Genomic DNA, 112,038 nt, shown 5'->3' with positions numbered 1-112,038 from the left:
CCCTCACCACAGCCACTCCGGCTACGACCCACCCCAGCAACCCCACCACGCGATATGCGGGCCATGCCTGCACGCCATCGACTACCTACCCCCACGCCCCATCCCCTCAGCACGCCTCCGACACATCACCACCCCACACCCCACACCCCACACCGGCCCGCACCCGGCGGGACTCATCCCCCACCCCCGCACGGCAGAGCACCACCTGAGCTGAACCAGCCCACACACCCGCCGCCGGAGCCCCGCCCCCTCCCTGGCTTCGGCGGCACCACCCCGGCCGGGCGGCCACCCCGGGTCCTGAAGCTGCCCGGCCGGGGATTCCCTACCTGGTGGAAGGAAACCTCCTATGTCCTCTCGGTCTCCGGTGACCACCATCCTGCTGCGCGAATGCACCGGAGCAGGCCTGGCCGTGGCCGGCTTCGCCTACAACACCTGGGTCACCGTGCTCCTGCTGGCCGACCTGCTCGGCCACCTCACCCAACCGGGCCAGATCCAGCTGGGCCAGCACACCCTACTGGCCGGGCTGGACTGTCTGACCTGGCGGACCGGCCTCGCCGGACTCCGCCTCGGCGGATGGCACACCAAGAAAACCACCACCCTCGGCCTAGCTCTACCAGTGGTCTACACCCTCGAACTCACCCTGCTGGCGATCGCGGTCCACCTCGCCTGACCCGACCGGCTCCCCTCCTCGAACCTCCCAGGAGACACCCCCATGAGTGAGTACCTGCCCACCGCCTGGCGCGAGCGCGGCCTGCACTGGCACGCCTTCGTCACCACCACCGCCACCACCAGCACCCACCGCAGACGCCACCCCCTGCAAGCGGTGACACTCACCCCTCAGGACGGGACCGCCTGGCTGACTGACACCCTCGCCGGCTACCGGCAGCGGGCCCTCACAGTGCGGTGGAACGCTCCCCTTCCGAAGGGTCCGCGACCACGGGACTGTTCCTGCCCGGCCACCGCCGCCCTGGCCGCCGGACACCCCGTGGCCGCCACCGTGCACACCCCCGACGGGACGACCTATCTGCACCTCGACCCGCTGACCCCTCTCCAGTGCCCCCACCACCAGCCCCAGGCGCACGCGGGCTGATGTCGGGCCTTCCCGCCAAACCCGCCGGTGATGCTTGAGGAGATCAGCGCCCGGCTACAGCGGATCCTCGACACCGCACCCACCGAGGGGCTTCAGGACACCCGGACCAGGCTGGACGAGCTCGGCAGGCAACTGCACCAACCGGCCGGAACCAGCACGAACGAGGACACACGGCAGGCGCTGCCGCTGTTCCAGCGAACCCGCGAGCTCGTCGACGAAGTCCTGGGGCTGTGCGGGCAGTCCCAAGAACACCTGGTGAACTGTCTCGCCACCCTCGGCGTGAACACCGAGGCCCCGCCCAGCCTGCCGCATCCTTCGGCCCTGCCGCGTGTGCCCACCGACAACGAAACACGCCCGACGGATGCGCGAGACCGTGCAGACCTACGGCGTCATCGTACTGAACAAGGACATGTGCACCGGGCAACAACGGTGCTTCGTAGCAGTGCGCGCCATCCTGCCCCGTGGGTCCACACTGGTCGTCTGGGAACCCGGAACACAGCATCCCGTCACTGTTCACGGAGAGGCCCGGCCATGACCACCACCACACCGTTTCCGGTCGTCACCGGCATCCTCGGCCACCGGTTCCACTACGCCCGCACTCCCGAGGAGATCACCGAGATCATCGACGCTGTTCTCGATACACCCCACTCGCAGGTCTACTCCTGGGATCGCCCGTGTCGCCAAAGCGACGACGGCGCGGGTGACGAATTCCCACCACACCGACTCAGGATCAGCACACATCCGGAAGGGTGGGCCGCGATCAGCTACCACGACGGCACACCGGAACAGCAGGATCTCGCCGACTCCTACAACCCCCACGCCACCGAGGACACACCCCCGTTGTTGTTCGACCCCGAAGGTCAGCTGTTCTTCCCCGCCACGGCCTCGATCCCGCTGGACCAAGCCCGCCACGCCCTCACCGAGTACTGCCACACCGGAAGGCGCCCCACCTGCATCCACTGGCAACTCGGCCAATGGATCTGACCGCCGCCTGTATCCCACCACGTGCGGACACAGACGGCGGTGGTGCTCCCCGCACGCGCGGGGACGGTCCGTGGTGGGCCGGTTCTAGGCAAAACCGGGCCACGCCCCCGCGGCGCTAGACTCTGCCCCGCCGTCGAGGAGGCGGCGCGGAGGCACGGGCGAAAAGGACCGGGGTTGACCGTTCAGCAGCAGGTACGGGGGCCGCTGTCGGCGGCGGTGGCCCGGCTGTGCACGGAACTGCGCCCCCGCCTCGGCGCGGAGGCCGCCGCCGGGGTGGACGAGGTGCTGGAACGGCTGAGTGCCCCCCTGCAACTGGCGGTGGTGGGCCGGGTCGCCTCGGGCAAGTCCACTCTGGTCAACGCGCTGATCGGGCGGAACGTGGCCCCCACCGACGTGGGTGAGTGCACCCGGGTGGTCACCCGCTTCCGCTACGGGACGGTGGACCGGATCGAGGTGGTGCTGCTCGACGGCACCACACACACGCTGCCGTTCACCCAACAGGCGACAGTGCCCGCCGACCTCGGCGTGGACCGGCAACGGGTCTCGCACGTCGAGGTGTACCTGACCAACGCCGTGCTGCGCGACCTGACCGTGATCGACACCCCCGGGCTGGGCTCGCCGGACGAGTCCTCGGTGGCCCGCACGGAAACCGTGCTCGGCGCCGAGCGGACACCACCCGGCGAGCGGCTCGACCCGGTCTCGCGGCGGGCCGTGCTGGGCGCCGAGGCCGTGCTCTACGTGCTCACCCAGTCGGCGCGGGCCGACGACCGGCACGCCCTGGACACCTTCGCAGCCGCCACCGGTGAACGTCCCGCCGGCCCGGCCAACGCGGTGGGCGTGCTGAACAAGGCCGACACCGTCGAACCGGGCTCGGCGGGCGACGGCCAGGAAGACCCCTGGACCTCGGCGGAGGCGCTGGCCGCCGAACAGGCCCGGCGACTCGGCCCGAAAGTGACCGACGTGGTCCCCTTGATCGCGCTGCTGGCCGAAACCGCCGAGAGCCCCGAGTTCACCGACGCGGACGCCACCGCGCTGCACCAACTGGCCCGGATGGACCCCGCCACCAGGCGGACCATGCTGCTCTCCGGCGAACTGTTCACCGAGTGGGAGTGCCCGGTGCCCACCGAGACGCGAACACGGCTGCTGCGGCTGCTCGACCTCTACGGGATCCGGTGCGCGCTGGAGGAGATCGAGGCCGACCCGACGGTCACGGCGGGACGGCTGAGAGAAGCGCTGCGGCGGCGTTCGGGCCTGCCCGCCCTGCGCGCGCGGGTGAACTCGGTGTTCCGGGGCCGGGCCGACGGCATCAAGGCGGCGGCCGGGCTGGCCTCGCTGGCCGCCGTGGCCCGCTGCCGGGCCGGGGAACGGGAACGGCGGATGCTGCACGACGGGATCGAGGCGCTGCTCACCCAGCCGCAGGCGCACCAACTGAGGCTGCTGGAGGCGCTGACCACGGTCTCCTCCGGCGAGGTGGAGCTTCCGGCGGACCTGCTCGACGAGGTGCTGCGGCTGGGCTCCTCGGAGGACTTCGCCGAACGGCTCGGGATGCCCGGCGCCTCCGCGGAGCGGATGCGGGAGTTCGCCCTACAGCGAGCGCGCTGGTGGCGCTCCTTCGCCTCCCTCGGATCCACGCCGGCGCAGAGCCGGGTGGCCCACGTGGTGCACCGCGCCTACTTCCTGATCTGGCGCCAACTCCGGGGCACGAGCGGGTGAGCGGCGCCGTAGGCACGGCGTTCACCCCTCCGGTGGAACCGAACGGCCCGTGAGCGCGTCGAAACCGTCGGGGAGTCCCTTTCCCGCCGTGGGGTTGTCCCGCACGGCAGAGGTCCACATCGGAAGTACAGAAGGCCAGCTTTGAGCAACGAACCACTCGCCGATCCACTGGAACGGGCGGTCTCCGAACGTGAGACGCTGATCCGGCTGTGCGTGTACGCCCTCGACCGGGCACGCAGCACCGGGGTCACCGAACGCCTGGAGGAGGGGCTGGACTCGGTCGGGGTGACCGCCCTGCGCCCGAGGGGCGAGCCGTTCGATCCGGCGCGGCACGAGGCGGGCGGCGTCGTCGCCACCGCCGACCACACCCTGGACGGGCTGGTCGCCGAGACCGAGACGCTCGGTTTCGCCGACCGGGGCCGCATGGTGCGTCCCCCGGTGGTGACGGTCTACCGCCTGGACCCGGCCCCGGAACGGGAACGCACCGGCGAGGGGGACGATGCCCGTGGCCCGGCCGCGACGGCGGGCAGCCCCGGAACGAGCCCAAGCACCGAGACGGCGGAGCCCTGACACCGGACCATGTCCTCGCAGTCCCCGTTGGACCAACTGCCCAACGCCGAGCTGGTGGCGGCCACGCAGCTTCCCACGCAGGTCAAACAGACCCGTCAGGCGCTCGTCGCGCTGCTGCGCGAGACGGATCCGGAGGCCGCCGAGTGGGTGGAGAAGATCCGCGCCGCGCGCGGGTCGGTGCCCGGTGTGGTGGTGCTCGGCGAGACCAAGCGGGGCAAGAGCGCGCTGGTCAACGCCCTGCTGGACACGCCGGGCCTCTCGCCGGTGGACGCGGCGGCGGGCACCGCCACCTACCTGTGGTTCCGACACGGTCCCGAGTGGGCGGGCCGGGCGTGTCACCCGTCCCGCGAGTCCGTTCGTTTCCCCGTGGAGGAACTGCGGCGACGGGCCACCGACGACGGAGAACCCCCCGAGGGGGAACCTCCGCCCCACTACCTCGACGTCACGGCCCCGCTGGGCCTGCTGGAGGACGTGGAGCTGGTCGACACCCCGGGTGTGGGTGGGCTCGACTCCGCCCACGGCGAGCTGGCCGCCGAGGCGGCGGCCTCGGCCAGCGCGCTGCTGTTCGTGGTGGACGCCTCGGCCCCGCTGGGCAGGGCCGAGCTGGACTTCCTGCGCCGGGTGAGCGACCGCGTGGAGACCGTGGTGTTCGCGCTGACCAAGACCGACCGCCATCCGCAATGGCGGCGGGTGCTGGAGGCCGACCGGGAGTTGCTGGCCACCCACGCCCCGCGTTTCGCCGCCGCCCCCTTCCACCCCGTCTCGGCGCGGCTGGCCGAGCTGGCCACACGGGCCCCCGATGCCGAGGCGGCGGAGCTGCTGCGGCGACGCTGCGGGGTGGAGGAGCTGCGCGAGGAGCTGCGCACCAGACTGGCGAACCGCTCGGCCATGTTGGCCGAGGCCAACGCCCTGCGCGGACTGTCCACAGTGCTCGACGAACAGGTGTCCACACTGGAGTCGGAACGCAGGGGGCTGACCCGCGCCGAACACGAGATCGAGTCGCTGCGTGGCAGGCGGGAGGAGCTGACCGCCGAACGCAGGTCCTCCACCCGGGGCTGGCAGGTGCGGCTGCGCACGCGGATCCAGCGGGCCCGGGTGGAGGCCAACCACGAGGTGGCCGACCGGATGCGCGAGGTGCACAACCGGTTCCGCCGCGAGATCGACTCCGCCGACCGGACGCGGCTGGAACGGCTGCCCGGAGAGGTGGACGCGGCGCTGCGGCTGGTCTCCGGCCGGGTCTCCACCCTGCTGTCCCGTCGGCTGGACGAACTCGCCCGAGCGTGCCTGGCCGAGCTGTTCACCCCCGAGGAACTGGGAGTGGTCCGTTCCCAGTTCGCCCGGGGACCACGGGCACCGGTCGCCCCACGCCCCCCGGATCGACGTCCGGCCACGGCCGAGGACCGGCTGCTGGTGTTCATGGGCGTTTCGGGCGGGCTCGGTGTGGGCCGGGCCGCCGCCCTGCCGCTGGCCGGGCTGGGAGTGGGGGTGCTGAACCCGGTGGTGCTGCCGCTGACCCTCGCGCTGGGGCTGGGCGCCGGGTGGTGGATGGCCCGCACCCGCAGACACGCCGCCGACAAGCAGCACCTGAAGCAGTGGCTGACCGAGGCCGTGGCCGAGTCGCGCTCGGCGCTGGAACAGGCGGTCTCCGAACAGCTCATCGAGGCGGAGCAGCAGCTCTCCCTGGCGCTGGAGGACGCGCTGCACCGGCGGGTCGAGGCCATCGAGGGCGAGCTGCGCGAGGTCGACCGGGCGTTGAAGCTGGACTCGGCCGAACGGGAGCGGCGGCTGAGCACCGTCAACCGGCGGCTGGAGGAGCTGACCACCGGCCGGGAGAAGGTGACGACGCTGCTGGAACGCATCCGCGAGCTACGGGACCGCCCGGCCTGAGCCGCCTGGCCCCGTGGCTCACGCGCCCTGTTCGAGGACCTCCTCCTCGCGGCCGGGCGGCACCGGCGGTGGGTGGCGGACGAGGAGGGCGGCGAGCACCACCGCCAGGGGCAGCAGGCACAGCACCAGCAGCACCGGACGGTAGGACACCGTCCAGGACCTGCCCAGGGCGAGCAGCACCGGCCCGAACGCCGAGGCGCCGACCGTGACCGAGTGGACCACTCCCCGGATGGCACCGATGTGTCGCAGCCCGAAACAGCGCGGGAAGGCGACGGCTTCGAGTGTGCGCAGGCCGTTGTTGCAGATCCCCAGCGCCATCCCGTAGGCCACCACCGTCCATCCCGGGTGCACCCAGCCCGCCCCGGCGGTCGCGGCGGCCATCACGACCATCATGGCCACGATCAGCACCCGGTCGGAGACGTGGTCGGCCAGCCAACCGAGCACGAAACTGGCCGCCAGCCCCGCCAGGGTCTGGGGGACGAAGGTGGCGGCGGCCTGGGCGGCGGTGAGACCGCGTTCGCCCAGCAACGAGAGCTGGTGGAAGTTCAGGGCGGTGCTGACCAGGCTGCACACCCCCACCCCGGCGGCCACGGTCCAGAACATGCCGGTGCGGACCGCCTCGGGCAGGGTCCAGTCGACCAGCGGCCCCTGAGCGGGGCCGGAACGGCCGGAGTTCCCCGCCTCCGTGTGCTCCTCCCGCACCGGAGGTTTCGCCGGAACGCGGGGCAGCACCAGCAACGACACCGTCAGCACGGCGGCGAGCACCACCGCCCCTTCCAGAGCCCACACGGTGCGCCAGCCGAAGTCACTGACCAGGTGTTCCAGCAGCACCGGGGCCAGCGATATCCCCGCCGTGCCCACGGCGGTGGTCACCCCCATCGCGAAGCCGCGTCGGTGGTGGACGTAGACGGCCACCGTGGTGGTGGCCACCAGGTTCAGCGCGCCCTGCCCGCCCACACGGAGGCCGACGAACGCGGCGGTCAGGCCGATGATCCCGGTGACCGCGCTCGCCGCGAGCAGGATGGCTCCGAAGCAGGCCGCGACGGCGGTCATCACCCGACGGGGGCCGAAACGGTCGATCAGCCGTCCCAGCACGGGCATGATCAACGCCCCCGACAGGGAGCCGACCATGTAGGCGGTGGAGACCACCGTGCGGGACAGCCCCAGGGAGTCGATCAGCGGATCCACGAAGACGGACATCGCCGCCGTCTGCCCCGGTGCCGTCAACGCCAACGCCACCGAGGCCGAGGCGATCACCCGTCCCAGGTAGATACGGGAGCGGGGATCGGGTGTGGGCGTGGGCGTCGGGACCGGGGTGACGGGGGCCTCGGGCACGGAACGGGAACTCCTGTTCTGCTTCGGGAAACTCGCGCGTTCGACCGGGGATCACTCGGCGTCGGCGACCACGTGCTCCAGGCGCAGCTCGGGACGCAGCCGCAGCAGGGAACGCAGGGAGATGCGGTCGACGAACACGGCCAGGGCAGTGCCGTCGGGACGGTCGAGGACCTCGCTGTTGTGGGTGTGCAGCATCGGACGCTGCTGCGGGTCCGCCACGATGCGCACGACGCTGTAGGGCAGCCGCTCCAGGTTCACCGGCGAGCGGAACTCCGCCTCCATGCGCTGGGTCACCACGTCGAACTGCATCGGCCCCACCGCGGCCAGTACCGGGGCGGCGTCACCCCGGTGCTCGGAGTGCAGCACCTGCACGACCCCCTCCTGGAAGAGCTGTTCGATGCCCCGGCGGAACTGCTTGGAACGACCCGGATCGACCGCGCGGGCCACGGCGAAGTGCTCGGGGGCGAACTGGGGCATCCCCGGAAAGTGCACCGGGGGTTTCCCGGCGTGGAGGGTGTCGCCCACCCCCAGGGCGGAGGCGTTGACCAGCCCGATCACGTCACCGGGATAGGCCCGTTCCACGGTCTCGCGCTGCTGGCCGAACACCTGCTGGGCGTACTTCGTGGCGAAGGAACGCCCCGTGGCCGCGTGGGTGGCCACCATGCCGCGTTCGAACTCCCCGGAGCACACCCGAGCGAAGGCCACCCGGTCCCGGTGGGCCGGGTCCATGCCGGTCTGCACCTTGAACACGAAGGCCGAGAAGGGCGCGTCCAGCTCACGGGGGCGCCCGTGCACGTCCTCGCGGGGGCCGGGGGAGGGAGCGTGTTCGAGCAGCAGGTCGAGGAGGTGACGCACCCCGAAGTTCTGCACCGCCGAGCCGAACAGCACCGGGGTGGCCTCTCCCCGCAGGAAGGCGTCCACGTCCATATCCCCGTCGGAGGCCGAGACCAGCTCGGCCTCCTCCACCGCGTCCCGCCACTCGGTGCCGACCCGTTCGGCGGCCTCGGCGGCCGACATCCGGTGTTCGGGGGCGACGGTGGCGCCGCCGGCTGTGCGTTCGAAGCCCACGAACTCGCCGGTGATGCGGTCCAGCACTCCGCGGAACTGTCCCGCGATGCCCACCGGCCAGGTCAGCGGCATGGGGCGCAGGCCGATACGCTCGCGCAGCTCGTCACACAGCTCCAGCGCCTCGCGGCCGGGGCGGTCCCACTTGTTGACGAAGGTGATCACCGGGATGCCCCGGTGGCGGCAGACGTCGAACAGCTTCAGGGTCTGCGCCTCCAGTCCCTTGGCCGCGTCCACCAGCATCACCGCGCAGTCCACCGCCGAGAGCACGCGGTAGGTGTCCTCGGAGAAGTCCGCGTGGCCCGGGGTGTCCAGCAGGTTGACCACGTGGTCGCGGTAGGAGAACTGCAACGCCGCCGAGGTGATCGAGATCCCGCGGGCGCGTTCCATGGCCAGCCAGTCCGAGACCACGCCGCGCCGCCCGGCCTTGCCGTGCACCGCGCCGGCTTCGGAGATCACCCTGGCGTGCAGCGCCAGCGCCTCCGTCAGGGTGGACTTGCCCGCGTCGGGGTGACTGATCACCGCGAACGTGCGCCGTCGTCCGGCCTCGGCGACCGGGTCGGCCACCCGGTCGGCTTCCGGGGACTGCCGTGTCTGACTCATCGTTGCCAACCGCTACGGGGAATTCGACGGATCCGTGCCGAGCCGGGGCACACGCTCACGTCCCGGCTCGCGGTGTGCTCTCCGGGGGACGCCCCGCTACCGGGGGCGGAGGACACGTCCTTGCGGTTCCCGTCGCCACGGACACACCCGGGGAAACAACATAACACTTACGTAAGGTTAGGTTTCGCGGATGTGGGGACGCGCCGTGACGAGTGTCTCCGGCCGAACGCCGCGCGAGGCGGCCACGTCCGCACCGCCGAATTGTGGCCATCCTGGCCAGTGCCACGCCGCATCCCACTTCGGCCCCGACCGGTCACCGTCTCCTGCTCCGCACCACTGTCAGCCTCTCGGTTACGTCCCGGGATGGAAGCGCTCCCGGTGCGGAGCGCAACAGGCCGACCGGCGTCGGTTTTCGTGAACGTTCTCACCCCACAGGCCAGGACGCATAGGTTAGCCTAAGTTCTCGAAAAGTTAGGCTAACCTTCTCCGAGGGGGTCGTGTCCGCGAACCGCCACCCACGGACGACAGCAGCACCCGACACCGACGCCACACGCCCTTCCGGGCCCCACCGCCACGGAGCTCCACCCCAGATTCCGACCACGAGGAGGACGGAGCATGAGTTTCCTCGCTTCCCAGGCCGAGGAACCGTCCGGGAGTTCAGTACGACCGGCTGACCCACAGACCCAGCTGCTGGACGAACGCAACACCGCCCACTACCGCGACTCCGTGCTGCGCGGGGTGGAACGTGTGGTCGCCGAACTCACCGGCAGGGACCGCCCCACCACCGGCGTAGCCCCCGAACTGCTCGAACCGCAAGTACGCCGGATCGACCTGGACGATCCACTGGGGAGCACCGACGAGGCGCTGGAGGAACTCGAACGGGTCTACCTGCGGGACGCCGTGCACTTCCACCACCCGCGCTACCTCGCCCACCTCAACTGCCCGGTGGTGATCCCCGCCCTGCTGGCCGAGGCGATCGGCTCGGCCATCAACTCCTCACTGGACACCTGGGACCAGAGTGCGGGCGGCACGTTCATCGAACGACAGCTCATCGACTGGACCGCCGGACGACTCGGCCTGGGCGAACGGGCCGACGGTATCTTCACCAGCGGCGGCACCCAGTCCAACCTGCAAGCCCTGCTGATCGCGCGTGAGCAGGCCCTGGCCGGGCAGGCCACCAGCCCCGAAACCGGCTGGCAACTGTCCAGGATGCGGATCCTGACCGCCACGGACAGCCACTTCAGCATCGTCAAGGCCGCCAAGCTGCTCGGCCTCGGCAGCGAGGCGGTCGTGCCGGTCGCCTGCGACCAACGACGGCGGATGATCCCCTCCGAACTGGACCGGGAGCTGGAACGTTGCCGCCAACAGGGGCTGATCCCGATGGCCGTGGTGGCCACCGCCGGAACCACGGACTTCGGCAGCATCGACCCGCTGCCCGAGATCGCCGAGCGCTGCGCGGCGGCCGGGGTGTGGATGCACGTGGACGCCGCCTACGGCTGCGGACTGCTGGTCTCCGAACGAGGCCCCTCGCTGTCCGGCATCGAACACGCCGACTCGGTGGTGGTGGACTACCACAAGTCCTTCTTCCAGCCGGTCAGCTCCAGCGCGGTCCTCGTACGTGACCACACCACCCTGCGACACGTCACCTACCACGCCGACTACCTCAACCCCGAGCACCACGCGGACAGCGTCCCCAACCAGGTCGACAAGAGCATCCAGACCACGCGTCGCTTCGACGCCCTCAAACTGTGGCTGACCCTGCGCATCATGGGCCCGGAGCAGCTCGGCCGCCTGTTCGACGGGGTGTTGGACCTGGCCCAGCAGGCCTGGGGAATGCTGAGCGTCGACCCCCGCTTCGAGGTGGTGACCCGCCCCGAACTGAGCGCGCTGGTGTTCCGCTACGTCCCCTCCGAACAGGTCAGCCCCGAACTCTGCGACCGGGCCAACATGCACGCCCGCCAGGCGCTGTACTCCTCCGGGGTCGCGGCCGTGGCCGAAACCGTCGTGGACGGACGGACCCATCTGAAGTTCACCCTGCTCAACCCCAGAACCACGCTGAACGACATCGCCGAGGTGAACGAGCTCATCGCCGAACACGCCGAGCGGTACCTGAAGGAACCGGACCAGGCGGCCCCGCACCGCCACGCCGGATGACCGAGACCCGAACCGGAGCCCGCATGTCAACGACCTACGATTTCGCGGCCATCGGGGTCGGCCCGTTCAACCTGGGCCTGGCCTGCCTGACCGAGCCGATAGCCGAACTGAACGGGGTGCTGCTGGACAGCAAACCCGACTTCGACTGGCACGGCGGGATGATGCTGGAAAACAGCACCCTACAGACGCCCTTCCTGTCCGACCTGGTGACGCTGGCCGACCCGACCTCGCCGTTCTCCTTCCTGAACTACCTCAAGGAGGTCGGCAGGCTGTACTCCTTCTACATCCGCGCCGACTGGTTCCCGCCCCGGGCCGAGTACAACGACTACTGCCGCTGGGCGGCGCGCAAACTCGACAGCGTCCGTTTCGGCCGCCGGGTCACCTCGGTGACCCACGACGCCGAGGAGGAGCTCTACCTGGTCCACGCCACGAGGGTGGACAGCGGCGAGGTCGAGACCTACCGGGCCCGCCGGATCGTCCTGGGCACCGGCACCCCGCCCTATGTTCCCGAGTCCTGCCAGGGGGTGGGCGGCGACGCCATCCACAACTCCGAGTACCTGCGACACCGGAAGTCGCTGCTGGGCAAGGACAGCGTCACCATCGTCGGCAGCGGGCAGAGCGCGGCCGAGATCTACCACGACCTGCTGAACGAGATCGACGACCACGACTACACGCTCAACTGGGTGACGCGTTCCCCGCGGTTCTTCCCGCTGGAGTACACCAAGCTCACCCTGGAGATGACCTCTCCGGAGTACGTCGACTACTTCCACTCGCTGCCCGACGAGACCCGGCGGTCCCTGCTGGCCAGCCAACGCGGGCTGTACAAGGGGATCAGCGCCGACCTGATCGACCACATCTTCGACCTGCTCTACGTCAAGAACCTCGGCCGCCGCTGCCCCACGCGGCTGATGACCAACACCGCGGTCACCTCGGCCTCCTACGACGCCGCGAACGGCCGCTACACGCTGCGGCTGCGGCAACAGGAACAGGGTGAGGAGTTCACCCTGGACACCGAGGGCCTGGTGCTGGCCACCGGTTACCGCTACGAGGTGCCCGAACTGCTCGACCCCGTGCGCGACCGGATCGCCTGGGACGAGCGGGGGCGCTTCGACGTGGGCCGCAACTACGCCGTCGACCACGCCGGCTCCGAGATCTTCGTGCAGAACGCGGAACTGCACACCCACGGCTTCGTCACACCCGATCTGGGGATGGCCGCCTACCGCAACTCGTGCATCATCCGGGAAATGCTCGGCAAGGAGTACTACCCGATCGAACGTTCCATCGCCTTCCAGGATTTCGCCGCCCCCCAGCAGGACCAGGCCCGAAAGGACCCGGCAGCATGACCGGAATCGTGTTCAGGCGTACCGACGACCGACTCGGCGAGTTCGCCGTACGCCACGTCGACCCCGACGGCGACGTGGAACTGCTGCATCGCTGGCTGACCCACCCCAAGTCCGCGTTCTGGCTCATGAACCAGGCCACCGTGGACGACGTCTCCCGACAGTTCCACCGCATCGCCGCCACCCCGGGCCACGACGCGCTGCTCGGCCTGCACGAGGGAACCCCCGCCTTCGTGGCCGAACGCTACGACCTCGTCGGCAGCGACCTGGACGGGGTACACACGATCCAGCCCGGCGACGTGGGGATGCACTTCCTGGTCGCCCCCACCGACACCCCGGTGCACGGGTTCACGCTGGCCGTGCTGCGCACCGTGATGGAACTGCTGTTCGCCGACCCGGCCAACCAGCGGGTGGTCGTCGAACCGGACGTGCGCAACACCGCCGTGCACCGGATGAACCGGGCCGTCGGCTTCGAGGAGCTCGACACCGTCTCCCTGCCGGGCAAGACGGCGCTGCTCAGCACCTGCACCCGCTCCCAGTACCACGCGAGCCTGACCGGGCCCGCCACCGAGCAGGAGGTCCCCCGTTGAACCAGCCCTACTCCCGTGACCCGGCGGCCCACCTCACCCCCGAACACTGGGAGACCGCCAACCGATTACTGGTGCGCAAGGCACTGGCCGAGTTCTCCCACGAACGGTTACTGCGGCCGGTGGAGACCTCCGAGGGGCGCTACCGGCTCGACAGCGACGACGGCCTGGTGCGCTACCACTTCACGGCCCGGCTGGGCAGCCTGTTCCACTGGCGGGTCGAGGCCGACAGCATCACCAGGCACTCAGAGGGGGCCGAACAGCCGCTGGACGCGCTCGCGCTGTTCCTGGAGTTCCGGCGGAGCCTGGGGCTGCGCACGGAGATGCTGCCCGTCTACCTGGAGGAGATCAGCAGCACCCTGGCCAGCATGGCGTTCAAGCTCTCCGCCCCGGCCACACGGTCGGCGGAGCTACTCGACGCCGGGTTCCAGGCGGTGGAGGCCGGGCTGACCGAGGGCCACCCGTGCTTCGTGGCAAACAGCGGACGCATCGGTTTCGACAGCCGGGAGTTCCTGGACTACGCCCCCGAGGCGGGGGGCACGGTCGCGCTGATGTGGACGGCCGCGCACCGGCGACACTGCACCTTCACGGTCTCGGCCGAGACCGACTACCGGGAGCTGGTCACCTCCGAGCTGGACGAACACACCCGCGCCGAGTTCGACCGGAGACTGCGGCTGCGCGGGCTCGACCCGGACGAGTACTACCTGTTGCCGGTGCATCCCTGGCAGTGGGAGAACAAACTCGCGATCACCTTCGCCGCCGAGGTGGCGCGCAACAACCTCGTCCCGCTCGGCACCGGCCCCGACGAGTACCAGCCGCAGCAGTCCATCCGGACCTTCTTCAACCGCAGCCACCCGGAACGGCACTACGTGAAAACGGCCATCTCGGTGCTCAACATGGGGTTCCTGCGGGGGCTGTCGCCGGAGTACATGCGGGCCACCCCGGCCATCAACGACTGGCTGTCCAAGCTGATCGCCGAGGACCCGGTGTTGGCCGGAACCGGTTTCGACATCCTGCGGGAGCGGGCCGCGGTCGGCTACCACAACGAGTACTACGAGGCCGCCGGTGCCAAGGGCTCGCCCTACCGCAAGATGCTCGCCGCGCTGTGGCGGGAGAGCCCGGTGCCGAAACTGCGTTCGGGGCAGCGGCTGGTGAGCATGGCCGCGCTGCTGCACGTGGACCGCTTCGGGGACTCGGTGGTCGCCGAGCTGATCGGTCGTTCCGGACTGGCCGCCGAGGAGTGGCTGCGGCGGTACCTGGAGGCCTACCTGCGGCCGTTGCTGCACCTGTTCTACGCCCACGACCTGGTGGCCATGCCACACGGGGAGAACATCATCCTGGTCCTCGACGAGGGGGTGCCCACCCGGGTGCTGCTCAAGGACATCGCCGAGGAGATCGCGGTGCTCGACGCGGACAGACAGCTGCCCGCCGAGATCGAACGCATCCGCTCGGTGGTGCCGGAGCACCTGCGGGAACTGTCCCTGCTCACCGACGTCTTCGACTGCTTCTTCCGCTTCCTGTGCTCGATCCTGTCCACCGAGGGGCTGCTGGGTGAGGAGGACTTCTGGCGGGTGGTGGCCGAGTGCGTCGGCGACTACCAGCGCGACGTCCCCGAGCTGGCCGGGAAGTTCCGGCGTCACGACCTGTTCGTCGAACGCTTCTCGCTGTCCTGCCTGAACAGGCTGCAACTGGGCAACAACGAGCAGATGGTCGACCTGCAGGACCCCAGCAGCGCGCTGGCCTTCGCCGGGACGCTGGAGAACCCGCTGGCCACCCACGCCGCCGAGGTCGCGGCGGCCGGGCGGTGACGCGACCCGCCGGGTGGTCGTCTCCACCGGAGGCGACCACCCGGGTCGGCGGGGATTCACCCCGTTGTTCCTGTCTCCGGTCGTCCTCCTGCAGCCCTGATTCGGTTTCCGACGGGGCGAACCCGCACTAGGACAGCGGACACCACGGGGGCGTGGGCTCGTCCGGGACGGCGGCGACTCCGGCGCTGACCAGCAGTGCGACCGGAGCCCGCACGAGGACCACCAGGCTCACGGCGGCGAACAACGCCATCGGAAGGTGCCCGGCACCGGGTAACCATCCCGCCAGGAGCCCGGCGGCACCGGCGAGACTCACCCCCGCCCAGAACTGACGGGCACTCGCGTGGGTGGTGTGGTACCACGTCCGGAGAGCGGCCCCGACGCACACGGACAACGTTATGGACAGCCCGACACCGATCGTCGCCGCGCCGAGACCGATCGCGGCGTTGGAACGCGTCAGGCCCCAAACCAGGCCGGCTCCCCCCAGGGTGATCGGTAGCGCCGCCGCCTCGAACAGAATCGCGACCCGCACGGCACGGCGGAAGAGACCGCGGTGGGAGGTGTTCGCGGGTGTTCGGTTCACAGTTCCCCGCGCTCCCGCATCTCCCGCAGTTCCCGCCGGAACTCGGCTTCTCGTTGCTGAAAGCCCTCCTCGTCACGACGCGGGGGGAAAGTAATCAGGAGTTCAGCCCCGGCAGCCACCACCCCGGCCGCCAGGCCCACCAAACCCCCGGCCAGCGGGTTCGAGGCGGCGAGCGTGAAAGCCACCGCGTTCGACACCACACGCCCGATGACGGTCGCCGGTATCACCTGTCGACGATCATAGGTGTCGTCCTCCTGGGGAGATCCCAGTGAGTTACGGGCGAGGAGGAACACCGGGGAACGCAGCCCCCAGGCCAGCACCACCAGCAACAGCGTGTTGAGCCAGCCGATACCGGTCCAGGTGCCGCTAAACCACGCGGCGAGGAGCTGGATCGGGATGATGCACCAGCACAGAAAAGCTTCGGTGATCCAACCCAAGAAGGTTTCGAACCACAGCTTGTAGAGTCGCACCCCTGTGCTGTCCCGCTCTTCCATCGGCACTCCTCGACACCATCACGACTCAGGTGAAGCAACCGGTGATAATACCGTCGACCCCGGTCAGTTGAGCGAGAATATTGAGGGCTTCAGGCCCCAAGTCCTGCCGAGCCGTTCCTTTGTTGATGGCTCTGACCAGTTCACTGAAACTTCCGTAAAGGGCTTTCGCTTTCTTGATCAGCTTGAGCGCCTTCATGAGTGGAATACCGTTACCCACCGGCGTTACCGGACACGACGGTATCGGAAACCGGCTCAGCCACGCGGGGCTGAGCGGAGGCACCCGAAGCACCGAGGACAGAAACCACGAGGCCCAACGTCACCGCGGAAACGATCTTCTTTCGTGTCGCGAGCATAAACACACTTCTCGTGAAATAGTCCGTTGACCGAATTTTTGACCTTCGCCGTTCCCGGCGTGTTGATCACGTTAGAAATTCACCAACAAGCGAGTCAACTCGTCGAACAATGACAAGAATCACAACCGACAGAATCCGAACATCCGGATGGAACGGACAAGCGGAATCTTCACCGCGAAACAGAATCCGGGAAACGTCACAGAAACACCTCGTTTCCGTGAGCCTTCTCCACCCGGTGGTCCGAACCCGACAGGGCGCCACACCGGCCACAGTGGAACAGCTCACTCTCGGAGCACGGAAGCTTGCGCACAGTGGACGAAGCGGACATGATCGCCGGCTGGCATATGCCGAAAACTATTCGCAACAAGAAGGGGGGCACATGCGGCGCACCCGACCGGTCCAGGCCGCGATGGGCGCGGCCGTGCTGATCCCGGCCGTACTCAGCGTTCCCGCCGCGCACGCTCAGCCGAGCGAGACCGAACCCACGGTGACGGTGCTCGACAAGACCGGCAGTGGCAGGTTCACCCTGAACAAGGACACCAAGACCGTCACCCTCTACGTCTGGGGAGCAGGCGGCGGCGGTGCCGGCGGTGCCGCAGGCGGTTCCGGCGGCGGTGGTGGCGGAGGAGGTAACGGTAACCTCCTCGGCGAGAAAGGCGGTGGCGGCGGCGCCGGCGGCCAGGGAGGTGGCGGCGCCGCGGGCGGCTCCGGAGGCGGTTCCGGAGCGCTCACCGTCTGCACCCTCACCGTGACTCCCAAGATGCCCCGCACCGCCCACTACTTTGTCCACAAGGGCGGCAACGGCGGAAAGGGCGGTGTCGTGAATCCCGGCGGCGCTGCCGGACAGGGCGGGGCCAACGTCGACGGAAGCGGCAGCGACGGTGAACGCGGACGCAACGGCAAAGGAGCCTACGGGGGCGGAGGCAACGGCACCCAATGGGACACCGAGATCACCTTCGGCCCCTCCAAGGAACCGCGCCCCAACCAGCCTTCCGCGATCGCCGGCAGCGGAGCCAACAGCGACAACCCCGGTGGATGGGGCCGTGGCGGCGCCGGTGGCGGCGGAGGCTCCAACGGTCTGCTGCTGGCCGGTAACGGCGCGGGAGGCGCGGGAGCCGACGGCGGCGGTCAGGCAGGCCGGCCCGGAGGCCCCGGCGGTAAGGGTGCCACCAAGAGCAAGTGCTTCGGACCGGGTATGACCACGGTGGAGCAGCACCACGGCAACCCCGGGTCCACCGGCACGAAGGGCGAACCCGGTCGGATCACCTCGGACGGCGCAGCCGGAGATCCCGCCTGCGACCCCAACGGGGACACCTACGCGCCGGGCAGCGCGGGCGGTGCCGGCGGAAAAGGTGGCACCGGAGGTTCCGGCGGAGCCGCGATCAGTCACACCATCGGGTCCACCACCTACAGCTACGGAGCGGGTGGCCGCGGCGGAGACGGAGGTGACGGCGGCGCGGGCGGCCGCGGCGGCACCGGAGGCAGCGGAAACACCAGCTTCTCCAACCGTGGCTGCGAACTCGACCGTCAGGGCGATGCCGGGCAACCCGGTGAACGGGGTACGCCGGGTCAGCGCGGAGCCCCCGGGGAGCAGGGGGCCATCATCATCGTCGAAAAATCCTGACCCGCCCTCGACACCCCGCTGATTCCGCCAGCGACGACGTCCCGACATCCTCCGGATGTCGGGACGTCTCGTTTCCTACCGGAACCGGTTTTCCGTGACGCGCGCCGTGCTGTTTCCGGACTTTACCGGAGGGATCGGGGCGTCAGGTCCACAGGGAATAGAAATTGGTGCAGTTTCCCGCTCCCCAGCTCCACATCATCGCGTCCCGGGTCTGCGGACCGTACACTCCGTCCCGGGAAATTCCGTGCGCGTCCTGCACGTTCCACACGGCGGCGCGCGTGTTCGGCCCGTATATACCGTCAACCTGAATACTTTGGCCGTTACAGGCACGCAGATGCCGCTGGAGGGCCCGTACGGCCGATCCCTGGTTCCCGGACCCCAGTACGCATTCGGTGCCGTTGCCACTGGTGGGCACCTCGGCTCCCGCGGGCGCGGTGATCGTGCTCGTACAACTGGGCAGCGCGAGGCTCGACGACTGTGCCGCGGCGGTGCCGAAGGACAACGAGGACAGCACAACCATGGCGGTCGTTCCGACCGTCGCGGCCACACGTTTCGAAATTCCCGTATTCATCAAAACTCTTTCCTCGAAAAATCAACCCCATGATGAATTTCTCATTTTTCCGCACTTTCCGGCAGGGAGCAAGAGTTCCGATCAATCTCACCCGGTCAGAGCAGCACATCTTCACAGGAAGTCATTCGACGCTGTGTTCCTTCCGGAGGAGGAACCCACCGAGACACGCGACACGCCGCACCGTGCGAGCACCGGCCACATCCGGGAACACGGCCGCCCCACGGTCGCGTGAGCCGTCGACTACCCTGGGCACCGGCCCATAACGTCAACCGGTTGTTCGAGGGATCATCGTGGCCGACTACCTGCCGACCGAGCCGTACCGGGGAACGCGGGACTTCCTGCCCGCGGAGATGTCGACACGGCAGCAGGTGTTCCATCGGCTCTACGAGGTCATCGAGTCGTTCGGCTACCAGCGCTACGACGGCCCCCAGCTGGAGCCCGTGGAGATCTACGAGGCCAAGTCCTCCCAGGAGATCGTCGAGCAGCAGCTGTACACCCTGACCGACCAGGGCGGGCGGCGACTGGCGCTGCGCCCGGAGATGACGCCTTCGGTGGCCCGCATCATCGCGGGCAACATGGGTGGGCTGACGTTCCCGGTGCGCTGGTACTCCCACCCGAACTGCCACCGTTACGAACGCCCCCAGAAGGGCCGGGTGCGCGAACACTGGCAGATCAACGTCGACCTGTTCGGCTCGACCAGCTCGGCCGTGGAGGTCGAGTTCGTCGAACTCGTCCACGCGATGATGGGCGCCCTCGGGGCGAGCCGGGACATGTACCGGATCCGGATGAGCGACCGGGTGCTGCTCGACGGGATCTTCCGCGAGATCCTGGGACTGGACGACGAGCAGGCCCGCGCCACCGCCGGGCTGATCGACCGGTGGGAGAAGAGCACGTGGGAACAGCTCTCCACCGACGCCCACGCGGCCGGGCTGAGCGACAAGCAGTTCGAACGCCTCGGCGAGGTCGTCACCGCCGGGGAGGGTGTGCTCGACATGCTGTCCGAACAGACCCGCGCACGTTCGAAGCTCATCGAGGTGCTCAACACCGAGGCGCGTGAGCTCATCGAGGTCGACCCGCTGATCGTGCGCGGGTTCGACTACTACACCAGCACCGTCTTCGAGGTCTTCGACACCAACCCGGAGAACCGGCGCTCCCTGTTCGGCGGGGGCCGCTACGACAATCTGGTCGGGTTGTACTCCCCCAAGGAGGTCTCCGGCTTCGGGTTCGGCATGGGCGACGTGACCCTGTTCGACTTCCTGCGCACCCACGGGCTGCTGCCCGAACCGGACAACAGGGTCGACGTGGTCGTGCTGCCCACCGAGGACGGTCTGTTCGACGCGGCCCGACAGGCCGCCTCCCGGCTGCGCGCGGCCGGGCTGCGCACCACCACCCCGCTGGAGGTCCGCAAGCTCGGCAAGGAGATCGGCCGCGCCGACAAGGCCGGGGCGCGCGCGGTGGTCATCGTCGGCCCCGACGACTGGAGCACCGGCCACGTCACCGTGCGCGACCTGAGCACCGGGGACCAGCAGCCCACCACCTTGGACGAGCTGGCCGAGACGGTCACACCGATCACCCGCTGACCCCTCCCCCGCGCGGAAACCGTCCCGTCACCGGAGGACGGGACGGATCGGCGGGTCAGGGCTTGCGGGCCACCGCGAGGGCGTAGCCGAGCACACCCTCGGCGGCGGCCTCGGCGGCGACGCGGGTGTGCTCGAGCACGGCGTCCACATCCACCCCGAGGGCCTCCAGCCGGTCGGGCACGGTCATGCGCAGCAGCCTGACCCGGGCGTCGATCGTGTCGATCATCTCGCGTAGCGCCCCGTCGCGCCGTTCGGTGTGTTCCACCCGCAGCCCGGCCCGGCTCAGCAGGGCGGCGTACTCGGACAGCGGCCGGGCGTCGGCGACACAGGCGATCCAGCCCGCCAGCGAGGCCAGCTCCTCCGGCAGCCCCCCTTCCCGCACGGTAACGTCGGCGATCCCCACCCTCCCGCCGGGACGCAGCAGCCGGGCGAACTCACCGGCGGCCACGGGTTTGTCCGGGAAGGTGCAGAAGGCGCACTCGCAGATCACCGCGTCGAACATCCCGTCGGGCAGCGGCAGCCGTTCGGCGTCGGCGGAGTGGAACCGGACCCAGCCGGTGAGCCCGGCCTGTTCGGTGGCCACCCGGGCCCGACGCACCGTGTCCGCGTTGAGTTCGGTGGCCTCCACGTGCGCCCCGTACTCGTGGGCCAGCAGGCGGGCGGTGTCTCCGGGTCCGGCGGCGACGTCGACCACCCACTCGCCCTCGGTCACCCCGAGTTTCTCGGCCAGCGTCCGGGTCAACGCGCGCCCACCGGGGTGGTAGGACTCGCCGAGCACGAGCGCGACCGCGTCGTGCCCGTAGGCCGCCGCGCAGCAGTCCTTGATCGCGGCTGGGTCGGCGGGAACGCTCTCCTCGGTCATGACGTCTCCCCCTCACTGGAGGCCTCGGTGTCTCCGGCCGCGTTCTTCGAACCGTAGGGGGAGTCGACGAGCACCTCGCGCAGTTCGGCGGCGTTGGGCACCACCCCGGCCACCGACACCCCGGACTGCTCGGCGCGGACCCGCTCGCGGTAGCCCACCGAGTTGTAGGCGCAGAACGGGATCATCCGCCCGTCGGGGGTGATCTCCTCCACGCAGCACTTCATGAGCTGTTTGACGTTGAGCGTGTAGGGGTCCTGGAAGTCCTGCACCACGATCATGAACGCCTTGTCGGCCAGTCCCCGGGCCGCTTCCGGCAGGTCGATGCCGCAGGCGCGGCACTCCGCTTCGGCGGCGGTGGTCTCCAGGCTGTCCGCCGTGGTCTCGGTGCCCGGGAACGCCGAGGCGCTCCACAGCTTCTCCAGCGCCTGACGCAGCTCGTGGTCGGGCACCACCCGGTTGCTCACGTAGTCCAGATAGTCGTCGACGTCGACCAGCCGGGGGATCGGCACCACGTCGGTGCGGTCCTCCTTGTGGTCGACCAGCAGGTAGGTGATCGAACGGCAGGTGGGGAAACAGCACGGTACCGGGACGAAGTCGTCCCCGCGCAGCCACTCGGGACACTGCTCGGCGATGTGGCCGATCACGTCGGAGTTCGTCATCCGGTTCAGCGGGTCGAACTCCACGTGCCGCCCCGAGTGAGTGACCGGCTGCAACGAGACCGAACGCACCGCCGGATGCTGGACACCGAAGCGGATGATGTCACCGATCTCGTGCTCGTTGAGACCGCGCTCCACCGCGGCGACCAGGGTGACGGTCAGCCCGGCCTCGGCGCAGTTGTCCAGGGCCCGACGTTTGCGTTCCCGCAGGTCCTTGCCACGCAGCGCCTGGTGGGTGGCCTCGTCGAAGCCGTCGAACTGGAGATAGATGTTGACCCGGTTGCCGGGACGGTTCCGTTCGCCCAGGGCCTGGACGAAACGTCGGTCGGTGGCCAGACGGATTCCGTTGGTGTTGAGGTTGACCGCCTTGATGGGCCGCTGCTGGGCCAGGTCGACGAAGTCGAGGATGTGTTTGTGGATGGTGGGCTCGCCGCCGGAGAACATCACCACCTCCGGCTCGCCCTCGGCCTCGACGAAGGTGTCCAGCATCCGCTCGCACTGTTCGAGGGTGATCGAGTAGCCGTCCGGCTGGTGGCCCGAGTCGGCGAAACAGACGGGGCAGTCCAGGTTGCAGGCGGTGTTGACCTCGATGATGCCCAGGCAGGCGTGTTGCTTGTGTTCCGGACACAGCCCGCAGTCCGCCGGGCACCCCTCGGCGACCTCGGTCTGGAAGGCCAGCGGGATCGTGCCCGGTTTGTTGAACCGGGCGGAGTTCACATAGGCCTGTGCGTCGCCGTAGACCAGGGCCTCGAACTCCCCGTGCTCACGGCAGCGCTTCCGCAGGTACACCCTGTCGTCGCGGATGTTGACCTGGGCGTCGACCACCACCTTGCACACCGGGCAGACACTCCTGGTGAACTCCACGAACACCTCGTCGCGGTCGCGTTTGCGCCGGGCGGGCTCGGCACTCTCGGACGGTTCGGTCATGCGGCAAGCCCACCAGTCCGGTGGGCGGTTCGCAGCGGAACTGTCCGCGAGCGGACACTTCGGTCGTTCGGGTTCAGCCTCCACCCACGGGGCGGGCCGTGCGACCGCCGTGGCCGCCGACGAACTGCGCGGCGGCCTGCTGCACCGCCATCGACCAGCTCGGATAGGCGTGCACCGTCTGGGCGAGCCGACCGGCGAACATGCCGGTGCGCAGCGCCAGAGCCGGTTCGTGGATCATCTCCCCGGCACGTTCGGCCACGATGCTCGCCCCCAGCACCCGACCGCCGCCGAGACGTCCGACCACCCGGCGCGGCCCGGCGAGCAGCTTGACGAACCCCTCCTCGGCCCCCGCGGTCACCGCGCGGTCCACCTCGCTCATCGGCAGGTGGGCGAGTCGGGCGCCGCTGTGGTGGCCGAGTTCGTGCTCGCCCACGCCGACCGTGGCCACCTCCGGGGAGGTGAACACGACCGTCGGGGCCGTGGCGGGGTCGAACGTGGGCCGCCGCATCCGTCGCGCCCCGGCCAGCACGGCCACCCGTCCCATCGCGTAGGCCCCGTGGGTGTGGCCGAACAGCCCGGTGACGTCCCCGGCGGCGGAGAGCCCAGCCACCCCGGTGTCCATGTGCCGGTCGACGAGCACGTGCCCTTTCCCGTCGGTCCGCAGCCCCACGGTGTCCAGACCGAGCCCCTCGGTGTCCGGTCGCCGTCCGGTGGCCACCAGCAGCCGTTCGGCCCGTGCCGTCTCCCCGTCGGCGAGGTCCACCAGCACCTTCCCGTCCGCCGCGCGCACGGCCCGCGCCGGGGTTCCCGTGCGCACCCGGACTCCCTCGGCGAGCAGTTGTCGCGTCAGCACGGCGGAGGCCTCCGGGTCCATCGCGGGAAGCAGTCGCGAGGCCCCCTCCAGCACCGTGACACCGATGCCCAGGCGGTTGAGGGCCTGGGCGAGTTCGCAGCCGACCGCGCCGCCCCCCAGCACGAGCAGCGAGGCGGGTTCGTCGGTCAGCTCGAACAGGGTGTCCGTGGTGAGGTACGGGACCTCCTCCAACCCGGGGATGTCCGGGACGGCGGGACGGGAGCCGGTGGCCAGCACGACCCGCCCGGCGGTGAACCGGCGCCCGTCCACCTCGACGGTCCGCGCGGCGCGGAAACGCGCCCTCCCCCGCACGACGTGGATCCCCCGCTCCCGCAGCACCCGCTCGTCCTCCGTGCCCGCCACTCGGCGCACCGTCGCCCGCGCCCGCTCCGTCGCCACGGGGAAGGACAGTCCCGCCTCAGCCGCCTCGATCAGCGTCTTCGACGGCACGCAGCCGGTGAACGTGCAGTCCCCGCCGGGCGGGCCCTCGGTGACCAGCAGCACCCGGCTTCCGCCCCGTCGGGCGGTCTCCGCGGCGGCCAGTCCGGCCGCTCCCCCTCCGAGTACCAGCACGTCCCAGTCGGTCATGGGAGCAGCCAACCACGTTCCGGCCCGGATGTCGTCTCGGTTGTCCGCCCGCTGACACTTCGCGTGCGCGTTCCGCCCGGCAGCGGGTTAGCTGACCCGGTGTCCCGGTACGACGGCGGGGCCACGCGGAAAGAACCATCCCGGAGGTGCTCGTGACACCCGACCAACGAACATCCGAACGCGGCGGCTCCGACACGGCACGGCTGCCGATGTGGCGGATCGGCCTCACCGGCGGGCTCGTCGGCATCCTGTGCTGCGTGGGCCCGGCGATGCTGGCCCTACTGGGTGTGGTCGGCGCGGGCACCGCGTTCGCCTGGGCCACCGACCTCTACGGCAACTACGCCTGGTGGTTCCGGCTGGCCGGACTGGCGGTCATGGCCCTGCTGGTGTGGATCGCCCTCCGACGGCGCGACCACTGCGACCTCGCGGGAGTGCGCCGCTGGCGCCGACGACTGGCCGGGACCCTACTGATCGCCGTGGCCACCTACGTGGGGCTGTACGCGCTGACCACCTGGCTGGGCACCCTGGCGTAGGAGTCCGCGACCGTCCCACTCGGCCGGAGCGGACTCCGAGGCGTCGGCGAAAAGAGCCGTGTGCCCAGCGCGTCATGCCAGCCACGTGATGCTGAGCCCGTCGCGTTGCCCGAAACGTTCCAGGTGACTGGCGATGACGTGCTGAAGGTGTGCGAGATCCTCGTCGTTGTCGGCTTCGGCGGCGATGGTCAGCCCGTCCACTCGTGGCCGGAACACACACCTGCCCGTACCGTGGTCGGGCGGAAGCGTGATGCGGGTTTGCCCATCCCCTTCCTCCACCGAGCAGTGACGCCCCGGGTGTGAGACGAGTTGTTTGAGGTAGCGGTGGGCGCGGTCGGTGTTGACCTCGGCGTGTGCCTGCATCAGGATCTCTCCTGGTCCATAGGGGTAAGCGGCGTGTCCGCGCCGGGAGCGATGTCGGCGAAGGAACGATCGTGGTTCTCCCGAACGAACCGTTCGAGTCCGGCCACGAACTGCTCGGCCTGTTCCCGGGGCCAGCTGCGCAGCTGCTGATCGAACATCCCGGCGAGGCGTTCACGCAGTACAGCGATGATGCGTTCACCGTCGTCGGTGAGTATCAGCAGCGTGTTGCGGGCGTCATCCGGATCCGGTCGTCGGACGATCAGTCCGCCCTCCTCCAACCGGGTCGCGTGGCGACTCACGCCGGAACGGTCGAGTCCGACCTCGGCTCCCAGCGTTCCCGCCGTAACCGGACCCAGCCGCGCCAGACCGGACAGGATCGGGTACGAGGTGATGTCCACTCCACGCCCCACCCCGGCGACCAGCTCCTCGTAGAGATTGACCCGCATACGGCGCTGGAGCAGTTCACCGAGTGCGGTCTCGCACCGTCGTCCCAGCTCATCGTTCACAGCACCCACCCTACACCAAAATCCGTGCATCCCGCACGGATTTTGGTGTAGTCTCCAATGCGTGCAAGACGCACGCATTGGAGGAGTGGCAATCTCATGACACAGCAGACAGCCGACACCACCGAGACCTCGACGAAACTCGACAGCCGTACACGGCGACTCGTCGTGGTGCTCCTGGCCGGCGCCGTCCTACCGTTGCTGGACACCACCATCATCAACGTGGCCCTGGACCGACTGTCCGATGTTTTCGACACACCGGTGGCGACCATGCAATGGGTGGTCACCGCCTACGCCATGGCCACGGCCATCGCCATCCCACTGAGCGCGTGGGCCATCAAACGCTTCGGGGGCAAGCGGATGTGGCTGGCCTCGTTGGGCTTGTTCCTGGTCGGATCCGCGTTGTGCGGGCTCGCACCCAACGCGGGAAGTATGATCGCCTTCCGGGTGTTGCAAGGACTCGGCGGCGGCACGTCCATGCCCGTGTTACAAACCCTGCTGATCACCTCAGCCGGCCAGCAGAAGGCCCGCCGGGCCATGGCCGCTGTCGGCCTGCCCACTGTCATCGCTCCCGTACTCGGTCCCGTTATCGGCGGAGCCATCATGAACGGAGCCAGTTGGCACTGGGTGTTTCTCATCAACATTCCGGTGTGCCTGCTCGCCCTGGTCCTGACTGTCAAAGGTGTTCCACCGACCGTATCCGAACCGGACAGTCGCCTGGATCTCACCGGACTGGTGCTGCTCACCGGGGGACTCGTGGCGCTCGTCTACGCCCTGTCCAGGGTCACCAGTCCCGAGGCGCTGAAGCACTGGCCGTTCGTTGTCTCCGCCCTGAGCGGAGTGGGATTACTGGTCGCCTTCACCACTCACGCGCTGCGCACTCGGCACGAACCGGTCGCCAACGTGCGCCTGTTCGCCCTCCCCAGCTTCAGTGGGGCCACAGCAGCGATGCTGCTGTCCGGCATCGTCTTCTACGGTGGTCTGCTCCTGCTGCCGTTGTACTACCAACAAATCGCCGACTATTCGGTGTTGGGCGCGGGGGGAGTCCTCGCCCTCCAAGGCATGGGTGCGCTGCTGGCACGCTCGGCCGCAGGACGCGTCACCGACCGAGTAGGAGCCCGCGGCATCGTGCTGGTGGGACTGACCGCCGCCAGTATCGGCACAGTGCCGTTCGCCGTGGTCGATCCGAGCGCGCACGTCTGGTTGGCGGCCGCGCTCGTTCTCCGTGGCGCCGGTATCGGCATCGTCACTGTGACGGTCATGGGCTCTGCCTATCGCCACGTACCTCGCGAGTCGATCGCACATGCCAGCAGTCTTGGACGCATCCTGCTGCAACTCGGCTCCGCCGTCGGTGCCGCCGCGATGACCACCATCCTCGCCTGGCAGCACGGCGCGTCCACCCCGACCTCGCCGCTCGACGACTTCCAGGTGACGTTCTGGTGGCTGACCGCCACGACGGTACTCACGGCACTGTCCGCACTGTGGCTTCCCGGACGGAGCGAAGGATGAACAACACTCGCGCCCATCAGCGCCTCGCCCCGAGAAGGTGTGCGGAAACGAGTGGGTACGGATCGAGGAACCGGCGTCTCACCGATCGTGAAGTCGAGATCCTCCGCCCTGACATCGAGGCCGTCCGATACCCGGCACCAACCCGCCGACGATCATTCCAGTATGGACAGGGTGGTCCGCGTGGCCTCGGCGACGAGGGCGTTGTCGTACTCGGCGTCCCGCTCGGACTTGCTCGTCATCACCACGAGCACGATCGGGGCGCGCTGCGGCGGATAGAGGACCGCGATGTCGTTGCGGGTGGCGTGGTTTCCCGCGCCGGACTTGTCCTCGATCTCCCAGCCCTCGGGCGTTCCGGCCTGGACGAGCTCCTCGGTCAGCGGTGGGTTCCGCATCGCACCACGCAGGATCTTCCGCTTCTCCGGTGCGAGCGCGTCCCCGAGCACGACCTCACGCAGGTTCGCGGCCAGGGCACGCGGGGTGCTGGTGTCCCGGACGTCCCCCGGTGCGGTCTCGTTCAGCTCGGGCTCGTAGCGGTCGACGTGCGAGGTGGTGTCGCCGAGTTCGCGCAGTTCCCGTCGCAGGCCCTCCGGGCCGCCGAGCTCGCGCAGCAGCAGGTTCTGCGCGGTGTTGTCGCTGACGCGCAGCGCGGCCCGCAGGGTCTCGCGCAGCGTCATGCCGCTGTCGACGTGCTTCTCGGTCACCGGTGAGTACGGCACGAGCTCCGCGCGGGTGTAGGTGATCCTCCGGTCGAGGTCCTCGACGGTGTTGCGGCGCAGCACGGCGGCGGCCGTGAACGTCTTCATCGTGGAGCAGAAAGCCCAGCGTTCGTCGGCGCGGTGCGTGACCACCTCCCCGCTGCCGGTGTCGAGCGCGTGAACACCGAGCCGCGCCCCGAAACGCTGCTCCAGACGCGTGAACTCGGCCCGCACGGTGTTTTCCGACCGTCGCGCCGTGGTGGGCCGTGTTCCGGGATCCCGAGGGGCGGCCTGCGGTGCGCATCCCACCAGTGCCAGCAACGCCAGCAACACCGAAGCGGTTCTGAGGAAGTCTCGCATCATGTCTCCGTTCCTGCTCGTTCACACACGCCGACCGACGATCCCGCTCCGACCACGTCGGGCGAGTCCAAGCGGGTTGCTCGGCTGCCACGAGTGATCGGCGCTTTCGGCGCAGAGTGACCACCACTGGATCACTCGAAAGAGTGACATGATCATGATGTCGTTGGCGCGATCGAGAAAGATATTCATAATCAGTGGCGTCTGGCTCCCCGAGCGGGACACCGAATCGACGAAAAACAACACGACACGTTCCCCACACACCGGAACGTGTCCCGTTCCCCCGAAGGCAGATCCACGACGATGACAGTACCGGCGAGTGCCCCGGCCTATGATGTCGACACCGTCAAACGCCACCTGATAACACCACAGAATCTGGCCGAACTGGGAATCACCGAAGAAACCGTCCGCGACATCCTGAAAAGGGACGAACTGAAGCACAACGGACAGTCACCGACCGGGCTGTCCGTCAACGAAACGACCTTCGGGGAGTTCTCCGGACCCACGGCGGCCGATCGCGGCTGGATGGCCTACATGAACATCGGCGCGCCCCTGGTGGAGGAGCGCGGTGACATCACCCAGCCTCCCCCGGACGTGCTGTCCACCCGCGCCTACGTGAACCGCGCCGAAGGGGTGGCCCGCCACTTCGAGGACACCGTCGAGTTCTCCATCTCGAACACGATCAGCTGGTCCGTCGAGGGGACGGCACAACTCACCTTCGGAGCCCGCACCAGCGCGGAACTGGAAACGCAGATCCAGAAGAGCCTGCAGAACAGCGTGCGGAACACCACCTCGCACACCGACATCAACCACCAGCACCCCGAGAACCAGGGCTCGGAAACCCAGGACCGCACGGAACAGGCGACCACCAACACCACCACGGACACCGCGATCGGAGCGGCCAGGGGAACCTCGGAGCTGTTCGCCCAGCTGATGCTCGGCATCACCGCCTCGGTCAGCGGCTCGCTCACCACCTCGTGGAGCTCGCGCTCCACCATCTCCGGCGACATCCCGGGCGGACAGCGCGTGGAAACACTGGCCACCCAGCGGCGACAGGTGAAGCAATATACCTATGAACTTCCCGTCACCTTCGCGGGTTACGTCGCCCTGCACTACCCCGATCGGGCCCCGGTCCGGGAACTCACCCTCCAGGACTTCGAACCCGAGGGCGCCGAGGTCGTCGCCCGCGACATCCGGCTGCTCGGCCTGGTCGAGCGCGGCGAACAGTACCGGCCGAAGGGCATCGCGGAGACGGTCTCGGCCCTCGACGTGGAACACACGGCCTTCGCCCCCGAACGCATCGCCCCCGCCGCCGAACAACTGAACGAGAAACGGCCGCACAACCTGGGCCGAGCCTGACACCCCGCGAGGACGACAATGGTCTTTCAGAACATCTTCGGCACCGCCCAACAGACCTCCCAGTCCGGAACGAGCACCGAACAGGAACTCGCCGACCACATCCCGCTGCGCTCGGCGTGCGTGCCCCAGCACGACCCGATGCACCAGCAGCCCCCGGAGGACACCGGGGAGCCGCGGGACCCCAAGATCGTGCGGGAGACCTCCCCGGAGGCACGAAGCGTGCTCGGCCTGGTCACCACGCTGACCGGCATCACCCACCAGGCCGCCGGACAGCAGAACACCTACGCCTCCGACCCGGCCTCGACCGTGGAGGCCGCCGCACCGGTCATGCACGAAGCCCACCGGACGACGCGGAAGGCCCCGGAGAACCTCAGCCGGGACGAACGGGACTCCGACACGCGGGAGTGAGTCCCGGCCGCGGGGCCCGCGCGACGGCGGGCGCCGCGGCTCTTCGGGAAGAGCCCTCGGAGGGCACGCCGGAAACGGGTCGAGGGCGCCTCGTCGACCGGCCCCTACGGTCGGGCGAGCACCCGCCGCAGCGGGATCGGCAGCCTCCGGCCCGGCCGCGCCCACCCCCGCAGGGACTCCCGCGCGGCGGCGATCCGCTCCGGGCTCGTCTCGGGCAGGTAGAGGCCGTCGAGCAGCGTCCCCAGCGCCTCAGCCGAGTCCACCGGGAACCCGAACACCCGGCGCCGACTGGACAGCACCCGGAATCCCCGCGCGGTCAACAGTCCACCGATACCGTCACAGGCCCCCGGGTTGGGCCAGGACTGGCCACGGACCCCCAGGGCACGCAGCACACGCACCCAGGTCAGCAGACCACGCGGGTCGAACCCGAGCCGGGCGGGAACCAGCGCCGCGAGGATCCCGTCGGCACGCAGCACCCGACGAACCCGCGTCAACACCTCGTCCAACGGGGTGAGCAGTTGTAAGGACATCGCCGCACAGACCGCCTCGGCGGAACCGGCGGCCAACGGCAACGCCTCCGCGTCGGCACGGACGAGCGGACCGCGCCCCCTCGCGGCGGCCACCGCCAGCTCACCGGCACTGCCGTCCACTCCCACCCACCGGTGTCCGGCCAGCCGGTCCCTGGTGGGGGCAGAGCCGCAGGCCAGGTCCACGATCCATCCCGTGGTGGTCTCCAGCGGCTCGGTCAACCATCCGTAGGGATCCCCCGCGCAGCGGGCGAGTACCCGCTCGGTGACACCGGGGCGCTCCTCGTGGAAGGCGGACAGATACCCGCGCCAGTCTCCCTCGTCCATGAGTGAACCCCTTTCGAGACGGCCCGGAAGAGAACCGTGTCGCTCAGACACGGACGCGGGGATACGAACCAGGAACTCGCACGCTGCGAACACATCACGATTTCCGCGCCCACACCAGAATGGCCGCGCAAATATTTTCGGGATATACCCAGAAATCCCTCGGGACAGTATCGTTTCCTCGTGCCTCAGTTTTTCGGAATATTCCAGACTGTGACGCACGAGACCACCGCAGTACGCTCACACCATGCCACACATCGACATTCGGAACGAGCGACCGGGGATTCTCGGCCTGATTTCCTACCGCCCCCGCACGGGCCGTGCCCTGGTCGAGCTGACCGAGGCGTTGCTGCGGGACGAGGACGGACTGTCCCGGGGTGAACGCGAACTGATCGCCGCCGCCGTCTCCTCCGGCAACGACTGTACCTTCTGCGCCGAAGCGCACGGCGCGTTCGCGGCCCACCAGCTCTCGGGCGGCAGTGAGGTGGTCGAAGCCGCATGTACGAATCCGCACCAGGCCGCGCTGCCCGCGAAAACGCGTGCCCTGTTGAACCTGGCCGAGGACGTCCGCGAAGGCGGGCGGAACGTGACCGAACAGCGCGTCGCCGAGGCCCGCCGGGCCGGGGCCGACGACAGGGACATTCACGACACGGTACTGATCGCCGCGGCGTTCTGCATGTTCAACCGCTACGTCGACGGGTTGAACGCGGCCACACCCGATGACGAGCGGTTCTACGAGGATCTGGCGACGACGATCGTCGAACACGGTTACACGGCCTCGGTGCTGAACGACTCGCCCGACTGAGACAGCACCTCGAAAGCCCGTTGCCGGGAGGCACCACCCGTCGACCGGCACGAACTGTCACCATGTGATCGTGACCTCCTCAGATTTTCCCCAGTCGGGCTTCCTGCACCGGGCCATACGACTGCTCGGCCCCGGGGACGCCGACGAGACAGCCCTGCGACAGGCCGCGTGGGTGGCCCGCTGTGTCGGCCGGGGGGACACGTCACCGCTGGGCTCCCAGGACGTGACGGCGCTGGCCGGGTTCCTGCGGACCCGGGATTTCGCCCGAGGAGAGCGCCTGTTCGGAAGTACGGACGATTCCCGAGGAGTCTGGATCATCCGGCGGGGGCGGATCGAACTCACCGCCGGCTCCGGACGGCGCCGTTCGGTCGTGCACGTGCTGCACCCGGGGGACGTGGACGGGGACATCCAGCACCTGCTGGACATGCCCTTCCCCTACACCGGTCGCGCCCTGGACGAGGGGACCGCTCTGCTGCTCGACACGGACGGGTTCGAACGGCTGCTGGCCGAACGGCCCGCGATCAGCCGTCGCTGGCTGTCCAGCATCGCCCAACGACTGGCCACCAGCCAACAGCGGGTGCTCGGGCTGCTCGGACGCTCCCTGCCACAACAGGTGGCCCGGCTCCTGCTCGACGAGGCCGTGGCAGGCCAGGTACTGCTGCCACAGCGCACCCTCGCGGCCATGATCGGGGTACAACGTCCCTCGTTGAACAAGATCCTCAAGGACTTCGAACACCGTGAGCTGATCACCATCGGCTACGCCGCCATCGAACTACGTGACATCGAGGGCCTGGAGAAGCGGGCCGTGCCCTGACAGCAACGACTCGGCCCACCGGCGGAAACGTCATCGGGTGGAGTCTTCCGGCGTTCCCCGTTCCGCGATGGCGGCCAGTCGGGCCGGGTCCAGCAGGGTGATCCGCCGGTATCCGAGGGAGATGACCGCTTCAGCCGCCAGGCTACGCAGCACGCGGTTCATCGAGGAACGCGGACAGCCTCCCAGGGACGCCAGGGTGGCCTGGCTGACTCCTACGACATCCCCGTGGGACTCCCGCAGCAGCAGGCGTGCCACGCGTTGGCGTAGCGTCCCCGTTCGCAGGTCCGTCAGATGACCATGTACGTGCAGGACACGTTCGGCCAGGGAGGAAAGCCACAGCCGCGCCAGGCTCGTGCGCTCGGCCAGCAACCACAGCAGGATCCGTTCCGGCAGCATCCAGAGACTCACCGGGGTGGCCGCCCGCGCCCGGTAAGGGGCCGGTATCGCCAGCATCAGGGGAATGTCGCCGAAGACCTCACCGGGCCGCACCAGCGCCAGTACTCGCCGTCGCGCTCCCGTGCCCTCGGTGAGTTCGACCCGACCGCTGCGGAGGAACCAGGCGCCCCGTGTCGAACACCCGCGCTGGAACACCGGCTGACCGGTGTAGAGCGAAGAGGGGACAAGATGCTCGTCGAGCAGACGCACGTCCTCGGGGGTCAACAGGTGCGCGGCCCGTTCGGACAGACAGTGTCCGATCCACTCTCCCACCGTGAGTTCTCCGGGACGGTCACACATCCACTTCCCCCGAAATCCGACGAAGTCGTTGGTGGGGTTCCCCAGTCCGTTGGCCCGACACACGGAGTGTCGGCTTGCTGACACTATCGCCGACGTGCGATATGTTCAGACGTACGACGTACAATGAATATTATTCAAATTTCACCTCCGCCGCGCGAACGGAATTACCACATCACGGAAACATTTTTCCACCACGTGCGAACTACTTGATCGCATTCTCGGAAAATGTCGCTTCCGACACTTTGTGACCCCCTGTCCGAGGGAAAAAGCGTTGCGACTCCGGACTCCTCCACCGAATCTGTCCGTGCGGCGCTTTTCCGCCGTTGTCGAAAGGAAAGAATCTCCACGAAAGAACGGATCAGCAGGAGGACATCGTGTCAGGAATGCTACGGAAGATCACCACGGGCGCGGCAGGAACAGCTCTGGCCACCGGACTGCTGCTGGCGGGCGCCGGCGGTGCCTCGGCCGAGGCCGACACCCAGAACACAGCCCGCTCCGGGGACTACGGCGTCTCGTCGTACGGATACGGACACCACCATCACGACTGCTGGTGGTACGGCGACGGCTACTACGGTGGCGGCTACTACGGTGACTTCGACGGTATCAACGTGGGTATCCTCTGAGCCCACGCGACGGTGGCCGGGATCGTGCGATCCCGGCCACCGTCGACCTCGCCCGCACACCGGTAACCATCGAACCTCACGGGTCGGTTCGGTCGAGATCATCCGTTCCGGGGCGGTGGCCCCATGCTCGACGAAGCCACTCCCGGAGGGGCTCGACACCCCCGCGGAGCACCAGCGCTGCCAGGACCGCCCCGAACACGGCGTGAGCGAGGAACACCGTGGTGTGGAAGGCGGGCAGGCTCACCGTGGAGAAGACGCCGCCGACTCCCAGGGTGCGCGGTACCGGACCGGCCACGAATCCGAGTGCGAGCAGGAGACCGTAGACCGTTCCGATCCCCGTCGCCCACCACATCCGTCCACGGACGTGGGACGGAAAGCTTCCGACGAGCAGCGCGAAAACCATCCCGAAAGCCGCTCCGTTCCACGCGTGATCGAGATAACCGACCACGGTGGAGGTGGTGTTCGGTCCCAGGGTGATGCGCTCCATCGCCCGCATACCCATCAGAGTCGGCAGATCCCCCGGCATCGACCCGAAGACACGGAACCCCGTGATACGGACGAGTTCCAGTCCCACCGTGGCGACCAGTCCGGCACCACCGCCGACCAGGATGCCCCGAACGAGGCGCCGCCACCGCATCAGTGCGGCGAGCACCAGCAGCACCAACACGACCCCCACGGCGGGCGCCCCGACGTGGATCAGCAGAGTGCGGAACTGCCACCTACCCGTGGCCGACAGGGCGAACAGCGGGGCACCGGAGACTCCCGCCGCCAGTAGCACGAGACCGGTGGCCAGCAACTCACCCACGGCACCGTAAGAGACCGTCGCACCACTCCTGAGCCCAGCCACGCCGAGCCTCACTCCCGCACCGCGTCGCTGATCTCGGAGGCGGCGGTGGACATCTTCTGGCCGCCCTGGGACAACTGCGGATCCACCGCCGTGAACAACGGCTTGGGATCGAAGTAACTCACGTGCGCGGTCCCGTCGTCACCGGCCCACACGTGGAACCGCATCGGCACCACCGACCCGATCTCCGCGGTCTTACCGAAGAACTTCTTACCCGCACTCGGATTACCCACGAAGAACGAATGGGCCCCGTCCAGTTGCAAACCGGTCGCCCGCAACGCACCGGCCTGGTTCACCTCACCCAACACCATCATCCCGTTGTCGGAAACCGCCCGCTTCAACGACGACACCGTCTCGTCGAACGATTGTTCCGAGGTCACCGTCGTCAGCGTGGTCTTCGTGGTGGAGGAGTTTCCGTCGGAGTCCGTTACGGTCCGCTCAGACTGGTCTTGCTGCCCGTTGCCCTCGGATCCCGTGCCGCCGCACGCGCTCGCTCCCAGAGCCAGCACTGCCGTGGTGCTGATCACACCGAGCAGTTTGGGAAAACGTCGTAGTGCCAACATCGCTCGCACGTTCGCGTGTCTCCTTCCGGTACGTTCCTCTCGGGAAACCGGGACGGTCCCGGCGTCGGTAGCGGCACACTCCGGAGGGAAAAACCGACGGACTCCCCCACCCGTGGACACCGTTGCGGCCTTTTCGTCACTTGCGGTGTCGTGGGATTCGGGCGATACTCCTTGCGCGCCGGTGTCTCCTCCGTCGCCCGCCCGGTACATCCCACAGTCACCGCCGCATCGAAAACAGCCGAATGTCACGGTGCTGACAGTTTTCCGTTCCGTTTCCCTCTTCCGTGGACACGGAAACAGCACACTTTCCCGAAACGACACGGCGGATCAGTGCGAACCAGTTCCCCGGAGGAGCCACGTCCAAGAAAATCCTCCGCGAATGATTCTCCGATTTCGGCTCTGCTCCCGGAAACGTTCCCGCGGAACGCGGCGACCGAACGGAGACCGAGGTGGACTCCGCCCGCACCGAACCCGCTGACCGAGGACAGCACTGGCCACCCTCGGTCAGCGGGTTTCTCACAACCACCGTCCCCGAGGAGGGGTGAACCGGCCCGGGGACGTGGTGTTCGGGTTCCGCGACCGGATCAGTGCGCGGCCCTGCGCCGGAACCAGTACAGGCACAGCGCTGTGACGACGCCGAAGACGAGGTGGCCGAGGAGTTTCGGCACGGCGGACATGCTCAGCTGCAACACCGGCATCCCCAACCCGGCCGGCAGCAGGACCAAACCACCGACCACCCACAGCACCACGCCGTAGGCCACGCCGAAACCGAGCAACGGCCCCACTCTCGTGGAACCGGTGAGCAACCCGAAAACGACCCCGAAGAAGGCGGAGATGACCAGGTGCAGCACACCGCCCACCAACGCGCTGTCCGAACCGACCAGACCCGCGATCATGGACAGCGTCCCCATCACCGCCATCATCATCCCGAAGACGACACCGCCACCCAGACCGGCCAGCGCACCACCGGCGGACTGGGTCAGCAGCGTCCGTTGCGAGGACATCGTGGTGGACATGTCCGTGTTCCCTTCCCGAAGCAAATGGGGTGCGGACTCGCGCACGGTGGCGCGTACGTCCCGCATCCCGGGGTTGACCAGTGCGGTGTCACCGACGAGGACGGTCGGGACGGTCTCGTCCCCGCCGGTGGCTCGACGCACCCGCTCGGCGGCCCCTTCGTCCTCCCAGATGTTGATCTCGCGGACCGTGATTCCGCTGCGGCGCAACCTCGGGAGCAGGGCCATACAGAACGGGCATCCCGGACGCCAGTACACCTCGACGGCGGACGGTTCGGTCGTCATCGCGTCCTCGTTTCGATCCGGTGACGGTCACTTCCAGTAGAGCTCCGTCCCGCGCCGCGCAGGGCCCCAACTGTCAGCGTGGTGACACGATGGGGTCTTCCTCGCCGGTATGCACCGCCCCCACGGAACGACTAGCTTCGGGTGAGGGGAGGGCAACGAGTGTGCCCGCGCGCCCCACGGTCACGGCCCAGCGTGGAAACGACGGTTTCCGGTCGCTACCAGCCGCTCCCGCTTCGACGAACACGATCGCCCGGTCCCGCTCACCACGGAGTCCGAGGCGAGGAAGGAGGAGAACATGCCACGCATCCCGGTTCACTCGGTCGAGGACGCTCCCCAGCAGTCCCAACAGCGCCTCCAACAGCTGCGAGCCCAGTTCGGCACGGTGCTCAACATCCACGGCGAGATGGCCCACTCTCCGGTGGTGCTGGCCGCCTACGGCGGGATCCTGGACGCCATCACCGAGCACGGCACCTTCGACGCCCCCACCCGCGAGGCCATCGCCCTGGCGGTGGGCAACACCAACGACTGCGGCTACTGCCAGTCGGCCCACACCCAGGGGGCCAAGGCGGCGGGCTGGTCCGAGCCGGACACGGTGGCCATCCGCGACGGAAGCATCGACACCGACCCGAAACTGAGCGCCCTGCTCGACCTGGCCCGCGCCATCAGCCGCGACGCCGGGGAGGTCGACGACAGCACCTGGGAACGAGCCCGTCAGGCGGGCTGGTCCGAGACCGAACTCACCGAGCTGTTCGCCCACGTGCTGGTCAACATCTTCACCAACTACTTCAACCACTACGCCCGGACCGAACTCGACATCCCCGCGGCACCGGGGGTGGGTTCCCGGTAGCACTTCCGCCGGCCCGCCGGGGGTGTTCGCCCTGGCGGTCCCCGGATGCCGGTTTTGGGCAAAACCGGTCACCCGAGGGTGCCCCTCGTCCGGCACGGGACTCGGGGCTTCGCTAGCGTCGAAGCCGCCCAGCAGACTTTCCCCGAAGGAGTTCTGGTGCCGGAGCAGTTCGCTCACCTGCATGTGCACACCGAGTACTCGATGCTCGACGGCGCGGCCAAGCTGGACCCGCTGTTCGCGGAGGCCGAGCGGCTCGGCCAACCGGCCGTGGCCATGACCGACCACGGGAACATGTTCGGAGCCCACGACTTCTACAGTCGGGCGCTGAAGTCGAACGTGAAGCCCATCATCGGCATGGAGGCCTACGTCGCTCCCGCCAGCCGGTACCACAAGAAACCTGTGTTCTGGGGCAAGGCCCGCACCAACGAGGACGGCGAGTCCACCGAGACCGGCGGCGACGTCTCCGGCGGCGGTTCCTACACCCACATGACCATGTGGGCCCGCAACGCCACGGGGCTGCGCAACCTGTTCCGGCTGTCCTCGCTGGCCTCGTTCCAGGGCTACTACCGCAAACCCCGCGTGGACCGGGAACTGATCGCCGAGCACGCCGAGGGGATCATGGCCACCACCGGCTGCCCCTCCGGCGAGGTGCAGACCAGGCTGCGGCTGGGCCAGTACCGCGAGGCGTTGCGGGCCGCCTCGGACTACCGGGACATCTTCGGGGAGGAGAACTTCTTCCTGGAGCTGATGGACCACGGCCTGCCCATCGAGAAGAACGTCCGCGAGGACCTGCTGCGGATCCGCTCCGAACTCGGGCTGACCCCGGTGGCCACCAACGACAGCCACTACGTCACCGCCGACCAGGCCGAGTCCCACGGCGCGTTGCTGTGCGTGCAGACCGGCAAGACGCTGAGCGACCCCAAGCGGTTCAAGTTCGACTCCGACGACTTCTACCTGAAGTCCGCCGAGGAGATGCGCGAGTACTGGGACAAGGAGGTGCCCGGTGCCTGCGACGCGACCCTGGAGATCGCCGAACGCGTCGAGTCCTACGAGGACGTCTTCGCCGAGAAGGACCGGATGCCGCGCGTTCCCCTGGCACCCGGCCAGACCGAGGAGGAGAAGCTCCGCGAGGAGGTCGAGCAGTACATCCCCACCCGCTTCCCGAACGGGCTCACCGACGAGTACCGCCAGCGGGTGGAGTGGGAGCTCGAAGTGATCTGCGGCAAGGGCTACGCCTCCTACTTCCTGGTGGTGGGCGACCTGGTCCGCTGGGCCAAGTCCCACGGCATCCGCGTGGGACCCGGCCGGGGCAGCGCCACCGGCGCGCTGGTGTCCTACATCCTGCAGATCATCAACCTGGACCCGATCGAGCACTCGCTGATCTTCGAGCGGTTCCTCAACCCGGAACGCGACTCCCCACCGGACATCGACCTCGACTTCGACGATCGCCGACGCGACGAGGTGATGGCCTACACCCGCGACACCTACGGCCAGGAGAACGTCGCCCAGGTCATCACCTTCGGCATGATCAAGACCAAGGCGGCGCTGAAGGACGCGGCCCGCGCCCACCACGGACAGCCGGGTTTCGCCATCGCCGAGAAGATGTCCAAGGCCCTGCCTCCCCCGGTGGCGGCCAAGGACATCCCGTTGGAGGGGATCGTCGACCCGGAGCACGAGCGGTACCAGGAAGCCGCCGAGATCCGCTCGATGATCGAGAACGACCAGGAGATCGCCCAGATCTTCAACACCGCCCGCGGGCTGGAGGGGCTGATCCGCAACGCGGGCGTGCACGCCTGCGCCTACATCCTGTCCAGCGAACCCCTGCTGGACGTGCTGCCGCTGTGGATGCGCGAGGACGGCGCGATCATCACCGGCTGGGACTACCCCGCCTGTGAGGAGATCGGCCTGCTGAAGATGGACTTCCTCGGGCTGTCCACGCTGACGATCATCGAGGACGCCATCCGCGCCGTCCGGAAGAACCACGGCATCGAGATCAACCTGGACACCCTGGGACTGGACGATCCCGAGACCTACGAGCTGCTCTCGCGCGGGGACACCCTCGGGGTGTTCCAGCTCGACGGTGGTGGGATGCGCACCCTGCTCAAGGCGATGAGTCCCTCGCACTTCGGCGACGTCTCGGCGGCGCTGGCGCTGTACCGGCCCGGCCCGATGGCGGTCAACGCGCACATGGCCTACGCCGAGCGCTCGAACGGGCGCGCGACGATCACCCCGATCCACCCCGAACTCAGGGACGCCCTCGACCCGATCCTCGGGGAGAGCTACCACCTGCTGGTCTACCAGGAGCAGGTGATGGCGATCGCCCAGCAGCTGGCCGGTTACAGCCTCGGCGAGGCCGACCTGCTGCGCAAGGCGATGGGCAAGAAGAAACCCGAGGTCATCGCCAAGGAGTCCGAGAAGTTCCTGGCGGGGATGAAGCAGAAGGGCTTCTCCGACGAGGCGGCCCAGACGCTGTGGGACACGATCCTGCCCTTCGCGGGCTACGCCTTCAACAAGTCCCACACCGCCGGCTACGCGATGGTGTCCTACTGGACCGCCTACCTCAAGGCGCACTACCCGGCCGAGTTCATGGCCGCGCAGCTGACCGCCAACGCCAACGACAAGGACAAGAGCGCGGTCTACCTCTCGGAGTGCCGCCGCATGAACGTGCGGGTGCTGCCGCCGGACGTCAACGAGTCCGACGTGCAGTTCGCCGCGGTCAACGGCAACATCCGTTTCGGGCTCGGCGCGGTCCGCAACGTGGGCACCGGGGTCGCCCGCGCCATCATCGACGCGCGCCGGGAGAAGGGGGAGTACACCTCCTTCTCCGACTTCCTCCAGAAGGTCCCGGCGAACGTGTGCCAGAAGCGGGTGGTCGAGTCGCTGATCAAGGCCGGGGCCTTCGACTCGTTCGGCGTTCCCCGCCAGGCGCTGGTGCGGGTGCACGAGGAGGCCGTCGACGCGGTCTCGGGCATCAAGAAGCACGAGGCGATGGGCCAGTTCGACCTGTTCGGCGGGGGCTCCTCCGACGACTCGGCCGACACCTCTCCGCTGGCGCACCTGACCTTCGACACCCAGGAGTGGCCCCGCAAGCAGCTGCTCGCCTTCGAGCGGGAGATGCTGGGGCTGTACGTCTCGGCCCATCCGCTGGACGGTGCCCAGGGGATCCTGCGCAAGCACGCGCCGAAGCCGATCGCCACGGTCAAGCACGAGGCTCCCGCCGAGGGCGAGATCACGCTCGCCGGGATCATCTCCTCGGTGGACCGCCGGGTCAGCAAGAAGACCGGTGAGCCGTGGGCGATCGTGACCATCGAGGACCTGGACGCCAGCATCGAGGTGCTGTTCTTCGCCAAGGCCTACGCGGCCTTCGGGGAGGAGCTGGTCACCGACGCGGCCGTGGCCGTCAAGGGGAAGGTGAACTGGCGCGACGACATCATGTCGGTGTTCGCCAGCGGTTTGACCACACTGGACATATCCTCGGCCGAGTACAACCCGGTCGACGGTGAGCTGCCGTTCGTGTTACGAGCCGACGCGACCAAGGTGGACAAGGAGACGGTGGCCGAACTGCGCTCGGCGCTGTCCGCCCACCGGGGGGAGACCCCGGTGCAGGTGGTGATCGCCGGAAGCCGCGAGACCCGTATGGAGCTGCCCGAGGACTACTCCGTGCGGATCTCCAACACCCTGCTCGGTGAACTCAAGGGCATCCGGGGGGTCACCGTGCTGGACACCACCGGGGTCGGCGTCTGAGCGTGTTCGCGCGAACCGTGCGGAGGGGTGTTCCACGTGGAACACCCCTCCGGACGGGGTGTCCGCGACGGGGCTCCCGCGGGCTCAGCGGCGTCCCGCGCGCCAGTAGCCCATGAAGGCCACCGAGCCGCGGGGCACTCCGTAGTCGTGCACGGTCATCCGGCGGAGTCGTTTGATGACCCCGGCCTCACCGGCCAGCCACCCGTAGAGTTCACCGCCCTCCACGTCGACCTTGCCGGAGAGCTCGGGGATCTCCCACAGCAGCGAGCTGTCCACGTCCACGTCCTCCAGGGCGCACGTCGCGGCACCGCAGCCGTTCTCCCCGCGGAACTCGCGCAGCACCGCGGCGAGTTCGTTCTCCAGCAACCGGCCGTGTTCGGTGGAGTCCCTTCCCCTGGGCAGCCAGCGGACCTCCATACCGTCCGGCACGCGCCAGGGCTGGACGTCGTCCTCGGTGGGCACCTCCAGGCAGGCGACGCCGCACGCCTCGGGGGGAAGGGATTCGAGGATGGCCCCGACCGCAGGGATGGCCGTCTCGTCACCGGCCAACAGCAGCCTGCGCGCCGTGGGAGGAGGGCACCACTCGCAGCCCCACATGCGCCCCGAGCCGGGTCGGTCCGGGCCGAGCAGCGCCACCCGGTCCCCGGGCGTGGTGGTGGCCGCCCAGTTGGAGGCGGGTCCGCCGGCGTCCTCCTCCGAGCCGTGCAGCACGAAGTCGATGTCCAGCTCGCCGACCTCCGGCCGGAACGCCCGCACCGTGTAGGTCCGCATGATGGGCCGGATCTCCTCGGGCATCGCCTGCCACTCGGCGTACCAGTCCGGGCCGGTGGGCACGTCGTCGACCGTCCGTCCCGGCGCGGGCAGCATCAGCTTGATGCGCTGGTCGGCCCCTCCCGCTCCGAAGGAGCGGAGCTGGTGTCCGGCGAGCGTCACGCGCACGAAACTCGGACTCAGTCTCTTCCGGGCGACCACCTCGGTGAAGTAGACCCGGTACTCGGGCCTGTGGTTCTCGCGGCGGGTCCTTGTCTCGAGCGCGGTGGTCATGAAACGGTCCTCCCGCTTCGCTGGGGCGATACGATCCGGCGTTAGTAAGGTTAGCCTATACTTAATCTTGGGACGAGGCTAACACCACGCGTGCCACGTCACACCCCGGGCACGCCCCAGGGCGTGTCCACGGGAAACGGGCGAGACCTCCTCCGGGTCGCGACCACGTCGCGGCCGGAGGGAACCGGAGGGGAGCGGGCCGCGTCCCAGCCACCGAACGAGTCCGCGACGGCGAGAACGGGAGTGCCGGTCATGTACGTGGAGGACACCGGAACGGGCGACGGCGACATCGACATCACCGTGAACGGCTCCGAGCACACCGCCGAGGCCAACTACGACCTGGACCGCGACGGGGTCGACGAGACCGTCGGCGTGCTCACCGAGGACGGCTACCTGGCCTACACCGACTCGGACTCCGACGGCACCGCCGACCTCCTGCGCACCTTCGACGAGCAGGGCACCGTGCTCAGCCGGTCCCGTTTCGACGAGGCCACCGGGCAGTGGGTCCCCGAGCAGCCGGAGGGACCCGAACACCGGGACCACTCGGAACGGGATCCGCGTTCGGCGGCGGGCGGGGACCCGATGGTGGTGGACACCCCCGCCGGCGACCGACACATCGGTCCGCCCACCGAGGACACCGACAACGACGGCAGGCCGGACACCACGGTGGTGGACACCGAGGACGGACAGATGCTGGTCACCGACGTCAACGGGGACGGCGCTGCCGACCAGATGGTGCGGATCAGCGACACCGGCCGGATCACCGTGGCCCGGCACACCGGTGGCGGGGAGTGGACCGTCCTCGAACACGGCGGGCTCGACGGCACCCCCACCGAGAGTTCCGGTGCGAGCGCCCCGGTCACCGGAACCGAGGACTGGCTGTGGGAGTCCGGCGAGACCGGGCAGAGCCCCCGGTCACAGCCCTTCCCCGCTCCCCGGCAGGCCGATCCGGCCGAGGACTCCTTCTGGGAATGATTCACGCCGAAAAACGAAACAATCGCCGAGAATCCGCAGGGTGCCTCCCTAAACACATGACGGAAAAAATGTGTCACAGAACACACCGAATTCGGTTGAAAACGCTCCGGCGCCCTGCCGCGAAGACCGCGAACCCCTCCACCGTGCCGGAAAACGTGCACCCGTCCGGGGCGACGACACGCGGATTTCCGCGAATTCCGGCGAACTGAATCGATTCCCTTATCGTTCCTGTGAGGGAACCGACAGGGCTGATCTCCGTCAACGGGCGGGCCTCCGGTTAGTCTCGGTGCATCCCCTTCGCGCTTCGCCCGGATATTCCGGGCGGGGCGAAGTATTCCCTGAAAGCACTGTCGGCCGGTGCGTCGACGAGACGGAAATCCGGGCTGTGGCGCCCAGTCAGGAGACACGACGCGATGACCGCTTTGACCATCCCCGGTCTCGACCAGGCACCCGTGAAACACGAACGCCTGCTGTCATGGGTACGCGAGGTCGCGGAACTGACCACGCCCGAACAAGTCGTCTGGTGCGACGGCTCCCAGGAGGAATGGCAGCGACTGACCGACCGACTGGTCGAGGCGGGCACCTTCAAACGGCTGGACGAGTCGAAGAAACCCAACTCGTTCTGGACGGTCTCCGACCCCAGTGACGTCGCCCGTGTCGAGGAGCGCACCTTCATCTGCTCCCGCGACAAGGCCGACGCCGGGGTGACGAACAACTGGATGGACCCCGACGAGATGAAGGCCACCATGACCGAGCTCTACCGGGGCTGCATGCGTGGCCGGACGATGTACGTGGTCCCCTTCTGCATGGGTCCGGTGGAGGCCGACCCGCCGCGCCTGGGCGTGGAGATCACCGACTCCGAGTACGTCGTGGTCTCGATGCACATCATGACGCGGATGGGCCAGCGGGTGCTGGAGCGCTTCGCCGAGGACGAGGACGTCGAGTTCGTGCCCGCGCTGCACTCGGTCGGTGCCCCGCTCGAACCCGGTCAGCAGGACGTGCCGTGGCCGTGCAACGAGATCAAGTACATCACGCACTTCCCGGAGGAGCGGCTGATCTGGAGCTTCGGCTCCGGCTACGGCGGCAACGCCCTGCTCGGCAAGAAGTGCTACTCGCTGCGGATCGCCTCGGCCATGGCCCGCGACGAGGGGTGGCTGGCCGAGCACATGCTGATCCTGAAGCTGATCTCGCCGCAGAACAGGGTGTACTACGTCGCCGCGGCCTTCCCCTCGGCCTGCGGCAAGACCAACCTGGCCATGCTCGAACCGACCATCCCCGGCTGGCGGGTCGAGACGCTCGGTGACGACATCGCGTGGATGCGCTTCGGCGAGGACGGGCGACTCTACGCCGTCAACCCGGAGGCGGGCTTCTTCGGGGTCGCTCCGGGAACCAACTGGAAGACCAACCCCAACGCGATGCGCACCATCGAGAAGGGCAACTCCATCTTCACCAACGTCGCGCTCACCGACGACGACGACGTGTGGTGGGAGGAGATGGAGAACCAGCCGCAGCACCTGACCGACTGGAAGCGCCAGGACTGGACCCCGGAGTCCGGCGAGAACGCCGCCCACCCCAACTCGCGGTACTGCACCCCGATGTCGCAGTGCCCGATCCTGGCGCCGGAGTGGGACGACCCGCAGGGCGTGCCGATCTCGGCCATCCTCTTCGGGGGACGCCGCAAGACCACGATCCCGCTGGTCAACGAGGCCTTCGACTGGCAGCACGGGGTGTTCATGGGGGCCACCCTGTCCTCGGAGAAGACCGCCGCCGCCGCGGGCAAGGTCGGCGAGGTCCGGCGCGACCCGATGGCGATGCTGCCGTTCATCGGCTACAACGTCGGCGACTACTTCCAGCACTGGGTGAACATGGGCAAGGAGGCCGACGCCTCCAAGATGCCCAGCATCTACTACGTCAACTGGTTCCGCAGGGACCCCTCCGGCGAGAAGATCGTCTGGCCGGGCTTCGGGGAGAACTGCCGCGTGCTCAAGTGGATCGTGGACCGGCTGGAGGGCAACGCCGCCGCCGAGGAGACCCCGATCGGCCGGGTGCCCACGGCCGACCAGCTCGACCTCACCGACCTGGACGCCACCCACGAGGAGGTCGAGCAGGCGCTGCGGGTGGACCGCTCCGAGTGGCTCGAGGAGCTTCCGCTGATCGAGGAGTGGTTCGACACCATCGGTGAGTCCCTGCCCACCTCGATGCGGGACGAGCTGGAGGCGCTCAAGCAGCGCCTCGGCCAGTGACGGACTCCGTCGCCGGAACCCCGGTGTCGTGGGACGTGGACACCGCCGACCGTGCGGGTGTTCCCGGTTTCCCGGGAGCGCCCGCACGGCGGGTCACGTTCCGCGTTCACGCCGCGCGTTCCGGGGTCGCGACACACCCCCGTCGGGTGATTCGCTGATCGACCTCCGCGCAAGCGGTATCACCCGAAAGGGTGTTTTCGCGCGTACTTCCGCGTCGTTTCCGGAAACCGCGACCGCTCCCTCGGCCGTTGCGCCGGGAAAACGCCGGAAACGAACTTCTTTCCACCTCGCTCACGCGTAGAAACACTCAGTGTCAACGCGGGAAAACCGATTGGTTTCCCCGGCGGAAAACGGGGCACACTCAAGCGCACCCGAAAACCGGAAAGACTGCGCGAAACACACCCCGGGAGGTGTGTCATGGTCGATCTGGCAATGGTCGCGCTCGTGCTCGTGGCACTGCTGGCGGTCTGGCTGTTCCTCCGCGGACCGGAGAGCGAGTCCCGTGGCCGACGGACCTCGCCCTCCCACCGGCGATCCGAAACGGCCCCGCCGCCGCGTCAGCGGCCCCCGGCCGGGCACTCCGAGGACACCCACGGCCCCCGCGCCTACCGGGCCAAGCTGCTCGGCCGACGGCCCACCCGGCCCCACGAGCCCCCGTCCGGGAACGGATGAGCCCGGGGAACTCACTCCCCCGCGTGGGTCGGGTCGAGCACACGGGCCAGGAAACTACGCGTGCGCTCCTGCTTGGGCGCCCCGATGACCTCGGCCGGGTTCCCCTGCTCGACGATGACGCCACCGTCCATGAACAGCACCCGGTCGGCCACCTCCCGGGCGAACTGCATCTCGTGGGTGACCACGAGCATGGTCATCCCCTCGTCGGCCAGCCGCCGCATCACGCCCAGCACGTCCCCGACCAGCTCGGGATCCAACGCCGAGGTGGGCTCGTCGAACAGCATCACGTCGGGGTTCATCGCCAGGGCCCGGGCGATGCCGACCCGCTGCTGCTGCCCCCCGGACAGCTGGGAGGGCATCGCCGTCGCCCGGTCGGCCAGCCCCACCCGCTCCAGGTTCTGCCGGGCCACCGACTCGGCCTCGTCGCGGGAACGCCCGAGCACCTTGCGCTGGGCCACGGTCAGGTTGTCCAACACCGACAGGTGCGTGAAGAGGTTGAACTGCTGGAAGACCATGCCGATGCGCGTGCGGGCGGCGTCGATGTCGGTGTCCGGGTCGGTCAGCTCGATCCCGTCCACGACGATCCGGCCGCCGGTGGGCTGTTCCAGCAGGTTGACACAGCGCAGCAGGGTGGACTTGCCCGATCCGGAGGGCCCGATCACGCAGACCACCTCACCCGCCTCGATCCGCTGGTCGACCCCGCTGAGCACCTCGACCTGCCCGAAGGACTTGCGCAGCCCGGTGATCTCGATCTTGACGTCGCTCATGCCCCACTCCCCTGTCCGCCGTTGCCGCCGGGACCGAACCTGCGTTCCAACCGCTGTTGCAGCACCGACAACGGAATCGTGATCACCAGGTAGCACAGCCCCACCACCAGGATCGGGGTCATGCTCTCGTAACTGGTCAGCGCCGACCTGCCGAACTGGGTCAGCTCCTGCTGGGACAGTGTCGCGCCGAGCACGAAGGCCAGCGAGGAGTCCTTGGTCAGCAGGATCAGCTCGTTGGTCAGCGGAGGCAGGATGATCCGGAACGCCTGGGGGATGACCACGGTCGTCGTCGCCCGGGCGTGGGACATGCCCAGCGAGCGGGCCGCCTCCAGCTGGCCACCGGGCACCGCCTTGATCCCGGCCCGGATCGTCTCGGCCATGTAGGCGGAACCGACGATCCCCAGCGAGAGCATGATGGTGAGGTTGCGGTCGAGGTTGAGCCCCTCGAAGGCCGTGGGGATGCCGAACCCCACGGACAGGAACACCAGCAGGGCGGGCAGGCCCCGGAAGAACTCGATGTAGGCCCCCGAGATCCACCGGTAGGGCCCCACCGAGGACAGCCGCATCAGCGCCAGCAGCAGCGCCAGCCCCAGTCCGAAGGCGAATCCCAGCGCGGTGTAGACCGCCGTGTTCACCAGCGCCGTGGTGATCACGGTCGGGAACAGCGCGCGGGCCACCTCGACGTTGAAGAAGGCGTCGCCGATCTTGTTCCAGTCCGCCAACACGGCGCCCACGACCACGAGCGCGAGCAGGATCACGTACTGCACGCCGCGCCCCACCTTGGCGCGCTGACGTTTGCTCATCCCGCCCTTGGCGGGGCGAGTTGCTTCTGCCATCGCAGACTCCAGGACCGTCGTACCGGGGCGGACCGGCGGCCTCGGTCCCGGTACGCGCGGCGATCACGCAGGGTTGTCGGTGTGCGGTGCGAAACGGGTGTTCACTCGGGAGGGGCGGTTCCGAACCACTTCTCGTACAGCCGGTCGTAGGTGCCGTCCTCCTTGGCCCGGGCCAGCACCTCGTTGATCTTGTTCCGCAGCTTGTCGTTGCCGGTCTTGACCCCGAAGCCGTAGACCTCGCCGGTGTCGAACTCCTGGACGACCGCGAAGTCGGAGTTCTTCTTCTCGTAGTCGCGGAGCACGAAGTCGTCGCTGATCACCGCGTCGATCTGCCCGTTCTCCAGGGCGGGCAGCAGCAGGCCGAGGTCGGCGTACTGCTTGACGGTGATCCCCATCGGCTCGGCGTGCTCCCGGGCGTACTGCTCGCCGGTGGTGCCCTTCTGGTAGCCGACGGTCTTGCCCTCGAGCTGCTCCAGTTCCTCGACACCGGAGTCCTTCGGCACGAGCAGCGCCTGGGTGGCCTCGAAGTACGGCTCGGAGAAGTCGAAGTTCTTCTCCCGCACGTCGGTGATCGTGATCGCCGAGGCGGCGATGTCGCAGTTGCCCACGTTGAGGGCCTGCCCCGACTGGATGCTCTCGAAGGGAGCGGTGGTGACCTCCTGCGGGACTCCGAGGTCCTCGGCCACCAGGTCCACCAGGTCCATGTCGAAGCCGACGATCTCGCCGTCCTTGTTGGACTCGAACGGTTCGTAGGGCGGGTTGGTGCAGGTGGTCAGCTGCCCCTCGCGCACCAGCGGGACGCCCTTGGCCTCCCCGCCGTCGCTGCCGCAGCCCGCCACGGCCGCGACCAGCGCGAGCGCGGGCAGGACGGCCACGGCCCGCGAGATCCTCCGACGCGCCACGGTGTCACTCCTCCTCGACGGGAATCCGGATGCTGGGATACTGCCATCCGCCGGGGCCATCGGACATGGCCTCACGCGTTTCGATCACGTCAACTTCACTCGGAAGCGGGACAGTCACGCAGCGCATGAACACGCAACGTTCATCGATCCGCTTCCGCCGGGCCAGCCCCTCAGCGAACGAGATCGAGTTCAGCGACCGCGATAGCGGCCACTACGATACCTTTTCCCTCGAACGGGGGATACAGCGAGGGGCGCAAGGCCGTCACCAAGCGTGATCGCAGGCACCCCGCCCGAGGCGGTGCCGGTACGGCCCCCGAGCAACGGTTCCCGAGAACCAGCGCTTCCACAGGCGCGTGGCTCCGACCCGCCCGGCACCGCCGGGAGGCTCACCGCCGCGCGTGCGCCTCCAGCACGTAGGCCACCGCGCTGGTCACCCGGGCCGCGTAGGCCAGGTCCAACGACTCGTCGGGCACGTGGGCGTTGCTGTGCGGACCCAGCGCCCCGGTGACCACGAACTGCGCCCGCGGATAGCGCTCGTGCAGCAACCCCATGAACGGGATCGAACCGCCCAGCCCCATGGTGCGCCACTCGGCACCGAAGACCTCGGAACTGGCCCGGTCCAGGGCCGCGGACAACCAGGGGGCCGTCTCCGGGGCGTTGAAGCCCTGCCCGGCCTCCCCGTCGTCGAACTCGACCCGCGCACCGTAGGGCACGTCCGTCTCCAGCGCGGCACGCACTGCCCGCAGCGCCGCGTGCGGATCCGCCGTGGGCGGAAGCCGGAAACTCAGGTCGAGCGTGGTGTGTGAACGCAACACGTTCCCCGCGTCCTCCGGGCGCGGCAGGCCCTCGGCGCCGATCACCGTCAGTGTCGGGCGCCACCAGTTGTTCAGCGCCAGCTCCACCTCGTCCTCGTGCATCAGCCGCAGCCCCTCGGGCCGGGGCACCGAGCCGCGCACCAGACCGGGCGCGGCCTCCACCCCGGCGCGGACCTCGGCGAGCCGGTTGTCCGGGACCCGCACGGTGAGCTCCGGCAGCAGGATCCGCCCGGTGTCCGGGTCCTCCAGCCGGTCCAGCAGGCGCCGGGCGACGCGGAACGAGTCGGGGACCAGGCCGCTGGCCGCACCGGAGTGCTGCCCCGCCTCCAGCACCCGGACGGTGACGTTCAGCTGCACCATCCCGCGCAGCGAGGTGGTCAGCCAGAGCCGTTCGTAGTCCCCACCACCGGAGTCCAGGCAGACCACCAGACCGACCGGCCCCAGCCGCTCGGAGAGGTGGTCCAGGTAGGCGGGCAGGTCGGGGCTGCCCGACTCCTCCCCCGTCTCCAGCAGCAGCACGCAGCGCTGGTGGGCGCCACCGTGGGCGCGTAGCGCCTCGATCGCCGTCACGGCGGCGTAGCCGGAGTAGCCGTCGTCCACGGCCCCACGTCCGTAGAGCCTGCCCTCGTGCACCACCGGGGTCCACGGGCCGAAGCCCTCCGACCAGCCCTCCATGGGGGGCTGCTTGTCCAGGTGCCCGTACAGCAGCACGGTCTCGGCCGACTCCGCGGAACCCTCACCGTGGGCGGGCACGTCCACCAGCAACAACGGGCTCCGGCCCGGCAGTCGCACCACCTCGGTGCTGGCACCGGCGATTCCCCGGGCCTCGATCCAGGAGCGCACGTGCTCCACCACGGCGTCCAGGTGACCGTTGGCCTCCCAGTCGGAGTCGAACCCGCCGGAGACCGCCGGGATCTCGACCAGCCGACACAGGCTGGGCAGCACGGCGGACTCCCACTGCTGACGAACGAAGGTATTCACTGCTGTGCGATCCACGCCGCGATCGTATTCCCACCTTCCGGGACGACCACGGTCGGTGGGTTCAGCCCCCGCCCCCGTCGCCACCACCTCCGCCGTCCGAGCCGCCCCCTCCGGCGGCGGCCAGCGCCGCGCCCGCGTGCGTCACCAGCGGATCGACCGCCTCGCCGAGTGCCTCCCCACGCACCAGGGCACGGAGGGCGCGTCGCTGGGCACGGTCCAGACCGAGCCCCCACTGCAACCCGCTGCCGTGGATGAGCGCGGCGAGCAGCGCGGTGCGGTTGTCGACGGCGCGTTCGTGGTCGACCACGGCACGCACCTGATCCAGCAGCTGCTCGCGTTGCCGCTCCTCCGGGAAGTACCGGTGGTAACGGATACCGAGCAGGCTGCGTCGTTCCGCCCGGAGGGCTCCGTGTTCGACCAGACGCGTCCGGTAGTTGCCGAACACCCCGTTCCTGGCGTGGAACCAGGAGGCGAGGGAGACGGAGCCGGTGGAGGAGCGGATCTTGCGCCGCAACTGGTGCAGCACCTCGTCCAGCCAGGACAGCCCGGTGGGGGTCTCGTCGTCCAGTCGCACCCTGAAGTTGGAACGACGGGTGCCGGTGAGCGTGACACGCTCCCCCAGCACCAGCTCCCCCACCTCGGCGGCGGCCACCACCGTGTCGGTGTTGATCGCGTAGTGCCCACCCCGGGGCTTGTGCGCCAGCAGCACCAGCTCACCGGGCAGTCCGAAAGCGAAACGACTCCGATCGTTCACCCGGTGCATTGTAGGCCGGGCACGCGATGCTGCGAAGGCTTTTCACGAGCTTCGTAATAACGCCATCCGAAGGTCGGTTATACAACTGTCACAAACTCGTCGATCGGATCTCCACCCCTTTGATGACCTGGGAATTCGGCGGGACGGGGCGGGCACTACGGTGCCGGGGGAAGAGTTCGCAGGCGGGGTCGATCCCTGTGGCGGGGCTCACGAAAGTGGCCGGTGTCATGCCAGGATGGCTACAGAGCGATCCAACGGCCTCGCCCGGTGGTCTGAGGACCCACCAGGTCCGACGACCCCGGACGGGGCAAAACCGGACCCGCCGCCACAAGCGGACGGACCGGGGTGAGACGAGGAGATCCACATGTCCCCCGAACACTGGACGCGACCGAGCCGAGCCGACGCTCACGGTCACGCGGACACGGCACCTGCCGCGACCTCAGCAACACCGACGAGGGAGCAGGTGATCGCGGGTTTGCGCGCGACCAGCGAAGGCGGAGCTGATCTGGTACAGCTCCTGACACCGGAAGGCCAACGGGTAACCCACCCGGACTTCGACATCGACGTTTCCGCCGAGCAACTGCGCGGCATGTACCGGGACATGGTGCTGATACGCCGCGCCGACCGGGAAGGCAACGCGCTGCAACGCCAGGGCCAGCTCGGCATCTGGGTGCCGCTGCTGGGGCAGGAGGCCGCCCAGATCGGCGCGGGAAGGGCGCTGCGCCCCCAGGACATGGCCTTCCCGAGCTACCGGGAACACGGTGTCGCCTGGTGCCGCGGGGTCGACCCCACCGAACTGCTGGGCATCTTCCGGGGCACCGACCACGGGAGCTGGGACCCCCACGAGACGGGCCTGGGGCTGTACACCATCGTCATCGGCAACCAGTGCCTGAACGCCACCGGCTACGCGATGGGCCAGAAGTTCGACGGCAAGGTCGGCAACTCGGACGGGGACGCCTCCGAGAACGAGGCCACCATGGTGTTCTTCGGCGACGGCGCCACCAGTCAGGGTGACGTGCACGAGGGAATGGTCTGGGCCTCCGTCTACGACGCCCCGGTCGTCTTCTTCTGCCAGAACAACCAGTGGGCCATCTCCGAGCCCACCGAACGCCAGAGCAGGGTCCCGCTCTACGAACGCGCCCGTGGCTACGGGTTCCCCGGCATCCGGGTGGACGGCAACGACGTGCTCGCCAGCATGGCCGTCTCCCAGTGGGCCCTCGACGAGGCCCGCCACGGCAACGGGCCGCTGCTGATCGAGGCCTTCACCTACCGCATGGACGCGCACACCACCTCCGACGACGCCACGCGCTACCGCATGGACGACGAGCTCCAGGCGTGGAAGCTCAAGGACCCCGTCGAGCGGCTGCGGGTGCACCTGCTCCGCGAGGAACTGGCCGACCAGGACTTCCTCGACGAGGTGGAGCGGGAGGCCGACGAGCTGGCCACCCGGTTCCGCCAGTTCTGCTTCGACATGCCCGAGCCGCCGCCGGAGCGGATCTTCTCCGCCGTGTACGCGGAGGAGAGCCCCGTGGTGGCCGCCCAGCGGGACGACTACCTCCAGTACCTCTCCGGATTCGCCGACGCGGGCCACGACACCGAGGGGAGTGTTCGCTGATGGCCGCACCCACCGTGGAGTCCACCGGGTCCGAGACCACACGGACCCAGACGATCACCATCGCCAAGGGCCTGAACATGGCCATGCGCGCGGCGATGGAACGCGATCCGCGCGTGATGGTCATGGGCGAGGACATCGGCCGGCTCGGCGGTGTCTTCCGGGTGACCGACGGGCTGCAGAAGGACTTCGGCGAACACCGCGTGCTGGACACCCCGCTGGCCGAGTCCGGGATCGTCGGAACCGCCATCGGGCTCGCCATGCGCGGCTACCGCCCCGTCTGCGAGATCCAGTTCGACGGGTTCATCTTCCCCGGTTTCGACCAGATCGTCTCCCAGCTGTCCAAGATGCACTACCGCAGCCAGGGCCGGGTGAAGGTTCCCGTGGTGATCCGGGTGCCCTTCGGCGGGGGGATCGGCGCCGTCGAGCACCACTCGGAGTCCCCCGAGTCGCTGTTCGCGCACGTCGCCGGGCTCAAGGTGGTGTCCTGCTCGAACCCCGTGGACGCCTACTGGATGCTGCAACAGGCCATCGACAGCGACGACCCGGTGCTGTTCTTCGAACCGAAACGCCGCTACTGGGAGAAGGCCGAACTGGATCCCACCACCCCGCCGCTGTCGCTGGGCAGCTCGGCGGTGATGCGCCCGGGCACCACGGCCACGCTGGCCACCTACGGCCCGATGGTCAAGACCTGCCTGGACGCGGCCAACGCCGCCGAGGAGGACGGTCACGAGCTGGAGGTGGTGGACCTGCGCTCCCTCTCCCCGCTGGACCTGGAGCCGGTGGCCGACTCGGTGCGCCGCACCGGGCGGCTGGTCGTGGTCAGCGAGTCCCCGGCGGAGTCCTCGATCACCTCGGAGGTCGCCACCCGGATCCAACAGGAGTGCTTCTACTCGCTGGAGGCCCCGGTACTGCGGGTGAACGGATTCGACACCCCGTACCCGCCGAGCCGGTTGGAGGAGGGCTACCTGCCCGACCTCGACCGGGTTCTCGACGCCGTCGACCGTTCGCTGACGTACTAGAAGAGGCTTCCATGTCGCAGCTCAAGCACTTCCCGCTTCCGGACGTCGGTGAGGGACTGACCGAAGCGGAGATCGTCAACTGGCGGGTCTCCCCGGGCGATCCGGTGGAGCTCAACCAGATCGTCGTGGAGATCGAGACCGCCAAGGCCTCGGTGGAACTTCCCTGCCCCTACTCCGGGACGGTGGGGGAACTGTTGGCCCAGCCCGGACAGACCGTGGAGGTCGGCACCCCCATCCTCGCCGTGCGGACCCAACAGGCCGAGCAGGACGCGCCGACCGAACAGGGCTCCTCCGGCGAACGGACCGCCACGACCGAAGGCGGCGGTGCGGACGAGGAACGGGTGGCCACCCTGGTCGGCTACGGACCCCGTTCCTCCAGCGCCAAACGCCGCCCCCGCAGGAAGAACACCGCGGCGGCCGAGACCGCCCAGAACGGATCCCCGGCGGAGATCTCCGCGACGGCGCAGCCGGGCACGAACGGGACCTCGGTGCACTCCCCCACCCGGGACTCCGGCACCACCGTGCAGGCCCCACCCGCCGCGCCCAAGCAGGGGACCGCCGCCTCCGGCGGGCACGTACCGCTGGCCAAACCTCCGGTGCGCAAACTCGCCAAGGACCTCGGAGTGGACCTGCGCTCGCTGAACGGCTCGGGCGCCGAGGGCGTCATCACCCGCGAGGACGTCGAGCGGGCCGCCTCCGGGGAACCCGGGCGCTCCTCCGCACCGGCGGCCGACACCGGCGCGGGGGAACACCGGGTGCCGATCAAGGGGGTGCGCCGGGCCACCGCCCAGGCGATGGTGGACAGCGCGTTCACCGCCCCCCACGTCACCGAGTTCCTCACCGTCGACGTCACGCCGATGATGGAGTTCCGGCAGCGGCTCAAGTCACATCCGGAGTTCCAGGACGTGCGGGTCACTCCGTTGGCCGTCGCGGCCAGGGCCATGTGCCTGGCGATCCGCCGGACTCCCGACGTGAACGCGACCTGGGACGGCGAGGCCGGTGAGATCGTCTACAAGGACTACGTCCACCTCGGGGTGGCCGCGGCCACCGACCGGGGGCTGGTTGTTCCCAAGGTGCGCAACGCCGAGACGCTGTCACTGCGGGAGCTCGCCGCGGCCCTGGAGGAGCTGACCACCACGGCCCGCGAGGGCAGAACCCCGCCCGAGGCGATGACCAACGGGACCATCACGATCACCAACGTGGGGGTGTTCGGGGTGGACACCGGCACTCCCATCCTGAACCCGGGCGAGTCGGCCATCCTGGCCTTCGGTGCGATCCGCGAGATGCCCTGGGTGGTGGACGGTCAGGTGGTTCCGCGTCAGGTGTGCCAACTGGCGCTGAGCTTCGACCACCGCGTGGTGGACGGCCAGCAGGGTTCACGCTTCCTCGCCGACGTGGGCGCGGTGCTCTCCGACCCGGGCATGGCGTTGACCTTCTGACCACGGGTCCGCGGGCGGACCCGGGACCGGCCGGTTCGGGCCGGTGCGGTCCCGGGCCCGTCACCGAACGCCGACGAGGTCCCGCGCGGCGGAACTCAGCAGCCGCGTCGGAACTCGGCCACTCCCTCCCCCGGGCGCCACAGCCGGATCAGCAGCTCCTCCCCGTCGGCGGAGGTGTGCGCCACCTCGCGCAGGTCCAGTCGGAAGAGGTGGAACGGCCCCGGCGGTGGTTCGACCTCGTCCCGGTAGACATCCAGGTCACGCTGGGCGGTGACCTCCACGGCGTGGGCGGTGACCTTGGCGTCTCCGCCCTCCATGTGCTGGTCACTGGGATGGGCGTGCAGGGCGCAGCGCCGGTCGCGGCGCAGGTCACGTGCCTTGAGCGCGTCCCACATGGATCCGAGGGTGAGTTCGCCCTCGTGGAACCGCACCTCGGTGCCGCTGACCCGGGGTCCGCCGTCGCTCCGCAGGGTGGCCAGCACGTGATGGGTTCCCGCCTCGAAACGCCCCCGCACCACGGAGGCCAGTTCCGGGCACTCGGTCGCGAACTGTTGCCAACTACTCATGCGGGGAGGATCACATCCACCCCCGACAGAGGAGGCGCTGTCGTCTCCTCGGCGTCAACTCGGTGCACGGCGGAAGCCGCCGTGCACCGGTGGCTCACTCCGCTCGACGCCTGCGTCCTCCGCGCTGGGCCGCCGCCGCACCGGCGACGGCCTCGGCGGCGGCGTTGGCCTGCTGGGCGGGGGTTGGCTGTCCGCCGTCGGCCTCCCCCTGCTGTGCCGCCGTGCGCTGCTCGTTCGTGCTCGCCTCCGCGGCCCCGGAGTCGTCTCCGGAGGTCTCCGCGACCGGCTGCTCCCGCTGGGCGGCGGATGCCTGGCCGGTTTCCTCGGCGGCCGAGTTCTCGGAGGCCCCGCCCTGTTGTTCGTCTCCGTCGGCGGACGCCTCCCGCGCCGCGCCGTCCGGGTGCTGCCCTGGTTCGCCGTCGATCTCCGGCGGCCGGGTGGCGGCGGGCCCTTCCGGAAATTCGAACTCGTGTGCCTCGAAGTCGTGCACCTCGATCTTCGGCAGTTCGAGCTCGCTGTTGAGCTCACCGAAGATCGGCGTTCCCGGATCGGATGTCGCCTTGCTCACCGCTTCGCCCTCCCAATCACTCTCGAAGCGAACCGGATCCCACGACGACTCGCGCGTCGAAGGCCCGGTGCGCACATCCGTGCGCTCCGTGTCCGCCGACCGGGGTCCGTGGCACGGCCACCCGGCACCGAGCGGACGAGACGCGGGGGCGCACGGTCACGACGAGGTCGGCCACCGGGGTGTGGGGTTCCGGTGACCTCGCCGCAACCAAGCACCATCCCAGAACAACAAGGCGGAAACAGAGTCACATTCCAAACCGTGGCGAAGGACACGAAGTTCCCGGTGAGCACGATTTCGGACGAAAACGAAACCCCCGCTCAGCGCGGGGAGCACGTCACGGGGCCGCTGTCAACGAACCGTGACGCAACCCATCCGTTCTCCGGGAGAAAATTCCCGGAAAGTGGGACACGGGAGCACCGGCGCGGATGGCCAGTTTTGCCGAAAACTGGCCCGACAGAGCCGCACCGTTACTCACCGCCGCGACCTCGGAGTCAACCACGCGCCGGGGCCGAATCCATGTGTCGAAGAGCACCGTAGAGCAACACCATCCCGGGGATGAGCGCCAGGTGTGTCAGCGAGGTCGCGTCGATCCCCGCGGGAGTGAGGGCACCGACGGGCAGCACGAAGACGACCCCCGCCAAACCGAACGCCAACAGTGCGCGGATCACCGGCCGGGCGGAGGGATGGCCCCTCCTGGCGGCATGGACCCACAGGCCGAGGATCGTGGCCATGGTCAGACTCTCCGCGAGAAGCATCGCCCCCAGACTCGCGTTCCCGGCGACCACGAACACTCCGTAGGCGACCAAGCCGACAACGCGTATGACGAGAACGGTACGACGCCCGACGAGACCGAGTACCTGGTGGGCGGAGCCGACGAGAAGATACGACAGAGCGATCACGACCAACACACCCACGGAGATCCAACTCTCCTCACGGCGGAGCAGACCGTGATGGAGCGCTCCCGCCACCGAGCTCGCGGCGGCGAACCAGAAGGCCAGCTTCCAGTAACGGTGCACGCTTGCGAGTCGGGAGAGCCGCCACGCGCAGACGAGCACCGTCACCCCGAGCACGAGGTCGGTGACGGCGTGGACGTGATCGTTCGACATACTCCCCCGTACCGGTGCCGCGTTGTCGCGAATATTGTCGTATTCGTGCCGGACCGGCACCCGTCGGTTCGTCCCGCCCCCGGTCTTCGTCGACAAACCGCCCGGCCCGTACGGGGCTCCTGGCCGTACTTCCGGCAGGGGTCGGGGATAGTACCCGGCCGAGCGGTCCTTGGTGTCACGCACGGCAGCTCCCGCATACGGGGGGTGGACCGTGGACTCGTGGTCGGGTGCGCTGCGGGCCGTGCGTCATGAACGGCTCGTGTGGGCGGCCGTGGGCGAGTAGCTTCGAAGTCTCGTGGCCTGGTCGTGTGCTCGGTAGTGTGGTGGGTGCCTTTTCGCCGAGGGTGCCCCCGCGGGACCCCGTGGGAGCGGTGAAGAGGTCCGGCGAAGAGGGGTGGTTCCTCGTGTCGTACGAGGGTGTGCCAACGCTGGACACGACCGAGATCGGTGAACGAGTGCGGATGGTGCGCCGTCGCCGCGGACTCGGCTTGGAGACCGCTGCCGGTCTGGCGGGAATCGTTCGTGCTGCGCCGGTCCGGTGACAATCTCCGGATTGATACGCCCACGGTGTTTCACCGGACAGGGTGGACGGCCGAGCAGGCCCGGCAGCTGCGGCACGCGCTGCCCTCGCTGCCCCGCTGCCTAGACCGTGGCAAGCTCTGGGACACGTCACATCCGTGAGGGGGAGTTGTGAAGATCGACGATGTGCCCTCGGGTGTCCCGCTGCACTACCACTGCCACGTACGCACCGAGTCCTCGCCGGATCCGGGACGATGGTCGGAGGTGCGCCAGTCCTCCCCCGATCTGGTCGCCTGGAGCGTGCGCGAGGTACTGGAATGGGTGCACGCCCGGATAGGCGAGCACCGTCATGAGGTGGACGAGCACCACGGGCGGCGGGAGCACGTGGAGCACATGCTGTCCACCTACGAGCCGGAGCCGCCGACTCCGCGGTCGGGAGAGATCGCCTCTCCGTGGGCCTACATGGCCCACGGGCTGCGACACGGACACTGGCGGCTGCCCAGCGTATACGTGCGCGAGGGAAGGATCCTCGCGCCGTGGATCCTGCCGGTCGCCGACGAGCGGTGTCGGGAGCACACTCGACCGGAGGACCGACCCTACTCCGCCCCGGATGCCGTGCCCGCCCGGGGAGAATGACCATGTGGAGCTACGGCAGCGCGCCGCACCGTGTGCGCACCGGGCAGTGTTCCCCGCAGGCGCGGACACGGGCCGTGGTGGGCCGGTTTTAGGCAAAATCGGGCCACGCGCTCCAAGCCGCGAGACCGCTCGGCCGCGTGGTCACCGAGTCGTCGAAGGAAACCGCACCACGCTGGCCCCGCTGAGCAACAGCCCTCCACGGACAGAGGTCCGGAAACCACGAAAGCGGAGCTCGGGACGTCCCCTGCGATGTTCCGGGAGACCCACACGACCCACGCTCACGGGAGGCCGGACTCGCAGCGGCGAGCCCGGCAAACTATCGGGATGCGCCCGGCACCTCCCCGCTTCGTGCCCGACGCACGGACACGAAGCGGACGAGACTCCACTAGGGAATGTGCCGTCCGGACACGGCCCTGGCCACCACCAACTGCTGGATCTGCTCGGTGCCCTCGAAGATGTCGTAGATCTTGGCGTCGCGGTGCATCCGCTCCACCGGATACTCCCTGGTGTAACCGTTGCCGCCGAGGATCTGCACGGCCCGCTCGGTGACCCAGGTGGCCACCCGGCCCGCCTTCAACTTCGACATCGAGCCCTCGCCCGCCTCGAAGGGCACCTCGTTGCGCCCCATCCAGGCCGCCCGCCAGACCAACAGCCGCGCCGCGTCGATCTCGGTGCGCATGTCGGCGAGGGTGAACGCCACTCCCTGGTTGTCGATGATGGGACGCCCGAAGGTCTCCCGCTGGCCCGCGTACTCCAGCGCCTGCTCGTAGGCGGCCCGGGCGATGCCCACGGCCTGGGCGCCCACCGTGGGGCGGGACAGCTCGAAGGTGCGCATGGCCTGCGAACTCGACCGGCCGCCCTCCCGGGCGCGTGCCAGCCGCTCGTCCAGTTTCTCCTTGCCTCCGAGCAGGCACCGGCCCGGAACCCGGACGTCGTCGAGGTAGACGTCGGCGGTGTGCGAGGCCCGCAGGCCGTGCTTGCGGATCTTGCTCGGCGAGGACAGCCCCGGGGTTCCGGGCGGGATCACGAAGGCGGCCTGCCCCTTGGGCCCCAGTTCGGGGTCCACCACGGCCTGCACCACGTGCACGTTGGCGATGCCGCCGTTGGTCGCCCAGGCCTTCTGTCCGTTGAGCACCCACTCGTCGGTGGCCTCGTCGTAGACCGCCCGGGTGCGCATGGCGGCCACGTCCGAACCCGCGTCCGGCTCCGAGGAGCAGAACGCGGCGACCTTCGGGTCGTCGGCGTCGCCGTAGCACTGGGGAACCCACTCGGCCAGCTGGTCGGGGGTGCCGGAGGCGAAGATCCCGGCCACGGCGAGAGTGGTGCCGAAGATCGCCATGCCGATCCCGCCGTCACCCCAGAACAGTTCCTCGTTGACGATCGGCAGGGACAGGCCGGTCTCGTCGGCCCAGAACGTCGCCAGGGTCTCGAAACCGTAGAGTCCGATCTTGGCGGCCTCGGAGATGACGGGCCAGGGTGTTTCCTCCCGCTCGTCCCACTCGGCGGCGGCGGGTCTGATCTCCTTCACGGCGAAGCCGTGCACCCAGTCGCGTAAGTCCCGGTGTTCTTCGGTCAGTTCCAGCGAGAAACTCATGACTCCCTCGGGCTGCTTCGTGGGGTTCGGCGGGCGGGGCGGCCGTGCGCGGGGACGGCCGGGGGACTAGGCCTGCGGGATCTGGAAGAGCTTGGTGAGCCCGGCGGCGAAGCCGACGTCACCGGCGACCTTCAGTTTGCCGGTCATGAACAGCATCGGGGCCGAGGCGTTGTTCGAGGCGAGTTTGAGCATCTCGACCGGGCCGATCATGACCGTGACCCTGGGCTCGCGTTCCTGGGACTTGTGCACCGTGCAGGTGCCCTGCGAGAGCACGCACTCGTAGCGCAGCACCCCGGAGTCGTCGCCGGAGTCACCGTCCTTGAGGGACCCGTTCAGGTTGATGCGCCAGCGCACCACGGCCTCGGTGTTCTTGGCGCGGTCGGGGCGGTAGTGCTCTCCCATGCGGCGGAAGAGTTCGTCGAAGATCCGCTCGGCCAGCTCGGGGCGTGCGGTGACGGCCTTGAGCTGCTCGTCCGAGGCCCGGGAGATGAGCCTGGCGAACTGTTGCGGTTCCAGCGAACTGAGATCGACCTCGGCTCCACTGGCCGCCAGTTCGGAAGCCTGCTCCAGCAGGGCGACGAACTCGTCCCGCCCCAGTTTCTTGGGGTCGGCGGAGCCGAGGGCGGCGATCGGATCGGTGTCAGCCATGTGAGCCCTCCATTACCTACTCGTGAGTAAGACTACTCCGGAGTAGGTAACAGGGCAAGGCGCCCCACCGCAGCCTGTCCTACCGTACTCGAAAACCCCCACGGAACCGCAGAAGGTCACAGCCGGAGACCGGCGCCGACAGCCCCCACCGACCCCTCTGTTAAGGATCTTAGCGTGCAGGACGCGAGAGACCCCCGGACCGAGTCGCCCCCCAACCGGAGCAAGCCCCGCTCCCGGAGGCTGCCCCGCGAAGTACGCGAACGACAGATCCTGGACGCCGCCGTGCGGGTGTTCGCCCACCACGGCTACCACGAAGCCGCCATGGACGAGATCTCCGAGGTCGCCGAGATCTCCAAACCCATGATCTACGCCTACCTCGGTTCCAAGGAGGAACTCTTCGTCGCCTGCATCCGCCGCGAGGCCAACCGACTGATCGAGTCGATCAGCGGGGCCGTGGAGGCGGACCTGCCCCCGGACGAACAACTCTGGCGCGGACTGCGCGCCTTCTTCGAGTACGCCCAGCAGAACCGCGCCAGCTGGACCGTGCTGCACCGCCAGGCCAGCACCCAGGGGCCGCACTTCGCCGCCGAGCTCTCCGCCTGGCGCCGACGCGCCCTGGACCTGGTCACCGGACTGCTGGCCCGCGCCGAGGGCAGCGGCACCGAGGAGGAACGGTCCACACGTCACGAACGGATGCGGCCGTTCGCCGCCGCCCTCGTCGGAGCCGGGGAGTCCATGGTCGACTGGTGGATCGACCACCCCGAACACACCGCGGACGCGCTGTCCATGCGGCTGATGAACCTGGTCTGGATGGGCTTCGGGGACATGGTCCAGGGACGCCGCTGGAAACCCGACTGAGGAGAGGAAGCCGGCACCCACCGTCCACGCCGGACACACCGGCGGCACCCGGTGGCCGAGGAGGCCACCGGCGACACCGAGAAACCCGACACCGGGAGGAAGCCTTGCGCCTGACCCACTACGGACACTCCTGCGTGCTGGTCGAGATCTCCACGGCACGGCTGCTGATCGACCCCGGCACCTTCGCCGCCGACTTCGAGACGCTGCACGACCTGGACGCGGTGCTGGTCACCCACAAGCACCCCGACCACCTGGACCTCGAACGGCTCCCCGCCGTGCTGCGCAACAACCCGAACGCCGAACTGATCGCCGACACCGAGTCGGTGGCCGCGCTGGCCGACCAGGGCGTGGAGGCCACCACGGCCCAGCCCGGGGACACGCTGCGGCCGGGCGGGGTGACCGTCGAGGTGGTCGGCGGCGAACACGCGGTGATCCACCCGGACATCCCGGTCATCGCCAACATCGGCTACCTCGTCGACGGCGGCGCCTTCTACCATCCGGGCGACTCCTTCCACGTCCCCCGGCGGGAGATCGACGTGCTCGGACTGCCCACGGCGGCCCCGTGGCTGAAGCTGTCCGAGGCGGTGGAGTTCCTGCGCACGGTGCGGCCCAGGATCGCGGTGCCCATCCACGAGGCCGTGATGTCGGTCCCCGAGCTGCACTACCGCATGTTCGGCCAGCTCGGCCCCGAGGGCACCACCCTCAACCCTCTGCATCGGGGCGAGCCCACCGAGATCCCGTGACCGCGGCCTGGCTCACCTGGTCAACGGGTCCGGGTTGACCCTCCCGCCCCGCACCCCGCCGCCGGGGGACGGGGCGGGAGAGGGCGTGCCCAGCTCCGGATACGTCACCGGCACGGCACCGTCCTCCAGGGCGCGGTCCACGGCCGCCAGCGCCGCCGCCCGACCGCGGGGCACACACAGGTCCGCCGCGGACACCGCCAGCCGCACCGGGGAACCTCCCCCGGAGCACGCCCGTCGCATCCCCGAACGCGCGCGGGACCACGGCCACCTCCCGCCGGCGGATCCCCGGGTGGGCAGGCGCCGTGTCCCCCCACTCCAGGGGTGCCGCAGCCCCGCCGGGCTCACACAGAGCACGAAGCCGAAATCCCACAGCGCCCTCAGGAAACCCGAGCAGACCCGGTCGCCCGTGGCGGCGAAGGACACGACGCGCAGGCCCAGCCGCTCGAACGGGAGCAGCGCCGCCGACAGCCACAGCCGCGCCTCGTGCTCCGGCAACGAGTGCGGGGCCCGGCCGAGGCCGGGCGTCCCGCCGAGGCCGTGGAGCACCACGGCGTCCCCCAGAGCCGCGCGCCGGACCACCCAGTCGGCCACGGCGGGATCATCCAACACGGCGGGTCGGAGCAGCGGGCAGAGCGCGACGGCACGGTCCTCCAGCGCGCGGGCGAAACGCGCGCAGTCCTCCAGCTCAGCGCCGCCGGAGATCCCGTGCAGCGCGACCACGAGTCGTGTACCCACGGGCCCCATGGGGCCAGCGCCCCGTGACGGGAACGTGTCCCCGACACGACACCCGCGTGAGCGGCGGGGGAAAGGAACGTACGGCGGGCCGGGTCAGCCCTGTTCGACGTCGGTGGGCCAGTCGGCGAGGTCGCGGCCGGTGATCCGCTCGTAGGCCTCCACGTAGCGCTGTCGGGTGGCGGTCACCACCTCGGCGGGCAACGGCGGGGGCGCGACGTCCGAGGCACGGTCCCACCCCGACTCGGGGGAGGTCAGCCAGTCCCGCACGTACTGCTTGTCGAAGGAGGCCTGCGGCCTGCCCGGCTCGTACTCGTCGGCGGGCCAGTAGCGGGAGGAGTCCGGGGTGAGCACCTCGTCGGCCAGCACCAGATCCCCCGTGGAGGAGACGCCGAACTCGAACTTGGTGTCGGCCAGGATCACCCCGCGCTGCCGCGCGTGTTCGGCGGCCCGCTCGTAGACCCGCAGCGTCAGGTCCCGGAGTCGGTCGGCGATGGTCGGACCCACCGTCTCGGCCACGGCGGCGAAACTGACGTTCTCGTCGTGCTCGCCCAGCTCGGCCTTGGTGGCCGGGGTGAAGATCGGCTCCGGCAACGCCGAGGCCTCGGTGAGCCCGTCGGGCAACGGCACCCCGCACACGGCGCCGGTGTCGCGGTACTCGCTCAGCCCCGAACCGGTGAGATAGCCCCGGGCCACGCACTCCACGGGCAGCATGTCCAGGTTGCGCACCAGCAACGCCCTGCCGCGCACCTCGGGAGGGATGCGCGGGTCGTCGCCCACGGCGACCAGGTGGTTGTCCACCAGGTCACCGAGCAGTTCGAGCCAGAACACGGTCATCGCCGTGAGCACCCGCCCCTTGTCCGGAACGGGAGTGCTCAGCACGTGGTCGTAGGCCGACACGCGGTCGGAGGCGACCATCAACAGATGGTTCTCGTCGACCTCGTAGAGCTCACGGACCTTGCCTGCGGCGACCGGACGGTACTCGGAAAGCGCGACCACGGGGGCATTCTGCCTCACCGGAGACGGCGTCCTCCCGGGGGGAAGCCACCCGGCCGCTTCACAGGATCGGGGAGGGCGTGTAGGCGGCGGCCTCCGGATACCGCTCGGTGATCCCGTTGATCTCCCCGACGACCTCGCGCACCTGGCTGGAGGCCGCGCCGGTGAACTCCAGCGGGTCGGAGAGCAGCCACCCGAGCTGCTCGCGGTCCAGCGGGATCCGCTCGTCAGCGGCCAGTCGGTCCAGCAGGTCGTTGCGCTCCAGACCGCGCTCGCGCATGTCCAACGCCACGGCCACCGCGTGCTCCTTGATCGCCTCGTGGGCGCTCTCCCGGCCGACCCCGGCGCGCACGGCGGCCATGAGCACCTTGGTCGTGGCCAGAAACGGCAGGTAGCGGTCCAGTTCCCGCCCGATCACGGCGGGGAACGCGCCGAACTCGTCCAGCACGGTCAGCAGCGTCTCCAGCAGCCCGTCGAAGGCGAAGAACGCGTCCGGCAGCGCCACCCGGCGCACCACCGAGCAGGACACGTCCCCCTCGTTCCACTGGTCCCCGGCCAGCTCCCCGGACATGGAGACGTAGCCGCGCAGCACCACCGCCAGCCCGTTGATCCGCTCGCAGGAGCGGGTGTTCATCTTGTGCGGCATGGCGCTGGAACCGACCTGACCCGGTTTGAACCCCTCGGTGACCAGCTCGTTGCCCGCCATCAGCCGGATCGTCTTGGCCAGGCTGGACGGGGCGGCCGCCAGCTGCGACAGGGTGGTGAGCACCTCGAAGTCGAGCGAACGCGGATACACCTGCCCCACACTGCCGAGCACCCGACCGAAACCGAGGTGACCGGCGACCCTGCGCTCCAGCTGCGCCAGTTTGTCCTCGTCGCCGTCGAACAGGTCCAGCGCGTCCTGGGCGGTGCCCACCGGGCCCTTGATGCCGCGCAGCGGGTAGCGCGCCAGCAGTTCCTCCAGCCGGTGGTAGGCGACCAGCAGCTCGTCGGCGGCGGTGGCGAACCGTTTGCCCAGCGTGGTCGCCTGGGCCGCGACGTTGTGCGAACGCCCGGCCATGACGAGCTCGCCGTGCTCACTGGCCAACTGCCCGAGCCTGGCCAGCACCGCCACGGTGCGGTCGCGCACGTGCTCCAGGCTGCGCCGGATCTGCAACTGCTCCACGTTCTCGGTGAGATCCCGCGAGGTCATGCCCTTGTGCACGTGCTCGTGCCCGGCGAGGTCATTGAACTCCTCGATGCGGGCCTTGACGTCGTGCCTGGTCACACGTTCCCGTTCGGCGATGGAGTCCAGGTCGACCCGTTCGAGGACCTCCTCGTAGTCCCGCAGCGCCCGCTCCGGGACGTCGACGCCGAGCTCGGACTGCGCCCGCAGCACCGCGAGCCACAGCCTGCGCTCCAGAACCACCTTGTGTCGCGGCGACCAGAGCCGCACCAACTCGGGCGAGGCGTAGCGGCTCGCCAGTGCGTCGGGAATGCTGGGCTTGTCCGTCACGTCCGGCAAGGATACCGGGCCGGGGCGGGGCCCTCCCGCCCGCGTGAAAGCGGCTCGGACCGGAGAAGGGGCACCGACCGTTGCCGACCGACTCCGGTCGTCTCCGGCCCGACGGTCCACCTGCCGGTCACTGCCCCTCACGGGGGGGAGGAGCCCCGCTCCAGCTGGGCGCGCAGCATCCTCCGGGCCGCCCCTCGGGGGTCGGGGTCGCTCTCGATCAGAGCGTTGACCACGGCCCCGTCGACCAACGCGATCAGTTCGAACATCCGCTCCCGGTCGAGGTCCATACCCGAACGCCGGAATATCTCGTCGATCAGCTCGTGCAGCCGGGCGGCCATCTCCCGCATCGGCTCGGCCAGGTAGGGCCTGCGCGGCGAACCGACCAGGCGCTCGTAGCGCAGCAGCACCGAGTCCACTCCACCGTCCCGGGAGGCCTCGCCCAGCAGCAGGTCCAGCACCAGTTCCACCACCTCACCGGTGTCGTAGGACCGCTCGGAGAGGCGGTGCAGTCGCTGCCTGCCCGCCTCCAGTTCCCGTTCGGCCTCGTGGCGCACGGCCGCGGTGATCAGTTCCTCGATGGAGTCGAAGTAGTACGTCGTCGAGGCCAGCGGCAACCCGGCCCGTTCGGCGACCGCCCGGTGCCGGACCGCCGCGAACCCTCCCTCGGAAAGCAGTTGGGCGGCGGCGACCACGAGCAGGTGCCGCCGTCGTTCCCCCTTCGGGGTGCTCGCCGCCGTCATCGGCCCGATCCTAGCCGCCCCACCGGCCGGAAGGGGGATCGACGGACCTCCCGCACTCGGACCGGCTCAGTGCCCGACACCGGCCAGGTTGAGGCCCAGCACCCCGGAGATGATCAGCACGATCGAGACGATCTTGACCGCGGACACGGCGTCGCCGAGCCAGACCATGCCGATCAGCGCGGTCAGCGCCGCCCCTATCCCGGTCCACACCGCGTAGGCCGGGCCCACCGGCAGCGACCGCATCGCCCAGGCGAGCCCGACGAAGCTGCCCGCCGACAGCACCAGGAAGGTCAGGCTGGGCAGCAGCCTGCTGAAACCCTCCGAGAGTTTCAGTGACACGGCCCATCCCGCCTCCAGCACACCGGAAAGGATCAACACCAGCCACGCCATGCTCGCCACGTCCTTCGAGTACGTCCCGTTGCTCGTCGGACACACTACCCAAAAAGTGGTACGAGCGTCCCATTCTGGTGGGCGGGGCCACCACCCTCTACCATCCGGCGCCCGTCACGACGCCACCGCACGACGGGGCGGGGACACGTCGTTGCCCGAGGGTGCCCGGCGGGAGGGCTCCCCGCAGAACACGAGTCACAACCGCCCGGCGAGCTCGCGGGCGATCTCCCGCAGCTCGCCGGCGTAGGGCGCAGAACCGTCCCCACCGGGACTGCTGCGCAGGGTCAACTCCTTGCCGCTGTCGGCGCGCACGGTCACCTCCAGTCCCCCGTCCGGGAGGTGCCGCACCTCGGCCGAACCGGCCGACATGCCCGCGGCGGCGGGGCGCAGGATCGCCGTGACGCTACCGCTGTCTCCCTCCTGGCGAACCCGGAAGGAGGCCGCCTCCGCCCCGGGAGGACACTCCTCGGCGGCCACCGGGTCGCCGGAAGGGCTCCGGCCGGGCAACTGCTCCGAGAGCGCCCCCGCCAGCCTCCGGTCGGGCGGGCCGCACCCCTGCGAGCCACCGGGCACGGACAGCGCCGTGGGGCCCTGCCCCCCACCGGACCGGGGGGAGGGAGCCCCCTGCTCCGAGACCCCCGCGCGGGGACGTTCGCTCTGACCGGTCGTCCCGCCGGGTAACCACCCCGCGCCGAAACCGACCCCGGTGACCAGCACGGCCGCCACGGCCAGCGATCCTCCGACGGCGCCCATCCGCCTGCGGGCCGTCACCCGCCGCGAGGCGCGGACCACGTCCCGTTCGTCGAACGTGGCCTCGGGGGGCTCCCCCGCCGCGTCCCGGAACAACTCGGCAAGCTCGTGCTCACGCACCACCGCACCTCCTCACGACGTCGACCGCAGATCGCCGAGCGAGTCGCCGAGCGCGGCGCGGAGCGCCTCCAGCCCCCGGGCCGTCTGGCTTTTGACGTTGCCCTCGCTGCATCGCATGACCTCGGCCACCCCGGCCACGTCCAGCCCCTCCAGATAGCGCAGCACGAGCACGGCCCGCTGCTTCGGCGGCACCATGCGCAGTCCGGCCAGCAAGGTACGTCGCGTGGTCACGGAGTCGTCCACCTCGCCGTCGCCGGAGGGCCGTTCCGGCAGCCGCTCCACCGCGCGCTCCCGTCGCCACGGCTTCCGGGACTCGTCGATCACCGCCCGGGTGAGCGTCCGCCGCACGTAGGCGTCCAGCGCCTCCTTGTCGCGGATCTTGCGCCACCTGCGGTGCACCGCGATGAACGCCTGCTGGGCAAGGTCGTCCGCACGGTGCCAGTCGCCGCACATCATGTAGGCCATGCGACGCACCGCCTCCCGCCGAGCCGCGAAGTACTCCGCGAACTCCTGCTCCTCGCGTTGGTCCACGCGGAAGCCTCCGCTCGTTGCGTGCCGACACGTGACAGGACGGGTCGTCCGTCCCACACGGTTGCACGTCGGGCCACCACGGTCACCACGCCCCCACCGCAGCGTCCACACGGTCGGGGGTGTGCGCCCCGATTCCCCACGAACGACCGAATATGGTGTGATCCGTTCGTGACCAAATTGATGCCGATTGATCTCCGTTCCGACACGGTGACCCGTCCGGACGAGCGGATGACGGAGGCCATGGCCGCCGCCGAGGTCGGCGACGACGTCCTGGACCGCGATCCCACCATGCGCAGACTGGAGCACCGGGTCGCGGAACTGCTCGGCACCGAGGCGGCCCTGTGGGTTCCCAGCGGCACCATGGGCAACCTGATCGCCCTGTGCCTGCACCTGGAACGCGGGGAACGTTTCCTGGCACCGCGCGGGGCACACGTGCTCACCCACGAACTCGGCTCGGCGGCCTGGCTGGCCGGGGGAATGCCCGAGCCGCTCAGCTGGGACGCCGGAGCGGGCCGCCCCAGCCCCTGGCTGGTCCGCTCCGAATCCGCCGACAACGGACGGTACGACGCCCTGCGCACCACGCTGCTGTGCCTGGAGAACACGCACAACGCGGCCGGAGGTACGGCCATCCCCCCGGACGAACACGCCCAGCTCGCCGCCGCCGCCAGGGACAACGGGATGCGGGTCCACCTGGACGGCGCCCGCCTGTTCAACGCCTCGGTCGCGCTCGGCGTGCCCGTGGCCGCCCTGACCGTCGGAGTCGACACGGTGCAGATCTGCCTGAGCAAAGGGCTGGGCGCCCCCGTGGGCTCCGCCGTGGCCGGAGACGCCGAGTTCGTCGAACGGGCCCGGCGTACGCGCAAGATGCTCGGCGGCGGAGTACGCCAGGGTGGGGTGCTGGCCGCGGCCGGACTCGTGGCCCTCGAACGCACCGAGCGGCTACGCACCGACCACGACAACGCGAAACGGCTCGCGGAAGGGCTGATCACGCGGGGATGGAACGTCACCCCACCGCAGACCAACATCGTGCTGGCCTCCGTGCCGGACGTGCGGCACAGCCTCGAATGGCTGGAGGGGATCGGCGTGCTCGCGGTGCCGATGGGCGGGAAACTGCGCTTCGTCACCCACGGGGACGTACGCTCCACCGACGTCGACGAGGCGCTGCGCCGCATCGACGCGGTCTCCTGAGGAGGCGGTCACCAGCGGCACCGTCGACGCCGCCGGGGCCGGTCCCTCAGCGGGTGGAACCCGACCGTCCGGTCACCTCGGTCCGTCGCGCAGCTGCCGGTTGTCCTTCTTCGCCCAGCCGACCGCCGCCGTGGCCAGGAACAACACCCCGCCGAGCACGGCGATCCAGAACAGGCCCTTGATCACGAACCCGATGATCGCCCCACCGACCGTGATCACCAGCCAGAGCGCGAGCAGCCCGAGAACGACTTTCCACCACATGTCGGCTCACCTCGTCACGAGTCCGGATCGGGTCCCGGGCACCTTCCCGGCGACGACCCCGCGCGGTACCGGCGGTCGGACCGACCTCCGGTGAACCGCCCCGGCGGTCCGGCCGGGACCGGGGCCGCCTCCCCAGCATCCCACAGCCGCCACGCTGTGACGCCCCGTGCGGGGAAAACGAAGGCGTGGTGCGCCGGAGTCAGACCCCTTTGGCGGAACCGGACCTCTCCGGTGCGGCGAGTTCGCCCCGCGCCGCGCGCGCGGCGATGTCGGTGCGGTAGTGCGCCCCAGGCAGGTGAACCGTGCCCACCCTGCGGTAGACCTCCGCCCGCGCGGTCTCCAGGTCCCGTCCGGTGGCGACCACGGACAGCACCCTGCCCCCGGCGGAGAGCACACCGCCCTCGGTCCCGGTGCGGGTTCCCGAGTGCAGTACCCCCGGCGCGTCGGCACCGCCGACGACCTCGTCCACCCGGGGAGGGCCCGGGTAGCCCTCGGCCGCCAACACCACCGTGACGGCGGCCCCCGGTTCCCACTCCGGTTCCGGGGCGGCGGCCAGTTCACCCCGCGCCACCGCCCCCAGTAGCCGCGACAGCGGCGTGCGCAGCAGCGCGAGCACGGCCTGCGTCTCCGGGTCACCGAACCGACAGTTGAACTCGACGACCTGCGGCCCGGAGGAGGTCAACGCCAAGCCCGCGTACAGCAGTCCCGAGAACGGGGTGCCACGCGCGGCCAACTCGTCCACGGTGGGCTGGACGATGGTGCGCACCACCTCCTCCACCAGCCCCTCCGGGGCCCACGGCAGGGGGGCGTAGGCGCCCATACCACCGGTGTTCGGCCCCACGTCGCCGTCGCCCACCCGCTTGAAGTCCTGGGCGGGCAACAGCGGACGCACCGTCGTGCCGTCGACCAGGCAGAACAACGAGGCCTCGGGCCCGTCCAGGAAGGACTCCAGCAGCACCGGGTGGCCGTCCTCCAGCAGCTTCAGCGCGTGCGCACGTGCGGCGTCGAAGTCCTCGGTGACCAGCACCCCCTTGCCACCGGCCAGCCCGTCGTCCTTGACCACCCAGGTGGGGCCGAAGTTGACCAGGGCCGCGTCCAGCTTGGCGGGGTTGTCCACCCGTTCGCTGTGCGCGGTCGGAACGCCCGCGGAGACCATGACGTCCTTGGCGAAGGCCTTGGATCCCTCGATCCGCGCGGCGGCTCCGGAGGGACCGAAGCAGGCGACGCCGGCGGCCCGTACCGCGTCGGCGACCCCAGCCACCAGCGGGGTCTCCGGCCCGAAGACCACCAGATCGGCCCGCCACCACACGGCGAGTTCGGTCACCGAGTTCGGGTCGGCGACGTCGACCGGGTAGGACTCGGCCAGTGTCGCGGTTCCCGCGTTGCCGGGCGCGCAGGCCAGCGCGGTCACATCCGGATCCCGGGACAGCGCCAGCACGATCGCGTGTTCCCTGCCGCCTGCACCAATGACGAGGATGCGCACGCTCCGCAGCGTAAAGCTTCGGGGACCGGCACCGACCCCCGCCCCCTCCGAACGGAGCAGTCCGGTCAACAGGAGTTCACCGTTCCGTAGGTGTACGTAAGTACACATTTGATCGCGGCGTTGCCCGACATACGGGATACTTCACCCTCATGAGTCATTCCAGACCCACCGAGGAGGTCGTGTCCGTGCGGAGCGGAACCAGATCGCGCACCGGCGCCCTGCTGTGCGCACTCGCCCTGTCCGTGTGCTCGGCGGTCGCGCTCGCCCCACAGGCCGGAGCCGACCGACCCGGCCACCACGGCCGGGGGCATCCGGGCGGCGAGAGCCTGGTGGAGGTGTTCGGCCACCGGGGCGCCTCCGGCTACCGCCCGGAGCACACGCTGGCCTCCTACGAGCTGGCCGCCCGCATGGGAGCCGACTACATCGAACCGGACCTCGTGCCCACCAAGGACGGCGCGCTGGTCGCCCGCCACGAGAACGAGATCAGCGGCACCACCGACGTGGAGCAGCACCCCGAGTTCGCCGACCGCAGGACCACCAAGGTCGTCGACGGTAACGAGGTCACCGGCTGGTTCACCGAGGACTTCACCCTGGCCGAGCTGAAAACCCTGCGGGCCACCGAACGCCTCCCCGAGCTCCGGCAGGAGAACACGATCCACGACGGGCGTTACGAGATCCCCACCCTGCAGGAGATCATCGACCTCAAACGGGAGCTCTCCCGCGAGCTCGGCAGGCGGATCGGCCTGGCCCCCGAGATCAAACACCCCAGCTACTTCCGCTCGGCCGGGCTCGCCGTGGAGCCCCGGCTGGTGTGGGCGCTCAACCGCAACGGACTGAACACCCCCTGGGCCAAGGTCGCCGTCCAGTCCTTCGAGGTGGGCAACCTCCAGTGGCTGCACAGGCGACTGCGGGTCGACCTGGTGCAGCTGGTGTGGAGCAGCGGCGCCCCCTACGACTTCGTGGACAGCGGTGACCCCCGCACCTACGCGGACATGGTCACCCCGGAGGGGATGCGTGACATCGCGAAGTACGCGGACTGGGTGGCTCCGGTCAGCACCATGATCCTGCCCCGCGACGAACGGGGGTACCTCACCGAACCCACCCGGCTGGTGGACAACGCCCACGAGGCGGGACTGAAGGTGGTCACCTACACGGTGCGGGCCGAGAACACCTTCCTGCCCGCCGACTTCCGGAGCTCCGGAGGCGAAGCCGACCACGGGGACGTGTTCGGCTTCCTCGACGCCCTGTTCGCCACCGGCGTCGACGGGGTCTTCGCCGACCAGCCCGACCTCGCCGTGCGGGCCAGGGACGCCTGGCACTCCCGCGCGGAGTGACCGATCGTCTCCCCGGTGCGTGCGGCGGGGCCCCGCCGCACGCACCGCGGGCCACGCGGAAGCGGACGCGGAACCGTCTCAGGCCATGGCGTGGCGCACGATCGTCTGGTCCCGGCCGGGGCCGACACCGATGGCCGAGACCCGCGCCTGGGCCAGCTCCTCGATCCGCTCGACGTAGGCCCGTGCGTTGGCGGGCAGGTCCTCGAAGGTGCGGGCCTGGCTGATGTCCTCACGCCAGCCGGGCATCTCCTCGTACACCGGCACCGCGTGGTGCACCCCGGTCTGGGTCATCGGCATCTCCGAGGTGCGCATCCCGTCCACGTCGTAGGCCACGCAGACCGGCACGGTCTCCAGCCCGGACAGCACGTCCAGCTTGGTGAGGAAGTAGTCGGTGATGCCGTTGACCCTGGTGGCGTAGCGCGCGATCACCGCGTCGAACCAGCCGGTGCGCCGGTCCCTGCCGGTGTTCACCCCGACCTCCCCGCCGACCCTGCGCAGGTTCTCCCCGGCGGCGTCGGTGAGCTCGGTGGGGAACGGTCCCGAACCGACCCGCGTGGTGTAGGCCTTCAGGATCCCGATGACCGAGCTGATCCTGCTCGGGCCGATCCCGGCTCCCGCGCAGGCCCCGCCCGCCGTGGGGTTGGAGGAGGTCACGAACGGGTAGGTGCCGTGGTCCACGTCCAGCAACGTGCCCTGCGACCCCTCCAGCAGGAGCGTCTCGCCGCGCTGGAGCGCCTCGTCCAGCATCAGCTTCGTCTCGGCGATTCGCCCGGCGAAACTCTCCGCCTGGGACAGCACCGTGTCGACCACCTCGTCCGGATCCATGGCGCGCCGGTTGTAGACCTTGACCAGCACCTGGTTCTTGTACTCCAGCGCGGCCTCGACCTTCTGGCGCAGGATCTTCTCGTCCAGCACGTCCTGGGCGCGCACGCCGACGCGGGCGACCTTGTCCTGGTAGCAGGGGCCGATACCGCGCCCGGTGGTGCCGATGCGCTTCTTGCCCAGGTAGCGCTCGGTGACCCTGTCGATGGCCACGTGGTACGGCATCACCAGGTGCGCGTCGGCGGACAGCGACAGCTTGGAGGTGTCCACTCCCCGGGACTCCAGCCCCTCCAGCTCCTCCAGCAGCGCCTCCGGGTTGACCACCACGCCGTTGCCGATGACGTTGTGCACCTCGGGGCTGAGGATGCCGGAGGGGATCAGCTTCAGCGCGAAGTCCTGCCCGTCCGGCAGCACCACGGTGTGCCCGGCGTTGTTGCCTCCCTGGTAGCGCACGACCCACTGCGCCTGCTCGCCGAGCAGATCGGTCGCCTTACCCTTTCCCTCGTCGCCCCACTGGGCGCCGATCAACACGATTGCCGGCATGTGAAACTCCAACCTGTCACTGGAGGCGGTCTGTGCAACGGATAACGGCGGGTCATCGCTGTGGGTGGCCACGTGTGCGCCGCCACGCCAGGAAGGCCCGGCACCTGCCACTGCCGGTCGATCAGGGTAAACCAGGAGCGTAACGTGACTACCACCGCACTATCCTGCGGAAACGTCGACCACGGAACACGCCCGGAACGGGCGGGACTGCGGTGGTTCGACCTGCCGGCGCAACCGCGACGTGAGGACGTCGACCCGATCCTGGCCGAAACGACCGACCGGGTGATCGTGCACGGCACCGACGCCGACCTCGCGGCGGTGGTGCTGCGGCTGCTGCGCAGGGATCTGCTGTCCACGCTCGCCGTGGGCTACGTCCCGGTGGTGACGTCTCCCGCCAGCGCATTGTGGGGCATACCGGTTGGTAACTTCGAACAGGCCCTGGATTCCCCGCCCACCCCCTCCCCGCTGGTCAGGGACGACTCCGGGGGAGTGCTGTTGGGACGCGGCGTCATCACCCCGATCACCGGGCAGGTCTACTGCGACGACCGGCGGATGCTGCACGGCTCGGCGCGGGCGGTGGAGGTGTTCCCCGATCCCGCCGCACCCGCCCTGCCCGAACCGACCGACGACCCGCTGACCACCCTGCCCGCTCCCGTGGAGACCGGCCTCACCACCAGGGTCACCCACAGGGGGCTGCTGCGTCGGCGGCGCGAGACCGCCGGCGGGCGCGCGATGCAGGCCGGTTTCGAGTCCGCCACGGTCCACCGGGACGGCGTCGCCCACCCCCGGCCGCTGACCCGGTGCGCCTGGTACCGGCACACCAGGGACCTGCTGCTGGTCCGCCCGTGAGACGCCGCGCTCGGCGAGCTTCGGCGGCTCGTCCGGAGGGATCGCTCACTGATCCGGCGTCTTGCACGACCGAGATCGGGACCGGGATGATCGGGGCGACCCCGTCCTGGAACGGAGACCGACCATGCGCTCCACGAGACCGTGTCTGGCACTGGCCGTGCTGCCGGTTCTGGCGACCGTGGCCTGCGCCGGCCAACCGGACGCGAGCGTGTCCGAGTCCGCCCCGCCGGGGATCCCGAGTCCGGCGCGCGCCACCGAGCTGCTGGAGTCCACCGAGGTCGCCCCCACAGGTTCGATGGACGGTTACGACCGGGACCGCTTCCCGCACTGGAGCGCGGCCGAGGGGAAGAACTGCAACGTGCGCGAACGCGTCCTCATCCGGGACGGCTCGGACGTCTCCACCGGAGAGGACTGCTATCCCACCGCGGGCGAGTGGGACAGCTGGTACGACGACGGCACGTGGACCGACCCCGCCGACCTGGACATCGACCACGTGGTGCCGCTCGCGGAGGCGTGGCGCTCCGGGGCCTCGGCCTGGAGCACGGACGAACGCGAGGACTTCGCCAACGACCTGGACCGGCCCCAGCTGGTGGCCGTGACCGACAACGTCAACCAGTCCAAGGGGGACGACCCGCCCCACGAGTGGATGCCCCCGGACGAGAGTGTCCACTGCGGATACGCTGCCGCCTGGGTGCGGGTCAAGCACGACTGGGAACTGACGGTCACCTCCGAGGAACGCGCGGCGCTGCTCGACGTGCTCCGGGACTGCTGAGAGAACCCACCGGCTCGCCCGTTCACTCCTGTTCGGGGTGCAGGGAGGGCAGCGCCTCCAGCGCCTCGGAACGGTCCAGGCCGGTGGCCTGGAGCAGGTCCACCGCTATCGACCGGATCTGCAACACCACCACCTGCATCGAGAAGTCCGTCTCGGACAGCAGGCGCACGGTGGTGCGCCGCGCCACCGCGCGGGCCGCCTCCCGCGCCCGCACCGGCTCCGCCCCGTCGGCCAGCTCGTCCCGCAGCAGCACCACCGCCCCGGCCAGTTCCTCCAGCATCCCCGGCAGCGGGCGGGGAACCCGCTCGTGGTCCCGCAGCGCAGCCAGGGCGCGCCGCGCCAACACCCTGGTGTTGCGCAGCGCCCGGTCCACCGGGGACGAGGCGGTCTGGTAGCGCTCCAGGTCGGCGCGCCGGTGCCAGCGGATCGGGGCGAAGCGGGCGATCTCGCTGCCCGTGGCCAACGCCGAACGCAGTTCCTCCACCGAACGCTGACTGCGGCGCGCCCGGGCCAGCACGTCCGAAGCCGCCTCCACGTCCTCCCCGGCCATCGCCGCGGACACCCCGCGCAGCGCGTCGGCCAGTTCCCCCAGCACCACGCGTCCGTGGCGGTGGGCCACGGCCAACGGGTTCTGCGGCAGCAGGGCGGCCACGATCAGCCCGACCAGCCCGCCGATCGCGGCGTCGACCATGCGGTTGAGCCCCCCGGCCGTGGCCGGGGGCAGCAGCGTGGCCACCAGCACCGAGGAGGAGGCGGCCTGCATGACGATGACCCCGCCGGCGTCCAGCAGCACCGCCGTGCCCATGGCCAGGGCCACCACCAGCGCGATCTGCCAGGGTCCGGTGCCGATCACCGAGATCAGCACGTCGCCCACTCCGACGCCCACGCTGACCCCGGCGACCAGTTCGAGTGCCCGGCGCAACCGCTGCCCCAGGGAGACCCCCAGGGCGATCACCCCGGCGATCGGGGCGAAGAACGGTTGCGGGTGTCCGACCACCTGTCGGGCGATCAGCCAGGCCAGCCCGGCGGCCACGGCACACTGCACGATGGGGATGCCGGTGCGCAGCAGACGCCGTATCCGCCTGCCGAGTTCCTCGCGCAATCGCTGCACGGAGGCATTGTCCGTCACCGCCCCACCGCCCCGAACCACCAGGACTCGCCGTCCCGACCGTCGGCACGAGGAGTCCCGGCCGGATCAGTCGAGACCGGTGGCCTCCAACGCGGCCGGGTCGCTGTCGGACAACAGCTGGCGGCAGCGTTCGTACTCGTCGTCCTCGCCGATGGCCCGCGCCGCCTTGGCCAGGGCCGCCACCGAACGCAGCACGCCCTGGTTCGGACGGTGACTCCACGGGACGGGGCCGAAGCCCTTCCACCCCGCCTTCCGCAGTGCGTCCAGTCCCCGGTGGTAGCCGGTGCGGGCGTAGGCGTAGGCGGCCACGGTCTCCCCGGACTCCAGGGCGAGTTCGGCCAAGCGCGCCCACGCGGCGCTGTAGGTGGGGTGGCGGGCGGCCACGTCGGTGGCGGAGTTGCCCTCGTCGAGATCGGCCTGGGCCGCGCTGTCCTCCGGCAGGAAGGTCTCCGGAGGTTCCAACAGGTTTCGTTGTGACGTCATGGTCACATCCTGCCAGCGCCTCCCGGGCCGGTTCCGCCCGCCGAACGCGCCGGAGCGAACCGGTGGTTCAGGACACCCAGCTTCCGGTGAGCGGTGTCCACTCCCGCACGGTGGTCTCGGCGATCACTCCGGCCTCGGTGTAGGGATCCGCGGCGAGCAGGGAGTCCAGTTCGTCCCGGTCGGCCGTGGCGTACACCAGCAGCCCCCCGGTACCGTCGGCGAGGGGTCCCCCGGCGAGCAGCACCCCGCGCTCGGCCAGCGAGCGGGCGTAGTCCCTGTGGGCGGGCCGGGTCCGTTCGAGCAGCTCACGGTCCGAGGTGTAGCGGATCTCTACGACGAATGTGGTCATGTGCGGTCCCCGGTAACAGGATGTTGTAACAAGTTACTTGCGGACCCTACAGGGAAAGCAGACGCACCCCCGACGAGGAAGGTACCTTGCGGAACCGTGATCGGGGACGGAACCAGCGGAGTCGAACGCTCGGTCGAGCGCACTCTCGGCCACCTACGCACCCTGGACGCGGCGGGCCAGCCGGAGGAGGAGCAGGTCCCGAACGCGCCGCTGACGCTGGAGGACCTCTACCGGCAGCAGCGGATGCGCATGGTGCGGCTGGCGATTCTGCTGGTGGACGATCCGGCCACGGCGGAGGACGTGGTCCAGGAGGCCTTCACCGGGCTGTACCGCAACTGGACGCAGCTGCGGGACGCCAGGGCCGCCGTGGGGTATCTGCGCACGGCCGTGGTCAACGGCAGTCGTTCCGTGCTGCGGCGCCGCAGGACGGCCCGGGAGTACCAACCCCCGCACCAGCCCGACGCGCGTTCCGCCGAGTCGCTGGCGATGCTGTCGACCGAGCACCAGGCGATCGTCAAGGCACTGGGGCACCTGCCGCGTAGGCAGCGCGAGGTGCTGGTGCTGCGCTACTACGGGAACCTGTCCGAGGGCGAGATCGCCGAGGCCACCGGGGTGTCCAAGGGGACGGTGAAGTCGACGGCCAGCAGGGCGCTGGAGGCCTTGCAGAAGCACCTGGGCACGTCCTGAGTCGTGGATCCGCCGGGGGATTCGGATGCCGGTGCGTGAGCCGGGGATGTGTCACGGTTCGGAGGCCGTCGGGCACGGATCTCGGACGCCGAGTCGCGCCCCCTCGGAAAGGACCGCCCCGTTCCAGTAGGTTGGCCCCGTGGCGGACGAACACTCGGAACTGCGCGCCTCGGACGCCGACCGCGAACGCGTCGCGGCCGTGCTCGGCAGGGCCTTCGACCAGGGGCGGATCACCCTGCACGAGTTCGACGAACGGATGGCCGAGCTGTACCGCACGCGGACCTACGGGGAGCTGACCCCCCTGGTCGCCGACCTTCCCGAGGCCGGAGAGGGTGCGGCGCACGGGCTCGTGGCACCGTCGTCGGAGTCCGTCGAGGCACCGGAGCCGGTCGGGGAGTCGCGCCGGGCGGTGGCCGTGCTCGGTGCCAGCCTGCGGCGGGGGCGGTGGCGGATCGCCTCGCGGTTCTCGGCGTTCGCGTTCTGGGGCGGCGGCAGGATCGATCTGCGCGAGGCGTCCTTCTCCTCCACCGAGACGGTGATCCGCTGCTTCGCCGTCATGGGTGGGGTGAAGGTGTTCGTGCCCGAGGACGTGGAGGTCCGGGTGCGGGGTGTCGGCCTCATGGGGGGCTTCGACAGGCACGTGCCCCCACCCACGGCCCGGAGTTCGAAACGGGTGACCGTGTCCGGGCTGGCTTTCTGGGGCGGGGTGAAGGTGCGTCGCGTACCCCGTAAGAAGCGGTAGCGGTAGCGGCGGTCTCCCGTCGGGTGGGAGTGCTCTCCCGCGGAGTGAATCGATACAGCCACCTGTTCCCCCAAAAGAGCGGCGAACACCACGTGTGCGACAGGTGGTGTAGACCAAAGTAAGGTCGGTGTCGCAGTATCGACCACGAACCCGAAACACCCGCCCGGCAACACGGGGCGCCCGACGCCACCGGAGGACGAGCGGCCCACGGCACCGCCGAGCGCCCCTGGAAGGAACTCCGACACCGTGATCACCGAACCAACCGGGCCGTCCGTCCTCGGCGGCCGGATCGTCACCGACGAAGGAATCCTGGACAACGGCTGGATCCGCATCGCCGACGGCACGATCGCCGAAGTCGGCGAGGGAACACCCCCAGCCGAACCGTCGGGGGACCTCACGGGCCGATGGATCGTGCCGGGGTTCGTGGACATGCACTGCCACGGCGGCGGAGGCGGTTCGCTGACCAGCCGCCGTCCCGAACAGATCGACAGGACCGTCGCGACCCACCGCTGTCACGGAACGACGACGATGCTGGCCAGCCTGGTCACCACCTCGCTGCCCAACCTGCACGAACAGATCAGGAGCCTGCTGCCCGCCGTCCGGGCCGGGCACCTGGCCGGGATACACCTGGAGGGACCGTTCCTGTCCGCCGTGCGGTGCGGTGCCCACGACACCACGATGCTGCGCCGTCCCGACCGCGAGTCCGTGGAAAGCCTGCTGGCCACGGGCGAGGGAGCCGTCCGGATGGTCACCCTCGCCCCCGAGCTGGACGGCTCGGTGGAGGCGATCCGGCTGCTGTCCGAGTCCGGCGTCATCGCGGCCGTGGGTCACACCGACGCCCTCGCCGAACAGGTGGCACCGGCCGTGGACGCCGGGGCCACCGTGGCCACCCACCTGTTCAACGGGATGCGCCCGCTGCACCATCGGGAACCGGGACCGGTGGGGACCCTGCTCGCCGACGAACGGGTCACCGTCGAACTGATCTGCGACCTGGTGCACCTGCACCCGACCGTGGCCCGGCTGGTGGCCCGCTACGCGGGCACGGGACGCACCGTGGCGGTCACCGACGCGATCAGCGCCACCGACGCCGGTGACGGCCACTACGAACTGGGCGATCTTCCGCTGACCGTCTCCGGCGGGGAACCCCGGCTGGCCGACGGCTCCCTGGCGGGCAGCACGCTGACCATGGACACCGCCCTGCGCAACCTGGTGCACAGCTGCGGACTCGACATCACCGAGGCGGTGGCCGCCTGCTCCACCAGACCCGCCGAACTGCTCGGTCTCTCCGACCGCCTGGGCTCGATCCGGGCGGGGCTGGCCGCCGACCTCGTGGTGCTCGACGAACGGCTCCGACCCCTTGAGGTGTACAAGAACGGCTGCCGGGTCACCACCGAGGTGCCGGGCTGACCACCCGCCCCGGAGCACCGACCGTGCCCCGACGGAGTTCTAGAGTGAGGGTATGAGCGCCTCGGAGCGGGACGAGAAACCACCGGAACGGATACTGTCCGCGGCGCTGCACGCCCAGGCCGCGGGTGGTGCCCAGCCCACCCCGGAGGCACAGGCACCTCCCGCGCCGGAGAAACCGCCCCGGCTGCCGGTACTGCGGGTGCTGCTGACGGCCCTGCTGCTCGGAATCCTCGCGGGTGGCCTCGCCGGGGCGATCACCCTGCTCTGACCGCCGTGGGCGGCGCTGCCGGAGAGCCGACCCTCGGCCTCAGCTCACCCGGGTGATCTCCTCGGTGGGAGCCTCGTCCGAGCCCCGCCCGCGCAACGCCAGGTGCTCGCCGACCAGCACGGCGGTCACCGCCCCCATCCCGAGCAGGAAGAACAACACGACGGTGCCCACGTCCCCGGAGGGGGCCATCAGGGTCCTGCTCTCCTCGCCCTGCCACGGCCACAGGGCACGCAGGCACCCGGCCATCACCCCGGTCATCACCACCAGCGTCCTCCGCCGGTGATGGTCGAGCAGCCACTGCAACAGCTTCACGAACAGACCCAGTCCCACGACCGCCCCGAGGGCGAACGTCGCGATGTAGCCCAGGTCCCGGTCGTTGAGCGCCGAGAGCGTCGGCTCGTACAAGCCCAGCGTCAGCAGAAAGAACGAACCGGACACCCCGGGAAGCACCAGCGCGCAGACCGCCACGGCCGCCGCCAGCGCCACGAAGAGCGGGTTCGGCGAGACCGAGGTCGGCGGCAGACTGGTCAGCACGAAGGCGAGCGCGGCCACCAGCACGGCGGTGACCACCTCCGAGAACCGCCAGGACCTGCCGACCATCGAGATCGGCACCCACAGTGAGGCCAGCACCAGCCCGAAGAACACCGCCCGCGCCGAGACCGGGTGCTGCTCCAGCACCGGCTCCAACAGCTTGGCCGCGAGCAACGCGGCGCACACCAGACCGACCAGCGCCGGAAGCACCACGTCCCAGCGCACCCGCCGCAGTTCGGCTCCGGCACGGGAGAATCCCGCGCCGCGTGGAACATCGACCACGGCGAGCCTGAGCCCGCTGAGCAGGTGACCGGCCGAGCCGATGAGGGCCTCGTAGATACCGGTGACCAGGGCGATGGTCCCGCCGCTGACACCGGGGACGACCTCGGCGGTGCCGATCAGTCCCCCACGGACCAGATGAGCCAGATACGAGCGCGCTGATGTGACCATGACCTGCTTTTCGTTGTGGGACGTCGGACGAGCCAACCGGCTTCCGTCGGCGGTCACCGGCGAGATCCGCACACGGGGTGCTCCCCCGCTGGCCGTCCGGATCACACGGACGCCGGGCGGGGAAAGTGCCCTCATGGTGCCACCAGCCGGTGAACGAGGCGCGTCCAGGGGCGGACGGCTCCGCCCACCAGCACGGGAGGTGGAGGGTCACCACGAGTTCGCCGGGTCGGCGTGTTGTCGGATCCAGGTGTGCATCACGATCCCGGCGGCCACCCCCGCGTTGATCGAACGGGTGGAGCCGAACTGGGCGATGGAGACCACGAGATCGGCCACGCGCCGCGACTCCGCCCCCAGCCCGGGGCCCTCCTGTCCGAACAGCAGCACGCAGGAACGCGGCAGGCTCACCCGCTCGATCGGCTCGGCTCCCGGAGTGTTGTCCACCGCCACGACGCTCAACCCGTGGTGGTCGGCGTAGGAGCGCAGCTCGTCGAGGTCGGGCTGGTGCAGCACGTGCTGGTAGCGGTCGGTGACCATGGCTCCGCGCCGGTTCCAGCGTCGGCGCCCCACGATGTGCACCGCCCGGGCGGCGAAGGCGTTGGCCGTGCGCACGACCGTGCCGATGTTGTGGTCGTGCTGGAAGTTCTCGATGGCCACGTGGAACTCGTGGCGGCGGGCGTCGAGGTCGGCCACGATCGCCGAACGCCGCCAGTAGCGGTACTGGTCCACGACGTTGCGCCGGTCGCCGTGTTCGAGCAGTTCGGGATCGTAGCGCTCGTCGGTGGGCCACTCCCCCTGCCACGGGCCCACCCCCACGGTGGTTCCCCACTCGGTGGGGCCGGGCTCCGAACCTTCGGGGGCGGCGTCCTCGGCCGCCCGAGGTGTGGAGTCGGCGTGGCCGTCGCGGAACCGGACGCTGTCGGTGGTCATCGCTGCTACACGCCCCCGGACGAGTCGACGGGAAACCTTCCGTGAGGGCCGACGAACCCGCTCATGCCAGCCCCAGATCCACCAGCCCCAGCAGTGAGCGGTACGGCAGCCCGGCCCGCTCGATCGCCTCCCGCGCGCCGGTGTCGCGGTCCACCACCGTGGCCACACCGACGACCTCCGCCTCGGCCTCGCGGAGCGCCTCCACGGCGGTGAGCACGCTCTCCCCGGTGGTGGAGGTGTCCTCGACGGCGAGCACACGCCGCCCGGTCACGTCGGGTCCCTCGATGCGGCGTTGCATTCCGTGCTTCTTGGCGTCCTTGCGGACGACGAAGGCGTCGAGCGGGGTGGAGGCGGCGTGCAGCATCGCGGTGGCCACCGGGTCCGCCCCGAGGGTCAGTCCGCCCACGGCGGTGTAGTCCCAGTCGGCGGTGAGCCGCCCCAGCAGTTCACCGATCAGCGGGGCCGCCTCGTGGTGCAGGGTGGCCCGGCGCAGGTCCACGTAGTAGTCGGCCCGCCTGCCGGAGGAGAGCGTGACCTGTTGGCGCACGACCGTGAGTTCCTCGACGAGAGCGGCGAGCCGTTCGCGACGTCGCTGGTCCAGCGTGGTGTGTGCGGGTTGTGCCTCCACGCCGGAAAGCATACCGCCCGCTCGGGCGATCTCCCGCGCCGCTGCCCGCACAGGGTGAACGAGTTGCCTGACAGCGACACGCGCACAATTGCACAAAAATAGAAAAATTCACCCTTTAGGGTGATCCAAAAGGGGAGAACTAATTGAGGAATCCGAGCGGTTACTATTTCCGCCATGACATCAATCGCTGAGATACACCCCATGACGAGCGGACACGTCCCCGAAGTGCTCGAAATCGGAAACCGGGTTTTCGACATTTCGGAGTTCCCGTACTCCACCTGGTCGCTGAGCGCGATAGCCAGGCACCTGGACCAACAACCCGAGGCCTGCCACGTGGCCCTCTTCGAAGGGGCGCCGGTGGGATTCGTGCTGGCCTCCATGCCCTTCCTGAACAACCAGACGTGGGGCCACATCGAGTGGATCGGCATCCTGCCCGCCTTCCAGGGCAGGACACTGGCCACCAAGCTCGGGGACGCGAGCATCCGCGCGCTCTACAACGCCGGAGCCACCCGCATCGTCGCCGACATCGCCACCTCGAACCGGCAGTCCAAACTGCTGGCGCGCTCGCTCGGCTTCACCGAGCTGACCACCGTGAGCCTGTTCAGCGCTCCCACCCTCGAATGGATCAAAACCCCGGAGCGCACCACGGAAACCGTCGCCAGCGAAGCGTGACAGGTGGATCCGGTCGAAGGAGCGGGTTCGTGGGTTCCGCTCCCCCGCCACGGACGTCACGAACCCGCTCCCTCACCGACTCAGCCCGGAGGAAGAACGTCGTCCGCGCGCACCAGAGTCATGATCATGTTCCCGATCTCGGGCATCTCCCGCCACCGGTCCACCACCCGTACGGCGTGCTCGGCCGCCTCCGCGCCCAGGCGGCGCTCGACCTCGTCCCAGTTCCGCCGCAGCCGTTCCAGCAGACGGGGCCACGTGGGGGCGGTGTGCTCGGTGACGTCACGGAACTCGACCGGACGCAGCCCGGCGGACTCCGCGAGTCCGACGTGTCCGCCCAGGGTCTCCAGGGAGACCGCGTCGATCAGCTCGTAGTACTCGGCCGTACGCTGGCGCACCCGCTCGGTGGGCCTCACCCGCGCATAGGGGCTCTCCAGCACCAGCCTCGCGGAGGGACGCAACAGCCGGGCCAGGGCCGGGAACAGCTCGTCCAGCTCGAAGTGCGGCGTGACCTCGAACAGGACCACCGCGTCGAAACTACCCGCCGGAAAAGGAGGGCGAAGCGCGTCGGCGCACTCGAACGAGACGAGCCGCTCGACACCGCTGTCCCGGGCGTGCGCGGTCGCGGCCCGCAGGGCCCGCCGGTTGACGTCGATGCCGGTGACCCGCGCGCCGGTGCGCGCGGCGAGGGACACGGCGGGACGGCCGTTGCCGCATCCCACGTCGAGCACCCGACTTCCGGGGCCGACCCGCAGCCGGTCCGTGACGACCTCGGTGAGTCTGGCCGCCGCCCGCTCCGGCGGGGTGTCGTCCTCGGGATCGTCCCAGTAGCCGTTGTGCAGGTCCGGTCCCCAGTACTTCTCCAGCAGCGGGGCGAACACGTCGTAGGCGTCCTCGGTGGCGCGGCCGACGAGTGTGCTCTCCCGCCGCGGTCCTTCCGTCATGAGGCGACTCCGGTTCCGCGGTCTCCGCCGAACGAACCGGAAGCGTGTTCCGCCACCGCCGCGTCCGGAGAATCTTTCCGCGTGTTCGTGGTTTCGTGGAAAACACCCTCGAACCGATCGGGGGTGTTCGCGGAAAATAACAGCTTTTCCGGGAACCGGAACCATCCCCCCGCACCCCAAATGCGATCAGAATTCACATTAATGGGGTGGCCGGGATTCCGCGCGGAACCCCGGCCACCCCTCGGTACGGAAAACACCCGAGTCAGGTGCGGTCCGGGGCCGTCCTGGTCACCAGCAGGCGCTGCAGTCCCTTCGGCACCAGCTTCCCCAGCGCCACCAGCGCCTTGTACTGCACACCCGGGATCGAGACCACGCGCCCCCCGCGCAGGTCACCCAACGCCTCGTGTACCACCGTGTCCGCGTCCAGCCAGAACGCCTTCGGCAGCCGGTCCATCTCCAGCCGGGCGCGCTGGTGGAACTCGGTACGGGTGAACCCGGGGCACAGCGCCATCACACGCACCCCGCTGCCGGCCAGCGACGCGGCGAGCCCTTCGGAGAAGGTGGTCACCCAGGACTTCGTGGCCGCGTAGGTGGAGCCGGACATCGGGAAGAACCCGGCCACGCTGGACACGTTGAGCACGTCCCCGCGTCCGAGCTTGCGCATCACCGGCACGGCGGCACGGGTCAGGCGCAACACCGCCGTCACGTTCAGGTCGAGCTGGGTCCGCAGGGTTTCGGGCTCGGTCTCCCAGAAGGCCCCCGAGGTGCCGAAACCGGCGTTGTTCACCAACAACTCCACGGGGCGGGTGGCGTCCTCCAGACGCTGCTCCACCTCGCGCAGGGAGGAGTCCTCGGTGAGATCCGCCGGGAGCACCTCGCTGCTCGTGCCGTAGCGTTCGCGCAGCAGCTCCGCCAGGGAACGCAACCTCTCGGCGTCGCGGGCGACCAGCACCAGGTCGTATCCTTCCGCGGCGAGCCGGCGGGCGAAAGCCCGACCGATGCCCGCCGTCGCACCTGTCACGAGAGCGGTAGACATGGCCCGCACCCTACCGGCGTGCCGCGGGCGGCCCCGCACACGAGAACGGTTTCCGCCGCTGCCGGGACGGACCCGCGCGTTGCCGGCCCCGTCAGGAGGTGCCGTCCCGCACGGTGTCCTCGGAGTCGGTGGGTCCGCCGTCCTCGTCCCGTTCCGTCTCCTCGTTGGGGTCCACCTCGAACGGGTCGACCAGGTCGGCCAGCTTCCCCAGGGCACGCAGCGCGCTCTCCAACCGGGTGGGATCGGCGGCATGCGGTTCCAGCGCCGCGAGCACCCAGTCGTTCTCGGCCCACACCACGGTGACGTCCTCGTCGAACTCCTCGACCACGTCCACCACGTCGGGGGTGACCAGGGGACGGGCCGTGGCCACGTCACCGACGAAGGCGTAGCGCGAGCCGACCGGGCCGAGCAGGTCCAGTTCGGAGTCCCGGGGAACGGGAACCTCGGGAAGCCACAGCTCCAGGGTGGTGGCGATGGACCTGCGGCACCGCAGCCCGACCAGCACGGCGACCGTTCTGCCCGCCATGACCAGGTCGAGCACCGACACCTGTCGTCGACCGTCCGCGGTGAACGTCGACCCCACCACGATGTCGGTGGCCACGGCCCCGCCGTACTGGGGCAGCAGTCCGTGCTGCCACTTGCTCGGCAGCACCTGGTCGTACTCGGCGAACTGCCATCCGCGCAGTGCCGCCCAACGTCGTCTCTCCCGGTTCTTCGCCGTTCGCCGCGCGCGGTCGGTGATCAGCAGCGCGACGCCCGCCCCGATCGCGACGGCCGCCACGACGAACCAGCCCCATGCAGGTATGCCCACACGCGCAGGGTAGTCCGCCACGCGATCACTGCGAAGATCACCTTCCCCGGAGAGGAACGGTTTCCGACACCCGGTGGAGGCCGAGGGCACGCCCGCACCCTCGCTACTCACTCTTTCGAGTGATCCGGGGCGGGCCCCTCCTCGCACATCCGGCGCAGCTCCTCCCACTCCGGAGCCTGTCCGGGCAGCGGGACGCAGGCCTCCCGCAGTCCGGGCAGCACCAGGGTCAGGTACCGCGCGCGCAGCTCGGCCCGCCGGGACTCGTCCGTGGCCAGCGGCGGGTTCAGGTGCTTGAACAGCACGAACACGTCGGCCGCCCGCAGGTCCGCGCGCAGCTCTCCCGCGTCCTGGGCGGCGGTCACGATCCGTTCCACCAGCGAGATCATCCGGCTGCGCAACCGCAGCAGCTCCTCCGAGAACCCCTCGCACCCTCCGTGTGGGGGAAGCACCACCCCGATGCCGGTGTGCTCCCGCAGGCAGCCGTACATGAACCGCCGCAGCACCTCCCAGGGCTCGGACTCCCGCGCCAGGGCGTCCTCGGCCTCCTCGATGATCCGGGAGGTACTGGCTATCCGCACCTGTTCGGCGAGTTCCCGCTTGCTCGGGTAGCGGCGGTAGATGCTGGCCACCCCGACCTCGGCGATCCGGGCGATCTCGGAGATCGGGGCCGCGAAACCGTACTGGGTGAACACCTCGCGGGCGGCGGCGATCACGCGCTCGTCGTAGTCGGTCGCTGGTCGGGTTGTGGGCATAGCCACATGCTACCCCGAACCGGAATGTTCCCCTCCGGAGACGTGTTGCCGAAGCGGAATAATCCGTTCCGGTGAGGAGAACCATGCCGACAGAACCGGCGGTCGACACCGCCTCCCCACCGTCCCCCCGACCCCGGCGCGCCCTGTCCCAGACGGGCTCGTTCGCCCTCGCCGCCACCGTGCTGGCGGTGTTCCTCGCGGCCTCCACGGCCCCCTCCCCCATGTACGCCCTCTACCAACGGGAGTGGCACTTCTCCAGCACGGTGCTGACCGTGGTCTTCGCCGTGTACATGGTGGGAGTCCTGGCGGCGCTGCTGCTGTTCGGCTCGTTGTCCGACCAGCTGGGGCGCAGACCCGTGCTGCTCGGGGCCACGGCGCTGGAGGCGGTCTCGCTGCTGGTGCTGGCGTCGGCTCCCGACGTCGGATGGCTGTGCGCGGGACGCGTGCTCCAGGGACTGGCCACCGGTGCCGTGACCAGCGCGGTCAGCGCCACCCTGCTCGACTTCCAGCCCCAGGGCAGTGGGCGCGGCCCGCTGGTGAACGGCAGCGCCGCCGCGGCGGGCATGGCCGTGGGCTCGGTGCTGGCCGGGGCGCTGGTCCAGTTCGCCCCCGCCCCCACCCGACTCAGCTACCTCGTACTCGTCGCCGCCCTGGTGGTCCTGTTCCTGGGAATCCTGGCGATGCCCGAACCGGTGACCGGCCGCCGGGCCGAACTGCGGCGGATCCTGCGCCCGCAACGGCCGACCGTGCCGCGGGGGCGGGGACGGACCTTCGCACTGCTGGCCACCACGATGCTGGCCGCCTGGACGGTCGGGGGGATGTTCATGTCCCTCGGCCCGTCGGTGGCGGCCGGACTGGCCGACAGCGCCCCTCGTCTCGCCGGTGGACTGACCGTGACGGTGCTGGCGGGCGTCGGCAGCCTCGCGCAGGTGCTGGCGGCGGGATGGCACGGCACACGCGCGGTACGACTGGCCGTGGCGCCGCTGGTGGTCGGACTCGCCGCGGTGGCCGGGGCGGTGGTCCTCGACAGCGCCGTGCTGCTGTTCGCCGGATCCCTCGTGCTGGGCGCGGGCTGGGGACTGATGTTCACGGGCGGATTCCGGATGCTCAGCGCCCTGGCCACGCCCGACCAGCGCGCGGGCACCTCGGCGATGATCTACGTGGTGGCCTACCTGTCCGCCGGGGGATCCAGCATTCTGCTCGGCTACCTGACCACACTGTTCGGACTGGACGCCGCCACGATCGTGTTCGCCGTGGCGGCGGCGACGTTCACGGTGCTCGCCGGGGTGGGAAGCGGCCGGCTGCGGTGACGACCACTCCGACGGCCGCACCCAACGGGTTCGCCGCCCACCGTCCACCGGGTGCGGACACCGCCCGGTGTCCAGACTGGGCCACATGCTGCACCTGCGCGTGGTCTGCTCGGCGCACCACACCGACGCCGTACTCGCCCTGCTGCGCGCCGACCTCGGCATCGCCCACCTGGTCGTCACCCGCGAGGTCGCCGTCCAGCCTCCCGGAGACGTGGTCGAGGCGGCCGTGGCCCGCGAAAGCGCCGAGCACGTCCTCGACCAGCTCACCGACCTCGGGGTGGCCCGCACCGGCGAGATCAGCCTCACCGGAATCGACACCCTGGAGTCCGAGACCGCCGAGGCCGTCGAACGCGCGGCTCCCGGAGACGCCGCCGACGCCGTCATCTGGGAGGAGCTCGTGACCACCACCGGCGAGGAGTCCCGCCTCAACGGCGTCTTCCTGGCCTTCCTCGTGCTGTCCTGCCTGTTGGCCGCCGTCGGGGTACTGGCCGACTCCGCCATCACCCTCGTCGGCGCCATGGTCGTCAGCCCCGACTTCGGCCCCCTGGCCGCGCTCGCCGTGGCCGCCGTCGGCAAACGCCGCTCCCTGGCGGGCAGCGCGGGCCTCGCGCTCGGTGTGGGCTATCCTGTCGCCATCCTGGTGACCGTCCTCGGGGCGGCGCTGGCCCGCCTCGCCGGGCTGTTCGACCCGTCCGAGCTCGACCACCTCGGCCGGGCCGCGTTCGTCTACCACGTCGGCCCCTACTCGGTCATCATCTCCCTGCTGGCCGGTGCCGCGGGCATGCTCGCGCTCACCTCGGACAAGTCCGGGGCCCTCATCGGTGTGTTCATCTCGGTGACCACCGTGCCCGCGGCGGGCTTCGCCGCGCTGGCCGCCGTCGCCGGGCACTGGACCCAGTGCGGCGAGGCCTTCCTGCAACTGGCGGTCAACCTCTCCGGCATCACCCTCGCGGCGGTACTCACCCTGTTCCTCCGGCGGGAGCACGTCCTGCCCCGCGCCCACTGACCCGGCGGCTAGCACGAAACGCGTGGTCCCGCCGGAGCACCGCGGGCCGGCTCGAACAGCCCGCCCCGGTAACTGCCGCGTGCGGTGCGCGCGGCCACGGTGGTCCAGGCGAGCACCAGCCCCAGGTAGAGCACCACGGCGGCCACCACGAACAGGACCGAGTGGGTGCGGGTGGCCAAGGCACTGGTGCCGGTGACCACCGTGCCCAGTGGGAAGGTGAAGCTCCACCAGGTCAGCGCGAAGGGCATTCCGACGCGCGCGGTGCGGACGGTGAGCGCGGCGGCCAGCGCGAGCCAGACCACGGCGAAACCCCAGGCGCAGACGCCGTAGAACAGCCCGAGGGCGTCGGCGGCTTCGCCGTAGGGGGCGGGCAGGACGCTCCCGGCCGGGCGGGCCAGCAGATTGACCGCGGTGACGGACTGCCCCAGGGGGCCGAGCACGATCCACACGGTGGGCACGCTCGCGGCGGAACCGGTCTTGTGGTGCACCAGGCGGTGCCAGAGCTGCGGAACGACGAACAGCGTCGCGAACAGGCTGATGCCGAACATCGCGTAGCAGCCCACGAGCATGGTCAGGCGCGGCTGACCCGCGGGCAGGTGTTCGACGAGCAGGGCCCCGTTGGCGGCCGAGACCATGGGAGGCACCACGGGCATCAGCCAGCCGCCGAAGGCGCTGTCACGTGCCAGCCGGTGCGTGGTCATCATCCTGTAGGGAATCCACGCGGTGGTGAACAGGCCGAGGGCGGTACCCGAACTCCACAGTACCCAGTCGACGGCCAGCGCCGGGCCGAGTCCGATCCACTGCTCGCCCAGCAGCAGCGTGCCCGCCCCGACCGTCATCAGCGCCATGGGAGGGGCTCCCCAGAACTGCGCCATGACGGGGTCGTGAGCGTGGCCGCGCGCCGTGTCGGGGTGGCGGGTCCAGTGCACCACCCACGCCACGGTGAGCACGAGGAGCAGCAGCGCGCCCAACGCCCAGACCACGGTCGCCGCCGCGCGCAGCCCGGCGAACCCCACGGGCAGCGTGACCGCGGCGTTGGCGACGATGCCGGTTCCCATGACGGAGGCGAACCAGTTGGGTCCGAGGTGGGCGAAGACCCGCCCCGGGTGGTCGAGCTCCCGCAACGCGCCGAGGCGGCCGGTCGGGACGGTGCTGTCCGCGCGGATCGTGCCGGTCATGCCTCCACCCTGGTCCGCCCGGACGACCTCGGGTAGACCCAGGCCCGTTGGGGATGCATAGGCTGTGCCTATGGCTCGTGGCGTGGTGCGCGGGCTCCGGGCCCGCCCGGCCCGACGGAACGCCACCCCGCCTGTCGCCCACCCGAACGAAGGTTGTGTGCTGTGGACTCCTCCGCCTCCCGACCGCTGCCGCAGCAGGTGCGCGACCTGACCGGATACGACCTACTGCTGAGCGTGGCCGAACTCGGCAGCATCGGACAGGCGGCCCGGGCGCACGGCATGTCCCAGCCCGCCGCCAGCGCCCGACTGCGCCGGCTCGAAGCCGAGGTCGGCACCGCGCTGCTCGAACGCCGCCCCCGGGGAAGCCGGTTGACCACGGCGGGAGAGCTCGTGGCCAGCTGGGCCCAGGCGGCGGTGGAGGCGGCCTCGAACCTGGCCGCCGGTGTCGCGGCGCTGCGCGCCGACCGGCACGGCCACGTCCGGATCGCGGCGAGCCTGACCGTGGCCGAGTACCTGCTGCCGCGCTGGCTGATCGCCCTGCGGGCCACCGACCCCGACACCGTGGTCGCCCTGAACTCGGGCAACTCGGCCGAGGTCGTGGCCGAGGTCCTGGCGGACTCGGTCGACATCGGCTTCGTCGAAAGTCCCGACGTGCCGAGCGGGCTGTCCGCCCGGCGGGTCGCCCGGGACGAGCTCGTGCTGGTCGTGTCGCCCACACACCCCTGGGCCCACCGCCGACGGAGCCCCAGGGCCGAGGAGCTGGCCGCCGCCTCCCTGGTCGGCCGGGAACCCGGCTCCGGCACCCGTCAGGCGCTCGAACGGGCCCTGGAGAAGCAGCTCGGCGTCGAGGCCCCCGCCCCGGCGCTGGAGGTCTCCTCCACCACCGCGATCAAGGCGGCCGTGACCGGAGGGCTCGGTCCCGCCGTGCTCAGCGCGCGTGCCGTGGGCGCGGAACTCGCCGCCGGAACGCTCGTGCGGCTGGACGTCACCGACCTGGACCTGACCCGAACCCTGTGCGCGGTGTGGCCGGAGGGCACCCTCCCGCGCGGGCCGGCGCGTGACCTGCTCGCCATCGCGCTGCGGGAGCAGTGAACGAGCAGGGCGCGGAGTCGGGACGCACCGGTATCCGGTGGGTCCCGACGGGGCGGTCTCGCCGGCTCACTCCGCGTGCACCGTCAGCGCGGACCTGTCGGCGGTGGCGTCGACCAGCACCTTGTCGCCGTCCCGGATCTCGCCGGCCAGCAGTTTGCGGGACAGCTCGTCGCCGATGGCCGACTCCACCAGGCGACGCAGCGGCCGGGCCCCGAACACCGGGTCGAAACCGTTGACGGCCAGCCACTCCCGCGCCGCGGGCTGCACGTCCAGCGTGAGCCGCCGCTGCGCGAGCCGTTTGGCCAGCCGGTCCACCTGGATGTCCACGATCGAGGTCAGCTGCTCGGTGGACAGCGCGTGGAAGACCACCGTCCCGTCCAGCCGGTTCAGGAACTCCGGCTTGAACTGCTGGCGCACCACCGTCATCACGGCCTCGTCCCGTTCGGACTCCGAGAGGTTCGGGTCCGCGATGGCCTGCGAACCCAGGTTCGAGGTCATCACCAGGATCGTGTTGCGGAAGTCCACCGTGCGGCCCTGGCCGTCGGTGAGCCTGCCGTCGTCGAGCACCTGCAACAACACGTCGAACACGTCCTGGTGGGCCTTCTCCACCTCGTCCAGCAGCACCACCGAGTAGGGCTTCCTGCGGATGGTCTCGGTGAGCTGGCCGCCCTGGTCGTAGCCGACGTAGCCCGGGGGAGCGCCGACGAGCCTGGCGACCGAGTGCTTCTCCGAGTACTCGCTCATGTCGATGCGCACCATGGCGCGCTCGTCGTCGAACAGGAACTCGGCCAGCGCCTTGGCCAGCTCGGTCTTGCCCACACCGGTCGGGCCGAGGAACAGGAAGGAACCGGTGGGCCGGTCCGGATCGGACACTCCGGCCCGGGAACGCCGTACCGCGTCGGAGACCGCCCGCACGGCTTCGGACTGGCCGACCACCCTGGCGCCCAGGGCCTCCTCCATCCGCAGCAGTTTGGCGGTCTCGCCCTCCATCAGCCTGCCGGCGGGGATGCCGGTCCACGAGCTGACCACCTCGGCCACGTCGTCGGGGGTGACCTCCTCCTGGAGCATCGCCTTGGAACGGTTCTGTTCCTCGGTGGCCGCCTCCAGCTCCTTCTCCAGCTGCGGGATGCGCCCGTAGCGCAGCTCGGCGGCCTTGCCGAGGTCCCCGTCGCGTTCGGCGCGTTCGGACTCGCCGCGCACCGACTCCAGCTGGCTCTTGAGGTCGCGGACCCGGTCGATGGACTCCTTCTCCCGCTGCCAGCGCGCGGTCAGTTCGGACAGCCGTTCGCGCTGGTCGGCCAGTTCCTGGCGCAGGGTGGCCAACCGCTCCCGCGAGTCCGCGTCCTCCTCGGAGGACAGGGCCATCTCCTCGATCTCCAGCCTGCGCACGGCCCGTTCGACCTCGTCGATCTCGACCGGCCGGGAGTCGATCTCCATCCGCAGTCGCGAGGCGGCCTCGTCGACGAGGTCGATGGCCTTGTCCGGCAGGAAGCGGTCGGTGATGTAGCGGTCGGACAGGGTGGCCGCGGCCACCAGCGCGCCGTCGGTGATGCGCACCCCGTGGTGGACCTCGTAGCGCTCCTTGAGCCCACGCAGGATCGCCACGGTGTCGTCCGGGCTGGGTTCGTCGGTCAGGACCTGCTGGAACCTGCGTTCCAGCGCGGCGTCGGTCTCGATGTGCTTGCGGTACTCGTCCAGGGTGGTGGCACCGACCATGCGCAGCTCACCGCGGGCGAGCATGGGTTTGATCATGTTGCCCGCGTCCATGGAGCCCTCGCCGCTGGCTCCGGCTCCCACGATCGTGTGCAGCTCGTCGATGAAGGTGATCACCTGGCCTTCCGACTCGGCGATCTCCTTGAGTACCGCCTTGAGGCGCTCCTCGAACTCGCCCCGGTACTTCGCACCGGCCACCATGGACCCCACGTCCAGCGCGACCACGCGCTTGTCCCGCAGCGACTCGGGCACGTCACCGGCGATGATGCGCTGGGCCAGCCCCTCCACGATCGCGGTCTTGCCCACGCCGGGCTCGCCGATGAGCACGGGGTTGTTCTTGGTACGCCGGGACAGCACCTGCACCACCCGGCGGATCTCGGTGTCCCGGCCGATGACCGGGTCGAGTTCGCCGTTGCGGGCGCGTTCGGTGAGGTCCAGCCCGTACTGCTGCAGCGCGTTGTAGGTGCCCTCCGGGTCGGGGCTGGTCACCCGCGCGGAGCCGCGCACCTTGGTGAAGGCCTCCCGCAGCGAGTCCGGGGTGGCCCCGTTGCGGGTGAGCAGTTCGGCGACCTGACCGCCCTCGGCGGCCAGCCCCACGAGCAGGTGTTCGACGGAGACGTACTCGTCGCCGAGCTCGGTGGCCAGCTGCTGGGCGTGCGTGAGGGCCTTGACCGACTCCCGCGAGAGCTGCGGGGTGGAGACCGTGGACCCGGAGGCCGAGGGCAGCCCGTTGGCGAGCTGTTCGCACTCGGAACGCACCCGGGCGGGATCGGCCCCCACCGCCGAGAGCAGCGGGGAGGCCAGACCGTCACTCTGCGCCAGCAGCGCCCCGAGCAGGTGGGCGGGGGCCACGTCGGGGTTGCCCGCCATGGTCGCGGCCTGGGCGGCGGAGGAGATCGCCTGCTGGGCCTTGGTCGTCGGGTTGAAAGCGTCCATGTCTCACCTCTCCGTACCGAGGACACCGCTCCCGCGCCGAGAGCGCATGTCGTCGAGCGTCCGGTGGCCTACGAACCCGAACTCTCAGCCACCGTGGAAACAAACTTGAGTCTTTCTGACTCAAGTATAACGACATAACTGAGCGCGTGTAATCCTTCCTCGATCACGGGAGACGGGCGGCACGCTGTGCTCCGCGACACGCCGGCGAGGCCCTCCGCGAGAAAAGGCCGGGCGGCGGAACCGACCGTGGAACCGCCGCCCGGCCGTTGGCGGGCTCTCGGGCACGAGCTCAGCCGAACGCGGCGATGTTCCGCCGCGCCCACTGCCGGAAGGTTCGGGCGGGCACGCCCGTGACCTCCCGGACGGTGTCCAACACGCCGGGATCCCGTCCGGAGGTCGAGAGCATGTCCCCGACCAGCTCCTCGGGCAGGTGTCCCATGTGCTCACGGGCCTGTTCGACGCTCAGCCCCTCGAACAGGACGGGAGGACCGATGTTGCCGGTGGCCGAAGTAACCAGGATCACGAAGTCTCCGAGACGTCGGAAAGGGTCCGGAGAGGATCCGCGATCCTACAGTTCACTCGACGTCAACACCGCTCCCCCGGTCCGCCTCAGGCACCTTCCACCAACACGGCCTGCACGTCGATATCGACGCGCAGGGTGGTGCCGATCGCCGCGATCCCGGTGCTCAACGGCTGGTTGAAGGTCATGGCGAAGTCCTCCCTGCGCAGGAAGGTCGTCGCCGTGGCCGAGGCCCGGGTGCCGCCCCAGGGGTCCGGCCCCTTGCCGGTGAACTCGGTCTCCAGCCGAACCGGCCTGGTCACCCCGCACAGGGTGAGCCTGCCGTCCAGGTCCCACCGCTCGTCCTGCCCGCGCCGGATCCCGACCGTCTCGAAGGTGATCTCCGGATGGTTGGCCACGTCCAGGAAGTCGGCGCTGCGCAGGTGCTCGTCCCGCTGGGCGTTTCCGGTGTCCACGCTGGAGGCGACGATGCCCACCCGCACCTCGGAGGACTCCACGGGCCGGGCCACCCGGATGTGGCCCTCGAACTCGTTGAACCGCCCGTGGATGCTGGTGATGCCAAGATGCCGCGCCGTCGCGCGCACGGAGGAGTGGGCGGGGTCGATGCGCCACAGCCCCGGTTCGGGCAGTTCGGAACCGCCGACCGGGGACAGCTCGACCGTGCCCAGCTCGCTCTCGTGCCCGGGGCGCACCACGGCGGTCCGCGCCGTGGGCTGGTGTCCCAGCGCGGTGATGATGGCCGTGTGGCGCCCCGCGGGCAGCTCCGGGGCGCTGGCGATCCCCTCGGAGTCGGCCCGCACCCGACCCCGCTGCGCCCCGGAACCGTCGGTGACGGTCAACACCGCGTCGGGCAGGGGCAGGCCACCGAGCGAAAGCACCCGCACCGTGACCGCCCCGCCCGTCGGCTCGCCGTGCCCGTCTGTGTCCTCCTGCCCGGCAGTCATCCGGTCTTCCTCTCGTGATCGGCGGGACGTGGTGACACCGCGCCCCGCTCGTGGGCGAACGGACTCGACAAGGTCACTCCAGCCCGAGGGCGATGTCGTAGCCGACCTGCTCCTGCTGGACCCGCACCGTGTTCGCGGCGGGTGGGTAACCGGTGGCGATCACGGTGTACTCGCCGTGGGAGAGGTCGGTGAACTCGTAGGAGCCGTCCGTGTCGGTGACGGTGGAGGCGACCACCCCGCCGGCGGCGTCCAGCAGGGTCACCTGGGCCTCCGGGACCACGTGGCCCATCCGGGCGGAACGGACGACACCGCTGACCCGCGCTCCCGCCTCCAGGGCCACGTCGAGCGTGACCTGTCTGCCCTCGGAGACGGTGACCTCGGTGCTGACCGGCTGGTAGCCCTCGGCGGTCACCGTGAGGGCGTAGGAACCTGTGAGCAGGTCGGACAGCTCGTAGCCACCACCGCTTCCGGTGCGGGTCGCCGCCACGACGCTGCCCCGCACGTCGGTGAGCACGACCGTGGCCTCCGGCACGGGGACCGGCCCGCTGTGGACCATGCCGACCAGGCTCGCCCCTCCGGAGAGTTCGACGTCGTGCCGCACCGCGCGTCCGGAGACGACGATCATGGAGGCCGTGGGCTGGTAGTCACCGGCGGCGGCGATCAGCACGTACGTTCCGCCGCCGGTCGGCGTCACGCGATAGTGCCCCTGTTCATCCGAACGGGTGCGGTCTATCTGGTTCCCCAGGGAGTCGGTCAGGGTCAGCACCGCCTCGGCCAGGGGAACACCGCCCGGCCCGCGCACCACCCCGTGAACGGTCACCGCTCCGTCACCGGGGTGGAGCGAACCGGCGAAGCTCGTCCCGTTCACCTCGCGGGCGTGCCTGCCCGACCCACCGTCGGATGAAGCCGGTGACCAGCCCTCGACCGAGTTCTCCCCAGGGTTGTCCCCAGGCCTGTCCACAGAGTTGTCCACAACCCCTTCCGCTGTGTGCACAGTGCGTCCCGTCGCCTCCACAACGTCCCCTTCACGCCTGATCGGCTGCGCCGAAGCCACCGCACCGGTCGCCGATCCGGTGCGACCGCTCGGCGAGTTGTCCACAAGCTCGCCGGAATTTTCCACAGCCCGATCCCCGGACGGGGAGTCGTGCTTGTCGACGGTGGTCCGCAGCGGAACCTCGCGGATCACCAACACGGCGATCAGGGTGACCACCGAGATGCACGCCGAGATGAGGAACAGGTCCCCGATGGCCGTGCCGTAGGAGTCGCGCACGATCGCCTCGATCGGAGCGGGCAGCGCACCGATGTCCAGGGACACACCCCCCGAACCACTGACGCTCGGCGCCGAGGCACCGCCGGGCAGCTCGGCCAGCCCGTCGCTGACGTAGTCCGAGACCCGCGAGCCCAGCACCGCGCCGAGCACGGAGACCCCGGCCGAACCCCCCAGGGTGCGGAAGAACGTCACCACCGAGGTGACCGAGCCCATGTCCCGGATACCCACGCTGTTCTGCACCGCGAGCACGAGGTTCTGCATCAGCGCACCCACGCCGATCCCCATCAGGGCGAGGTAGACGTCCACGACCGGCAGCGGAGTGTGCGAGTCGATCGTGCTCAGCAGCCCCATCCCCAGGGTGAGCACCAGGGCCCCGCCGATGAGGAACGGCTTGATCCGGCCCGTGACCCGGGAGATGATCTGACCCGAGACCGTGGAGGACACGAACAGGCCGAGCACCATCGGCAGCGTCATCAGCCCGGCCTCGGTGGGGCTGTAGCCACGTCCGAGCTGGAAGTACTGGGCCAGAAACACCGAACCGCCGAACATGGCGGTTCCCACGGAGACCATCGCGATCACGGCCAGGGTGACGGTGGAGTTGCGGAACATCCCCAGCGGCACGATCGGCTCCCGCACCCTGGTCTCGATGAACACGGCCACCACCAGGGCCACCAGTCCCCCCGCGACGAACGCGGTGGTCTGCCAGGACAGCCAGTCGAACTGCTTGCCGGCCAACGACACCCAGGCCAGCAGCAGGCTGACCCCGCCGACCAGGAACAGGGCCCCGAACCAGTCGATCGAGACGTCCCGTTTGACCACGGGCAGCCGCAGCACACGCCCCAGTACGAGGAAGGCGATCACCGCGATCGGAGCCGTCACCCAGAAGCACCAGCGCCATCCGAGTGGGGAGTCCACGATCAGACCGCCCACCAGCGGTCCGCTCGTCGTGGCCACCGCGAAGGTCGCCCCGATGTATCCGGTGTAGCGACCGCGGTCGCGCGGGGCGACCATGGCGGCGATGACCACCTGGATCAGGGCCTGCATACCACCCATGCCGACGCCCTGGACCGCGCGGAAGACGATCAGCATGGACATCGACTGCGCGAAGCCGCCGAGCACCGAGCCGAGGGTGAACACGGCGATGGACAGCTGGTAGAGCAGTTTCTTGCTGAACAGGTCGGAGAGCTTGCCCCACAGCGGGGTGGTGGCCGTGGAGGTCAGCAGCATCGCCGTGACCACCCAGGTGTACTGGCCCTGGGTGCCGTTGAGTTCGGCGGTGATCCGAGGCAGCGCGTTGGACACGATGGTGGAGCTGAGGATGGCCACCAGCAGCGCCAGCATCAGACCGACGAGCGCCTTGAGCACCTGTCGGTGGGTCATCGCCTCCCCACCGGCCCCGTCTCCGGCTGCCGGGGCGCTGTGTCTTCCTTCCCGCTGACCGGTACCCGGTGGAGCGGCGTCGTCCTCGGCCGCGAGGCCCGGTGTCGTCATCGGTTTCCTTCCTCCGTGGTCTCGGTCGGACCGGACAGCGTTTCGCGGGAGGCGGCCAGCAGGTCGCGCGAGAGGGCCCGCAGCAGCTCGGTGAGGTGGACGACGTCGGCCTCGTCCCAGTCGCGCAGCGCGTGGCTGAGCCAGCTCGCCTTCCGGGCCTCCCGCTCGGCCAGCACCTGCCGGCCCCGTTCGGTGGCCCGCAGCAGGGAGACCCGGCGATCGGCCGGATCGGGCCTGCGTTCGACCAGTCCCTCCTGTTCGAGCTGGCCCAACTGCCTGCTCACCACCGAGGCGTCCACGACACGGCTGTGCGCCAGGTCGCAGGCCCGGGACTCGCCGCCGTGGACGAGTTCGGCCAGCAGCCCGGTTCCGGACGTGCTCAGTTCCCCGCTCTGGTACGCCCGCTGCAGTGCCGTCTGCCGGAACCCCAGCAGAGTCCGAAGCGGCCCCAGCAGCTGTCCGCAGGCTTCGGTGTGTGCGGTCATCGCCAACTCCTTTGGTTGGTACAACCAACTATAAACATATTAGTTTCACCAAGCAACTTAATGGGGATGTGGTCTCACCGACACACCGAGCCCAGCGGGGGCTCCTTCGGGACCGGGAGGTCCGGAGGTCAGTACATCGCGTTGAGCTTGCCCAACAACCTCGCGAACTGGTGCAGGTCCTCGGTGGACCACTGGGCGAAGTCGTCCCGCAGTCTGCGGGCCCGACGCTCCCGCGCCGCGTCCAGCCGGGCCCTGCCCGACTCGGAGAGCTGGATGATCCGGGCCCTTCCGTCCTCGGGATCGGGCACGCGACTCAACAGATCCAGCCGCACCAGATTGGCCACCTGCCTGCTCACCGTGGACTTGTCCAGGCCGATGCGCTCGGCCGCGTCGATGGCACGCAACGAGCCCGTGTCGGCCACCATCAACAGCAGGCTGTAGGAGGCCGGATCGAGTTCGGGATGGATCTCGGCGGCCACCGTCGAGGACATCTTGCGGGCCCTGCGGAAGAGCATCGCCAGCTCGTGCTCGACCTCGGCGGCGGCGCTGTCACGCTCCGCCCCACGGAAGGGGTCACCGCCCTCCCCGGCACGGTGCTCCTGCGGGCGGCCTTCACTCACCACCGGGCTCTCCCTCCGACGCCGACACTCCCAGTGTGACGGCAGCCGTCGTGGAGCGGTCATCCGGCCCACAAGCTCGGGAGAGCGGAGCTTTACTCCGTGTCGGGGCCTCCCGCGTCCACACCACGGAGTGACGGCAGCGTCGGCCCGCCGGTGCTCACCCCCGCTGGGGCTGGGTGCCGTGCCACGGCCGGGGAGTTCCCTTGGCCTCGAAGTAGTCCCCGCCCTTGCGCTTGACGTCGTCGCTGCCCCAGGCCCGGTTCCGGGGAACCGGTTCCATGCGGGGTATGTGCTTGCGGCAGTGGATATAGGCCTCCTCCACCTGCACGACCACCCAGCGTTCGGGTTTGCGGCCCCGTTCGAACTCGGCGGGCAGTCCGGGGTGGATCGCCCGGAGGTCGGCGTCCTCCAGGATGCGGGCCTTGCCGTTGACGTGCAGCCCGATCAGCTCGGTGACGAAGTCCACCAACAACATGCCCACGTGGGGGTTCTCACTGATGTTGCCGAGGCTGGCCATCACCCCGTTGCCCCGGTACTCGGGATAGGCCAGATGACGGTCGCCGAGGACCACGACGAAACCCGGCGGTCCCGCGCGCAGGCTGGAGTCGCACTCGCCGTGGCTGTCCGCCGTGGCGATGAAGGCCAGGTCCGTCTTGGCCACGAACTCCTTCATCCGCGGGTTGAGGTGGTCCAGCACCTGCTCGTCGTAGAACCGACGGGCCCGCCTGACCGTGTCGTAGGCGTGCTGCAGCAGGTGTTCCCCGGAGGAACCCGGCAGGTTCCCCCTGCCGTCGGGAAAGGGGTCGACGGGGGCACCGCCCGTCGAACCGCTGTCCACGGCGGGGTCGACGGCACGCATGACCGGCCGTGTGGGGGCTTCCGACACCCGGTTCCCCGCGACGACGGACTCTTCGTGTCCGGACGTTCGGCCGCTGCGCGGGGGAAGCGTGCATTCCGCGAGTTCCAGCTCCAGGAGTTCGGCCTTCGCCGTGCCGCCGGGGCGAACGGCCCCGGCGGAGGAGGTCAACCAGTCCGCGATCACGCGCCTCACCGTGTCATGTGTCGAAGAACACGCAAGACCCTAACGCGAAAACAACTCAACTGTGTGAGCCCTTATTGACGAAGCGTGTCGAAGCTCCACTCGAAGGTGTCATCAAGGATCACACACCCCGAAAAACGGGTTAGAGTCTCTGGCAGTCGGGGGACATGTACACGGACGCCGCGCCGCAGCGCCGGCCGCCAATGTGGAGAAACTCGCCCGAAAGTCATGACAGCCAACGCCGCTTTACGACCCGAACAGCCCGACGACGGGCAGAACCACACCCAGTCGGCCCACGCAGCGAACATGGTCCGACTCATCCGGCAGAGTTGGGCCGAGGTCGAACCCCACGCCGAGGACGTCTCCCGCTTCTTCTACAGCATGCTGTTCAGCATCGCCCCAGCGACCAGGGAACTCTTCCCGGTCAACATGGAGGTGCAGCGCAGCAGACTGTTGCGGGCCCTGGTGCACGTGGTCCAGATGGTGGATCGTCCCGACGAACTCACCCCCTTCCTGCAACAGCTGGGGCGCGACCACCGCAAGTTCGGTGTGGTCTCGGAGCACTACGAGGCCGTCGGGACGGCGCTGCTGGCCGCCATCAAACGGTACGCGGGCGAGGGCTGGACCGACTCGGTCGAACGGGCCTGGGCCGAGGCCTACACGCTCATGGCCACCACCATGAACAACGCGGCCGCCGCCGACGACGGCCCCGCCTGGTACAACGGCGAGGTCGTCCACCACGAACGCCTCAGCTGGGACCTGGCGGTGGTGCGCGTCCAACCCGAGTACCCGGTCCCCTACCAGGCGGGACAGTACGTCAGCGTGGAGGTTCCCCAACGCCCCCGACTGTGGCGCTACCTCTCCCCGGCCAACCCGCCCTCCGAGGACGGGACCATGGAGTTCCACGTGCGCTCGGTGCCGGGCGGCTGGGTCAGCCGCGCCATCGTGGGCCACGCACAACCCGGCGACCAGTGGCGCATGGGTGCCCCCATGGGGCGACTGGCCGTCGACCGCCACTCCGAACGCGACGTGGTGATGGTCGCAGGGGGAACCGGGATCGCCCCACTGCGCGCCATCGTCGAGGAACTCACCCAGTACGGAGACAACCCGAACGTCCACCTCTTCTACGGAGGACGCACCAGGGACGACCTCCACGAGCTGCGGAACCTGCAACAGGCGGCGATGAGCAACCCCTGGCTCAAGGTCGTCCCCGTGCTCGAGGACGACCCCTCCGCCCAGGGCGCCGAGCAGGGAACACTCGCCGACGCCGTCACCCGACGGGGAGCCTGGCAGGACCACGACGTGCTGGTCAGCGGTTCCCCGGAGATGATCCGCGCCACCGTCTCCCGGATGCTGGTGGCCGGAACCCCGCTGGAACGCATCCACTACGACCCGTTCACCCTGGACTGATCCTCCCGGCCCGGGCCGCGACGGCCCACCTTGTGAACCCTGGGCCGGGACACGAAAAGGTGGCGGCGGAGTTTCCGCCGCCACCCTGTGGTGCTCGTGTTCGTCCGCTCAGCGCCCGCGGCGTTCCGGCTTCCACACGACCAGCGCGGTCTCCCGCCGCACGGGAACGAGATCCCGCCGGTAGGAGGCGTGCACCCGCGCCGCGGCCTGCTCGGCCGCCGCGTGTGCCGCGGCCAGCTCCTCGGTCAGCTCCTGAACCTTGCCGCGCAGTGCGTCGACCTGGTTCTCCAGCTCGATGATGCGCTTGATCCCGGCCAGGTTCACCCCCTCCTCCTGGGAGAGGCGCTGCACCTCACGCAGCACCGCGATGTCCCGAGCCGAGTAACGCCGGCCTCCCGCGGGAGTACGCCCCGGCGAAACGAGGCCGAGCCTGTCGTAACTGCGCAACGTCTGGGCGTGCAGCCCGGACAGTTCCGCCGCCACGGAGATCACGAAAACCGGTGTGTCCTCGGTGGCGCCGGGGGGAAACCCCACCGACGCCCTCGGGTCCGAGGCCTCCTCACGCGCGGTCATTCCGCCCTCCGGACCAGTTCGTTCAGCTCGGCTCGCGGGTCGTGCTGAGCCGTGGCCGCAGCATAGGCCTCCAACGCCTCGGTCGCCTTGCCGTTCAACTTGGTCGGAACGGCCACCTGCAGCGTCACCAGCAGATCCCCGCTACTGCCGTCCTTCCTGCCGATTCCCTTGCCGCGCACCCGGAGAGTGCGTCCGCTGTTGGTCCCCGGCGGGACCTTCACCGAGACCTTGCTCTCCAGGGTCGGCACGGTCAACGTAGTGCCCAGAGCCAGTTCGGGGAAGGTCACCGGCACGGTGATGGTGAGATCGTCACCCGACCGTCCGAAGACGCGGTGCGGGTTGACGTGCACCACCACGTACAGATCCCCGGCGGGTCCGCCGTTGCTCCCCGGCTCTCCCTGTTGGGCCAGCCTGATCCGCTGTCCCTCGGAGACCCCCTGCGGGATCCGCACCGTCAACGTCCGCGTGCGGGTGCTGACTCCCTCCCCGCGGCACTCCGAACAGGGTTGGTCCACCACACGTCCACGACCCCGGCAGTCCGGGCAGGGCTCGCTGAACGCGAAGGCCCCCTGGTTGCGCGTGACCACGCCCTGTCCGGCGCAGGTCGAGCAGGTGCGCGGACTCGTTCCGGGCCGCGCACCGGAACCGTGACAGGTCGAGCAGGTGGCGGGGCTGGAAAGGCGCAACGGGACGGTCGCGCCCTTCACCGCCTCCACGAAGTCGATGCGGACCTCGGTCTCCACATCGGAGCCTCGGGTCGCCCTGCTGCGCGTACCGGCTCCGGCGCCTCCACGGTTGCCGAACAGGCCCCCGAACAGGTCGCCGAGTCCGCCGGTCTGGCCACTCGGGCCCCCGAACAGGTCACCGAGATCGAATCCGGCCCCGCCGGGACCCGGCCGGGAACCGAATCCACCGCCGCCGAAACCGCCGAATCCGCCGTGGCCACCGCCACCGCCGGAAGCGAACAGCCTGCGGGCCTCGTCGTACTGCTTGCGTTTCTCCGGGTCGGACAGCACACCATAGGCTTCGGAGACGGCCTTGAACTTGCTCTCCGCCTTGGTGTCTCCGGGGTTGGCGTCGGGGTGGTTCTCCCTGGCCAGCTTCCGGTACGCCTTCTTGATCTCGTCGGCCGAGGCGTCGGGAGAAACGCCCAGTTCGGCGTAGAAATCCTTGTCCAGCCATTCCCTGGCACTCACCGGACGTCCCTCCCTTCGGCTCGATGATCCTTCCCTACACGTGACGACCGGTTCCCCGGAACGAACGGCCGTTCCCGAGGGAACACGCGAGCGAGCCCGCTCGCCCAACAGTTACTGAACACGGCAGTTCCTCAGCAGTCTCGTGACTCAGCCTTGCTCGGAAGTCTCACCCTGGGAATCCGCCGCGACAGCGTCGCCGTCGCCCTCGGCGGCGGGCTCGTGATCGGTCACCGCGACCATCGCCGGCCGCAGCACCCGATCACCGAAGCGGTAGCCACGACGCAGCACCGTGGTCACGGTGGGCCCGCTGACCTCGGGGGAGGTCTCGTGCTGAACCGCCTCGTGCACGCTCGGGTCGAACTCCTCGCCCTCCTGGCCGAAACCTTCCAGACCGGCTTCGCGCAGCGCGGAGGTGAGTTTGTCCGAGACCGCCCTGAACGGGCCGGTCAGGTCTCCGTGCGCCTCGGCACGTTCGAGATCGTCCAGCACCGTCAGCAGGGACTCCGCGACCGACGCCTTGGCGTTGTTGATCACGGTTTCCCGGTCCCGCTCGACCCGCTTGCGGTAGTTGGCGTACTCGGCCTGGACCCGCTTGACGTCGGCGGTCAGCTCGTCGACCTGACGTCGCAGCTCGGCCTCGGCGTCCGAGGAGGCGGCCTCCGCTCCCGCGGCCTCGGCCGCGGTCTCCACGGCGTCGGCCTCGGCGGCGACCTTGGCCAGTTCGTCGTCCAGCGTTCCGGACATGCTGTCGGTCACCTCACCGGAGCGTGCGCCCTCGGAGTCGTCCTTCCCGGAGGGACGGGGCGTGCCCGTCTCCGGGTCGATCCTGCGCTTGTCCCGCACGACCACGGGCTCCTGCTCGTCCTCTTCCCGCGTACCGGGGTTCTGTTGTGCGTCCCGGTCCTCTTCTGGCCTGTTCGCAGTCACTTCTTCTTCTCGTCCTCGTCGTCGACGACCTCGGCATCCACCACATCGTCAGCACCGGAGGACTCGGACGAGCCCGAAGCGGTCTGACCGGCGTCACCGGCGGCGCCCGCCGCGGCGGTCGCGTCACCACCGGCCTCGGAGTACAGCGCCTGGCCCAGCGACTGGGACTCGGTGGCCAGCTTCTCCACCGCCGACTTGATGGCGTCGGTGTCCTCGCCCTTCAGCGCCTGGTTGACCTCGTCGATGGCGCCGCGCACCTTCTGCTTGGTCTCGTCCGGCAGCTTGTCGTCGTTGTCGGACAGGACCTTCTCGGTCTGGTGGACCATCGACTCGGCCTGGTTGCGGGTCTCGGCCTCCTCCCGCTTCTTGCGGTCCTCCTCGGCGTGGGCCTCGGCGTCCTTGATCATCTGGTCGATGTCCTCCTTCGGCAGCGCCGAGCCGCCGGTGATGGTCATCGACTGTTCCTTGCCGGTGCCCTGGTCCTTGGCGCTGACGTGCACGATGCCGTTGGCGTCGATGTCGAAGGTGACCTCGATCTGCGGCACACCGCGCGGGGCCGGGGGCAGGCCGGTCAGCTCGAACATCCCGAGCTTCTTGTTCTCCGCGGCCATCTCGCGCTCGCCCTGGAAGACCTGGATCTGCACCGAGGGCTGGTTGTCGTCGGCCGTGGTGAAGGTCTCCGAGCGCTTGGTCGGGATGGTGGTGTTGCGCTCGATCAGCTTGGTCATGATGCCGCCCTTGGTCTCGATGCCCAGGGACAGCGGCGTGACGTCGAGCAGCAGCACGTCCTTGACGTCGCCACGCAGCACACCCGCCTGCAGACCGGCGCCGACGGCGACGACCTCGTCCGGGTTGACACCCTTGTTCGGCTCCTTGCCGCCGGTGAGTTCCTTGACCAGGTCGGTCACGGCGGGCATACGGGTCGAGCCGCCGACCAGCACCACGTGGTTGATGTCGTTCACGCCGATGCCGGCGTCACGCAGCACGGCCTCGAAGGGCTTGCGCGTGCGCTCCAGCAGGTCCGAGGTGATCCGCTGGAACTCCGCCCTGGTCAGGGTCTCGTCCAGGAAGAGCGGGTTCTTGTCGGCGTCGACGGTGATGTAGGGCAGGTTGATGTTGCTCTGCGCGGAGCTGGAGAGCTCGATCTTGGCCTTCTCGGCCGCCTCCTTGATCCGCTGCAGCGCCATCTTGTCCTTGGTCAGGTCGATGCCGTTCTGCGCCTTGAACTTGTCGACCAGCCACTCGACGATGCGCTCGTCCCAGTCGTCACCACCGAGGTGGTTGTCACCGCTGGTGGCACGCACCTCGACGACGCCCTCGCCGATCTCCAGCAGGGAGACGTCGAACGTCCCGCCACCGAGGTCGAAGACCAGGATGCGCTGGTCGTTCTCGCCCTTGTCCAGGCCGTAGGCCAGCGCGGCGGCCGTGGGCTCGTTGACGATGCGCAGCACGTCCAGCCCGGCGATCTGGCCCGCCTCCTTGGTGGCCTGGCGCTGGGCGTCCTCGAAGTAGGCCGGGACGGTGATGACCGCCTCGGTGACCTCCTCGCCCAGGTAGGCCTCGGCGTCCCGCTTGAGCTTCATCAGCACGCGGGCGCTGATCTCCTGCGGGGTGTACTCCTTGCCGTCGATCTCGGTCTTCCAGTCGGTGCCCATGTGGCGCTTCACCGACCGGATGGTGCGGTCGACGTTGGTCACGGCCTGGTTCTTGGCCGGCTGACCGGTGAGTACCTCACCGTTCTTCGCGAACGCGACGATGGAGGGCGTGGTCCGCGCCCCCTCGGAGTTGGCGATGACCGTGGACTCACCGCCCTCCAGTACGGAAACGACGGAGTTTGTCGTCCCCAGGTCGATACCGACCGCTCGCCCCATTGGAAGTCTCCTCCACTGTGTTGATTCCGCGTCCAGGACTGATGACTCCTGAGTCTTGCTGACTCAAGTCATACCGAAACAGCGACCCGCTCGTCAAACCGGGCTTGAGTCACAGAAACTCAAGGTTTCTGCCCTCACAACGCGGGAGGTCCCGCGTGTGTTCCCGAAAGAGTGTGACGAAGCCCCGTGACCGGCGGTGCGAGCCGTGTGACGTCAGGAGTCTCCCCGGGGATTCCCGTCTCGGCGAACGCGGAATCCGGCCGGCCCGCGACCTCGGGCACCCTCCGTGGAACGGGCCGCGCGTTCCGGCGGCCACGGGCGGCCCTCCCGCGCGGGCCCCGTAGGATGGAGCACCACAGGGCACACGCCGTACTCGAGGATGCTGATGTTGCGCGTCGCCGTCCCGAACAAGGGATCGCTGCACGGTCCGACCACCCAACTGCTCGACGAGGCCGGATACCGGTTGCACCGCGAACATCGGGCCCTGTTCGCCGAGGACCGGGCTAACAACGTCCGGTTCATCTTCTGGCGGGCCAGTGACATCGCCCGCAACGTGGGCGCCGGGATCCTCGACGTGGGCATCACCGGCCAGGACCTGCTGGCCGGGGCGGGCACGGCCGCCCACACCACGGAACTGCTCCCGCTCGGTTTCGGCGGTTCCGAGTTCTACTTCGCCGCGGCCTCCGGAGGACCGATCCGTTCGGTGCGCGACCTGGACGGCAAACGGGTGGCCACCTCGTTCCCGCTGTTGGTCGAGCAGGCCGCGCGGGAACACGACATCGAGATCAACACCGTGGAGCTGGACGGGGCGGTGGAGACCGCCGTGGAACTCGGGCTGGCCGACGCCATCGCCGACGTGGTGGAAACCGGCTCCTCGCTGCGCGCGGCGGGTCTGGAGACGCTGGGGGAACCGATCATGCGTTCCCAGGCGGTGCTCGTGCGCGGAGCGGACAACCCGCTCACCCCGGAACGGGAGCAGGCGGTGCGGGTGCTGCTGCAACGCCTGCGGGGCGTGCTCGACGCGCGCAGCTACGTGGTCATGGACTACAACTGCCCGCAGTCCGCGCTGGAGACGGCCACCGCGATCACCCCGGGCAAGGAGTCCCCCACGGTGTCCAGTCTCACCGAACCGGGCTGGGTCGCGGTGCGCTCCATGGTCCCCCGCGACGACGTCCAGAGCGTGATGGACCGCCTCGCCGAGGTGGGGGCCACCGAGATCCTGGTCACCAGGCTGGAGGCCTGCCGGCTCTGATCCCGCCCCGTGAGCGGCCCGCGCACGCGGGGTCGTGGAGTCAGGCCCGCTCGTGCACCAGGGCGGCCAGCGCGGGGCGGAACACCTCGGGGCCGGGAGGTTCCTCGGCGATCAGCGCCTGCATCAGCAGACCGTCGATGGTGGCCAGCAGCGCCCGCACCGCACCGGGGTCCCTGCTGCCGGTCTCGTGCACGTGCCCGGCCGCCACCTCGATCCAGCGCCGCGCCGCCGGGCGAAGCGCCGGTCTCCGGGCGGCCAGCAGGTACAGCTCGTACTCGGCGAGGGTGCGCCCGCGGTGTTCCCGTACCATCCGGGACAGCAGCTCGGCCGTGGTGCTCACCCAGTGCTCGGAGTCGACGACCTCGTCGGCCAGGGCCCGCAGCTCGGCGATCATGGTCTCGCAGCTCTCCAACAGCGTGGCCACCAACACCCCGTCGATGCTGTCGAAGTAGTAGACGACCGAGGCGGGGGGAACCCCGGCCTGGCGCGCGATGTTGCGGTGGCTGACCCCGGCGATCCCGTCCCGTTCGACCACGCGCAGGGTGGCGTCGATGATCGCGCGGCGTCTGCGTTCGCCCTTGGCACGACGTCCGTCGGTCCGCTCCCGCGGGCCGGGGGATGCGGTCAATGTGCTCCTCCGAGTTCCAGCGCGACCACCCCACCGATGATGAGCGCGATTCCCAGCAGCTGCGTCGCGGTGATGCTCTCGTTCAGGAACATCGCGCCGATGAGCGCTACAAGGGCGACTCCGGCTCCGGACCAGATCGCGTAGGCCACTCCCACGGGGATGCCCATGCGGAGGACGTTGGCCAGGGCGACGAACGCCGCCCCGTATCCGAGCACCACCAGCATCAGGGGCAGGGGTCTGCTCAGCCCCTCGACGAAGCGCAGCGAGATCGTTCCGAGCACTTCCGACAGTATCGCCGCCGCCAAGACGATGTAGACCACGAAACCTCCGAGTGTCGCCGTCTCCCCATGGGACGACGAAACGACAATAAATTGAACAGGTGTTCCATTTTCTGAATATACCCCTCCCCCGAGGACGTGTCGAGCACACCGTGCGACGGATGGACGAAGCTCCCGGTGAGGAGGAGCTGAGAGACCCGCCCGTCACCCTGAAGAGTCCTCCGCGCCCCGCACGTGGCGAAAATCGCACCGCTGCCCGCGCGGGCGCGTCCCGAGCGTCCCCCGTGGGAGGGACCCTGGCTCATGCGGGCAAAACGCCCCGCCGAGCGGCACCGCCACCCGAGGAACCACCCTGTCGTGTCACGGCGGGAAGGGTGCCGAACTGTTGCCGGACTGGTCTTTCGCGATAGCGTCTCGCACAATCCCCGACTGTTTCCACCACGAGCGGAAACCCCAATGGTTACCGGCGAGTAATAGGGTTTACGCTCGGTGTTCAAACCCGCGAACAGGAGGCCACGAGCATGGTAGCCCTACAGCTCGTCCTGGGCCTGATCTGTCTTGCCGTGACCGTCGTCGCGGTGGTCATGGTGGTCAGGACGGTTCGCCGGATGATCTCCTCCATCCGGCTCGGACAACCGGACCCGAACCGCAAGGGGCCGTTCGGCGCCCGGTTCAGCAACATGCTCAAGGAAGTCCTCGGGCACACCAGGATGCTCAAGTGGAGCCACGTGGGCATCGCCCACTGGTTCGTCATGGTGGGCTTCGGCGGACTCAGCCTGAGCGTCCTCGTCGCCTACGGCGAAGTCTTCCACGCGCCCTTCGAGATCCCGTGGCTGGGCGCCTTCGGCCCGTGGAACCTGCTGGTCGAAATCCTCGGAGTGACCACGATCCTCGGCGGGATCTGGCTGAGCGCGGTACGCCAGCTCAACCACCCGCGCCGCGCCGGACGCGTCTCCCGCTTCGCCGGGTCCAACTTCTGGCAGGCCTACTTCGTGGAGGCCGTGGTCATCCTCGAAGGCGTCGGCATCATGGGGCTGCGCTCCTTCAAGGTCTCCTCCGACCTGTTCCACGCCCCGGTGTGGTCGGCCCCGATCAGCCACGCCCTCGGCAGCGTGCTGCCCCCCAGCGAACTGGCCGTGTCGGTGTTCGCCGCGTTCAAGATCCTCTCGGCGATGATCTGGGTCATCGTCATCGCCGCCAACATCACCATGGGCGTGGCCTGGCACCGCTTCACCGCCTTCTTCAACATCTACTTCAAGCGGGACCCGGAACGGACCGCGCTGGGCGCGCTGAAGCCGATGATGAGTCGCGGCGAGCCGATCGACTTCGAGGATCCCGATCCGGACAACGACATCTTCGGTGTCGGCCAGGTCGAGGAGTTCTCCTGGAAGGGCTGGCTGGACTTCACCACCTGCACCGAGTGCGGGCGCTGCCAGTCCCAGTGCCCCGCGTGGAACACGGCCAAACCGCTGTCGCCGAAGATGCTGATCACCAGCCTGCGCGACCACGCCCACGCCAAGGCCCCCTACCTGCTGGAGGGCGGTCGCAAGGACACGATGACCGGCCAGGAGGTCGGCATCACCGGTGACGACGCCCAGCAGCGACTCGACAGGATCGACGCGCTGGCGCTGGCCGAGGCCGAACGCCCCCTGGTCGGCGGTCCCGAGGAGGCCGGGGTCATCGACCCCGAGGTGCTGTGGGCCTGCACCAGCTGCGGTGCCTGCGTCGAACAGTGCCCGGTGGACATCGAGCACGTCGACCACATCGTCGACATGCGCCGCTACCAGGTGATGATCGAGTCGAACTTCCCCACCGAGCTCGGGGGGATGTTCAAGAACCTGGAGAACAAGGGCAACCCCTGGGGCCAGAACAACAAGGACCGGCTGGCCTGGACCGAGGACCTCGACTTCGAGGTTCCCGTGTTCGACGGGGAACTGGACGAGGACGTCGAGTACCTGTTCTGGGTCGGTTGCGCGGGCGCGTTCGAGGACCGCGCGAAGAAGACCACCAAGGCCGTGGCCGAACTGCTGCACATCGCGGGCGTCAAGTACGTGGTGCTCGGCCCGGAGGAGGGCTGCACCGGCGACCCGGCCCGGCGCGCGGGCAACGAGTTCCTCTTCCAGACCCTGGCCGAGCAGAACGTGGAAACGCTGAACTCGGTGTTCGAGGGCCGCGAACCGGGCAAACGCAAGATCGTCGCCACCTGCGCGCACTGCTTCAACAGCCTCGCCAACGAGTACGGCCAGCTCGGCGGCAACTACGAGGTGGTGCACCACACCCAGCTGCTCAACCGGCTGGTGCGCGAGAAGCGGCTGGTTCCGGTGGCCCCGGTCGCCGAGGACGTCACCTACCACGACCCGTGCTACATCGGCAGGCACAACAAGGTCTACGAACCGCCGCGTGACCTGGTCAACGCCTCGGGCGCCTCGTTCCGCGAGATGCCCCGGCACGCCGACCGCGCCATGTGCTGCGGCGCCGGCGGCGCCCGGATGTGGATGGAGGAGCACACCGGCAAGCGGATCAACCTCGACCGCGTGGACGAGGCCCTGGGCACGGCACCCTCGAAGGTGGCCACCGGCTGCCCGTTCTGCAAGGTCATGCTTACCGACGGGATGACCACCCGGCAGAACGAACAGGTCGCCTCGGAGGACGTCGAGGTCGTCGACGTGGCCCAGCTGCTGTTGCAGTCGGTCAAACGCGGCGAGAACACGGCCTCGGCTTCCGGTGGGGAGTCCGGCGAGCCGTCCACGAACGGGAAGGCCCCGGCCTCGGCGACGGCCGAGGGCTCGACCTCCGGCGGTACCGGGACCAGCGGAGCCTCGGCCTCCGGCGAGGACAAAGCCGAGGGCTGAGAACACCGTCTCCCACCGGGATGACACACTCCGGGTGGGAGACGTCCGCGCGGCGGCACCGGTTCGGCACGACCGGACGCGGTCCTCCGCGCGGGATTTTCCACACGGCGGGGAAGGGGCCGGGCTCGGGCGAGCCCGGCCCCTTCTCGTGTCCACCCGGCCATCCGATGGGGTGAAAGATCGTCGCGGCCTGCCGAACACTCGGCCACTCGCGGCAGACTCGGGCCATGAGTACCGTGGTGGCCGAAGGGGT

General features: G+C 69.7%; 110 protein-coding genes and 1 pseudogene (1 of these 111 running past the window's edge). 48 read left to right on the top strand and 63 right to left on the bottom strand.

Annotated elements, in window-relative coordinates; translation table 11 throughout:
• The 3 genes from ACTMO_RS23830 to ACTMO_RS0119340 all read left to right on the top strand — a co-directional run.
• Positions 1-214 carry the 3' end of a hypothetical protein gene (locus tag ACTMO_RS23830; protein ID WP_245556261.1) on the top strand. The gene continues 623 nt to the left of window position 1, outside the view, so the window shows 214 of its 837 coding nt (coding positions 624-837); its start codon lies beyond the left edge, outside the window; it ends in the stop codon at positions 212-214.
• A gap of 132 nt (positions 215-346) precedes the next feature.
• Positions 347-670 (top strand): hypothetical protein, encoded by a 324-nt coding sequence (locus ACTMO_RS0119345; RefSeq protein WP_084792258.1) that lies wholly within the window; start codon positions 347-349, stop codon positions 668-670.
• Between the two features lie 42 nt (positions 671-712).
• The gene (locus tag ACTMO_RS0119340; protein WP_019856331.1) at positions 713-1,090 is read left to right on the top strand and encodes a hypothetical protein; all 378 of its coding nucleotides are present in this window, start codon (positions 713-715) and stop codon (positions 1,088-1,090) included.
• A 54-nt stretch (positions 1,091-1,144) separates the two neighbouring features.
• On the opposite strand, the gene ACTMO_RS23825 is transcribed toward ACTMO_RS0119340, so the two are convergent.
• Positions 1,145-1,342, bottom strand: coding sequence for a hypothetical protein (locus tag ACTMO_RS23825; protein WP_019856330.1), 198 nt, complete (start codon positions 1,340-1,342; stop codon positions 1,145-1,147).
• A gap of 109 nt (positions 1,343-1,451) precedes the next feature.
• Between ACTMO_RS23825 and ACTMO_RS23820 the strand changes: the two genes are divergently transcribed.
• The 5 genes from ACTMO_RS23820 to ACTMO_RS0119310 all read left to right on the top strand — a co-directional run bounded on the left by ACTMO_RS23820 (position 1,452) and on the right by ACTMO_RS0119310 (position 6,244).
• The gene (locus tag ACTMO_RS23820; RefSeq protein ID WP_019856329.1) at positions 1,452-1,625 is read left to right on the top strand and encodes a DddA-like double-stranded DNA deaminase toxin; all 174 of its coding nucleotides are present in this window, start codon (positions 1,452-1,454) and stop codon (positions 1,623-1,625) included.
• Positions 1,622-2,074: an Imm1 family immunity protein gene (locus tag ACTMO_RS0119325; RefSeq protein WP_019856328.1), complete on the top strand. Its 453-nt coding sequence runs from the start codon at positions 1,622-1,624 to the stop codon at positions 2,072-2,074. The genes ACTMO_RS23820 and ACTMO_RS0119325 overlap by 4 nt, the downstream gene beginning before the upstream one ends.
• Positions 2,075-2,248: 174 nt before the next feature.
• On the top strand, positions 2,249-3,787 hold the full coding sequence (locus tag ACTMO_RS0119320; RefSeq protein ID WP_019856327.1) for a dynamin family protein: 1,539 nt from the start codon (positions 2,249-2,251) through the stop codon (positions 3,785-3,787).
• 141 nt (positions 3,788-3,928) lie between these two features.
• Positions 3,929-4,357, top strand: a complete 429-nt coding sequence (gene grpE / locus ACTMO_RS21545; protein ID WP_019856326.1) for a nucleotide exchange factor GrpE — start codon at positions 3,929-3,931, stop codon at positions 4,355-4,357.
• Between the two features lie 9 nt (positions 4,358-4,366).
• Positions 4,367-6,244: a dynamin family protein gene (locus ACTMO_RS0119310; RefSeq protein ID WP_019856325.1), complete on the top strand. Its 1,878-nt coding sequence runs from the start codon at positions 4,367-4,369 to the stop codon at positions 6,242-6,244.
• An 18-nt stretch (positions 6,245-6,262) separates the two neighbouring features.
• On the opposite strand, the gene ACTMO_RS0119305 is transcribed toward ACTMO_RS0119310, so the two are convergent.
• Together ACTMO_RS0119305 and ACTMO_RS0119300 are read right to left on the bottom strand one after the other, a co-directional pair.
• Positions 6,263-7,579, bottom strand: coding sequence for an MFS transporter (locus tag ACTMO_RS0119305; RefSeq protein ID WP_019856324.1), 1,317 nt, complete (start codon positions 7,577-7,579; stop codon positions 6,263-6,265).
• Positions 7,580-7,630: 51 nt separating this feature from the next.
• Positions 7,631-9,247: a peptide chain release factor 3 gene (locus ACTMO_RS0119300; protein WP_051099122.1), complete on the bottom strand. Its 1,617-nt coding sequence runs from the start codon at positions 9,245-9,247 to the stop codon at positions 7,631-7,633.
• A 615-nt stretch (positions 9,248-9,862) separates the two neighbouring features.
• On the opposite strand from ACTMO_RS0119300, the gene ACTMO_RS0119295 reads away from it, so the two are divergent.
• The 4 genes from ACTMO_RS0119295 to ACTMO_RS0119280 are packed head-to-tail and all read left to right on the top strand — an operon-like array spanning position 9,863 to position 15,136.
• Entirely contained in the window at positions 9,863-11,401 is a 1,539-nt protein-coding gene (locus ACTMO_RS0119295) for a pyridoxal phosphate-dependent decarboxylase family protein (RefSeq protein ID WP_019856322.1), read from the top strand.
• A gap of 23 nt (positions 11,402-11,424) precedes the next feature.
• Positions 11,425-12,744 carry a lysine N(6)-hydroxylase/L-ornithine N(5)-oxygenase family protein gene (locus ACTMO_RS0119290; RefSeq protein WP_033402095.1) on the top strand — a complete coding sequence of 440 codons (1,320 nt, stop codon included), beginning with the start codon at positions 11,425-11,427 and terminating at the stop codon, positions 12,742-12,744.
• A complete protein-coding gene (locus tag ACTMO_RS0119285) occupies positions 12,741-13,331 on the top strand; it encodes a GNAT family N-acetyltransferase (protein ID WP_019856320.1) in 591 nt (196 codons plus the stop codon). The genes ACTMO_RS0119290 and ACTMO_RS0119285 overlap by 4 nt, the downstream gene beginning before the upstream one ends.
• On the top strand, positions 13,328-15,136 hold the full coding sequence (locus tag ACTMO_RS0119280) for an IucA/IucC family protein (RefSeq protein ID WP_019856319.1): 1,809 nt from the start codon (positions 13,328-13,330) through the stop codon (positions 15,134-15,136). The genes ACTMO_RS0119285 and ACTMO_RS0119280 overlap by 4 nt, the downstream gene beginning before the upstream one ends.
• Before the next feature lie 127 nt (positions 15,137-15,263).
• Here the strand turns inward: ACTMO_RS0119280 and ACTMO_RS0119275 are convergent, their stop codons facing one another.
• From ACTMO_RS0119275 to ACTMO_RS23180, 3 genes are read right to left on the bottom strand one after another with little or no spacing between them, the layout of a single operon-like run.
• On the bottom strand, positions 15,264-15,716 hold the full coding sequence (locus tag ACTMO_RS0119275) for a hypothetical protein (RefSeq protein ID WP_019856318.1): 453 nt from the start codon (positions 15,714-15,716) through the stop codon (positions 15,264-15,266).
• On the bottom strand, positions 15,713-16,210 hold the full coding sequence (locus ACTMO_RS0119270; RefSeq protein WP_019856317.1) for a hypothetical protein: 498 nt from the start codon (positions 16,208-16,210) through the stop codon (positions 15,713-15,715). Before ACTMO_RS0119270 ends, ACTMO_RS0119275 begins: the two co-directional genes overlap by 4 nt.
• Positions 16,211-16,235: 25 nt before the next feature.
• A complete protein-coding gene (locus ACTMO_RS23180) occupies positions 16,236-16,406 on the bottom strand; it encodes a hypothetical protein (RefSeq protein ID WP_157062963.1) in 171 nt (56 codons plus the stop codon).
• Between the two features lie 536 nt (positions 16,407-16,942).
• Here ACTMO_RS23180 and ACTMO_RS23175 point away from each other — a divergent pair.
• Positions 16,943-18,187 (top strand): hypothetical protein, encoded by a 1,245-nt coding sequence (locus ACTMO_RS23175; RefSeq protein ID WP_026449415.1) that lies wholly within the window; start codon positions 16,943-16,945, stop codon positions 18,185-18,187.
• Positions 18,188-18,329: 142 nt separating this feature from the next.
• Here ACTMO_RS23175 and ACTMO_RS24210 read toward each other — a convergent pair whose 3' ends face one another.
• On the bottom strand, positions 18,330-18,602 hold the full coding sequence (locus ACTMO_RS24210) for a peptidoglycan-binding domain-containing protein (RefSeq protein ID WP_169509088.1): 273 nt from the start codon (positions 18,600-18,602) through the stop codon (positions 18,330-18,332).
• Between ACTMO_RS24210 and ACTMO_RS23815 the strand changes: the two genes are divergently transcribed.
• Positions 18,580-18,990 (top strand): hypothetical protein, encoded by a 411-nt coding sequence (locus ACTMO_RS23815; RefSeq protein WP_245556260.1) that lies wholly within the window; start codon positions 18,580-18,582, stop codon positions 18,988-18,990. The genes ACTMO_RS24210 and ACTMO_RS23815 overlap by 23 nt on opposite strands.
• Positions 18,991-19,048: 58 nt before the next feature.
• Positions 19,049-20,338, top strand: coding sequence for a histidine--tRNA ligase (hisS, locus tag ACTMO_RS0119245; protein ID WP_019856313.1), 1,290 nt, complete (start codon positions 19,049-19,051; stop codon positions 20,336-20,338).
• Between the two features lie 55 nt (positions 20,339-20,393).
• Here hisS and ACTMO_RS0119240 read toward each other — a convergent pair whose 3' ends face one another.
• The 3 genes from ACTMO_RS0119240 to ACTMO_RS0119230 all read right to left on the bottom strand — a co-directional run bounded on the left by ACTMO_RS0119240 (position 20,394) and on the right by ACTMO_RS0119230 (position 24,224).
• Positions 20,394-21,200, bottom strand: coding sequence for a class I SAM-dependent methyltransferase (locus tag ACTMO_RS0119240; protein WP_019856312.1), 807 nt, complete (start codon positions 21,198-21,200; stop codon positions 20,394-20,396).
• Positions 21,197-22,783, bottom strand: a complete 1,587-nt coding sequence (locus tag ACTMO_RS21535) for a radical SAM protein (protein WP_019856311.1) — start codon at positions 22,781-22,783, stop codon at positions 21,197-21,199. The genes ACTMO_RS0119240 and ACTMO_RS21535 overlap by 4 nt, the downstream gene beginning before the upstream one ends.
• A gap of 73 nt (positions 22,784-22,856) precedes the next feature.
• Positions 22,857-24,224 (bottom strand): dihydrolipoyl dehydrogenase family protein, encoded by a 1,368-nt coding sequence (locus ACTMO_RS0119230; RefSeq protein ID WP_019856310.1) that lies wholly within the window; start codon positions 24,222-24,224, stop codon positions 22,857-22,859.
• Between the two features lie 209 nt (positions 24,225-24,433).
• Here ACTMO_RS0119230 and ACTMO_RS0119225 point away from each other — a divergent pair, with 209 nt between their 5' ends.
• Positions 24,434-24,757, top strand: a complete 324-nt coding sequence (locus ACTMO_RS0119225; RefSeq protein WP_342670148.1) for a hypothetical protein — start codon at positions 24,434-24,436, stop codon at positions 24,755-24,757.
• A gap of 72 nt (positions 24,758-24,829) precedes the next feature.
• Here ACTMO_RS0119225 and ACTMO_RS0119220 read toward each other — a convergent pair whose 3' ends face one another.
• Together ACTMO_RS0119220 and ACTMO_RS0119215 are read right to left on the bottom strand one after the other, a co-directional pair.
• Entirely contained in the window at positions 24,830-25,120 is a 291-nt protein-coding gene (locus ACTMO_RS0119220) for a DUF2218 domain-containing protein (RefSeq protein WP_019856308.1), read from the bottom strand.
• A complete protein-coding gene (locus ACTMO_RS0119215) occupies positions 25,120-25,626 on the bottom strand; it encodes a MarR family winged helix-turn-helix transcriptional regulator (protein WP_019856307.1) in 507 nt (168 codons plus the stop codon). Before ACTMO_RS0119215 ends, ACTMO_RS0119220 begins: the two co-directional genes overlap by 1 nt.
• A 96-nt stretch (positions 25,627-25,722) precedes the next feature.
• On the opposite strand from ACTMO_RS0119215, the gene ACTMO_RS0119210 reads away from it, so the two are divergent.
• Positions 25,723-27,132, top strand: coding sequence for a DHA2 family efflux MFS transporter permease subunit (locus ACTMO_RS0119210; RefSeq protein ID WP_019856306.1), 1,410 nt, complete (start codon positions 25,723-25,725; stop codon positions 27,130-27,132).
• A 152-nt stretch (positions 27,133-27,284) separates the two neighbouring features.
• Here ACTMO_RS0119210 and bla read toward each other — a convergent pair whose 3' ends face one another.
• Positions 27,285-28,190 carry a class A beta-lactamase gene (bla, locus tag ACTMO_RS0119205; protein ID WP_019856305.1) on the bottom strand — a complete coding sequence of 302 codons (906 nt, stop codon included), beginning with the start codon at positions 28,188-28,190 and terminating at the stop codon, positions 27,285-27,287.
• A gap of 297 nt (positions 28,191-28,487) precedes the next feature.
• Between bla and ACTMO_RS0119200 the strand changes: the two genes are divergently transcribed.
• Both ACTMO_RS0119200 and ACTMO_RS0119195 read left to right on the top strand, forming a co-directional pair.
• Positions 28,488-29,543, top strand: coding sequence for a hypothetical protein (locus ACTMO_RS0119200; protein WP_019856303.1), 1,056 nt, complete (start codon positions 28,488-28,490; stop codon positions 29,541-29,543).
• 18 nt (positions 29,544-29,561) lie between these two features.
• Entirely contained in the window at positions 29,562-29,951 is a 390-nt protein-coding gene (locus ACTMO_RS0119195) for a hypothetical protein (protein WP_019856302.1), read from the top strand.
• A gap of 104 nt (positions 29,952-30,055) precedes the next feature.
• Here the strand turns inward: ACTMO_RS0119195 and ACTMO_RS0119190 are convergent, their stop codons facing one another.
• The gene (locus ACTMO_RS0119190) at positions 30,056-30,805 is read right to left on the bottom strand and encodes a class I SAM-dependent methyltransferase (protein ID WP_019856301.1); all 750 of its coding nucleotides are present in this window, start codon (positions 30,803-30,805) and stop codon (positions 30,056-30,058) included.
• Between the two features lie 244 nt (positions 30,806-31,049).
• Here ACTMO_RS0119190 and ACTMO_RS0119185 point away from each other — a divergent pair, with 244 nt between their 5' ends.
• Both ACTMO_RS0119185 and ACTMO_RS0119180 read left to right on the top strand, forming a co-directional pair.
• Positions 31,050-31,607 carry a carboxymuconolactone decarboxylase family protein gene (locus tag ACTMO_RS0119185; protein ID WP_019856300.1) on the top strand — a complete coding sequence of 186 codons (558 nt, stop codon included), beginning with the start codon at positions 31,050-31,052 and terminating at the stop codon, positions 31,605-31,607.
• Between the two features lie 64 nt (positions 31,608-31,671).
• Positions 31,672-32,421: a Crp/Fnr family transcriptional regulator gene (locus ACTMO_RS0119180; protein WP_019856299.1), complete on the top strand. Its 750-nt coding sequence runs from the start codon at positions 31,672-31,674 to the stop codon at positions 32,419-32,421.
• Positions 32,422-32,451: 30 nt separating this feature from the next.
• On the opposite strand, the gene ACTMO_RS22100 is transcribed toward ACTMO_RS0119180, so the two are convergent.
• Entirely contained in the window at positions 32,452-33,129 is a 678-nt protein-coding gene (locus ACTMO_RS22100) for a Crp/Fnr family transcriptional regulator (protein ID WP_169509086.1), read from the bottom strand.
• 401 nt (positions 33,130-33,530) lie between these two features.
• Between ACTMO_RS22100 and ACTMO_RS0119170 the strand changes: the two genes are divergently transcribed.
• On the top strand, positions 33,531-33,779 hold the full coding sequence (locus ACTMO_RS0119170; RefSeq protein WP_157062961.1) for a hypothetical protein: 249 nt from the start codon (positions 33,531-33,533) through the stop codon (positions 33,777-33,779).
• Between the two features lie 76 nt (positions 33,780-33,855).
• Here ACTMO_RS0119170 and ACTMO_RS0119165 read toward each other — a convergent pair whose 3' ends face one another.
• The 3 genes and pseudogenes from ACTMO_RS0119165 to ACTMO_RS24155 form a co-directional block, all read right to left on the bottom strand.
• Positions 33,856-34,584, bottom strand: coding sequence for a hypothetical protein (locus ACTMO_RS0119165; protein ID WP_019856296.1), 729 nt, complete (start codon positions 34,582-34,584; stop codon positions 33,856-33,858).
• A 50-nt stretch (positions 34,585-34,634) separates the two neighbouring features.
• Positions 34,635-35,186: a DUF302 domain-containing protein gene (locus ACTMO_RS21525; RefSeq protein WP_019856295.1), complete on the bottom strand. Its 552-nt coding sequence runs from the start codon at positions 35,184-35,186 to the stop codon at positions 34,635-34,637.
• Between the two features lie 1,037 nt (positions 35,187-36,223).
• Positions 36,224-36,484 (bottom strand): annotated as a pseudogene (locus ACTMO_RS24155) (glutaredoxin domain-containing protein); the annotation flags it as partial.
• Positions 36,485-36,779: 295 nt separating this feature from the next.
• Between ACTMO_RS24155 and ACTMO_RS0119150 the strand changes: the two are divergent.
• Together ACTMO_RS0119150 and dnaE are read left to right on the top strand one after the other, a co-directional pair.
• Positions 36,780-37,331 (top strand): carboxymuconolactone decarboxylase family protein, encoded by a 552-nt coding sequence (locus tag ACTMO_RS0119150; RefSeq protein ID WP_019856293.1) that lies wholly within the window; start codon positions 36,780-36,782, stop codon positions 37,329-37,331.
• Positions 37,332-37,487: 156 nt separating this feature from the next.
• Complete coding sequence (gene dnaE, locus ACTMO_RS0119145) at positions 37,488-41,075, top strand: DNA polymerase III subunit alpha (protein ID WP_019856292.1); 3,588 nt, start codon at positions 37,488-37,490, stop codon at positions 41,073-41,075.
• Positions 41,076-41,159: 84 nt separating this feature from the next.
• Here the strand turns inward: dnaE and ACTMO_RS0119140 are convergent, their stop codons facing one another.
• Positions 41,160-42,119 carry a siderophore-interacting protein gene (locus ACTMO_RS0119140; RefSeq protein WP_019856291.1) on the bottom strand — a complete coding sequence of 320 codons (960 nt, stop codon included), beginning with the start codon at positions 42,117-42,119 and terminating at the stop codon, positions 41,160-41,162.
• Between the two features lie 252 nt (positions 42,120-42,371).
• On the opposite strand from ACTMO_RS0119140, the gene ACTMO_RS0119135 reads away from it, so the two are divergent.
• From ACTMO_RS0119135 to ACTMO_RS0119120, 3 genes are all read left to right on the top strand, one after another.
• Positions 42,372-43,094, top strand: coding sequence for a DUF6802 family protein (locus ACTMO_RS0119135; RefSeq protein WP_033402090.1), 723 nt, complete (start codon positions 42,372-42,374; stop codon positions 43,092-43,094).
• Between the two features lie 413 nt (positions 43,095-43,507).
• On the top strand, positions 43,508-45,337 hold the full coding sequence (locus ACTMO_RS0119130) for a phosphoenolpyruvate carboxykinase (GTP) (RefSeq protein WP_019856289.1): 1,830 nt from the start codon (positions 43,508-43,510) through the stop codon (positions 45,335-45,337).
• A 417-nt stretch (positions 45,338-45,754) separates the two neighbouring features.
• Positions 45,755-46,009: a hypothetical protein gene (locus ACTMO_RS0119120; protein WP_019856287.1), complete on the top strand. Its 255-nt coding sequence runs from the start codon at positions 45,755-45,757 to the stop codon at positions 46,007-46,009.
• An 11-nt stretch (positions 46,010-46,020) separates the two neighbouring features.
• Here the strand turns inward: ACTMO_RS0119120 and ACTMO_RS0119115 are convergent, their stop codons facing one another.
• The 5 genes from ACTMO_RS0119115 to ACTMO_RS0119095 all read right to left on the bottom strand — a co-directional run bounded on the left by ACTMO_RS0119115 (position 46,021) and on the right by ACTMO_RS0119095 (position 51,073).
• Positions 46,021-46,776, bottom strand: coding sequence for an amino acid ABC transporter ATP-binding protein (locus tag ACTMO_RS0119115; protein WP_019856286.1), 756 nt, complete (start codon positions 46,774-46,776; stop codon positions 46,021-46,023).
• A complete protein-coding gene (locus ACTMO_RS0119110; protein WP_019856285.1) occupies positions 46,773-47,579 on the bottom strand; it encodes an ABC transporter permease subunit in 807 nt (268 codons plus the stop codon). Before ACTMO_RS0119110 ends, ACTMO_RS0119115 begins: the two co-directional genes overlap by 4 nt.
• A gap of 134 nt (positions 47,580-47,713) precedes the next feature.
• A complete protein-coding gene (locus ACTMO_RS0119105; protein WP_033401581.1) occupies positions 47,714-48,514 on the bottom strand; it encodes a basic amino acid ABC transporter substrate-binding protein in 801 nt (266 codons plus the stop codon).
• 386 nt (positions 48,515-48,900) lie between these two features.
• The gene (locus ACTMO_RS0119100; protein WP_033402089.1) at positions 48,901-50,325 is read right to left on the bottom strand and encodes a M20/M25/M40 family metallo-hydrolase; all 1,425 of its coding nucleotides are present in this window, start codon (positions 50,323-50,325) and stop codon (positions 48,901-48,903) included.
• A gap of 46 nt (positions 50,326-50,371) precedes the next feature.
• Complete coding sequence (locus ACTMO_RS0119095) at positions 50,372-51,073, bottom strand: GOLPH3/VPS74 family protein (protein ID WP_019856282.1); 702 nt, start codon at positions 51,071-51,073, stop codon at positions 50,372-50,374.
• Positions 51,074-51,428: 355 nt separating this feature from the next.
• Between ACTMO_RS0119095 and pdhA the strand changes: the two genes are divergently transcribed.
• From pdhA to ACTMO_RS0119080, 3 genes are read left to right on the top strand one after another with little or no spacing between them, the layout of a single operon-like run.
• Positions 51,429-52,679, top strand: a complete 1,251-nt coding sequence (pdhA, locus tag ACTMO_RS0119090) for a pyruvate dehydrogenase (acetyl-transferring) E1 component subunit alpha (RefSeq protein WP_425394327.1) — start codon at positions 51,429-51,431, stop codon at positions 52,677-52,679.
• Positions 52,679-53,698, top strand: a complete 1,020-nt coding sequence (locus ACTMO_RS0119085; RefSeq protein ID WP_019856280.1) for an alpha-ketoacid dehydrogenase subunit beta — start codon at positions 52,679-52,681, stop codon at positions 53,696-53,698. The genes pdhA and ACTMO_RS0119085 overlap by 1 nt, the downstream gene beginning before the upstream one ends.
• Before the next feature lie 11 nt (positions 53,699-53,709).
• Positions 53,710-55,137, top strand: a complete 1,428-nt coding sequence (locus tag ACTMO_RS0119080; RefSeq protein ID WP_019856279.1) for a dihydrolipoamide acetyltransferase family protein — start codon at positions 53,710-53,712, stop codon at positions 55,135-55,137.
• Between the two features lie 95 nt (positions 55,138-55,232).
• Here the strand turns inward: ACTMO_RS0119080 and ACTMO_RS0119075 are convergent, their stop codons facing one another.
• From ACTMO_RS0119075 to ACTMO_RS0119065, 3 genes are all read right to left on the bottom strand, one after another.
• A complete protein-coding gene (locus ACTMO_RS0119075; protein ID WP_019856278.1) occupies positions 55,233-55,703 on the bottom strand; it encodes a pyridoxamine 5'-phosphate oxidase family protein in 471 nt (156 codons plus the stop codon).
• A gap of 94 nt (positions 55,704-55,797) precedes the next feature.
• Positions 55,798-56,271: a hypothetical protein gene (locus ACTMO_RS23560; RefSeq protein WP_019856277.1), complete on the bottom strand. Its 474-nt coding sequence runs from the start codon at positions 56,269-56,271 to the stop codon at positions 55,798-55,800.
• A gap of 491 nt (positions 56,272-56,762) precedes the next feature.
• A complete protein-coding gene (locus tag ACTMO_RS0119065; protein WP_019856276.1) occupies positions 56,763-57,377 on the bottom strand; it encodes a DUF6962 family protein in 615 nt (204 codons plus the stop codon).
• Positions 57,378-58,067: 690 nt separating this feature from the next.
• Here ACTMO_RS0119065 and ACTMO_RS0119055 point away from each other — a divergent pair.
• Positions 58,068-58,532: a hypothetical protein gene (locus ACTMO_RS0119055; RefSeq protein ID WP_019856274.1), complete on the top strand. Its 465-nt coding sequence runs from the start codon at positions 58,068-58,070 to the stop codon at positions 58,530-58,532.
• Between the two features lie 385 nt (positions 58,533-58,917).
• Here the strand turns inward: ACTMO_RS0119055 and ACTMO_RS0119050 are convergent, their stop codons facing one another.
• Both ACTMO_RS0119050 and ACTMO_RS0119045 read right to left on the bottom strand, forming a co-directional pair.
• Entirely contained in the window at positions 58,918-60,126 is a 1,209-nt protein-coding gene (locus ACTMO_RS0119050; RefSeq protein ID WP_019856273.1) for an acyl-CoA dehydrogenase family protein, read from the bottom strand.
• A gap of 66 nt (positions 60,127-60,192) precedes the next feature.
• A complete protein-coding gene (locus tag ACTMO_RS0119045; RefSeq protein ID WP_019856272.1) occupies positions 60,193-60,774 on the bottom strand; it encodes an SCP2 sterol-binding domain-containing protein in 582 nt (193 codons plus the stop codon).
• A gap of 174 nt (positions 60,775-60,948) precedes the next feature.
• Between ACTMO_RS0119045 and ACTMO_RS0119040 the strand changes: the two genes are divergently transcribed.
• The gene (locus ACTMO_RS0119040; RefSeq protein WP_019856271.1) at positions 60,949-61,632 is read left to right on the top strand and encodes a TetR/AcrR family transcriptional regulator; all 684 of its coding nucleotides are present in this window, start codon (positions 60,949-60,951) and stop codon (positions 61,630-61,632) included.
• Positions 61,633-61,736: 104 nt separating this feature from the next.
• A complete protein-coding gene (locus ACTMO_RS0119035) occupies positions 61,737-62,375 on the top strand; it encodes an MBL fold metallo-hydrolase (RefSeq protein WP_019856270.1) in 639 nt (212 codons plus the stop codon).
• A gap of 12 nt (positions 62,376-62,387) precedes the next feature.
• On the opposite strand, the gene ACTMO_RS22095 is transcribed toward ACTMO_RS0119035, so the two are convergent.
• The 7 genes from ACTMO_RS22095 to ACTMO_RS0119000 all read right to left on the bottom strand — a co-directional run bounded on the left by ACTMO_RS22095 (position 62,388) and on the right by ACTMO_RS0119000 (position 68,129).
• Entirely contained in the window at positions 62,388-63,110 is a 723-nt protein-coding gene (locus ACTMO_RS22095) for a polysaccharide deacetylase family protein (protein WP_157062960.1), read from the bottom strand.
• Positions 63,111-63,203: 93 nt separating this feature from the next.
• Complete coding sequence (locus ACTMO_RS0119025) at positions 63,204-64,106, bottom strand: phosphoribosylaminoimidazolesuccinocarboxamide synthase (RefSeq protein WP_019856268.1); 903 nt, start codon at positions 64,104-64,106, stop codon at positions 63,204-63,206.
• Between the two features lie 58 nt (positions 64,107-64,164).
• The gene (purB, locus tag ACTMO_RS0119020) at positions 64,165-65,598 is read right to left on the bottom strand and encodes an adenylosuccinate lyase (protein ID WP_019856267.1); all 1,434 of its coding nucleotides are present in this window, start codon (positions 65,596-65,598) and stop codon (positions 64,165-64,167) included.
• Between the two features lie 137 nt (positions 65,599-65,735).
• On the bottom strand, positions 65,736-66,338 hold the full coding sequence (locus ACTMO_RS0119015) for a TetR/AcrR family transcriptional regulator (RefSeq protein ID WP_019856266.1): 603 nt from the start codon (positions 66,336-66,338) through the stop codon (positions 65,736-65,738).
• Between the two features lie 66 nt (positions 66,339-66,404).
• Entirely contained in the window at positions 66,405-66,728 is a 324-nt protein-coding gene (locus ACTMO_RS0119010) for a DMT family transporter (protein WP_019856265.1), read from the bottom strand.
• A gap of 195 nt (positions 66,729-66,923) precedes the next feature.
• Complete coding sequence (locus ACTMO_RS0119005; protein ID WP_026449412.1) at positions 66,924-67,598, bottom strand: hypothetical protein; 675 nt, start codon at positions 67,596-67,598, stop codon at positions 66,924-66,926.
• A gap of 12 nt (positions 67,599-67,610) precedes the next feature.
• On the bottom strand, positions 67,611-68,129 hold the full coding sequence (locus ACTMO_RS0119000; RefSeq protein WP_019856263.1) for a SigE family RNA polymerase sigma factor: 519 nt from the start codon (positions 68,127-68,129) through the stop codon (positions 67,611-67,613).
• Between the two features lie 180 nt (positions 68,130-68,309).
• Here ACTMO_RS0119000 and ACTMO_RS0118995 point away from each other — a divergent pair, with 180 nt between their 5' ends.
• The gene (locus tag ACTMO_RS0118995) at positions 68,310-69,317 is read left to right on the top strand and encodes a threonine aldolase family protein (RefSeq protein WP_019856262.1); all 1,008 of its coding nucleotides are present in this window, start codon (positions 68,310-68,312) and stop codon (positions 69,315-69,317) included.
• Positions 69,318-69,389: 72 nt separating this feature from the next.
• Here the strand turns inward: ACTMO_RS0118995 and ACTMO_RS0118990 are convergent, their stop codons facing one another.
• Positions 69,390-69,578 (bottom strand): hypothetical protein, encoded by a 189-nt coding sequence (locus ACTMO_RS0118990; protein WP_019856261.1) that lies wholly within the window; start codon positions 69,576-69,578, stop codon positions 69,390-69,392.
• A 199-nt stretch (positions 69,579-69,777) separates the two neighbouring features.
• Positions 69,778-71,061: a phosphoribosylamine--glycine ligase gene (gene purD / locus ACTMO_RS0118985; RefSeq protein ID WP_026449410.1), complete on the bottom strand. Its 1,284-nt coding sequence runs from the start codon at positions 71,059-71,061 to the stop codon at positions 69,778-69,780.
• Positions 71,062-71,210: 149 nt separating this feature from the next.
• Here purD and ACTMO_RS0118980 point away from each other — a divergent pair, with 149 nt between their 5' ends.
• Positions 71,211-72,395 (top strand): glycerophosphodiester phosphodiesterase, encoded by a 1,185-nt coding sequence (locus ACTMO_RS0118980; RefSeq protein ID WP_084792245.1) that lies wholly within the window; start codon positions 71,211-71,213, stop codon positions 72,393-72,395.
• A gap of 78 nt (positions 72,396-72,473) precedes the next feature.
• Here ACTMO_RS0118980 and ACTMO_RS0118975 read toward each other — a convergent pair whose 3' ends face one another.
• Complete coding sequence (locus ACTMO_RS0118975) at positions 72,474-73,760, bottom strand: adenylosuccinate synthase (RefSeq protein ID WP_019856258.1); 1,287 nt, start codon at positions 73,758-73,760, stop codon at positions 72,474-72,476.
• 144 nt (positions 73,761-73,904) lie between these two features.
• Between ACTMO_RS0118975 and ACTMO_RS0118970 the strand changes: the two genes are divergently transcribed.
• Both ACTMO_RS0118970 and ACTMO_RS0118965 read left to right on the top strand, forming a co-directional pair.
• Complete coding sequence (locus ACTMO_RS0118970) at positions 73,905-74,609, top strand: hypothetical protein (protein WP_019856257.1); 705 nt, start codon at positions 73,905-73,907, stop codon at positions 74,607-74,609.
• A gap of 124 nt (positions 74,610-74,733) precedes the next feature.
• Complete coding sequence (locus ACTMO_RS0118965; protein WP_019856256.1) at positions 74,734-75,381, top strand: HNH endonuclease family protein; 648 nt, start codon at positions 74,734-74,736, stop codon at positions 75,379-75,381.
• 22 nt (positions 75,382-75,403) lie between these two features.
• Here ACTMO_RS0118965 and ACTMO_RS23985 read toward each other — a convergent pair whose 3' ends face one another.
• The 3 genes from ACTMO_RS23985 to ACTMO_RS0118950 all read right to left on the bottom strand — a co-directional run bounded on the left by ACTMO_RS23985 (position 75,404) and on the right by ACTMO_RS0118950 (position 77,342).
• Positions 75,404-76,492 carry an FUSC family protein gene (locus ACTMO_RS23985; protein ID WP_026449408.1) on the bottom strand — a complete coding sequence of 363 codons (1,089 nt, stop codon included), beginning with the start codon at positions 76,490-76,492 and terminating at the stop codon, positions 75,404-75,406.
• An 84-nt stretch (positions 76,493-76,576) separates the two neighbouring features.
• A complete protein-coding gene (locus tag ACTMO_RS0118955; protein ID WP_026449407.1) occupies positions 76,577-76,993 on the bottom strand; it encodes a DUF3151 domain-containing protein in 417 nt (138 codons plus the stop codon).
• Between the two features lie 67 nt (positions 76,994-77,060).
• Positions 77,061-77,342, bottom strand: coding sequence for a YciI family protein (locus tag ACTMO_RS0118950; protein WP_019856253.1), 282 nt, complete (start codon positions 77,340-77,342; stop codon positions 77,061-77,063).
• A gap of 96 nt (positions 77,343-77,438) precedes the next feature.
• Here ACTMO_RS0118950 and ACTMO_RS0118945 point away from each other — a divergent pair, with 96 nt between their 5' ends.
• The 4 genes from ACTMO_RS0118945 to ACTMO_RS0118930 all read left to right on the top strand — a co-directional run bounded on the left by ACTMO_RS0118945 (position 77,439) and on the right by ACTMO_RS0118930 (position 80,446).
• Positions 77,439-78,029 carry a SigE family RNA polymerase sigma factor gene (locus tag ACTMO_RS0118945; RefSeq protein WP_019856252.1) on the top strand — a complete coding sequence of 197 codons (591 nt, stop codon included), beginning with the start codon at positions 77,439-77,441 and terminating at the stop codon, positions 78,027-78,029.
• A gap of 139 nt (positions 78,030-78,168) precedes the next feature.
• A complete protein-coding gene (locus tag ACTMO_RS0118940; protein WP_019856251.1) occupies positions 78,169-78,771 on the top strand; it encodes a DUF1707 domain-containing protein in 603 nt (200 codons plus the stop codon).
• Between the two features lie 249 nt (positions 78,772-79,020).
• Positions 79,021-80,178 carry an N-acetylglucosamine-6-phosphate deacetylase gene (nagA, locus tag ACTMO_RS0118935; RefSeq protein ID WP_033402084.1) on the top strand — a complete coding sequence of 386 codons (1,158 nt, stop codon included), beginning with the start codon at positions 79,021-79,023 and terminating at the stop codon, positions 80,176-80,178.
• A 52-nt stretch (positions 80,179-80,230) separates the two neighbouring features.
• A complete protein-coding gene (locus tag ACTMO_RS0118930) occupies positions 80,231-80,446 on the top strand; it encodes a hypothetical protein (RefSeq protein WP_019856249.1) in 216 nt (71 codons plus the stop codon).
• 39 nt (positions 80,447-80,485) lie between these two features.
• Here ACTMO_RS0118930 and ACTMO_RS0118925 read toward each other — a convergent pair whose 3' ends face one another.
• The 3 genes from ACTMO_RS0118925 to pyrE form a co-directional block, all read right to left on the bottom strand.
• A complete protein-coding gene (locus ACTMO_RS0118925) occupies positions 80,486-81,427 on the bottom strand; it encodes a DUF368 domain-containing protein (RefSeq protein WP_026449406.1) in 942 nt (313 codons plus the stop codon).
• Between the two features lie 207 nt (positions 81,428-81,634).
• Complete coding sequence (locus ACTMO_RS0118920) at positions 81,635-82,354, bottom strand: TrmH family RNA methyltransferase (protein WP_019856247.1); 720 nt, start codon at positions 82,352-82,354, stop codon at positions 81,635-81,637.
• A gap of 61 nt (positions 82,355-82,415) precedes the next feature.
• Entirely contained in the window at positions 82,416-82,994 is a 579-nt protein-coding gene (gene pyrE, locus ACTMO_RS0118915; RefSeq protein ID WP_019856246.1) for an orotate phosphoribosyltransferase, read from the bottom strand.
• Between the two features lie 162 nt (positions 82,995-83,156).
• Here pyrE and ACTMO_RS0118910 point away from each other — a divergent pair, with 162 nt between their 5' ends.
• Positions 83,157-83,654 carry a GNAT family N-acetyltransferase gene (locus ACTMO_RS0118910; protein WP_245556254.1) on the top strand — a complete coding sequence of 166 codons (498 nt, stop codon included), beginning with the start codon at positions 83,157-83,159 and terminating at the stop codon, positions 83,652-83,654.
• Positions 83,655-83,734: 80 nt separating this feature from the next.
• Here ACTMO_RS0118910 and ACTMO_RS22090 read toward each other — a convergent pair whose 3' ends face one another.
• The 4 genes from ACTMO_RS22090 to ACTMO_RS0118890 all read right to left on the bottom strand — a co-directional run bounded on the left by ACTMO_RS22090 (position 83,735) and on the right by ACTMO_RS0118890 (position 87,194).
• Positions 83,735-84,595 (bottom strand): SAM-dependent methyltransferase, encoded by an 861-nt coding sequence (locus tag ACTMO_RS22090; RefSeq protein WP_019856244.1) that lies wholly within the window; start codon positions 84,593-84,595, stop codon positions 83,735-83,737.
• Between the two features lie 262 nt (positions 84,596-84,857).
• Positions 84,858-85,631 (bottom strand): SDR family NAD(P)-dependent oxidoreductase, encoded by a 774-nt coding sequence (locus ACTMO_RS0118900; protein WP_026449404.1) that lies wholly within the window; start codon positions 85,629-85,631, stop codon positions 84,858-84,860.
• 91 nt (positions 85,632-85,722) lie between these two features.
• On the bottom strand, positions 85,723-86,442 hold the full coding sequence (locus ACTMO_RS0118895; protein ID WP_033402081.1) for a type III secretion system chaperone family protein: 720 nt from the start codon (positions 86,440-86,442) through the stop codon (positions 85,723-85,725).
• Between the two features lie 107 nt (positions 86,443-86,549).
• Entirely contained in the window at positions 86,550-87,194 is a 645-nt protein-coding gene (locus tag ACTMO_RS0118890; RefSeq protein WP_019856241.1) for a TetR/AcrR family transcriptional regulator, read from the bottom strand.
• 83 nt (positions 87,195-87,277) lie between these two features.
• Between ACTMO_RS0118890 and ACTMO_RS0118885 the strand changes: the two genes are divergently transcribed.
• A complete protein-coding gene (locus tag ACTMO_RS0118885) occupies positions 87,278-88,504 on the top strand; it encodes an MFS transporter (RefSeq protein WP_019856240.1) in 1,227 nt (408 codons plus the stop codon).
• Between the two features lie 85 nt (positions 88,505-88,589).
• Positions 88,590-89,510, top strand: coding sequence for a DUF389 domain-containing protein (locus tag ACTMO_RS0118880; protein ID WP_026449403.1), 921 nt, complete (start codon positions 88,590-88,592; stop codon positions 89,508-89,510).
• A gap of 8 nt (positions 89,511-89,518) precedes the next feature.
• Here ACTMO_RS0118880 and ACTMO_RS0118875 read toward each other — a convergent pair whose 3' ends face one another.
• Positions 89,519-90,688, bottom strand: a complete 1,170-nt coding sequence (locus tag ACTMO_RS0118875) for a TDT family transporter (RefSeq protein ID WP_019856238.1) — start codon at positions 90,686-90,688, stop codon at positions 89,519-89,521.
• A gap of 162 nt (positions 90,689-90,850) precedes the next feature.
• Between ACTMO_RS0118875 and ACTMO_RS0118870 the strand changes: the two genes are divergently transcribed.
• Entirely contained in the window at positions 90,851-91,780 is a 930-nt protein-coding gene (locus tag ACTMO_RS0118870) for a LysR family transcriptional regulator (protein ID WP_019856237.1), read from the top strand.
• A 66-nt stretch (positions 91,781-91,846) separates the two neighbouring features.
• On the opposite strand, the gene clpB is transcribed toward ACTMO_RS0118870, so the two are convergent.
• From clpB to ACTMO_RS21505, 7 genes are all read right to left on the bottom strand, one after another.
• Positions 91,847-94,429, bottom strand: coding sequence for an ATP-dependent chaperone ClpB (clpB, locus tag ACTMO_RS0118865; protein ID WP_019856236.1), 2,583 nt, complete (start codon positions 94,427-94,429; stop codon positions 91,847-91,849).
• 289 nt (positions 94,430-94,718) lie between these two features.
• Positions 94,719-94,952, bottom strand: a complete 234-nt coding sequence (locus ACTMO_RS0118860) for a hypothetical protein (protein ID WP_019856235.1) — start codon at positions 94,950-94,952, stop codon at positions 94,719-94,721.
• Between the two features lie 86 nt (positions 94,953-95,038).
• Positions 95,039-95,893 (bottom strand): YceI family protein, encoded by an 855-nt coding sequence (locus ACTMO_RS0118855; protein WP_019856234.1) that lies wholly within the window; start codon positions 95,891-95,893, stop codon positions 95,039-95,041.
• A 73-nt stretch (positions 95,894-95,966) separates the two neighbouring features.
• Positions 95,967-98,654 carry an MFS transporter gene (locus ACTMO_RS0118850; protein ID WP_019856233.1) on the bottom strand — a complete coding sequence of 896 codons (2,688 nt, stop codon included), beginning with the start codon at positions 98,652-98,654 and terminating at the stop codon, positions 95,967-95,969.
• Complete coding sequence (locus ACTMO_RS0118845) at positions 98,651-99,139, bottom strand: MarR family winged helix-turn-helix transcriptional regulator (RefSeq protein ID WP_019856232.1); 489 nt, start codon at positions 99,137-99,139, stop codon at positions 98,651-98,653. The genes ACTMO_RS0118850 and ACTMO_RS0118845 overlap by 4 nt, the downstream gene beginning before the upstream one ends.
• A gap of 128 nt (positions 99,140-99,267) precedes the next feature.
• Positions 99,268-99,759 (bottom strand): MarR family winged helix-turn-helix transcriptional regulator, encoded by a 492-nt coding sequence (locus ACTMO_RS0118840; RefSeq protein ID WP_051099389.1) that lies wholly within the window; start codon positions 99,757-99,759, stop codon positions 99,268-99,270.
• 157 nt (positions 99,760-99,916) lie between these two features.
• On the bottom strand, positions 99,917-100,801 hold the full coding sequence (locus ACTMO_RS21505; protein ID WP_019856230.1) for a pyridoxamine 5'-phosphate oxidase family protein: 885 nt from the start codon (positions 100,799-100,801) through the stop codon (positions 99,917-99,919).
• Positions 100,802-101,104: 303 nt separating this feature from the next.
• Here ACTMO_RS21505 and ACTMO_RS0118830 point away from each other — a divergent pair, with 303 nt between their 5' ends.
• A complete protein-coding gene (locus ACTMO_RS0118830) occupies positions 101,105-102,208 on the top strand; it encodes an FAD-binding oxidoreductase (protein WP_026449399.1) in 1,104 nt (367 codons plus the stop codon).
• A gap of 108 nt (positions 102,209-102,316) precedes the next feature.
• Here ACTMO_RS0118830 and ACTMO_RS0118825 read toward each other — a convergent pair whose 3' ends face one another.
• From ACTMO_RS0118825 to dnaK, 4 genes are all read right to left on the bottom strand, one after another.
• Positions 102,317-102,781 (bottom strand): heat shock protein transcriptional repressor HspR, encoded by a 465-nt coding sequence (locus ACTMO_RS0118825; RefSeq protein WP_019856228.1) that lies wholly within the window; start codon positions 102,779-102,781, stop codon positions 102,317-102,319.
• The gene (gene dnaJ / locus ACTMO_RS0118820; RefSeq protein ID WP_019856227.1) at positions 102,778-103,977 is read right to left on the bottom strand and encodes a molecular chaperone DnaJ; all 1,200 of its coding nucleotides are present in this window, start codon (positions 103,975-103,977) and stop codon (positions 102,778-102,780) included. Before dnaJ ends, ACTMO_RS0118825 begins: the two co-directional genes overlap by 4 nt.
• 147 nt (positions 103,978-104,124) lie before the next feature.
• A complete protein-coding gene (gene grpE, locus ACTMO_RS0118815) occupies positions 104,125-104,826 on the bottom strand; it encodes a nucleotide exchange factor GrpE (RefSeq protein WP_019856226.1) in 702 nt (233 codons plus the stop codon).
• A gap of 74 nt (positions 104,827-104,900) precedes the next feature.
• Positions 104,901-106,775, bottom strand: a complete 1,875-nt coding sequence (gene dnaK / locus ACTMO_RS0118810) for a molecular chaperone DnaK (protein WP_019856225.1) — start codon at positions 106,773-106,775, stop codon at positions 104,901-104,903.
• 379 nt (positions 106,776-107,154) lie between these two features.
• Between dnaK and hisG the strand changes: the two genes are divergently transcribed.
• Entirely contained in the window at positions 107,155-108,027 is an 873-nt protein-coding gene (gene hisG / locus ACTMO_RS0118805; protein WP_019856224.1) for an ATP phosphoribosyltransferase, read from the top strand.
• Between the two features lie 40 nt (positions 108,028-108,067).
• Here the strand turns inward: hisG and ACTMO_RS0118800 are convergent, their stop codons facing one another.
• Positions 108,068-108,655, bottom strand: a complete 588-nt coding sequence (locus tag ACTMO_RS0118800; protein ID WP_019856223.1) for a TetR/AcrR family transcriptional regulator — start codon at positions 108,653-108,655, stop codon at positions 108,068-108,070.
• Positions 108,652-108,975 (bottom strand): DMT family transporter, encoded by a 324-nt coding sequence (locus ACTMO_RS0118795; RefSeq protein ID WP_019856222.1) that lies wholly within the window; start codon positions 108,973-108,975, stop codon positions 108,652-108,654. Before ACTMO_RS0118795 ends, ACTMO_RS0118800 begins: the two co-directional genes overlap by 4 nt.
• A 479-nt stretch (positions 108,976-109,454) precedes the next feature.
• On the opposite strand from ACTMO_RS0118795, the gene ACTMO_RS0118790 reads away from it, so the two are divergent.
• A complete protein-coding gene (locus tag ACTMO_RS0118790; protein WP_019856221.1) occupies positions 109,455-111,785 on the top strand; it encodes a heterodisulfide reductase-related iron-sulfur binding cluster in 2,331 nt (776 codons plus the stop codon).
• Positions 111,786-112,038 lie beyond the last annotated feature (253 nt).

Origin of the sequence: Actinopolyspora mortivallis DSM 44261 (genome assembly GCF_000384035.1) — a bacterium.
Classification (GTDB): domain Bacteria; phylum Actinomycetota; class Actinomycetes; order Mycobacteriales; family Pseudonocardiaceae; genus Actinopolyspora; species Actinopolyspora mortivallis.
The sequence above is the reverse complement of the archived record's forward strand: the minus strand, read 5'-3'. Positions and strand labels throughout refer to the sequence as shown.

What these genes read in the sequence shown, in the direction of transcription:
- pdhA (WP_425394327.1), top strand. Translation starts at nt 51,429, where the DNA reads ATGTCCCCCGAACACTGGACGCGACCGAGCCGAGCCGACGCTCACGGT.
- ACTMO_RS0118980 (WP_084792245.1), top strand. Translation starts at nt 71,211, where the DNA reads ATGAGTCATTCCAGACCCACCGAGGAGGTCGTGTCCGTGCGGAGCGGA.
- ACTMO_RS22090 (WP_019856244.1), bottom strand. Translation starts at nt 84,595, where the DNA reads ATGACGGAAGGACCGCGGCGGGAGAGCACACTCGTCGGCCGCGCCACC.
- ACTMO_RS0119065 (WP_019856276.1), bottom strand. Translation starts at nt 57,377, where the DNA reads ATGTCGAACGATCACGTCCACGCCGTCACCGACCTCGTGCTCGGGGTG.
- ACTMO_RS0119010 (WP_019856265.1), bottom strand. Translation starts at nt 66,728, where the DNA reads ATGGCGTGGCTGGTGTTGATCCTTTCCGGTGTGCTGGAGGCGGGATGG.
- ACTMO_RS0119225 (WP_342670148.1), top strand. Translation starts at nt 24,434, where the DNA reads ATGTGGCGGATCGGCCTCACCGGCGGGCTCGTCGGCATCCTGTGCTGC.
- ACTMO_RS0119285 (WP_019856320.1), top strand. Translation starts at nt 12,741, where the DNA reads ATGACCGGAATCGTGTTCAGGCGTACCGACGACCGACTCGGCGAGTTC.
- ACTMO_RS0119085 (WP_019856280.1), top strand. Translation starts at nt 52,679, where the DNA reads ATGGCCGCACCCACCGTGGAGTCCACCGGGTCCGAGACCACACGGACC.
- ACTMO_RS0119210 (WP_019856306.1), top strand. Translation starts at nt 25,723, where the DNA reads ATGACACAGCAGACAGCCGACACCACCGAGACCTCGACGAAACTCGAC.
- ACTMO_RS0118830 (WP_026449399.1), top strand. Translation starts at nt 101,105, where the DNA reads ATGGTCCGACTCATCCGGCAGAGTTGGGCCGAGGTCGAACCCCACGCC.
- ACTMO_RS0119080 (WP_019856279.1), top strand. Translation starts at nt 53,710, where the DNA reads ATGTCGCAGCTCAAGCACTTCCCGCTTCCGGACGTCGGTGAGGGACTG.
- ACTMO_RS0119015 (WP_019856266.1), bottom strand. Translation starts at nt 66,338, where the DNA reads ATGACGGCGGCGAGCACCCCGAAGGGGGAACGACGGCGGCACCTGCTC.
- ACTMO_RS0118975 (WP_019856258.1), bottom strand. Translation starts at nt 73,760, where the DNA reads ATGCCGGCAATCGTGTTGATCGGCGCCCAGTGGGGCGACGAGGGAAAG.
- ACTMO_RS0118955 (WP_026449407.1), bottom strand. Translation starts at nt 76,993, where the DNA reads ATGACGTCACAACGAAACCTGTTGGAACCTCCGGAGACCTTCCTGCCG.
- dnaK (WP_019856225.1), bottom strand. Translation starts at nt 106,775, where the DNA reads ATGGGGCGAGCGGTCGGTATCGACCTGGGGACGACAAACTCCGTCGTT.
- ACTMO_RS0119075 (WP_019856278.1), bottom strand. Translation starts at nt 55,703, where the DNA reads ATGAGTAGTTGGCAACAGTTCGCGACCGAGTGCCCGGAACTGGCCTCC.
- ACTMO_RS0119325 (WP_019856328.1), top strand. Translation starts at nt 1,622, where the DNA reads ATGACCACCACCACACCGTTTCCGGTCGTCACCGGCATCCTCGGCCAC.
- ACTMO_RS0118880 (WP_026449403.1), top strand. Translation starts at nt 88,590, where the DNA reads ATGCTGCACCTGCGCGTGGTCTGCTCGGCGCACCACACCGACGCCGTA.
- ACTMO_RS23175 (WP_026449415.1), top strand. Translation starts at nt 16,943, where the DNA reads ATGCGGCGCACCCGACCGGTCCAGGCCGCGATGGGCGCGGCCGTGCTG.
- ACTMO_RS0119195 (WP_019856302.1), top strand. Translation starts at nt 29,562, where the DNA reads ATGGTCTTTCAGAACATCTTCGGCACCGCCCAACAGACCTCCCAGTCC.
- ACTMO_RS0119190 (WP_019856301.1), bottom strand. Translation starts at nt 30,805, where the DNA reads ATGGACGAGGGAGACTGGCGCGGGTATCTGTCCGCCTTCCACGAGGAG.
- ACTMO_RS0119150 (WP_019856293.1), top strand. Translation starts at nt 36,780, where the DNA reads ATGCCACGCATCCCGGTTCACTCGGTCGAGGACGCTCCCCAGCAGTCC.
- ACTMO_RS0119200 (WP_019856303.1), top strand. Translation starts at nt 28,488, where the DNA reads ATGACAGTACCGGCGAGTGCCCCGGCCTATGATGTCGACACCGTCAAA.
- ACTMO_RS0119340 (WP_019856331.1), top strand. Translation starts at nt 713, where the DNA reads ATGAGTGAGTACCTGCCCACCGCCTGGCGCGAGCGCGGCCTGCACTGG.
- ACTMO_RS0118850 (WP_019856233.1), bottom strand. Translation starts at nt 98,654, where the DNA reads ATGACGACACCGGGCCTCGCGGCCGAGGACGACGCCGCTCCACCGGGT.
- ACTMO_RS0119045 (WP_019856272.1), bottom strand. Translation starts at nt 60,774, where the DNA reads ATGGCTGACACCGATCCGATCGCCGCCCTCGGCTCCGCCGACCCCAAG.
- ACTMO_RS23180 (WP_157062963.1), bottom strand. Translation starts at nt 16,406, where the DNA reads ATGAAGGCGCTCAAGCTGATCAAGAAAGCGAAAGCCCTTTACGGAAGT.
- ACTMO_RS0119240 (WP_019856312.1), bottom strand. Translation starts at nt 21,200, where the DNA reads ATGACCGAGGAGAGCGTTCCCGCCGACCCAGCCGCGATCAAGGACTGC.
- clpB (WP_019856236.1), bottom strand. Translation starts at nt 94,429, where the DNA reads ATGGACGCTTTCAACCCGACGACCAAGGCCCAGCAGGCGATCTCCTCC.
- ACTMO_RS21535 (WP_019856311.1), bottom strand. Translation starts at nt 22,783, where the DNA reads ATGACCGAACCGTCCGAGAGTGCCGAGCCCGCCCGGCGCAAACGCGAC.
- ACTMO_RS0119230 (WP_019856310.1), bottom strand. Translation starts at nt 24,224, where the DNA reads ATGACCGACTGGGACGTGCTGGTACTCGGAGGGGGAGCGGCCGGACTG.
- ACTMO_RS0119290 (WP_033402095.1), top strand. Translation starts at nt 11,425, where the DNA reads ATGTCAACGACCTACGATTTCGCGGCCATCGGGGTCGGCCCGTTCAAC.
- ACTMO_RS0119135 (WP_033402090.1), top strand. Translation starts at nt 42,372, where the DNA reads ATGTACGTGGAGGACACCGGAACGGGCGACGGCGACATCGACATCACC.
- ACTMO_RS0118790 (WP_019856221.1), top strand. Translation starts at nt 109,455, where the DNA reads ATGGTAGCCCTACAGCTCGTCCTGGGCCTGATCTGTCTTGCCGTGACC.
- pyrE (WP_019856246.1), bottom strand. Translation starts at nt 82,994, where the DNA reads ATGCTTTCCGGCGTGGAGGCACAACCCGCACACACCACGCTGGACCAG.
- ACTMO_RS0119095 (WP_019856282.1), bottom strand. Translation starts at nt 51,073, where the DNA reads ATGCACCGGGTGAACGATCGGAGTCGTTTCGCTTTCGGACTGCCCGGT.
- ACTMO_RS0118855 (WP_019856234.1), bottom strand. Translation starts at nt 95,893, where the DNA reads ATGACTGCCGGGCAGGAGGACACAGACGGGCACGGCGAGCCGACGGGC.
- ACTMO_RS0119220 (WP_019856308.1), bottom strand. Translation starts at nt 25,120, where the DNA reads ATGCAGGCACACGCCGAGGTCAACACCGACCGCGCCCACCGCTACCTC.
- hisG (WP_019856224.1), top strand. Translation starts at nt 107,155, where the DNA reads ATGCTGATGTTGCGCGTCGCCGTCCCGAACAAGGGATCGCTGCACGGT.
- ACTMO_RS0118950 (WP_019856253.1), bottom strand. Translation starts at nt 77,342, where the DNA reads ATGACCACATTCGTCGTAGAGATCCGCTACACCTCGGACCGTGAGCTG.
- ACTMO_RS0119270 (WP_019856317.1), bottom strand. Translation starts at nt 16,210, where the DNA reads ATGGAAGAGCGGGACAGCACAGGGGTGCGACTCTACAAGCTGTGGTTC.
- ACTMO_RS0118890 (WP_019856241.1), bottom strand. Translation starts at nt 87,194, where the DNA reads ATGCCCACAACCCGACCAGCGACCGACTACGACGAGCGCGTGATCGCC.
- ACTMO_RS0118920 (WP_019856247.1), bottom strand. Translation starts at nt 82,354, where the DNA reads ATGACCACCGACAGCGTCCGGTTCCGCGACGGCCACGCCGACTCCACA.
- ACTMO_RS0118995 (WP_019856262.1), top strand. Translation starts at nt 68,310, where the DNA reads ATGCCGATTGATCTCCGTTCCGACACGGTGACCCGTCCGGACGAGCGG.
- ACTMO_RS0118930 (WP_019856249.1), top strand. Translation starts at nt 80,231, where the DNA reads ATGAGCGCCTCGGAGCGGGACGAGAAACCACCGGAACGGATACTGTCC.
- ACTMO_RS0119050 (WP_019856273.1), bottom strand. Translation starts at nt 60,126, where the DNA reads ATGAGTTTCTCGCTGGAACTGACCGAAGAACACCGGGACTTACGCGAC.
- ACTMO_RS0119185 (WP_019856300.1), top strand. Translation starts at nt 31,050, where the DNA reads ATGCCACACATCGACATTCGGAACGAGCGACCGGGGATTCTCGGCCTG.
- ACTMO_RS0119120 (WP_019856287.1), top strand. Translation starts at nt 45,755, where the DNA reads ATGGTCGATCTGGCAATGGTCGCGCTCGTGCTCGTGGCACTGCTGGCG.
- bla (WP_019856305.1), bottom strand. Translation starts at nt 28,190, where the DNA reads ATGATGCGAGACTTCCTCAGAACCGCTTCGGTGTTGCTGGCGTTGCTG.
- ACTMO_RS0118965 (WP_019856256.1), top strand. Translation starts at nt 74,734, where the DNA reads ATGCGCTCCACGAGACCGTGTCTGGCACTGGCCGTGCTGCCGGTTCTG.
- ACTMO_RS0119110 (WP_019856285.1), bottom strand. Translation starts at nt 47,579, where the DNA reads ATGAGCAAACGTCAGCGCGCCAAGGTGGGGCGCGGCGTGCAGTACGTG.
- ACTMO_RS0118845 (WP_019856232.1), bottom strand. Translation starts at nt 99,139, where the DNA reads ATGACCGCACACACCGAAGCCTGCGGACAGCTGCTGGGGCCGCTTCGG.
- ACTMO_RS0119115 (WP_019856286.1), bottom strand. Translation starts at nt 46,776, where the DNA reads ATGAGCGACGTCAAGATCGAGATCACCGGGCTGCGCAAGTCCTTCGGG.
- ACTMO_RS0118885 (WP_019856240.1), top strand. Translation starts at nt 87,278, where the DNA reads ATGCCGACAGAACCGGCGGTCGACACCGCCTCCCCACCGTCCCCCCGA.
- ACTMO_RS0119295 (WP_019856322.1), top strand. Translation starts at nt 9,863, where the DNA reads ATGAGTTTCCTCGCTTCCCAGGCCGAGGAACCGTCCGGGAGTTCAGTA.
- ACTMO_RS0119140 (WP_019856291.1), bottom strand. Translation starts at nt 42,119, where the DNA reads ATGACCACCGCGCTCGAGACAAGGACCCGCCGCGAGAACCACAGGCCC.
- ACTMO_RS0119345 (WP_084792258.1), top strand. Translation starts at nt 347, where the DNA reads ATGTCCTCTCGGTCTCCGGTGACCACCATCCTGCTGCGCGAATGCACC.
- ACTMO_RS0119130 (WP_019856289.1), top strand. Translation starts at nt 43,508, where the DNA reads ATGACCGCTTTGACCATCCCCGGTCTCGACCAGGCACCCGTGAAACAC.
- ACTMO_RS0118825 (WP_019856228.1), bottom strand. Translation starts at nt 102,781, where the DNA reads ATGACCGCGCGTGAGGAGGCCTCGGACCCGAGGGCGTCGGTGGGGTTT.
- ACTMO_RS23820 (WP_019856329.1), top strand. Translation starts at nt 1,452, where the DNA reads ATGCGCGAGACCGTGCAGACCTACGGCGTCATCGTACTGAACAAGGAC.
- ACTMO_RS0119300 (WP_051099122.1), bottom strand. Translation starts at nt 9,247, where the DNA reads ATGAGTCAGACACGGCAGTCCCCGGAAGCCGACCGGGTGGCCGACCCG.
- ACTMO_RS0118910 (WP_245556254.1), top strand. Translation starts at nt 83,157, where the DNA reads ATGACATCAATCGCTGAGATACACCCCATGACGAGCGGACACGTCCCC.
- ACTMO_RS0118990 (WP_019856261.1), bottom strand. Translation starts at nt 69,578, where the DNA reads ATGTGGTGGAAAGTCGTTCTCGGGCTGCTCGCGCTCTGGCTGGTGATC.
- ACTMO_RS0118925 (WP_026449406.1), bottom strand. Translation starts at nt 81,427, where the DNA reads ATGGTCACATCAGCGCGCTCGTATCTGGCTCATCTGGTCCGTGGGGGA.
- ACTMO_RS0119310 (WP_019856325.1), top strand. Translation starts at nt 4,367, where the DNA reads ATGTCCTCGCAGTCCCCGTTGGACCAACTGCCCAACGCCGAGCTGGTG.
- ACTMO_RS0118900 (WP_026449404.1), bottom strand. Translation starts at nt 85,631, where the DNA reads ATGTCTACCGCTCTCGTGACAGGTGCGACGGCGGGCATCGGTCGGGCT.
- ACTMO_RS0118875 (WP_019856238.1), bottom strand. Translation starts at nt 90,688, where the DNA reads ATGACCGGCACGATCCGCGCGGACAGCACCGTCCCGACCGGCCGCCTC.
- ACTMO_RS21525 (WP_019856295.1), bottom strand. Translation starts at nt 35,186, where the DNA reads ATGTTGGCACTACGACGTTTTCCCAAACTGCTCGGTGTGATCAGCACC.